The following is a 114,032-nucleotide window of genomic DNA, read 5'->3' as shown; positions in this document are numbered from 1 at the left end:
AGCCGCGCCGGTCACTGCCTTGGTGAAGCGCAGCAGGTGGTCGAAGTGGCTGCCCTCCCCCTTGTACATGCTGGCCAGCATGGCGTTGAAGTGCTGCGGTGTGCGGCAGCAGGAGATGAAGTAGAGTCCCTGCTCACGCATGGTGCCCCAGGGCATACTCTGGCGCAGGATCTCCATGGACTCCCCTTTCGGCGTCTTGAGGTTGACCCGCTTGATGTGGGCGGTCAGCGGCTTGGCGGCAGACTCATACTCGATGTTGTCGGGCTTGGTGCGACCGATAATGTCTTCCTGCTCTTTTTGCGCCAGCTTCTCCCAGTCGCTCATGGCGTGGACCCAGCGCTGAACGTGGATGTAGGAGCCACCGGCAAACTCGCCCTCGGCCAGCAGCGCCACTTCGGCGCGGTGCTCATCCTGCGGGTTCTCGGTGCCATCGACGAAACCGGTCAGGTCGCGGCAATCCAGATTGCGGAAACCGCGAACCTCTTCGGCCAACTCGACCACTCCGGCCAGCAGCGCCATCACGCGGTGACCGGCATGGTGCAGCACATCCACCCGATCGGCACGCAGCTGCACGAAGAGATCAAACGGGGTGTTGGGGGCTTCCTGACCATTGGCGGATTGCGCCATAAAGCCGCGGAACTGGGGCGGACGGGCGGCAGGGTAGAGACCATCCCAGGCGTCGGCGCCGACGGCAACCAGCCCGCTGAAACCGGCCTCGGGGAAATCGGCGGCCACCGCCTGCCACAGAGCGGGCAGTTTGGCCAGACGGCCGACCAGTTCGGCGGCATCGCCGGTGCGATTGAACATCAGATAGAGGGCGTGCAGATTCGGCTCTGCGCAGATCCCGGCTTGGGCTTTCATATATCTCTCCCCTGAGTAGGCGTTAGCGTTACGGGCTATTAGCGTTGCGCGATTATAAACCAGAGTTGTTCCAGTTCTTTGATTTCACGACGATATCACGCGTTCAGGGCAAAGGGTCAAACAACACCAGCCCATGGGGGGCGACCTTGATCCGTGCCCGCATCCCTTCAAGGGGCTCGCCAATGCTCGCCTCCAGCTTCAGATCGCCACACTCGAACAGCACCCGGCAGTGATGGCCGAGGAACTGCTGCTCCACCACCTTGAGCTCGCCCTCTGCGGCGCTCTCCAGCAGCAGCTGCTGGGGGCGGAGCATCAGTTGCAACTGCTCGCCCACCACCCGGCCATGGGGCTCGCTGCCACAGATGACCCCGAGCGCCGTCTGCACGCAGTGGCTGTCCACCACCTCGGCGGCCAGATAGTTGACCCCGCCGAGAAACTCCGCCACGAAGCGGTTTTGCGGGCGGCGATAGAGCTGCTCCGGTTGGCCCACCTGCTCGATATGGCCGGCGCGAAACAGCGCCAGCCGATCGGCGAAGGCGAACGCCTCCTCCTTGCTGTGGCTGACGAAGATGGCGCCGATCCCCTGCTGCTTGAGCAGGGCGCGGATCTCGAGGATCAGCTTCATCCGCACCTGGGTATCGATGTTGGAGAAGGGTTCATCCAGCAGCATCAGCCGCGGCTTGCACACCAGCGCCCGGGCGATAGCCACCCGCTGCTGCTGGCCGCCGGAGAGCTGGTGCGGATAACGATCCCCGAGCCCCTGCAGATTGACCAACGCCAGCGCCTCGTCCACTTGCTGCTGGCGGGCCCGGCGATCGAGCCGGGTCAGACCGAAGCCGACGTTGTCGGCCACCGTCAGGTGGGGGAAGAGGGCGTAATCCTGAAAGATCATCCCGATATTGCGCGCCTCGGGCGGTACGCTGGCACCCGGCCCGTCGAGCAGAGTATCGCCGAGGCGAATCGTGCCCTCTGCCAGCGGCAGTAGCCCGGCGATGGCCTTGAGCAGCGTGGTTTTGCCGCAGCCGCTCGCCCCCAACAAACAGACGATCTCGTTGTCTGCCACCGTCAGGGAGAGCTGCTCCAGCACATTGCGACCGTTGTAACGGCAACTGACATTTTCAACCTGCAAACAGGACAAGGCTGACTTCCTCTCGTTTCTGGCGGTGCGCACCCTTTCGGATCAGCACACCGCATGCAATTTCATTGGCCGACGTGGCGACTCAGTGGCCCGGACTGTCCAGAGTGCGGTTGACCCAAATCAGCGGCAACAGCCCTACCAGCACGATGACGATGGCGCCGAGTGCGCCGCGCTCCAGCATCTCGTCCGAGACGAACTGGTAGACGTGGGTCGCCAGGGTATCGAAGTTGAACGGCCGCAGCAGCAGGGCGGCGGGCAGCTCCTTCATGGATTCGATGAATACCAGCATGGCACCGGCAAACAGGCCGCGACGCACCAGCGGCAGGTGCACCCGACGCAGCATGGCGCCATCCCCCTGCCCCAGGGAGCGGGCCGCCATGTCGAGACTGGGGGAGATCTTGCCCATGCTGCTCTCCACCGAACCGATGGCGATGGCCACGAAGCGCACCAGATAGCCGAACACGATGGCGGTGATGGTGCCGGTCAGCAACAAGCCCGGGCCCTGACGCCCGAGCCACTCGGCCAGATCGTTGATGGCAAAATCGAGGGCGGTGAGCGGCACCAGCACGCCGATGGCGAGCACGGTGCCCGGCATGGCATAACCCATGGCGGCAATGCGCAAGGGCAGCAGGCTCTTGATTCCGCCATCGAGGCGGCGGAAGAAGCCGAGCAGCAGGGCAATCCCCATGGCCAGCAGGGCGGTCAGCGCCGAGATAAGCAGGCTGTTACCCGCAAAGCGAACAAACTCCGGCGTCCACGACAACTCGAAGTAGCGCACCCCGTAGTCCAGCAGGATGACAAACGGCAGGGCGAAACCGGCCAGCACCAGCCCCCAGCACCAGAGACCCGCCAGCCAACGGCTCATCCCCTTGAGTGGATAGCGCAGCGGCTGCTCATGGCCCATCGACTTCTGGAACACCTGCTGTCGACTGCGAGAGCGGCGCTCCAGCGCGATCAAGAGCACCACCGCCAGCAGCATCAGGCAGGAGAGTTTCGCCGCAGTGGCCAGACTGCCATAGCCGAGCCAGGTGTCGTAGACCGCTGTGGTCAGGGTGTTGATGGCAAAAAAGTGGACGGTGGCAAAGTCGGCCAGCGTCTCCATGGCCACCAGCGATACCGCCACCATGATGGCGGGGCGCGCCAGCGGCAGACTGAGACGACGAAAGCTCTGCCACGGCGTACAGCCGAGCAGGCGGCTGGAGTGAATGAGGCTGACTGACTGCTCGAGAAAGGAGGCGCGGGTCAGCAGATAGACATAGGGAAACAGCACCAGCGCCAGCACCCAGGCGGCGCCGCCGAGGGAGCGAATGGCAGGAAACCAGTAATCGGCCGGACCATTCCAGCCAAAGAGTGCTCGCAACCCGGCTTGTAGCGGGCCCGAGTAGTCGAGCAGATCGGTATAGACGTAGGCGACGATATATGAGGGCATCGCCATCGGCAGCATCAGCGCCCACTGCAGGGCGCGCCGCCCCGGCACCTGACACATGGCCACCAGCCAGGCGGTTGGCACGCCAAACAGCAGGCTGAGCAGCACCACTCCGGCCACCAAGCCCAGAGTATTGGCCAGATAGTCCAGCAGCACGGTATCGGCGAGGTGGCGAAAGAGATCTCCCTCAGCCGAGAAGGCTGAGAAAAGCAGGGCAATAACCGGTAAACCCAGCAGCAGGGCGATGGCCCAACTGCCGGTCATCCATCCAAAATTTTTCATGAGACCACAGAGGTTGATGGGGCCGTTGGCCCCATCTGATTACAAGTCGAACTTCACTTCATCCAGCAACTGCAAGGCGTCCTTGCGGTGCTTGGCGTAATCGCTGACCGGTAGCGCGTCAGACTTGAAACGGCCCCAGGACTTGACCATGGCGGAAGGCTCGACCCCGGCCTTGACCGGATACTCGGCATTCACGTCCGCATACATGTGCTGGGCGGTGTCACCTGCCAGAAACTCCATCAGCTTCTGAGCCTCGGCCTTGTTCTTGGCATACTTGGTCATGGCCACGCCACTCACGTTGACGTGGGCACCGCGGTCAGCCTGATTCGGGAAGTTGATATAGACCGCATCCGCCCAGGACTTCTGCGCCGGATCCTTCAACATGGCGCCCAGATAGTAGCTGTTGCCGAGTGACACGTCGCAGATACCATCCTTGATCGCCTTGACCTGATCCCGGTCGTTGCCCTGCGGCTTGCGCGCCAGGTTGGCCTTGACCCCTTCCAGCCAGGTTTTGGTCTCGGCCATGCCGTGATGGGCAATCATCGAGGAGACCAGCGCCACATTGTACTCATGCTTGCCGCTGCGGGTGCAGATTTTCCCTTTGAATTCCGGCTTGGCCAGATCTTCGTAGCTGATGGTGTCGAGCTTGCCGAGACGATCCTTGCTGGAGTAAATGGCGCGCACCCGGGTGGTCAGGGCGAACCAGCGATTCTCCGGATCACGATAGATGGCGGGGATGTTCTCCTGCAGGATCTTGCTATCCACCGGCTGCACCAGCCCCTTGTCCACCAGATCGGTCAGACGGCTGATATCGACGGTCAGCATCAGGTCGGCCGGAGAGAGCTTGCCTTCCCGCTCCAGACGCTCGTTCAACCCCTCTTTGGCGAACACCACGTTCACCTTGATGCCCGATTCCTTCTCGAACTGCTGGATGATGGGCTTGATCAGCTCATCCTGCCGGTTGGAGTAGACATTCACTTCCCCGGCCGCCAATGCCGACTGAGCTGCCAACGCAGAGAAAGCCAGTGCCAACATCTTCATTTTCATCATCCATTCCTTGATTAGCTATACAGAGTGATAACGATTGCCGTTTGCATTCTGCATACATCTTATGAGCGGATCAAGAACGCTCGCCATCGTACTTCACATATTTAATCGCCAATAAAATTAAAGAGGCCGGATGGAATCCCATCCGGCCTCTTCTGACCAAAATACTCTGTTAATCAGGCTTCAATAAGCGCTCACCCCATCGGATTCCCCCGAGGTCGGGAGGTCAGCAGATCTGCACGTCACGAATGCAATTCATCACAGCGCCTCGTCGTCACTCTCGCCGGTGCGGATGCGCACCGCCTGCAGCAAGTCGTAGACAAAAATCTTGCCGTCGCCGATCTTGCCGGTATAGGCCGCCTTGCAGATCGCCTCGATCACCCCTTCCACGTTATCATCAGCGGTGGCAATCTCCAGCTTCACCTTGGGCAGGAAGTCGACCTGATACTCGGCTCCCCGGTATAATTCGGTGTGTCCCTTCTGGCGGCCAAATCCCTTGACCTCGGACACGGTCAGCCCTTCCACCCCCAGGTTGGCAATAGCCTCGCGGACATCGTCCAACTTGAACGGTTTGATAATCGCACTAATCAGCTTCATCTGGTTGCTCCCAATCCATGGTGTGTCATGAATCGGGTTTCAATTCTTATGCCAAGTATTTTTATTGTTTTATTTCATATAGATAGAGTTTAATGCCTGCGCCATTCGCCAGGCACATCCCCATAACCGCCCAGCGCGCCCCATAATGAGGCACCATGCTGCAGCGGCCAGCGGGTATGCACCAAACAAGAGCAAAACAGCATGTTAGTTATCTCCAACAGCGTCACGATTCCCTGGCATGAGCTGCAATTCCAGACCATGCGGGCACAGGGCAACGGCGGACAACACGTCAACAAGACCGACTCCGCCGTCTGGTTGCGCTTCGATTACCGCAGCTCTCCCAGCCTGACGCCACTATACAAAGAAGGTCTCGACAAGCTGAGCGACAGCCGGGTACACGATGGCTTTATCATGATCCGGGTCGAGAGCCATCGCAGCCAGGACATGAACCGCAAGGAGGCGATGAGCCGTCTGGTGGAGTTGCTGAAGAAAGCAGCCTGGCGCCCCAAGGCCCGCCATGCCACCAAACCGACCCGCAGCTCCCAACGCAAACGGGTCGATGCCAAAAAGCGCAAGGGAGATATCAAATCCGCCCGCGGCAAGCCGGTTCTGGACTGAGCCTCCAGCCTACAAAGGATGTCAGCCGATGAGATACAGTTTTTGCGACAGCGCCCGAGGCCCCCTGCTGGTCGCCATCGATCAGGATGGCCTGCACCATGTCGAGTTCATGCTCGGGGAGCGGCCCGTCATGCCGCAAGCTGACTGGCAAAAGGATGACAAGGCGCTGGCGCCCTACCTTGCCCAGTTCAGCGCCTATTTCGCCGGAAAGTTGCAGCAGTTCGACCTGCCTATGGCCGCTCGGGGCACCCCGTTCCAGCAAACGGTGTGGCGCGCTTTGTGCGATATCCCCTATGGCGAGACCGTCAGCTACCTCGAGATAGCCCAATCCATCGGCAATCCCAAGGCGGTGCGAGCGGTGGGCGCCGCCAACGGCCGCAATCCGCTCAGCATCATAGTGCCCTGCCATCGGGTGATCGGACGCAGCGGCGATCTGACCGGCTATGCTGGCGGCATTCCCATCAAGCGCTGGTTGCTGGCTCTGGAACAGACCGGCGCGGCATTCGAGCTGGCACCGTAAACCTGTGTGTTGTTCATGCTCCAGTTGCACATCCTCTGGCCGCAGAAATGAAAAGGCTTTCAGCCAGTGGTCGGTGTTTACTGACAAGATGAACAGAAAATGAAGAATCGCCTCAGAACACCTTCAGATTGAGCTTGGCATGATGGCTTCATACTTGAATGGCACGGCTCATTCGCTGATTCAAGTAGCACCCATGTGACGCTTCCAATCTGTCTTTTTCCCCGCGCCTCCTCTGAGGCGCTTTTTTTGTGCCAACGCAACAGGCCATCCCTCTGACTGAGTGACCTGAGCATCGCACGCTCTGCACCTCCACAAAGACAAGAGGCGAAGGATCCCCTTCGCCTCTGGCGTTATAGCTGGCTACTCGTTCTGGGGCAGGAACTGCAGTTCCGGCGCCGAGGAGGTCAGCACATCGGCGCAATAATCCCAGGTCGAGATGCGATAGTGCTGCAGATCTTCGTCCAGATGCAGGCCGTCCGACTCCTGATGAAACCAGCTGGCAAAACGGGATGGGGTGATGAGCTGGATCTGCTCTTCAATGGCGTGGCTATCCTTCCCCTCGGCCAGATCGCAATCCTCGATCACCCGCAGGGCATAGATGTGGCGAAAATAGACCCGGCAGAGGATTTGCGGGGGCAGATCGATGCTGCGTGCCCGCCCCAGCATGATGGTCAGGGAGTCACTCCAGAGATCCTGATGCAACTCGGCCACAACCAGACCGGGCGGTAGCTGGCGGGACGGAGCCCAAGGTACGGCAAGCTGCCGAATGGCATTTTTCTGTTCCATATTCACCTCGCGACAACTCACTCCCTGTCTTGAGTCTATCTGAACCACATAGGCCCGGCGAAGGCAATCGATGGACAATAAAAACGGCAATAAAAAAGCCGACGTATCAAACGTCGGCGAATAAAAAGTGCTTACAACAGAGGATTCACATATTCAGACCCGCGGGTCGAAAGATTGGTTCCCTCTTTTTGTAATTAATTTTCGGCGCGTTTAAACATCAGGGTATTGGCATCCGACTCTTCCGGCACGAAGTAGTAACCCTCGGCGTTGAAACCGGTCAGCTGCTCCACCTCGGTCAGACGGTGCTTGATGATGTGGCGGGCCATCATGCCGCGCGCCTTCTTGGCGTAAAAGCTGATGATCTTGAACTGGCCGTTCTTCTCATCCTTGAACACCGGGGTGACAATCCGTCCTTTCAGACTCTTGGGCCGTACCGACTTGAAATACTCGTCGGAGGCCAGATTGATCAGCACCTCATCACCCTGCGCGGCCAGCGCCTCATTGAGATGCAGAGTGATCACCTCCCCCCAGAACTGGTAGAGATCCTTACCGCGGCTATTGTCGAGCCTGGTCCCCATCTCCAGCCGGTAGGGCATCATCAGATCGAGGGGGCGCAGCACGCCGTAGAGGCCGGAGAGCATCCGCAGGTGCGCCTGAGCGAAGTCAAAATCGGCCTCGCTGAAATCCTCCACTGCCAATCCGGTGTAGACATCTCCCTTGAAGGCCAGCAGCGCCTGACGGGCATTGGCAGGGGTAAAATCTGGCTGCCACTCGGCAAACCTGGCGGCGTTGAGGCCCGCCAGCTTGTCGCTGATCTTCATCAGGCTGGCAATCTGAGCCGGGCTCAGTTGGCGGGCCCGGCTAATCAGCTCGGCGGAGTGATCCAGCAGATCGGGTTGGGTGAAACGGGAGGTCACCAGCGGTGACTCGTAATCCAGCGTCTTGGCCGGGGAAACCACAATCAGCATAACGTTCCTTTATGGCGAGGGGCCGAACAGCAGATCGGCCCCATGATTCATTCATCCAGCGTCACATTCTCCAGCGTACCGGAGCCAAGCGTATCCTGACCAGAGAGCTTGATTTGCAGACGCAAATCATTAGCCGAGTCGGCGTGAGCGAGGGCCTCACTGTAGCCAATCTGGCCGGCACAGAACAGGCTGAATAGCGCCTGATCGAAGGTCTGCATGCCCAGCTCGGTGGATTTGGTCATCACCTCCTTGAGGCGGTGCATCTCACCCTTGCGGATGATGTCAGTGATGAGCGGGGTATTGAGCAGCACCTCGAACGCGGCAAAACGCCGCTTGCCATCCATGCTTGGCACCAGTTGCTGGGCAACGATGGCTTTCAGGTTGAAGGAGAGATCGAACAGGAACTGGCGATGTTTGTCTTGCGGCACCAGATGGAGGATGCGATCAAGCGCCTGGTTGGCGTTGTTGGCATGCAGAGTGGCGAGGCAAAGGTGGCCGGTCTCGGCGAACTGCAGAGCAAACTCCATGGTCTCCTGACTGCGGATCTCGCCGATCAGGATCACGTCCGGCGCCTGACGCAGCGAGCTCTTCAGCGCCACATCGAACGACTCGGTATCGATCCCCACTTCACGCTGGGTCACCAGACTGCGGCCATGCTGATGGACGAACTCCACCGGGTCTTCCACCGTCAGAATGTGGCCATCGGCATGCTGGTTGCGATAGCCAATCATCGCCGCCTGAGTAGTGGACTTACCCGCCCCGGTGGCCCCGACAAACAGCACCAACCCCCGCTTGGCCATGGCGACCTCCTGCAGGATGTTGGGCAGTTGCAGATCTTCAAAGGTGGGGATACGGGTCTCAATGCGACGTATCACCATGCCGGGCAGCTCCTGCTGCCAGAAGGCGCTGACCCGAAAACGGCCAAGCGCCTCGCGATAGATGGCGTAGTTGGCCTCCTTGGTGCGGATATAGCGCTCGAAGTGATCGCTGCTGAGGGTATCCCTGACCAGCGTCAGCGCCCCCTTCTTGTCGAGCGCCTCGCCCCCCAGCGACACCAGATGGCCATTGACCTTGAGAGTGGGCGGCGAGCCCACCGTCACAAACAGATCCGAGCCTTTTCGTTCGACCAGTTCGCTCAGCAATTCATCCAGATTCATCATTTATCCCTCCCTGGGTTCGACGCTCTTAAACGCTGTTGGGATCGACGGCCTTGGCCTTGGCATCGAGGGATGCCACCACGCCGCGGCTCACCAGCTGCTTGAGGCTCTGATCCATGGTCTGCATGCCGTGGGTCATCCCGGTCTGGATCACCGAGTAGAGCTGGGCGATCTTGTCCTCACGGATCAGGTTACGCACCGCCGGAATGCCCATCATGATCTCGTGAGCCGCCACCCGACCGCCACCAATGCGCTTGAGCAGGGTCTGGGAGATAACCGCCCGCAGCGATTCGGAGAGCATGGAGCGCACCATGTCTTTCTCCGCACCGGGGAAGACGTCGATGATACGGTCGATGGTCTTGGCCGCCGACGAGGTGTGCAGGGTACCAAACACCAGGTGGCCGGTTTCGGCAGCAGTCATGGCCAGACGAATGGTCTCGAGGTCACGCATCTCGCCCACCAGAATGATGTCAGGGTCCTCCCGCAGTGCCGAGCGCAGGGCATTGCTGAAGCTCTTGGTATCGCGGTGTACTTCCCGCTGGTTCACCAGACAGCGCTTGTTCTCGTGGACGAATTCGATGGGGTCTTCGATGGTGAGAATGTGGTGATGAAAGTTCTCGTTGATGTAGTTGACCATGGCCGCCAGGGTGGTCGATTTACCGGAACCGGTCGGGCCGGTCACCAGCACCAGACCGCGCGGGTATTCGGAGATCTTGCGAAAGATCTCCGGCGCATCGAGATCTTCGAGGCTCAGCACAGTGCTGGGGATGGTACGAAATACCGCGCCGGAGCCGCGCGCCTGCTGGAAGGCGTTAACCCGGAAACGAGCCAGATTGGGCACCTCGAACGAGAAGTCGACCTCGAAGTTCTCCTCCAGCTCCTTGCGCTGATGGTCGTTCATGATGTCATAAATGAGGGCATGCACTTCCCGGTGTTCCAGGGCGGGCAAATTGATCTTGCGAACCTCACCATCAACCCTGATCATCGGGGGAACCCCGGCCGAGAGGTGTAGATCCGAGGCTTTATGCTTTACACTGAAAGCCAATAACTCTGTGATATCCATAGACTTGTCATTCTCCCATCACAAGATCACTAACGAAATATGAACCAGATTGCCCAGCACCTGTTTCAGGTAAAGGAACGTATTGCCCAGGCCGCCGAACGGGCGAGCCGCAACCTGCAGCAGATCCGCCTGCTGGCCGTGAGCAAGACCAAGCCCGTCGAGGCCGTCATGGCCGCCCATGCCGCAGGTCAGCGCTGCTTTGGCGAATCCTACGCCCAGGAAGCGGCGACCAAGATCGATACCTTGCGCCAGCAGCCGGAATATTGCGACATAGAGTGGCACTTTATCGGCCCTTTGCAATCGAACAAATCCAAACTGGTCGCCGAACGGTTCGACTGGGTGCAGAGCGTGGATCGGGACAAGTTGATCGACCGCCTCAACAACCAGCGTCCCGCCAGCATGGCACCGCTAAATGTTTGTCTGCAAATCAATATTAGCGGAGAGAGCAGCAAATCCGGAACGTCGGAACAAGAGATTTTCCGCCTTGCCGAGCTGGTCTCCCAGAGTGACCGACTGGTGCTGCGGGGGCTGATGGCGATTCCCGAACACACCAGTGACGAGACCGTCCTGGCCGCCCAAATGACCCGCATGCAGACTCTGTTCACCGAGCTTGCGCGACAATACCCCACGGTGGATACCCTCTCGATGGGCATGACCGAAGATCTCGAGCTGGCCATTGCCCATGGCAGTACCATGGTGCGGGTCGGCACCGCCATCTTCGGCGCCCGTGACTACTCATAGGCAGGCTGGTGGATAACCGATAGATCCACCTCTTGCCGCGACTTCATCAACAGGAGCGTTTGATGGAACACCGAATTCTGGCGTCAGGTGGTGCAGGCAGCACCCACCTCGCCGCGACCCCATGTGCTACAGGAGCATCTGATGCAGCATAGAACGCTGGCCTTTATCGGCGCGGGCAACATGAGCCGCAGCATCATTGCCGGACTGGTCAAGGCGGGTTATCCCGCCGGGCAGATCACTGCCGCCAACCCCAGCCGCCCCAAGCTGGAGGCGCTGGCGAGCGAACATGGCATTCGCATCACCCAGAGTAATGCCGAGGCTGCCCGCGACGCCGAAGTGATCGTGCTGGCGGTCAAACCGCAGTTGATGGCCGACATGCTGGCAGCGCTGGTTGCCGAGCTGGGCTCCCTTGAGGGCAAGCTGCTCATCTCCATCGCGGCTGGTATCAAGGTGGCGCGCCTTGGCGAGATGGCCGGTGGCCATGACCGCATCATCCGCACCATGCCCAATACCCCGGCCCTGCTGGGCCTGGGCATGACCGGCCTCTATGCGCCCGAGCATATTGGAGCCCGCGATCGCGACTTTGCCGAGCAGATGATGCAGGCGGTCGGCAAGACCCTCTGGGTGGAGCAGGAGTCCAGCATCAACGGCGTCATCGCCGCGGCGGGCAGTGCCCCGGCCTACTTCTTCCTCTTTATGCAAGCGATTGCCGAAGAGGCAGAAGCAATGGGCTTCTCGCCCGAGCAGGCACGCCTGCTGGTGCAGCAGACCGCGCTGGGCGCAGCCGCCATGGTGGAGCAGAACCCCGAGCTTGCGCTGCAAACCCTGCGTGAGCAGGTGACCAGCAAGGGCGGCACCACCGCCGAAGCTATCAACACCTTCCAGCAGCAGGGGCTGATGCCGCTGACTGCACACGCCATGCAGGCGGCCGTCGCTCGTGCCACCGAAATGGAAACCCTCTTCTAACAGGAGCCCAGATGAACACTGCTTACTTTCTGATTAACACCGTTTTCGATCTCTACCTGATGGTGATCCTGCTGCGCGTCTGGTTGCAGTGGGCCCGCGCCGACTTCTACAACCCGATGAGCCAGATGGTGGTCAAGCTGACCAATCCGCTGGTGATCCCGCTGCGCCGCGTTATCCCGGGCTTTGGCGGCATCGATCTCGCCTCCGTGGTGCTGGCGCTGGTCATCGCCTTCGCCAAGCTGGCCCTGCTCAAGAGCATGAACGTGCTGCTGGCGGACTGGCTCAGCATCAGCCTGTTTGCCGCACTGACCGTGCTGAAGAAAGCAGGTTCGATGATCTTCTGGGTACTGCTGATCCGCGCCATCCTGAGCTGGGTCAGCCAGGGCCGCAACCCCATCGAATACGTGATGCATCAGCTGACCGAGCCGTTCCTCGCCCCTATCCGCCGTGTACTGCCGGCACTGGGCGGACTGGATCTCTCGGTGCTGGTCGCCTTTATCGGCCTGCAAGCCATCAACTACCTGCTGGGTGACCTGTTCGGCCAGCTGTGGTGGATGATTTGATGCCAGCCGTCCTGCAACAAGGGGATGAACTGGTACTGCATCTGGTGATCCAGCCCAAGGCGAGTCGGGATCAGATCATCGGACTGCATGGCGAAGAGCTGAAAGTGGCCATCACGGCGCCGCCGGTCGATGGCCAGGCCAACAGCCATCTGATCAAGTTTCTGGCCAAGCAGTTCAAAGTGGCCAAGGGACAGGTCACCATAGTGCGGGGCGAGCTGGGGCGACACAAAACCGTCGCCATCGACAGCCCCAAACAGTTGCCGCAAGAAGTGAGTGCACTGCTGAATGACGCGCAAGGCTGAATGAATCGGCCTGCGCCAACCGTAGATATGAGAGGGATGACAGATGAAAACAGCCTGGATGAGTGGCCTGCTGGCACTGCTGATGACCCTGCCGCTCAAGGCAGAACAGATGAAGGAGCTGGGGCCCTGGCTGGTGCACTACAACGCCTTCAACTCCAGCTTCCTCACCCCCGAGGTCGCCAAGGCGTATGGACTGGAGCGCAGCCGCTACAACGCCATCATCAATATCGCGGTACAGGACAAGCAGAAAGTGGCGCAAGCCGTGGGGATCACCGGTGAGGCCAAGAACCTGACCGGCACCATCCGCACCCTGAACTTTCAGGAGGTAAAAGAGGGCGATGCCATCTACTATCTGGCGACCCTCCCCTACCGCAACGAAGATACCTATCAGTTCACCCTGAAGATCATGGGCGGTGGGCAGCAACAGAACCTCAGCTTCCAGCAGACCTTCTACGTCGACTAAGTACCAAAAAGAAGCCCCGACCAAGGCCGGGGCTTCATTTTATCCATATGACAAGGGCGCCATCAGGGCGCCCTTGTTGCATCTATCCCGTACCGCAGCGGTTACAGGGCGAGGAACAGACCGGCCAGACAGGCGCTCATCAGGTTCGCCAGCACGCCGGAGAGGATGGCGCGCATGCCGTAACGGGCGATGAAGGATTTGCGCTCCGGTACCATGGAACCCAGACCGCCGATCAGGATCGCCATGGAGGAGATGTTGGCAAAGCCGCATAGGGCGAAGGTCACGATGGCCTTGCTCGACTCGCTCAGGGTCTGATCCTGCACCAGACCGATAAAGGCGACGAACTCGTTGACCACGATCTTGGTGCCGATCAGGGCGCCAGCGGCCTGCGCCTGCTCCCAGGGCACACCGATCAGCCAGGAGACGGGGGCAAACAGCCAGCCCAGAATGATCTGGAAGCTCAGATCCAGCCCCACCAGACCACCAGCCCAACCGAGCAGGCCATTGAGCATGGCGATCACGCCGACGAAGGCCAGCAGGGTCGCACCGACTGCCACCGCGATATTGAGGCCGGACATGGCGCCATCGGCCGCCGCTTCGATCACGTTGGTGGCGCGGGGGATCTCTACATCCTGACAGTGGTCAACTTCTTCAGCCTCAGGCGGCACCAGGATCTTGGCCATCGCCAGACCTGCAGGCGCCGACATGAAGGCGGCGGCGATCAGGTATTTCAGCTCGACACCGATACTCGCGTAACCCACCAGAGTACCGCCAGCGACCGAGGCAAGGCCGCAGCTCATCACCGCAAAGAACTGGGAATCAGACATCTTGGAGAGGTAAGGTTTGACCACCAGCGGCGCTTCCACCATGCCGACGAAGATGTTGGCTGTCGCGGAGAGGCTCTCGGCGCGGCCGGTACCCAGCAGCTTTTGCAGACCACCGCCCAGCAGGGCGATCACCCGCGGCATGATGCCTATGTGGTAGAGGATGGCGATCACTGCAGAGAAGAAGATGATGACCGGCAATACGTTGAAGGCAAAGATGAAGCCCAGTTTGAACTTGGCCAGATCACCGAACAGGAAGGCAATCCCCTCCTGGCCGTAACCGATCACGCTGCTGACGCTTTCGCTTACCCCGTTCAGCACGTGCTGACCGGCAGGCAGCCAAAGCACCAGGCCGGCAAACATGACTTGCAGGCAGAGGGCAAGGCCAACTGTTCGCAGCGGGATACGACGACGATTATCAGAGCAGATCACGGCAAGCGCCAGGATACTCAGGATGCCGAGCAGGGCAATCATAGGGACTCCATCAGGTGGGGCAAAAGATGGGCGCGGATTCTGCGCCTCTCACCCCGTCACTGCAAGTCCGCTTGGTTACAGCTCTGTTAGCAAAAACGTTTTCACGATATCGGTTGCGCCAACTGGCTGATTTGGTTCAATTTTAGTATCACGCGAAAGCCAGTGTTTTTATATGGAAACGATCATTCCTCACTGCCGGACAATTTACCGCCGAGCCAGGGGGCCAACCGCTGCTCCCAATAGGGTTCTGGACCGAAGCGGGCCTTAAGGAAATCGATGAAGAGACGGATCTTGGGATCCAGATGTTCGCGCCGGGCGTAAACGGCGTGTACCGCCATCTGCTGATTTGGCCGCCACTGGGGCAACAGCGGGATCAGCTGACCGCTCTGCAGCTCCTTGTCCAACAGGTAGTTGGCAATATAGGCGATGCCGAGACCGGCCAGCGCCGCATCCCGCACCGCTTCCGCCATATCCACCCGATAGTTGCCCGCCACCTGCACCGTCTGGCGCTCCTTGCCCTGACGAAACGCCCACTGGTGATAGCGGCGCTCCCGGCTCTGGTAGGTGATGCAGTTATGCTGGGCCAGATCCTTCGGATGGAGCGGCGTGCCGTGGCTCAGCAGGTAATCCGGCGAGGCCGCCAGTACGAAGCCGATGTCGGCCAGCCGCTGCCCCACCAGCCCTTCCGGCTTGTCTTCGTAAGTGGTGATCCAGAGATCCAGCCCCTCATCCACCAGGCTGGTTCTGTGGTCGAACAGCGAGACCTCCAGCTCCAGCTCGGGATAGCAATCCTGAAACGCCTTGAGATGGGGAATGACATGCAAACGACCGAAGGATTGGCCCACCCCGAGATGGAGCACACCGCTCACCTTGCCACGCCGCTCGGCGATCATGGAGTCAGCCTCGTGCGCCACCGCCACCAGCGCATGGCAGTGACGGGCATACTCCTGCCCCAGCTCAGTCAGGGCAAAGCGGCGGGTGGTACGCTGCACCAGCTGGGCGCCGAGGGTGGTCTCCAGCAGCGCCAGCTGCTTGCTGATATGGGATTTGGAGACCCCGAGACGACGGGCAGCGGCAGAGATCCCCTGCTCGCGCACCAGCGCATCGAAGATGACCATTTGGGGAAGACGTTGCAGCACAAGATAACCAGAGTGAGTGGCGGGCGCCCATTATTCCAGAGCCGCCCGCCAAGGGGTAGGGTCAGAGTCCCAGCGCCCGGGTGATCTGCAGTTTGAGGGGATCGTCAGACGGATTCTGGTTGGCGCCGTAGCTGGCGATCAGCTTGCCATCGCGCCCCACCAGATACTTGTGGAAGTTCCAGTTCGGCTCATCCCCGTCTGCGGCCGCCGCCAGCCCCTTGAACAGCGGCACCGCATCGGAGCCGCGCACCGCTACCCGATTGAACATCGGGAAGGTGACGCCATAGTCGCGGCGGCATACCTCGGCGGTCTTGGTCTCGTTACCCGCCTCCTGCCAGAAGTCGTTGGAGGGGAAACCCAGAATAATCAGCCCTTTATCCTTGTAGCTCTGGTAGAGCTTCTCCAGATCGCGGAACTGGCCGCTGTAACCGCAATAGGAGGCGGTATTGACCACCAGCACCACCTTGCCCTCGGTCAGCTGACAGAGGTTGTGGCGCTGTGAATTGTTGAGCTCCCGCATCTCCACATTGAAATAATCGGGGCACGCCGCAGAGGCCGCGCTGGCCCCCAATAACAGCAACAGAGTGAACCATTTCATCGCCAAGACTCCTTTTGTTTTATCCATCATACGCGGTTACGACAGCCGCAGTTCACGCTCAATGCAGGGGAATGCCGGTCAACCAGCCGTGGCCCCAGAAGACCAGCAGCGCGGTGGCCGCCAAGCCCGCCCCGACGCTGATGCCGGTGCCCGTCCAGTTGGCCGTCGGGCGCGGCGCTTGTTGCCACTCCCGCACCGAAATCCAGACGATGCTCACCATCGCCCAGAGCCCGATGCCGCCAAACAGCACCAAGGATCGCGCTTCGCTGTTGACCAGCAGATGGGCCACCGCCCACAGCAGGGTGCCGAGCAGTTGGGGATGCACCAGCCAGCGGCGCAGATGATTAGCACCCTGACCGGAGAAGAAGAGGATCAGCGCAAAGGGCATCATCACCGTCATGGTCATCGGCCCCCAATCCGGCAGGAAGTAGAGCGGCAAGGCGCTGGCCGACCGCCAACCGGCGATGATGCAGGCGATGGCGACAAACACCAGCAGGGAGAAGAGCCCCTTGTAGCGATTCTCACCCAGCCGCTCGCGCAGCCGCGCCCGATGGGCCACGGCAAAACAGGGGTAGAGATGGATCAGGGTAAACAGCGCAACCCCCAGGGTCAGCAGGAACATGCGTCTCTCCTTGTACTTGGTACGACCACTATGCCGTAAAGGGAGAGATGCGCCTATAGAAACCAGTGACAGGGCAGGATACGGGGAACGTGAAGGAGACAAAAAAGCCGACCTCGAAGGGTCGGCGAAAAGTGCTAAGGGCAACCGGATTTCTCATCAAATGAGAAAGGCCCCCTCACGGGGCGAGGGATGGTCGATGCCCGGGTAGCAGGCATCGATCAAAATATCAGCGGGGCAACCGATAGAGCGCGGCCACGTTGCGCGCGGTCAGCTCGATATTGATGCTGGCGGTGGCCAACGCCTCCGGCAGGGACATGGCGCGGTTGACCACGGCGAATACCGCATCCAGCCCGTGCTCGTGTACCACACCGCAATCGTCAGTCAGGCAGCCGGAGATACCGATCACCGGCTTGCCGAACTGCTTGGCACAGCGTGCGACACCGATTGGCGTCTTGCCGTGAATGGTCTGGCTGTCGATGCGCCCTTCACCAGTAATGACCAGATCCGCATCGGCCACTTCCTCGGCCAGTTTCAGGGCTTCGATGACGATCTGGATACCGGGCTTGAGCTCGGCACCAAGCAGACCGACCAGCGCAGCCCCCATGCCACCGGCAGCGCCCGCCCCCGGAATATCCTTCACCCGGCAGCCAAGGGCCTGCTCGATGCAGTCAGCATAACGGGAAAGGTTGGCATCGAGCTGCGCCACCATCTCGGGGGTCGCCCCCTTTTGCGGGCCAAACACTGCCGAGGCGCCTTTCGGGCCGCACAGCGGGTTGTTCACATCGCACGCCACCTCGATAACCAGATCGCTCAGGCGCGGATCAAGACCGCTCAGATCGATGGTCGCCAGCTCACTGAGACCACCACCGCCCAGCTCGATGGCAGAGCCATCGGCTTTGAGCAGCTTGCCGCCGAGCGCCTGGATCATGCCGGCACCGCCATCATTGGTGGCGCTGCCGCCGATACCGAGGATCAGGTGCTTCACCCCCATCTCCAGCGCGGCCAGGATCAACTCGCCGGTGCCAAAGCTTGAGGTGAGCAGCGGATTGCGCTGCTCGGGCGCCACCAGATGGATGCCGGAGGCGGCGGCCATCTCGATGACGGCGCGCTCGCCATCACCCAGCAGGCCGACGAAGCCCTGTACATTGTTGCCGAGCGGGGCGGTCACTTCCACCGGCAGGATGCGGCCACCGGTGGCATCGACCAGCGATTGCACCGTGCCTTCGCCGCCATCGGCCATCGGCAATTTGACGTAGGTGGCGTTCGGCAGCACCTGCTTGAAACCGGCCTCGATGGCATCAGCCACCGCCATGGCGCTCAGACTCTCCTTGAATGAATCGGGGGCAATAACAATTTTCATATCAATTCCTTAGGCGAGGCCAAACACGCCAAACATCAGGGTGGAGACAGTGGCAATGGTCAGACCGACTGCAGTTTCGTAAGGGATAAGTTTCAGGCGCTCACCCACCCCCATGTGGACGCTGCCGCCGGTGGCGTGGAAGAAGGAGCCGTGGGGCATGTGGTCAAACACGGTGGCACCGGCATGGATCATCGCCGCACCGGCCAGACCGCTGATCCCCAGTTCAATCAGGGTGGAGCTGAATACGTTGGAGGCCACTACGGTACCGGCGGTAGTCGAGGCGGTCGCCAGCGACATCAGGGCACCGGAGATGGGCGCCAACAGGTAGGAGGGCAGACCGGAGGCAGTCAGGCCGCTAATCAACACATCTTTAAGGCCAGAGTTGGCGATGATGCCCGCTAGGGTACCGGTACCCAGCAGCATAATGGCGACCGGCGCCATGCGGGCGAGGCCGGAGACCGCAAACTGGTTCACCTTGCTGAACTTGCCCATCATCAGGGCACCGACCAGACCACCGAGCGGCAGTGCAATCAGCGGATCCACCACGATACCGGCGACCGGACGCAGAGCCAGCAGCAGGATGGCGACCAGCGGTGCGCTGATAGCGGCGGCAAAGCCCGGCAGTTTGGTACCCTCGAAGCTCACTACCTCGTCGGCGGCGACCTTGCTGCCCTTGTTGTTCAGACGCTTGGCCAGCCAGTAGGCCATCACCAGACCGAAGAGACCCGGGATGATGCCCGCAGCCATCACCGAGGTGAGGGGCAGATGGAAGGCATCCGCCGCCGCGATGGCGTTGGGATTGGGGGACATCACGTTACCCGCCTTGCCGCCGCCGATCATCGCCAGCAGGATGGCCGCCTTGGAGAGGTCGGCACGGCGGGCGATAGCCAGCGCGATAGGCGCAACCGTGATGACGGCCACGTCCACGAATACACCGACCGCAGTCAGGATCAGGGTCGCCAGCGCCAGCGCCAGCAGGGCGCGGGTTTCACCCAGTTTCTTGACGATGGTTTCGGCGATGGTGGTGGCCGCGCCCGACTCGATCAGCACGCCAGCCAGCACACCGGCCGCCAGGATCCGCATCACAGCGGTGGTGATCCCCTGGGCGCCGCCGATCATCAGGGCGACGGTCTGGGTCAGATCGGCACCGCCAATCAGGCCACCGGCCAAGGCACCCACGATCATGCCGTAAGCGGGCGGCACCTTCTTCAAAATGAGGATGATGGCGATAGAGAGCGCCGCGATGGCGCCAAGGGCTGTAACCGGGATCATGACGGACACCTTGAATAGATAGAGTGCTCGCCATTATGGGGATGCAAAGCGATAAATCTTTAGACGAAACGACAAATAACAGGCACAGAAAAGCACGTTAATTGTAAAAACAAACAATTACATACTCAGATTAAGCCCTAGGTAAAGCTGGAATTTGTCGTCTAACTTGTTGAAATTCAACCCGGTTATCTGCTCGATCCGACCCAGCCGATAGCGCAGGGTATTAGGGTGAATGAACAAGGCTTCGGCACAGCGATGCAGATCACAATCCTGCAAAAAATAGTGGCGCAGAGTCTTCTGCAGCGCCCCCTTGCTATCCTCCTCGGCCAGTTTCAGCAAGGGGGCTCGCAGCTGATCCGCTTGCCAGGAGTCCATCAGACTCCCCAGCAGCACCGGCAAGCGGTAGTCCTCAAAGAAGTAGACCTGCTTGCGCGGTGCCTGCCGCATGCCACGACGCAGGGTATCGCGCGCCGTCTGGTAAGAGCGCGCCAGCCCGTCGATCCCGGCGAAGTAATCGCCCACCGCGATATGCACCTTGAAGTGGGGAATGCGGGCCAGCAACTGCTTGATCCGGCTGCGCTCCTGCGCCGACTGCCAGACCCCCTCGCTCAGCTGCGCCGGTTTGAGCACCACTATCTCGTCGAGCCCGTTGATGGCGACCAGATTGTCCCGCTCCGGATTCTCCAGCTGATGAACCAGCTCCCGCAACCGAGCAGGGTCGGCCTCCTCCAGCGCCAACACCGCCACCACCCGGGGCTGGGCCAAGTCCAGCCCGAGAAAACGGGCCGCCTGTTGCAACTGATCGACTCGCCCCTCGCCACGAATGAGCTGCAACACCAGCTCCTCCTTGTGGCGCTTGTCCCACTGCAGCTGTTCGGTGAGCGCCGCCTGCTCCAGGATCAGTTCTGCCGTCATTCGCACCAGCTCGGCGTAAGCACGAACTTCCTCCGGATCGCCGGAGATACCGATCACCCCAATCAGCTCTCCCTGATAGGCGATAGGCAGGTTGATGCCGGGCCGCACCCCCTTGAGCTGCAGGGCGGTCGCTTCGCTGATCTCCACCACCCGGTTTTCGGTCAGCGCCAGCACGGCACCTTCGTGGCGCTCATGGATCCGCTCCGGATTGCCGGACGCAATAATGAGGCCGCGTTCGTCCATCACGTTGACCGAAAAGGAGAGGATCTTCATCGCCCGGCTCACAATCTGGCGTGCGAGCATGTCATTTAGCTGCATAGGTACTCCGCTGAACCAACCGGGAATAACCAGAGGTGATGACCAGTCTCTGTGGCTCATCCATCACGTTGACCGAAAACGACAGGATCTTCATCGCCCGCGCGACGATCTGGCGGGCAAGACTCTCATTTAGTTGCATAACATCTCCGGACAAGAGGCAGATCAGGCTGTGCTGCCCGCGTTAACCGGCAGCAGATGGGCGCAAAGATGCCACATCATCAAGACAAGCGAGAGGGGGATCGCTAGAATAGGCCACTTTACCCGATGTGGGCCCGCCATGGAGCAGGAATTGCGTGCTTGCACCCGCCTGCCCGTGATGGCCCATCCCTCCGATCTGGACTGTGCTATGGATTATGAATTTCGCCGCGACCCGTTTGGTGGCTATCGCGCCCGGTTCTCCATGGGCCATGAAGCCATCGGTCAGTGGTTGATCGACGAGGTTGGCAAGGATGAGGAGAAGCTCGATGAGCTCTTCGCCATCATTGACCAGCTTTCCAACCGCACCCGAGTCGAATACCGGCTCAATGGCGGTGACTACTCCCTGCTGCTGACCCACGAAGAGGCGGAGGTGAAAGCCAACGCCCTCAATATCGAGCTGGATGAGGATCTCGACGATCTCGCCTACTACGATGATGAACAGCTGGCCATGTGCGGGCTGGAAGATTTTGCCCAGGTGCTCGCCTCCTGGCGCGCCTTTATCCGTAACGAGGATATGGGCTGATTGACCCGATATCGGGTTAAAATACGAAATGAATATGTCGGGCAAACATGCCCTTTTGCCTAACTCAACAGGATTGACTATGTCTATTTACGATTTTGATGACGAACTGCCGGAAGACGAAGAACAGGAATCCACCAAGAAAGCCGCTGCGCCTGCCAAGAAGAAAGGCAAGCAGGTGATGAACACCCAGGTCAACCTGAGCCCGCGCGATGCCAGCCGCCTCAACGGCATGCACGTTGAAGCCATCACCACCCTGGACGACGTCAGCCTGCCGAAGAACGTCATCTTCAAGGCTGGCCTGATCGCTCTGGGTGAGCTGGAAGCCAGCAAGCGCGCCGATATCATCGCCCGCGTGATCGCCGAATCCGGCCGCTAATCCCCCCTCTGAATGCAAATAAGCCGGCGCGATTGCTCCGGCTTATTTTTTCTGCCATAGATGGCACCGCCCGCCGTTACGCCCCCCGACCAGCTCATCATAACTTCCGTTGGCATGTAATGTTGCCAGCGCGCTGTTGAAGCGCCGTACCACATCGGCCCCATCGGGTAATTTGCGCGAGACAATCAGATAAAGCGCCTCGGCCTCGCGAAAATAGGGCAGAGGTTGCAAATGACAGGGGTCGCCAAATGCCTGCAGGCTGGCGTCCGCCATCACGGCATCATTCATGGTGATCAGATCGACCCGTTGACGCGCCAGCAACTGCAGACACTGCGTCAGGGTCTTGGGGCTCTGTACGATCAACCCGAACTGCTTTACCACGCTATCAAAGTTGCTGGAGCTCCAGCCCAGAGGCATACAGACTTTCAACCCCTGCCATCGGCCAGTCAGCACAGCCTGACTGCCGCGGTAGGTGAACCATGAGAGGTGATCGAGATGGATGGGATCGCTGTAATAGAAATCAAGCTCGCGCTCACGGGTGCGAGCATACGGGTAGGTCGCCGTGGCCAGAACATTGAGGGCCTGTTGATAGCCCCGGGCCCAGGGCAGATAGTCCACAACCAGATCGTGATAGCCGGCAGTGTGAAGCACCCTGGTCACCAGTCGGGTGCTCTGCCCGCCCTCCGGTAAATCGACGCCGGAATAGGGGGAATAGTCCCCGGTCACCAGCGTCAACGGGGCACTGGATAGCCATCCACACCAACAACCGAGCAGCCACCAACCGTGCTTCATCCCGACCTCTGAAATTCAGTGCATGCGAACAGGGAGACGATCCTGATATTAGCCGCAACACCGACAATTGACGCCGTTATCAGTATCGGAGCAAGTCAGGCCCCCCATACCGGTCAACCGTTGCTTCACGGCATCCCGATATCTGCGTTGTGATGACCCTCCAAGATCCATCAAGCCGGAGTCACGGCTCCGGCTTGATGGTTTTTATGCGTCCCCACTCATCATCTATCGCAACGGGGCAACCGGGGTAAGGCTCCGGGAACCAGCTTGTCGTAATGACCACTGGCGCGAGCTTCAGCCAGCACCTCGTTGAAGCGTTCAATCAGCTCATGTCCCCCTTGCAACTTGCGCGAAACCAGCAGATAGAAGGTATCGCGCTGACGAAAATAGGGGAGCGGTTGCAGATAGTTGGGATCACCGAACACCTGCATGCTAGCTTCTGCCGTCACCGCATCGTTCATCGGCATCAGATCAACCCGCTTGAGTTCCAGCATTTTCAAGCACTGCGCCAGACTCTTTGGGCGGGTGAGTTGCAGGGAAAAACGGGCAATGACCTCATCCGCATGACTGGTACTCCAGCCTGCGGGAATGCAGACCCGCAATCCCTGCCATTTGCCATCGAGCACCCGATCGCTGGCGCGATAGCTGAACCAGGAGAGGTAATTGATGTGGATGGGGGCACTGTAATAGAAGAGCTTGGCCCGCTCGCGCGTCCAGGCATAGGGGAAGGTGGCGGACACCAGACCGTTGCGCGTCAGCTCGTAACCCCGGTTCCAGGGCAAAAACTCCACCTTCAGCTCGTCATAGCCCGCCTCACGCAGCAGGGTGGTAACCAGCCGGGTACTCAGGCCGCCATCAGGCAGCGCAGCCCCGGAATAGGGTGAGAACTCCCCGGTCACCAGCGACAAGGGGGCGCATGACAACCATCCACACCAACAACAGAACAACCAGCCATAGTGCTTCATCACCATCCCTCTTTTTACTCTCTTGTTGAGTATAGGAGGCAGGCCCGGATAACCCGCACTGGTTGCCTTTGCGCCGATGCAGCTGCTAAGGTGCGGCCCTTTTGTTACAAAGGAGTTCCGATGTTACCCCTACCCGACACACTGATCTGGGGAGCGCTGGCGCTGGCCACCCTGTTCTGTCTGGCACGGCAACGGCGGCCCGGTTTCCTGCTGCTGGGGGTAGCCCTGCTGCTGGCGCTCTGGCTCGCGCGCATCACCCCGACCACCCTGCTGGTGACGCTGGCCGCCCTGCTGCTGGCCTGGCGCCTGCCCTCACTGCCCGGCCATGGCCGTACCGTCGCATGGGGCGCCTTGCTGACATGGGCGGTAGCGCTGACCCTGCATCTGATCCCCGGATTCAGCAATCTCAAGGTACTGGATCAGGCGCTGGCAGGCCCCGCCAGCGTGCCGTTCAATATGTATCTGAACCTCGATAAGCCGCTGCTCTTGTTTGGCTTGCTGCTGGCCTGCCCGACGCTGCTCGGCAAGGGAGGAAGCATCCGCTGGCGCCCGCTGGCCCTGTTGTTGCTGCCGCTGGCCGCCCTGCTGGTCATCGCCTGGCAGTTGGGGGCACTGAAACCGGAGGTGGGACTGCCTCACTGGTGGTGGTTGTTCGCGCTGAACAACCTGCTGTTCACCTGTGTGGCGGAAGAGGCGCTGTTTCGGGGGGCGATCCAGCAAGGGCTGGCCGAACGCTACCGCCCCTGGATTGGCATAGTGGTGGCAGCCAGCCTGTTCGGGGCGGGTCATCTGGCGGGTGGCGCCCTATTGGCTCTCTTCGCCACGCTGGCGGGCGTCTGCTACGGTCTGGCACTCCAGCTGAGCGGGCGGCTCACGGTGGCGATCCTGTTGCACTTCGCCTTCAACTTCGCCCATCTGGCGCTGTTTACCTACCCGCTGGCACGGGCCTGATCTCAGCTGCGTGGCGTCTTGCCTTTGAACGCCTTGACGCTGCGCTTGGCCTGCGTGCGACGATTGGCCTGCTTGTCGCGAGCCGGGCGCTTGCCCTCGCCGCTGGCGGGCTGGTCGGTGACCGGGAATCCGGCCAGATCGCCCAGCGGCAGCTCGCGGCCGGTCAGGGTACGAATGGCTTGCAGCATGTCACTCTCGCCATGACAGACCAGCGAGATGGCCAGCCCTTCACGGCCAGCCCGGGCTGTCCGGCCAATGCGGTGTACATAGACAGGGGCACTGGCGGGCAAATCCAGATTGATCACCACCGGCAGCGCCTCCACATGAATGCCGCGCGCCATCAGGTCAGTGGCGACCAGCACCCTCACCCGATCCTCCTTGAAATCATTGAGCGCCTGCTCGCGCACCGCCTGCTCCTTCTCGCCATGGAGGGCGGCCACCGCAATGCCCGCCTTGGCCAGCTTTCTGGCAACCCCGTCGGCATCATCCCGCGCACTGATAAAGACCAGCACCTGCGGCCACGCCTGCTCCTTGAGCAAGCTGATGAGCGCCGGCACCTTGCTGCTCTTGTTGACCAGATAGAGTCGCTCTTCGATCTCGTTCACCACGCTGTTGAGGGGGTTAGCCTCGATACGGGTTGGCTCGCACAGCAGGCCGTTGGCCAGCGCCTCCAGCTCGGCAGGCAAGGTGGCGGAGAAGAGCAGGGTCTGGCGATCCGCCGGAATAAAGCTGAGCAGCGCCTTGATGTCAGGAGCAAAGCCCATCTCCAGCAGACGATCCGCCTCATCCAGCACCAGCAATTGCAGGCCATCCAGCCCCAGCAGTTGCTGGGTCAGCAGATCCCGCAGCCGCCCCGGCGTCGCCACCAGCAGCTGTGGCCCCAGCGCCAGTTCGGCCTGCTGCCGCTCCTGAGGCACACCGCCACAGAGGGTAACGATGCGCAGCCCCAACGCCTCGGCGCCCTCTTTTAGCGCAGCAGTGACCTGAATCGCCAGCTCGCGGGTCGGCACCAGCACCAGCCCCTGCACCAGACTGGAAGCGGGATCCAGCCGCTGCAACAGCGGCAAGCCAAACGCCAAGGTCTTACCGCTGCCGGTCTGGGCCAGTGCCAGCAGATCCTGCCCCGCCAGTACCGCCGGAATGGCCAGCTGCTGGATGCGGGTCGGCGTCTGCAAGGTGGCGGGTAAAGAGGCCAACAGGGCGGGATGGAGGGCTAGTTCGCTAAAGGTCATGGCGCTACGTCAACAAAGAAGTGGGAGGCGAAGTCTAGTGAGCGGGGGGAGAGAAGTAAAACCCTATCCACCATGGGCCGACCGCACGGTGCGGGCGGCAGGCTGACTACACTTCACCTGACACCTTGCCAAGAGAGACCCGCCATGACCAGACACCTCCCCCTCCTGCTGCTCGTGGCTGCCCTGCTCGGCAGCGCGACGCTCGGCCTGTCGCAAACGACGGCGAGCGACAAGGGTACAGAGCAACCCAAACCTGTGCGCGTTCTCAATGCCCACCTTGGCGAGCTGCCGGGGCTGATCAATGCCGACAAGACCGGCCCCTTCGTCGATCTGGTGTACGCCATCGATGATCTCTACCCCGATGTGACCATCAAGATCACCATCTACCCCATCGCCCGCGCCATGGCGGGGGTGATTGCCGGCAAAGCGGATTTCAGTCTGCCCGCCATCCGCAATCTGCAGGATGCCGAGATGCTGCCCTATCGCTTCAGCACCCGCAGCTTTGGCAAAGTCACCCATATCATCTACAGCAACACGGCTTACCCCGTCACCACCGACATGGCCTACGGCATCGTGCCCACCAAGCGGGATCTGCTGATTGAAGCAACCCCGGGGTTTCTGCCTATCCCGCTCCAGCGATCCATGAGCATCGAACAATCCCTGCGCAAGCTCTCCCGTGGTCGCATCGACGCCTTTATCTGGGCGCAGGAGGAGGCGGACCTGATGCTGCGCCAGCTGCAACTGACCAATATCCATCGGGAGCATTTCGGCGACTTCGAGGATGTCTTCATCATTGCCAAGGGAACCGCTGGCGACGAGATGGACAGCTTCCTTGGCGAGGCGATCGACAAGCTTGCCACCTCGGGCAAGCTGAGCGAGATCTACAGCAAGCTGCATATCCCCTATGTGCAGTGGCAACCGCATTCAGAGCCACTACCACAGGCCGTCAAATCCCCCTGAATCGCGAATGTCGCCCATAAAAAATCCCGCCGAAGCGGGATTTTTTATGGCTTGCAGCCTTACAGCACGGCCAGCGCGGCGGCGTAGTTCGGCTCGTCGGCCACTTCGGCCACCAGCTCGCTGTGCAGTACCTTGTTGTCTGCATCCAGCACCACGATGGCGCGGGCGGCCAGGCCCACCAGCGGACCGGAGGAGAAGGCCACGCCGTAGTCCTGCAGGAAGGCAGCACCACGCAGGGTGGAGAGGGTCACCACCTTGTCCAGACCTTCGGCGCCGCAGAAGCGGGACTGGGCGAACGGCAGATCGGCGGAGATGCACAGCACAACAGTGTTCTCCAGCGCGCTGGCCTGTTCGTTGAATTTGCGCACTGAGGTGGCACAAGTCGGGGTATCGACGCTCGGGAAGATGTTCAGGATCTTGCGCTGACCGGCGTAGGCCGCCAGGGTCAGGTCGGACAGATCCTTGGCAACCAGGGAGAAGGGCTTGGCTTGCTCACCGGCGACCGGGAAGTGACCCGCGACGGAAACCGGATTGCCTTGCAGAGTGACTGTGTTGCTCATGTGTTATGTCCTTTTTATTGGTGTAGTAAAAATCTGTGCCCCAGTATAAGCCTGTCACGTCCTCACAAACACCCGACAACATCAGGGGAATAAAAGGGGTTGACCTTGGACTTAACACCAAGGTTTAGACTCCCCCTCAGTAATCAGGGATCTCGCAGGGGCGGGATCCATCAAGAGGGACTCATCATGAGCAAATCCTGCTGCAATCATCAGCACGCCGCCCCCATCAAGGCCGTCAGCAAGGCTGTATCCGGCCAGAATGAACATCACCACGATAGCCACTGCTGCGACAACACCACGCCCGTCAGTGGCTGTTCAGCCACATCGCCTCATGAGCACGCATCCCGTGATGGCAATGAATCACCTGGGGATGAAGAGCCTCCCCGAGGAAGTTGCCACGATCAGCCGTGCTGCAGTGCCCCCTTATCGCCAGCTCACGATCACGATCATGAACATGAACATGAACATCAGCACGATATGCCACCTGCCGACCCGCTGGTTGCGCCAGAGCAAGGCAACAGCCGCCACAGCTGGCAGGTGCTGGGGATGGATTGCCCCAGCTGCGCTCGCAAGATAGAGACCGCCGTCAGCCGGGTGAGCGGCGTGCTGCAGGCGCGCGTGCTGTTTGCCACCGAGAAGCTGGTGGTGGATCTGGCCCCCGGCCTCTCTCCCGATCCCGTCACCGCCGCCGTGCTGGCCGCCGGTTTCCAGCTCAAGGGGGAAAGCGCTGGCAAGCAGGCCGCTGGCCGCGAGCAAGCTTCACAACCGACCCTGTTGGGCAATCTGTTTGGCAAAGATCTCGGCAACTTTTTGGCCAAATACTGGCAACCCTTATCACTGGCGGGTCTGATGCTGGTCGCAGCCCTGCTGCCGAGCGAAATCGGTCAGCCGCTGTTTACTCTGGCGACCCTGTGGGGTCTGTGGCCTATCTCCCGCAAGGCGTGGGCGCTGACCAAAAGCGGTTCACCCTTCGCCATCGAGACCCTGATGACGGTCGCCGCCCTGGGCGCCCTTTTCCTCGGTGAAACCGCCGAGGCAGCCATGGTGCTGCTGCTCTTTATGCTGGGGGAACATCTGGAGGCCTACGCCGCCGGCCGCGCCCGTGCCGGGGTGACCGCCCTGATGGCGCTGGTGCCTGACAAGGCGCTGCGCATCCGTACCACTGCCGAGGGCGAGGTGCGGGAAGAGGTCGGTGCCGATCAGCTGCGTCCCGGCGACATCATCGAAATCGCCCCCGGAGCCCGCTTGGCCGCCGACGCCCGCCTGCTCAATGAGCTCGGTGCGTTTGACGAGAGCGCCCTGACTGGCGAATCCATTCCGGTGGAACGCCGTCAGGGTGACAAGGTGCCTGCTGGCAGTCTGGCCGCCGATCGGGTGTTGCGCCTTGAGGTGGTCTCCGAGCCCGGCAACAACGCCATCGACCGCATCCTGCATCTCATCGAAGAGGCCGAGAGTCAGCGCGCCCCCATTGAGCGCTTTATCGACCGCTTCAGCCGCTGGTACACCCCGGCCATGATGCTGATCGCCCTGCTGGTCGTCATTGTCCCGCCGCTCGCCTTCGGCCAGAGCTGGGACGAGTGGATCTATCGCGGGCTGGCGCTGCTGCTGATCGGCTGCCCCTGCGCGCTGGTCATCTCCACCCCGGCAGCGGTCACCTCGGCGCTGGCCGCAGCTACCCGTCAGGGGGCGCTGATCAAGGGCGGTGCCGCGCTGGAGCGACTGGCCCATATCGATACCGTCGCCTTTGACAAGACCGGCACCCTGACGCTGGGCAAGCCACAACTGACCGAACTGGTCAGCCTCAATGGCCAGCCGGAGGCCGAGTTGCTGGCGCTGGCGGCTGCCATCGAGCAAGGTTCCCACCACCCGCTGGCCCGCGCCGTGGTCGCCAGCGCGACCGAGCAGGGACTGACGCTGGCTGATGCCCGCGACCTGCGTGCCCTGCCGGGCATGGGCGTTGAAGGGCGCATCGACGGCGCCCTTTGGCAACTGCTGGCGCCGAGCCGGGTGGCGACCCTGAATGCGGAACAGCAGACCCGGATTGGTACGCTGGAGCGGCAGGGCAAGACCGTCGTAGTGCTCTGCCAGAGCAGCGGCGACCAGGCGCTGCCGGTCGCCCTGCTGGCGCTGCGGGATCAGATCCGACCGGATGCGGCGGCGGCACTGCAAGAGCTCAACCGGCTCGGGCTCAACAGCATCATGCTGACCGGTGACAACCCCAACGCCGCCGAGGCGATCGCCACCGAGCTGGGCATGGGCTGGCGTGCCGGTCTGCTGCCGGAGAACAAGGTGGAAGAGATCGCCAAGCTGGCCAGCACCCGGAAGGTCGCCATGATCGGCGATGGCATCAACGATGCCCCCGCCATGAAGCGGGCCAGTATCGGCATCGCCATGGGCGGCGGCACCGATGTAGCGCTGGAGACCGCTGATGCGGCGCTGACCCACAACCAGCTCGGTGGCATCGCCGCGATGATCCGCCTCTCCCGCTCGGCGCTGGCCAATATTCACCAGAATATCGCGCTGGCACTGGGACTGAAGGCCATCTTCCTGGTCACCAGTCTGCTCGGCATCACCGGCCTGTGGATTGCGGTGCTGGCCGATACCGGCGCTACCGCGCTGGTGACCGCCAACGCCTTGCGGCTGCTGCGCAAGCGCTGATCCGGACAAGGTAGCCAATACCTATCCCCCAGAAGCCGTCCCCAACCGGGACGGCTTTTCTCTTTCTATGCAAGCGACGCACCCGACAAAGAAAAAGCGCGCCTGCCGGTCGGCAGTCGCGCTTTGCTTACTCTCTCGGAGTTATCCCACCCTTGGCAAGGTGGAATTCAACCCGGGGACGCCGAGCCATCCCCTAGGCTCAATGGGTTGCTTACTTGACGCTACACTCCTGAATGACGGCAGTACCTGCCTTGACGCCAGCCGGGTCAACCTTCACCAACACACTCCACAGCCCTTGCGGCAATGTGATGCTGTTGTTGGCACTGCCGGCCTGGGAGAAGGCGAACGGGTAGCCCGTCTCCGCCTTCAACGCGCCGCCGCCGTTGAGCAGGTACTCCTTGCTCCAGTCCTCGTTGGCGACCTTGAACTCACTGGTGCCAGCGTAATTGAACGCCGCCTGATAGATGGCGAGATCGCCTTCCATCCCCTTGTAGCTCAGCTGGTACTGGGGTTGGGCTGCCCAGCCGGAGAGCTCACCCTTTACAAACAGGTTGTAGCCGAGCGGATTGCCCGCCACCGTGTCCAGTACCTTGCAGCTCTGCACCGGCTCGGTGAAGCTGACGCTCAGGGTGGGCTTGTCCTTGTTCATGGCGGTAAACACGAACTTGTAGCTGCCCGCCTTGGCCAGATCGAGCCCGATGTTGCCGGTATCCCCACCCTTGCAAAGGGTCAGCGGAGTGCCGACCACCAGCTTGTCACCGGCGTTGCAGCTGCCGTAGTTGACCGGCCCCCAGCTGGCATCTGCAATCTTCACCTCGGTTGAGCCCAGCTTGTCAGCCTGTACTTCCGTGGTGAATTCATACATGAAGTTGCTACTGAAGGTCATCTGGTTGGTCTCACCCCATTCACCGAGGAACCCCTTCAGATAAACGGCGGTGTTGCCAAACGGTGGCAGCGTGCTCAGATCGGTCTTCTTGCTGACCGGCAAACCTATGCCCTGTGCGCCAGACTGCGGCTTGACGAACACGGCAGCAGACCAGGCCCCCAGCGTCAGCTGGCCGTTGTCATAGGCGGCGCCGCTAGCGATGCTGCCGACTGCGCGATGCTTGCTGCTGAGCACCATACCGCTCAGATCGATCGGCTGATCGTTGCCGTCACGGAAGTCGCCGATGCTCTGGCTCTGGTTGCTGGCGTTGATCATCACCACCAGACCGTCGATGGCCGGATCCAGATCTGCCCCGGCACTGACGCCATCATCCACCGTCATGACGATAAGGCCGGGCTCCTGATCCGGGCCAGTATTGCGAAAATCGACCCGCTTGATCACCTCGGCGCCACTGCCCAGACGCAGCAGACGGGAAGAGTTACGCAGCTCCGCCAGCTCCTGATAGAAGCTCACCATCTGCGCCATCTCGGCCGAGCCCGGCTTGGCGTGCTTGCCCTGCACCAGCTCGATCAGCGGATAGTTGTCGCCATCCTTGTCCTTGCGCGGCAATCCCTTGTCGAAGTTGTTGTCACCCAGGGTGTAGTCGACTTGGTTATACCAGTCGCCCGAATCATAGCTGTCCCGTTCCATGGACTTGGAACGCAGCAGCTCGACACCGGCGTGGGTGAAGGGAATGCCCTGACCCAGCATGGCGGTCGCCAGCGAAACCCCCTGCATCCGCACCAGATCGGCTCCGGCAGGCGCCTTGTAGATCAGGTTGTCGAACAGGGTCTGGTTGTCGTGCTTGTCGACATAGTTCTGCACTTCCACCGGATCCTGGGCATAACCGGCAGGCTGACCGTTGTAGTCGATCTCGGAACCTTTCTTCGGCATGCCATCCTTGTCGGTCAGCACGAACTCCTTGAGGTTGCCCGCCATGCCGAGGCGCACCAGATCGGACTGGTGCAAGGCTGTTGCCAGCTCCACCTTGCTCATTTCGTTAGGATCGATGAAGGCGCCGTTGCCAAAGCCCTGGGTTTCACGAATGGCATCTTTACTATCAAACGGACTGCCGCCACGCACCGCATCGCGCAAGCGGTCGGAGAAAGAGCCGATGCCGGTGCCGCCCAGATGCTTCTGGGTCGCCTGCACGAAGCGCTTGTCATCCTGAACCTCGCCGAAGTTCCACCCCTCGCCGTAGAAGTACATCTCGGGGTTGACCTTCTTCACCGCGGCCAGTGCCTGCACCATCTGATCTTTCGGGTGGTGGCCCATCAGGTCGAAGCGGAAGGCGTCGATCTTGTAGTCGCGCGCCCAGGTCACCAGCGAGTCATCCATCAGCTTGGCGAACATGGCGTGTTCCGGCGCCGTGTTGGAGCAGCAGGTGGAGTTCTCGACCGAGCCGGTCTCCGGATTGAGGCGCTGATAGTACCAGGGCACGATCTTGTCGAGCACCGACTTGGGCCCCAGTCCCGCCTCGTTGGTATGGTTGTAGACCACGTCCATCACCACGTTCATACCGATGTTCTGCTTGATGGCCTTGACCATCTCGCGGAACTCCAGAATACGTTTGGTACCCTCGGCGTTGGTGGCATAGGAGCCTTCCGGCGTGGTGTAGTGGTAGGGGTCATAACCCCAGTTGAAGGAGTCGACGCCGCGCAGGTAGCCGGAGAGCTCCTGCACCTGCGGATTATCCTTGCCATCGCCTGACTTGAGAGCATCCAGCACCTGGCCGACAGTCTGGCCGCCACCGCAGTAGGTGCCAAATTTGGATGTTTTCACATCCGGATTGACCTGACAGAGCTTGCTGAAGTCATCGCCGATATTGGCCACCTTGGCCGGATCCTCGTTGACGGTGGCGATATCGAACACCGGCAGCAGGTGCAGGTGGCTGACGCCGCTTTTTGCCAGGGCTTTCAGATGGTTGACCGGCACAGAGTCGGGCTGGGTGAGGCCGACAAACTTGCCGCGCTTCTCTTCATCGGTGGAGGCGTCGTTACCGGTCAGGTCACGAACATGAGCCTCATAGATGGTGATGTCGGCAGGGTTCTGCTGGCTGTGGGGCGCCTTGAGGCTATCCCACCCTTCCGGTTTCAGCGCAGGATCGTCGAGATCCACCACCTGACTGAACTCGGAGTTCATCGCCAGACTCAAGGAGTAGGGGTCGGTCACCTCGTAGTGCTCAACCTTGCGGCTCAGCGGGTGGTAGACCTCCATGTCGTAGCGGTAGAACTGGCCGACCAGCTCGCTGCCCCCGTCGTAACTCCAGCTGCCGCTGGCGCTGTCGAAGGTCATGGCCACTTCACCACTCTTCTGGTGGCTGGCGTTGTAGAGGGCCAGCTTGACCGACTTGGCGGTCGGCGCCCAGAGGCGGAAGGTCACCCGGTTGCCCTCCACCACGGCGCCATAGCTCAGCTTGGTCGCCTCGGGGGCATAGAGCGCATCGAGGGCTCCGGCGCTCTGTACCAGGGTTGCCCCTTGCAAGATACCGTCGGCATCGGTGCCGATAGCCACCAGTTCGCCCTTGAGCAGGGGCTTGAGATCTTTCCCGGCAGGCAGGGCAAAGGCGGCTGCATCCTTGAGGTGCGGATATTTGGCCTGCTGCTCGGCAGTCAGACTGGTCGCGGTCAGAGTGACATAGGGGAAATCGAACACCCCATCGGCATTGGCCTTGATAGTGCCCGAGTCGGTGTAATAGAGGCGCACGTGGGGCTTGTCCTTGCCCCCTTGCCAGATCAGGGTATTGCCATCGATCAGATGGGCGCTGGCACCCGCCACCCCGAAGGCGGCGGTAAAGGCCTCGGCGCGGCTGCCAAACAGATCTTTCTTGCCCGCGACAATGGCCACGGTGCGATCCGGGTGCTCACTGAAGATCACCTTCATGTCGCTGCCGGTCAGGTTCGCCAGATCGCCGTTGCGGGCAATAAAGTTGATGCACCCTTCCACCTTGTTGAGCGGCACGACCCAGGCTGGACCAAAGCTGTCGGCGGTGGCGGGCGTCTTGCTCTTGTCATCCCACCCGGTATTCAGGCCGCTGTCAGCCGTTGCCTTGCAGGCGTCGTTGTTCCACAGATGCAGGCTATGGCTGTCAAAGGGAGTTTTGGCCCCCTTGGCTGCCGACTGGGTATCCACCAGTGCAATGACCACCTGATTGTCGCCGGCAACCAGCAACTCTTTCGGGGGATCCATCTTGGGCAGACGGGCGACAGGCCCATCGGTGACTTCAGGCGTAGGCGGTGTAGGGGGGACGGGTTTCACACCGGAGGGATCAGAGCTGTTGTCATTACAGCCAGACAAAAGCGCGAGCAGTGAGGCTGTTACCAGCGCCACTTTGGTCTTTTTCATATCCATATTTTTATAATTCCCGCTGTAGTTAGTCTCGATAGTCGAGCACCCGGTCATTGCCAGGCGGTGCCATATTAATCAGCGGCAATCGATTCAAATGTGAGCGGAAGGGCAAAAAAACCATCCAGTTTCAACAAGATAACGTTTTCAGATTGAAACTTCGATCCGGCTCACAGACCTCGCGGCCATTTGGCCTCATATCTGGAAAACGGCAGTCACGGGGTCAGAAAAGCAATGTCTGATCAAGTGGATAGACAAGGAGTAAACAATGAAACGGATTGAAGAGCAGGCACAACGACTCGATCAGGAGTATCAGGCGATCGGGCAGCTGTTCGACCAGTTCTGCCAGCAGGCGGGCGCCCTGGCCGAGCAGTATCACTTCTTCAACTGGCCCGATTATGAAGACTCGCCCCCGCTGAGCCGCGCCTTCACCCTGCTGGGGGAACCCCGCGAATTGCGGCTGCGCTGTCAGCCCGGTGAGCGCTCCGCCCTTCATGGCCTGATCCAGGTGGTCTCGGAGGATGGCACTATCGATGCCAGCCTCGGGTTTCGCGCCGATGGCCAGCTGCTGCTGGAGTCGGGCAAGCTGCTGGACAACCCGCCCGGACTGCTGCTCAAGCTGCTGCTCGGCGCAGTGTGGCAACACAAGCCCCAGGAGGAGATCACCGGGCAACCGCACTGATATCAGGGAGCCAACGGCACTGAAACCAGGGGGGCCAACGGCCCCCGCTATTTATCCTACGCGCTGGCGATCTCGATGGTCACATGCACCAGCTCTTCATGGATCGCCAGCCGCTCGCGGATCTGCTGCGCCGGCAGCGGATTGACCATCAGCAAAGAGAGCACACAGGCATACTGCTGCTGCCCCACCCGCCAGACGTGCAGATCGCGGATCTCGGCATCCTGCAGCTCGGCGATGACCTCGCGGATCTCCGCCACCAGCGGGGTATCCATCTCGGCATCCAGCAGCACCCGACCTGAGTCGCGCAGCAGCCCCCAGGCCCATACCGCCACCAGTCCGGCACCCACTATACCCATCAGCGGATCGAGCCAGTCGGCCCCCCACAGCATGCCCCCCACCAGCGCCAGGATCGCCAGCACGGAAGTGGCTGCATCCGCCAGCACGTGGATATAAGCAGCGCGCAGGTTGAGATCCTGATGGCCGTGGTGATCATCATGGTCATGATGATGAGCGTGGTCGTGATGATCATGATGGTGGTCATGCCCATGGCCGTGGTGGTGATGGCCGTGATCATCCTTGAGCAACCAGGCACAGGCGAGGTTCACCAGCAGCCCCACCAGCGCGATGGCGATCGCCTGTTGATAGTGGATCGGACTGGGATCGAGCAGCCGGAACACCGACTCGAACAGCATCAACCCGGCCACCCCCACCAGTAACAGGGCGCTGGTGAAGCCCCCCAGTACCTCGATCTTCCAGGTGCCGAAGCTGAATCTGTGGTCGCGAGCAAAGTGGCGGGCAGCGCGATAGGCCAGCACCGAGAGACCGAGCGCCAGCGCGTGGGAGCTCATGTGCCAGCCATCCGCCAGCAGCGCCATGGAGTTGTAGAACCAGCCGCCGCCGATCTCCGCCACCATCATGATGACGGTGAGCAGCACGGCCCAGCGGGTCTTCTGTTCGGCCAGCGGATTGCCCTCGTGGATGACGGGTTGATGGCAGTGGGATTGAACGAGGGATGACATGGATTTCTCCTGAGAGCGATGATGCAATATACTATACCCCAGTATAGTTTTATTGATCGAGAGGATCCGTCATGTCCCACACCATTCACGACAAAAAGAAGCTGCTGGCACGGGTGCGCCGCATCAAGGGACAGACCGGTGCGCTGGAGAGCGCGCTGGAGCAGGAGAGCGACTGCGCAGCCATTTTGCAGCAGATCGCCGCCATCCGCGGCGCCGTCAACGGCCTGATGCTGGAGGTGCTGGAGGGGCATATGCGTGAACATCTCGGCGCCGCCGATGCCACCCCGGCCGAGCGGCTGGAGGATCTGGATCAGGTGGTCAGCGTCCTGCGATCCTATTTGAAGTAGCGCAATGCAAAGACGCCCGGCAACATGCCGGGCGTCTCGTCAATCAAACTCCCCGTAAGGTGTCAGGGGCTGTGGCGGCATATCGAGATCCCCCCGCCACGGTTTGAAGGTGTAGCGCAAAAACAGGGTGGCATGGCTGGGGGCATAGTCATCCGCCTGCTGGATATCAACTCGACCGCCGATGCGCCAGTGATCGGTCAACCGGTGCTCGACCAGCGCGTTGAGGGTATAACCCATGCCACTGCTGCTGCCACCGGCCACGGTAGCATCCTGATCCGGCAAACCATCGGGCAACAAACCGGGCAAGGGATAACGGCGATTTTCATCGGTTCTGGCCTGCGACCAGGAGACCGACCCACCGAGTTCCCAGGACCAATCCTGCTCCCGTTGCCGATAACTGACCGGGATCGCCAGCGAGAAGTAACGCTGGGGGCTGTAATACCCTCCCTGTCCCAGGGTATAACCGCCCAGATCCTGCTGATAATGCCACCACATGGAGCTCAGTCCGACACTGACTCGGCGATGATCCTCGTTGACCAGCTTGTAATAACTCCCACCCATGAGCCGGGTTCGCCAGTTGTCAGGCACATTCTTTCCCGTCAGGAGATGCTGCTGAACGCTTCCCCAAAACCCGGTATTACCGCCCTGATCGTGGCTTAAGTCCAGACGAACCCCATTGGCACGCACCCCGCCCCAAATCAACCCGCTGCCAGGGTCGCTTACACCGGCATAGGAGAGCAGAGAGCTATTGATTGGACGCCGTGATAACGCTGCATTCCACCCTATACGCTGCCAATCCCCTTTCACGCTAGCCCCTCCGACCCAGTCAACCACCTCAAAACCGAGAGGTGTTGTCCCCAGATCAAAAGACCAGCGCTCATCATGCCAACCAGCAGCCACCGTCGTTCCCCGCTGGCGCTGCTGCTCCATACCGCTGCAATTGACCTCGGTACAGGAGCCAAACCGTTCCTGATAGGGAGCGTCAGGCAAGGAGCCCGCATCCATCTCGACCAGCTCAAGCCGGCTAAAAAAGGTACCATCAGCCAGAGGTGTATCAAGTTGCAACATCTGGGTAAGGGCGCGCAGATTTGACACGCCCGGCGTACCACTGGAGCCCCAATAATCACTATCGAACGAGAAGGTGGTCTGATTCTGGCGATAGTGTCGAGCCAGATCGCTACGCAGGCTGGAGACCAGCCAACCGTCATCACTTTTGCTGCTTGCCTGCTCGCTTAGCACCTCATCAGACACATCCTCTCGGGAAGTCACGCCGCCAGCCAGCAAGGCCTTTCTATCCAGTGCCAGAGCTTCCTCACGGTCCCCGCTGGCAAAACGCTGGCGAGCCGCATCGCGCCAGAAAAGCGCGGTTTCCTGGGACGGAGGTAATCCGGCGACAAGCGGTGTGTAGGTAGCAAAAATCTCTTGCGCACGTTCGCTCTCTCCCAGCTGCTGTTCGAGATTCGCAACCTGACGATAGAGATTGACATTACCTAACGATGGCGCGCCATCAGGCCAGGCCGGAAGCCAGCGATGAGCGGCTGGCCGATCGCCTCTGGCCAGTGCCAGCTCAGCCATACCAAGACGCGCATCGGGATGCTGAGGATATCTGGCCAGAATGACCTGATAGAGGTGCTCTGCCTGCGTCAGCGCACCACGAAGAGTCGCCCACTGCGCCAACAACAGAGCAATATCCTCATCAGGCAACAGAGGTTGCAACAGACGTTCGGCTGCGCTTTCATCACCCTGCTCGCGAAGTTGCGTGGCACGTGCGACCAACTCCCTGCGAGCAAGGCGACTGTCCAGCTCTCGCATATCATCCGTCCAGCGATCTGCAGGCTCTACCGCCAACAGTGAGCGAGCCTGGGATACCCGGTCTTGCCCGGAAAGATAGAGTGCAGTGGCATAACGCAATGAACGGTCCCGAGGGGCAACCGCAAGACGTTGCTGCAGTAACTGCTCACCCGCCTGGCCATTATCGATATGAGTCAAATCCCCTGCCAGCCGGTAAGCCAACCAGACATCATCAGGCCGCAAGCGCAATGCCTCCTGTCGGCTTGCCACTGCCTGCGGCCACTTGCCGGCCAGAGCCAGCATGTCGGCCTCCTCCTCCAACTGCTTTGCCTTGAGCTGCGCAGCTTGTGCCTGCAGGCGGGGAGAGCGACTCTCTTTGACCAGTGCCAGTGCTTTGGCTGGATCCTGCTCCAGATACAGCTCAAACAAGCGCCCCAACGCCCGCTCATTGCCTGGGGCCAATGAGAGCACTTTGCGATAAGCCCGCTCAGCCTCTTTATCTTGTTGTCGAGCGTGCTCTGCATCGCCCATCCCGAGCCAGCCCTCGGCCTCCTGCGGATTCAGCCGAGTTGCTTGATGGTACAGACTGATAGCATCGTCCCACCGCCCTGTGCTGACTGCCTTGTCAGCGCGCTCCAGCAATAACCAGTAGCGGTTGGTCGCCAGCAAACTTTCCCACTTTGATCGTCCGGCTACATCAGGCTGCCGCAACAGCTGCTCCAGCAGGGCTACGGCCTCTGCTCGTCGGTTATCCCGTGAGTAGGCTTCGGCGAGCGCCCCTTTCAACTCCTGAGCATCTGGATTAGCCGCCAGTGCGGCCCTGATTTCCCGTATCGAAGCCTTTCCTGCCTGGCTGCGCGCCAACACCTGCTGACGCTGGCGAAAGGCCGGTGATGCCCACTGCTGCTCCTGCGTATCAAGCAGCGCGAGGGCATCATCCACACCACTGTCAGCACCAAACGTTACGATAAATTGCCGCAGGGCATCCATACTCGCATTGCCGACCGGCATCTCGCGGATCGCATCGAGCCAGAGGGAAGCGGCAGCATCACGGCTGTCAGGATGAAGAGCCATACGTTTCAAGAGTGCCACGGCCTCTTGCTGGCGGCCATCCTGCAACAGGTTTCTCACTAAACCGACTCGCAAGGGTGCGTGTCCGGGATAGCGTCTCTCAAGGTCCCACAACGTAGCCATTGCGGTCTGACGCGTAGCAGGCATGCGGGCCTCAAGCAGCGCATACTCCACTGCCAGATCCAGTGTCGGTGGCCCATCTGCGCCAAACAGCTTCCGGTATTCACCTTGCGCCTCCTGCAAGCGTCCCGCGCTGGCCAGTACGCGAGCCTGCTGCAACTGTTGACGCAGCGCGGGAGCATCGAGTGCCAACGCAGCCATGACCTGTCGGTACTGGCTCGAATCCGGTGCCACATCGGCCAGTTGTGCCAGCGCCTGTCGGGCATCCGCCTGCTTACCGAGGCGCAGCGCCTGACGCGCTCTGGCTGCCAGCAGATCAGGGTGATTCGGCTCAACAAGGGAAAGTGAATAGAGCGAATTGCTGATCAGCGCCTCATTATGGGTCGCCTCTCCGAGTCGCACCTGCTCCAGCAGCCAGCTGACAGGCTCCACCGCAGAGCAGGCGTTGCCAGCCATCAGCAAGCCTAGAACCAGACAACCCGCAGTTACTCTGGCTGAAGACATGATTTACTCCAGCGGGGGATCAGATTGCCATTTGCCGCAAAGCGATAACGACCCTGATCCCAACCAGCCCCAAACAGCGTCAACACGCTGCCATAGTAGGCATGGGCATCCCAGCCCCGCTGGCCTACTTGCGCACGCAGTGCATCCAGTGCCGGCTCTCCTTGCATCAGTGGGAGCAAGGCAGCGGCAAAACCGCCTGCATCCTGCCCCTCGACCTTGCCGGTAGCGGTATCTATTTGCTCCGGAACCAGGCCGGTACGGTTGACATAGGCTTGTATGGGAGCAAAGTGAGCCACCAGTTGTTGCTTCACCGGATCGTCAGTGCTGAGCATGCCGAGCCAGAGATAGACCCGGATAGCATCATAGCTGCCACGCCCGCCATGTTTATCGTTGCTCACCCAACCTTTCGGCGGCTGCCAATCGACCCAGTCGGGGGCGAATCCATTGGGCGAACTGGCCATCAATATGGCAGGCCACTGTTTGTGCATCTCTTGCCACGGCCCCTGCATGCCAGCGACGCGAGCCAGTAACTGGGGGGGCACATAAGCGGGGTTGAGCGTCCAACGCTGCTCTGTAGCAAACCCCCTGGGTCCCGGCAACAGTACCAGCCCCAATCCGGGCACGCGAGCCACCTCTTCACGAGCGATACGACGTAGCAACATGGTACCGATGGATTCATAGCTGTGGTTCTGCCACAGACGCCCAGCTTCCAGCAGGCTGTAGGCGATCCAGAGATCCGAATCAGCCGCACTATTGGCATCCAGAATGCCCCACTTGTCTCCCTGTTTTCCCCATAGCCATGCAGGCAAAAAACCGGTCAGATCGCCTTTTGCCAGTTCACGCTCGGTCCAGTTCAGCACCTGCTCGAACGTCTCCCGATCATCATTGACCAACGAGAAAAAGAGCGCATAGCTCTGCCCTTCCGAGGTGGTGATGCGGCGCGCATCTGACGGATCAATTACCCGCCCCTCGGCAGTTATGTAATCCCGCTTGAACTGCTCCCACTCTGGCCAGTCACAAGCGGCTCGTACCGGGATTGCACTCGCGCAGCAGAGCAGCAGTACCGCGATCTGTCGGATCATTTTTCTCATCTCTTACTCTTCCTTCAAACGATGACGACTGATCCCGGCCAACAGCAACCTGAGACCCCATCCCAGCAACAGCATGCTGAGCAGGGTGATCCCGGCCAATCGCACCGGATGATCGGCCAGCATATGCCACAAGCGCTCCCACCAAGGGAGATAACCCACTTCGTAGCGCTCGCCCACATCCAGCGCCGTTACCCCGGACTCCCGAATAATCGCAACGGATCCCTCGACCTGAGACCGCAGCGAAGGGGCTTTCATCGTATCGTTCAGCAATTTGGTGCCTGCAGCACCATCAGCCAACAACGCCACCAGGCTGCGTTGCGGATGAGTCGGCGATTGCAAACCAAGCACCACTGCAATTGCGCGATTACCGCTCATGCCAACCCGAGCCTCTGGCTGGCGGTCGCTACCGGATGAGGTATCAACCGAACGAAACTCACGCCGTGGCTGGTTAACCCAACTCTGGAGGGATGCGAGCATCGCATCCGGCTCGACATCGTGACGAAACTCGGCAGGCAACTCGCCGATCAGCAAAGTATCAAGATCTGCATCCCGCACCTGCTGCCAGTCATTGGCGAGGCTAACCGCCAGGGCCGGATAACCGGTTTCAGCACCGAGAGCACCGAGAGTATCGAGCAGAGTAGTTATCTGCTCGGTAGATGGTTTAACTGGCATGACTATCTGAGTCTCTGATAGATCAGCCAGCCTGCTGAACGGGAACCCCGCGCCAGAGAAGGCTTTGAGGTTGGGCATCTCGATCAGATGGCGATAGCCGGTAAAGTCGAGCGTCGAGTTCTCATCAATCCGTACCTGATGAGCCGGTGATAGCAGCAGATCGCAGCGCCCATCCTCGTGCCCGCCCATAAACTGCTGACCATATTGGAAGGCGAAACTGAGACGATTCGGTTGCCCGCTCTTGAGCCCGGGCATTCGCAATGCTCTGGACTCATCATCGCCGGTCAACCAGAGGGGGAGCGTGAGCAACTGCTTGCCCTTGATCCCGTCGGGCTCCAGGGCATACGACTTCATCAACTGATCATTCACCTTCACATCCAGCCGGGAGCCATCACGCAAAACCGGCGATGTGTAGTGATAATCCAGCTGCAACTTGATCCCGCTCGCACCCGGCTGATAGAGATCTGGGGGCAATTTTACGGTGAGATCCAGCGGCCAGATTGCTCGCCCGCTAGCCTGCAGCTGACCCGGATAGTCGAGCAACTCGGCAAACCGTACCGGACGATCCAGTCTGACCCAGTTGGGGGCGTCATAGGGCACTCTCGGCGCCAAAGGCTTGAACTCTTCAACCTGGACGCTCTGACCGCGCAGCAGTACATTGCCCTGAGCGATCGCTTTGCTGGCAATCAGCAAATCATCCTGATTGCGCCCCAGTATCAGCAATAACTTCACGTAAGGATTGTCAGGGGAACTCACCATGTCGATGGTCGGCCCTGTCACCTTGGGGTAGTCACTCAGAAAATCAGGCCGCGTCTCGTTGGTCGCAAAAATGATGGCATTACGCTTGGGTATCTCGTTTATCAGCACAGGGAAATGCTGTCCTCGCCATTTGGCTTTTGCCCCGAACCAGGAGGCGAGTACAGCCGCGGCTTGTTGCTGCTCCAGCGACACGGCACCGGCAAACACCATGGGCAACACCAGCTGCGCATCATCGCGCGTGTCGAGAAACGGCATAGGGAAGAAGGAGAGTTCATTGCGCACCGGCAGGGTCTGCAACTGCAGATTAAGTCGGGTATCACGATTGATATTGAGCCACAGGGTATCGCTGGCAGGGTTTTCGCAGACTTTTTGATAATGTCCGATGAAATTGAGCTTGAGCCGGTTGAAATCTTTTGCGTAACGGGGGTCAAGTACCATGACGGAATGGCTGCGCTGTCCCATCTGTTTGTCGGCAAGCGGCTGAACCCCCATCAGCTCATCGTTGAGATAGACCTTGAGCTGGGAGATCAGCGGCAGCAGAGAAGGCGAAGGGGTAAAGTCCAGATCCAGCGTGGCCTGAGTCACTACCTCGTCACGCCGCACGGTGAAATCCGCGACGCCATCCGGCGAGTTGCCGCGCAGAGCGAGCGTGCCCGGCTGTGCAGCCATCTGTTCCAGCGTCATTGACCGGGTGCGTACCGGTGCCTCCACCGCAGGCTGCGGCCCCGTCATCTCAGCCGCCGATACCACGGGGGCCGCCAGGATCAATGCAAGCAGGTAAGGTTTTGGTTTCATCATGCTTTTACTGTCTGTGCTGTCGAGATCCCGGACCGAAAATCCGGCGAAACGCGACGTGGAACAAAAGAGAGCAGCCAGAAGACCAGCTTCTCACTGAGAATGCAGAATGGCGCCAGTGGCGTGGAGCGCAGCAGACGCCAATAAGCCCCCCATCCAAGCTGAACTATCTGGAAAAAACTGTGTAGCGGGCGATCGCTGCCCAACCGTTTTTGCCACAGCGACCAGGTATCTGCACGGGCAAAAGTGCACTGGATAAACGCGATATGTTGCGCTTTGTTCATTGGCTCCAGCTCCAGACCGAGGCGGCTGCCAAATACCCGTTGCACCCGCGCAGGAAATGCGGCCTCCCGGCGGCCATAGCGCAACAACAGCCAGACCCGCTCCTTGCCAACCAGGGACAAGGTGGCATCAAGACGCACTCCAACACCTCCATTTGAGTAATCACTGAGAGTGCAGGGATAAAGATGGCCATTGGCAAGCTTGATGGCTGCTGGCATCGCCATCTCCACCCTGGGATTGCTACGCACTTGGCGTGATTCGAATGCGACAGCCAATGCGCCCCCCAAGATAGTCATGTTATAGAGCGCCCATAGCATGCTCAGAATCAGGGTAGGGATCTCATCTGCAGGCCCCGCCATAATTCGCCAAATCCCGAATACCAAACCACAGATATTGAGCAATACCAGAATCAGATAGGGGCGCGAAACCTCCAGATCGAGATAGACCTCCTCCGTCAATCCCCCTTTTTCCGTCACGTTGAACTTGCCACGGTGAGGAGCAAACAGAGCGACTGTGGTTGGCCGCGCAATATACCAGGCCAGCACGGTCTCATAGACCTCCCCCCAGAAGGAGTGGCGCACCTTACCCTGGATCCGGGAGTTCGTCAGGGCGCTATGGAGCAGGTGTGGCAACATGTACAGGGCGATCGCCGCCGCAGGGGCATAGATGACGTAAGCATGGAGGATTAAAAATGCCAGTGGTGCAGTCAGAAAGATCAGCCGCGGAACGCCGGACAAAAAGTGCAGCATGGCGTTGAAGTAGCAGAGCCGCTGGCCAAGGCTTATCCCCTTGCCAAACAAGGGGTTGTCAAGCCGCAAGATCTGCACCATGCCGCGCGCCCAGCGAATACGTTGACCGATATGGGCGGAAAGGCTCTCGGTAGCAAGTCCAGCAGCCTGGGGAATTCGCATATAGGCAGAGGTATATCCCTTACGATGAAGTCGCAGCGAGGTATGAGCATCCTCAGTCACCGTCTCCACGGCCAGCCCACCAATCTCATCCAGTGCCGAACGTTTTATCACCGCACATGATCCACAGAAAAAAGTGGCGTCCCACATATCGTTGCCATCTTGCACCAACCCATAGAAGAGGGCGCCTTCATTGGGCATTTTGCGGAAACGATGTAGGTTGCGTTCAAAGGGATCGGCCGAGAAGAAGTGGTGGGGAGTCTGCACCAGACCCAAAGAGGGATCTTTGAAAAACCACCCCACCGTCATCTGCAAGAAGGAGCGGGTCGGCAGGTGGTCACAGTCGAAAATGGCCACCAGTTCACCGCTGGCCAGCTTGAGTGCATGGTTGAGATTGCCCGCCTTGGCATGCTCGTGAGTGGCTCGCGCCACATAGCGGATCCCGACCTCTTCGGCGAACTGCCTGAACTCCTCGCGACCGCCATCATCAAGCAACCAGATGGTCAGTTTGTCCTTTGGCCAGTCCAGCGCCAGCGAGGCATAAACAGTCCCTTTGACGATGGCCAGATCCTCGTTGTAAGTGGGGATCATCAGATCAACTGAAGGCCAACTGGCAATATCAGCCGGCATAGGGACGGGTGGGCGATTCAGTGGCCATGCGGTCTGCCAGTAACCCAGGATCAGGACAACCCAGGCATAGGTCTCCGCCGCAAGCAGTAGCAGGCCACAAAAGAGACTTATTGGATCAAGCCAGTCCAGGGTGGAGGTATAACGCCACCAGATATATCGGCACGAGACAGTCAGGGAGAGCACCATCATCATCAGCATGGGGTAACGCCCCGGTACGGCCCGCAATACGAACGCCATGATGGCCAACATGATGACGAAGACCAGCTGAGCGTAGAGATCAAAAGGTTGGGTAATACAGAGCAGACTCAACAGCCCAGCCACGGTACAGAGCAACACGCTCTTCCATCTGGCAACGGCCACGGCATTGCGTGACTGACGCAACTGGCTGTGCTCGAATTGCGCCAGCTTCCCCTCCAGCCACAGAGTTCCTTTTTGCCAGAGCCGCAGGCACCAGGCCGGCCAGCGGAAAGGCCGTGGTTCAGGCCTGCGGACCAGCAACCAAACCGTCTGTAGCAGCAAGCGCAGGGGATCGCCTGGGCGAGCGTGCGTCACATGCGGATAGAGGATATCTCGGTGGGCACGCACGCGCTGCCAGGCAGCCCCCTCTAGTGGAAAGACTATCCACGCCAAAAGCCGCAGCAACGTTACCGATGAGGCCGCCCACCGGGAGGAGCCCGCATCTCGCAAGCCCCGATAATTGCGTTGTAACCAACCGATCGCGGAAGGCGTCATCAACGCAGCTAGCATGACGACTCACAACTGTGACTGAGGCACCAGCGAGCCAACGCATCCAGCTCATGGGCAATCAGGCTGTCAGGGGCGTACTCACCAACCGGTAACTTGGCCGCCATGGCCTCTGCCATTGCCTCATCTCGATGCAGACGGATGGAGAGCAACGGAATTCCCCCCTCCCCCCAGAGGTCGAGCAGATCCTGCTGCAATGCCCGGCGACTCGTAAACTGCGTAACCACCACATCCTCATGCGGAACAAAAACATGACGATACAAACGCGTGTGGGCATTGGCGTCGGCATTGACCACGGTGAGCAATCGGGTAGAGGCCACCGGTGTCATGCCTGCAGGCAGATCCAGCAATACCAGATCATATCCCTCCACCGCTGACAACCAGTCGACCGATAGCGGCCCCGCTACACCGGCTTGTGCCAATAAATCCAGACCGGGTCGCCAGCAATAAATGGCAGAGCGCCACGAGTTGACCGGATCAGCCAGCAAGCCCCAACCGCATGCCTCATCATGGGGTCTCCCGAAATGCAGCGGCAATTGATTATCAGGACAAAGATCGACAGCCAGTACTCTGGTGCCCTGCCGCCAAGCAGCCAGCGCCAATCCGGCAACGATAGAGGTCGTGCCAACCCCTCCTCTTATCCCTTGCAATGCGACGGTGATCACTCCGCTTTCCTCTTTAAATCAAGCTCAGAAAGAAGAGGAAAGCGTGACCGGACTTCGGCCAGGTGCTCTTCCAGAGCGATGTCATGATACTGAAAGCTGACACCAAACGCCTTCTGGACCAGTTCAATATCTGTGATCCCATCCCCTTCCACAGGCACATCAAAAGGTACCGGCTTGATTACCAACTCATCTATCGTCATGCCCGTACTCCGGATTATTGAGGATAAGGAACCCAATCGCCCTGTCCCAGTTTGATGTGATAGCCATCTTGATAATGCACCACCACGGTGCCCTGATTTTCCGACACCATAGGGGTTCTAGGCAGGTTGTTCAGCAAACCATCCCAATCGATGGTCGGCGCATCAAACAGGTCACTCCCCAGCGTTTTGGCAACCAGTTCGGAAATAGCGAGATAGCTGCTTTCCCCTGCGATATGACGGGTTGGCTCATGGGCTGCGCGAGTCCCGATAAAAGCAATGCCGACAGGAATCCGGGTAATAGCAGGGCTGGGAATATCGCGTAAACCTGACATCTGCATGCGATCACCGGCGAGGGCAGCGCCATGTTCGGGCACCACCACCACCATCACCTTGCGCCCGGAGCGCTCCAGCTCGGAGAGGAAGTGATCCAGTTGATCCAGCAAGGTTCTCAGCCTCGCCTTGTAAGGTGCAATCTGCCGATTTTTGACATAACGATTACCATCATGCAGGGCAATCAGGTTAAAGAAGGTGGCATTGCGAGCAGCCTGGCTCTGGCCTCGCTCATTCAGCCAGCGAGCAAACAGGGCATCATCCCGATAGATCGGCTCACCGTCAAAAGAGGCCAAATCATGGGGCAGACCGTCTCTGCTCATGGGCTCCGTATCCAGAGCGGCCAGCTCTTGCAACTCCCTGAGATAATTGCCAAACGTCCCCGAGTGATCCATTGCCACCTGCTTCTCGAAGCCCAGTCGAGCCAGATTATCGAGCAACAGACACTGTTTGGGGGCAGCCAGATAGAGATCCTGGTGACTCGGCTGACCACAACTGGCCCTCAGCAGACGAATCGAGGCCGGGCCGCTATAAGAGGTGGCAGAATTAAAGCTGTCGAACATCATATCGAAATGCCGCCAAACCGGATGCTCCTGTAGACCGCTCGCCTCGACATCACTCCAGGCCAACGAGCAGATGTTGATGACAAGCACATCGAAAGGCGTTGCCTTGGCAGGCAACTGTTGCGGAAACCGCGTCTCGCGCCCACGCTCTTCAAGATAGAAATCATTGAGATAGGCATTGAGGTTGGCACTAGTGGGCGGAGCACTCTGATCAAGCTGCTGCTCCAGCTCTGCCGCCCCTGATTCATTCTCAACGACCCTTTTCACTGGCTGGGTAGCCACGCTTGATGCTGGCGCATTCGTTTCCGGTAGCACACTCGACAACTGGGGGGAGAGCCATAGCCAGAGCAGCGCAGCCAGCACCCAGGGTGTAAACCGTAACCACTGAGCCAAAAACAGATACATGGTCAGCATGACAAAACCAACACCAACCATTTCCCAATTAATGAAACGTCCCAGCAACTCTAGCCAGTAACCGGCAGTAAAGGCGAAAACTTGCCCACCTTGACTGAGAATGCTCTCTATCCCCGGTAGCCAGGTATCGTGATAGAGAAGCCCGAGCCCCACCGGCAGGGCAATGAATGTCCGTGCCCTTCGCACCAACCGATACGGAAACGGAAAGAGCAGAAATGCAGCAAAGACCAGATTGGCCAGCGGGTGGAAATTGAGATATCCCCCCCACAACAGCGCCAGCTTGCCCAGAAAATAGAGGTTCCAGCCACCCAACCCAAGCCAGTTCCAGGTAGGGGGAGAAAGAGAGTCTGAAGATGTATGTCGCGTCATTGAAACCGGTCTACCTGTCGCCACCAAACCGGACTATTGCGGCTAGGGCACAACTTCCAAATTGATAACAAAGTTATTTAGCCCCGCAGCATAGCATGTGGTCAGTTAAATATCTTTATGAGTGTTTTGCATACAGCATTACATACCTATGTAATGCTAGTTATTGGATATATGATTCAAAAATGATTTTTTGTTCATTTTATTACTAAAAACAACAGTGAGCCTCACTTTACTCCCATTCTTGGGTTCCAAATTCCATTACACCGCAGGTGCCAACGAACTGAACACTGTCTGCATATACGCTCCGGCATGCGAACTGCTTGAGGCGTAATGGGGATTACGCCATGATGTCCAGCCCGGCTGACCGCCGGTTTTACTGGACAGTCAATTTCAAGGACCCCCCATGTTTGAACACGTCGATGCCTATGCTGGCGACCCCATCCTGACCCTGGTCGAGACCTTCCACAAAGACACCCGCGAGCAGAAGGTGAACCTGGGGATCGGCCTCTATTACGATGAGCAGGGCCGCATTCCGCTGCTACCGTCGGTGCAGCAGGCCGAAGCGCAGCGCGCTGCCGCCCCGGCGCCGCGTCCCTACCAGCCGATGGAGGGTGCAGCCAACTACCGCACTGCGGTGCAGCACCTGCTGTTCGGTGCCGACCATGAAGCGGTCAAGGCGGGACGTATCGCCACCATCCAGACCATCGGCGGCTCCGGCGCCCTGAAGATCGGTGCCGATCTGCTCAAGCGCTACTTCCCGACCTCCGAGGTGTGGGTCAGCAATCCCACTTGGGACAACCACAAGGCGATGTTCGAGGGGGCCGGCATCAAGGTGCACGACTACCCCTACTACGATGCGGCCACCGGCGGCGTACAGTTCGATGCAATGATCGACTGCCTGAGCGCCCTGCCAGCAAAAAGCATCGTGCTGCTGCACCCCTGCTGCCACAACCCGACCGGGGTGGATCTCTCCCGCGCCCAGTGGGATCGGGTGATCGCGCTGGTGGTCGAGAAGAATCTCATTCCTTTCATGGACATCGCCTATCAGGGCTTCGGTGACGGGCTGGAAGAGGATGCCTACGCCATTCGCGCCATGGTGGCCGCCGGCGTCAGCTTCTTCGTCAGCAACTCGTTTTCCAAGAACCTCTCCTTCTATGGCGAGCGCTGCGGCGGCCTGTCGGTCATCTGCAAAGATGCCGAAGAGGCAAGCCGGGTACTGGGCCAGATGAAGGCCACCGTGCGTCGCAACTACTCCAGCCCGCCCACTCACGGTGGCCAGATCACCGCGGCGGTGATGAGCCAGCCGGAGCTGCACGCCCTGTGGGTTGATGAGGTGACCGGGATGCGTACCCGCATCAAGGCCATGCGCCAGAAGCTGTTCGAGGTGCTGAGCGCCAAGGTGCCGGGCCGTGATTTCAGCTACTTCATCAACCAGCGCGGCATGTTCAGCTACACCGGCTTCACGCCGGAGCAAGTTGATCGCCTGCGCGAGGAGTTCGCCGTCTATCTGGTGCGCTCCGGTCGCATGTGCGTGGCGGGCCTCAACAGCCGCAACGTCGACTACGTGGCCGACGCCATGGCCGCGGTGCTCAAGGGCTAATCCGCTTCAGCCCCGCTCACGCGGGGCTTTTTTTGTCTGTTGCGTTCGCAGTCACCTCTTGAGAGGTCTGCTCACCCTCCCCCGGCTGTGAGAGAATGCCAGCGGGTCACGCTGCATCGCCCTGATCCCGAGCCTGTTTATCTTCATCCGCTTATCTTTATCCACTTCAGGAGCCACTATGGATCTGATCGCTCTCTCTCGGCTGGGAGGTCGCCATCTGGTCACCCTGCATCTGCTGCTCGACAACCAGAGCGTCACCCGCACCGCCGAGCGGCTCTGCACTACCCCTTCCACCGTCAGCAAGACCCTCAACCAGCTGCGGGATCTGCTGGGGGATCAACTGCTCTATCGCCAGGGTAACCAGCTGCTGCTCACTCCTATGGCCGAGCGACTGGCTCCCACCCTGCACCGGCTGCTGGGGGAGCTTAACGGTCTCACTCGCCAGAACGCCTTCAACCCCCAGCAGTGGCAGGGCAGCTTGCGACTGGGGTTGCGCGAGAGCGTGATGACCTGGCCGGTGGGCCCCATTCTGGGCCAGCTGATGCAGGAGGTGCCGGGCATGGTGCCGGAGATCTGGAACAAGGATGAGCAGGGGCTGGAGGCACTGGCGGCGGGCAAACTCGACTTCGTGATCCTGCCCCATGACCAGAGCCAACCCTTGCCGCGCCAGCCCGGGCTGGTGTGGGAGACCCTGCGGGAAGAAAAACTGGTCTGCCTGCTGCGCAAAGATCACCCGGCGCTAACGCGCCCCTGGGATCTCGATGCCTACCTGAGCTGGCGCCATATCGCCATCCGGGATCCGGAGCTGGCCAACCCCTTCTTCGAGCAGAGCCTGGCCCAGCAGCAGGTACGTCGCCAGATTGGCGCCACCCTGCCCGATTTTGCCAGCGCAGCAGCCCTGCTACCCCAGACCGATCTGATCCTCACCGCCATCGGTGGCTGGGCGGCCTGCATGGCCAGTCAGCCGGATCTGGTGATGCGTCCGGCACCGTTCGATTACGGCAAGGTGAGTCACAGTCTGGTCTGGTATGGCCCGGCCGGTGATGGCTCAGCCCGCCACTGGTTCCGCCAGCGGATCCTGCAACTGGGTCGCGAATTGATTGAGCCCTGAGCCGGGCGACAGAGAGGAGAGGTTGATGTTTCGCCGCGGCGAAACATCAACGGCAATGAGGGATCAGGGGCGTTTGGTATAGATGGGGCTGGGGAAGGAGGCGACGTTGCTGCCCAGCTCCGTGATGCGAGCCGCCCCCTGCTTTCTGACCTGATCGATGCGCAGCACCTGATGCATGGGGATCAGGGTGTGGCGCACATCGGCAAATTCGCTCTTTAGCTTCTCGTGGCCGGGATCGACGATAAGCGCCGTGTGGTTGTCCCAGACAAAGTCGGCAATCTCGATAAAACCGAACAGCGAGCCCTGATTGACTTCGCGCACATACACTTCGTAGCGCTCGCTGTGGCAAATAAACTGAACCCGATATAACGCCTTGCTTTCACTCATGATTATCTGTCATTGAGGGGGAAGAAGATGGCCATTATTCTAGCCGCCGTTCTCGCCCCCTCCAATAGACAGAAATCACAGTTGCGGCCTTTCCATGCCACACCTCACGCCATAACGGTCACCGGATGACGCAGCCACTCAGCGCATCAGGGCAGGCAGTGAGACCGGCCCCAATCCTGCTGCGCGCAAGCGGCTGGCCAGCAGTTCCAGCTCGGTTTGACTGGCCTCTGGCCATTGCGCCGCCTCCCCACGGACTCCGTGGTGGCGAAAGCCGTTGAGGCGAATGGGCACAGGCCCAAGCTGTTGCAGAAACGCGGCGAGATCCGCGTCCAGCTCACCACTCGCATCCAGAAAATCGCTCTTGCCCGGCACATGGAGCAGCCGCAGTTCGGTCAGCTTGCCGTGGCGTGCCAGCAGCACCAGCGACCCCAGCACCCGCTCGCGACCATAACCGGTCAGCGAGTGATGCACCGAGTCGCGCCACCCCTTGAGATCGAGCATGACGCCGTCAAGCACCGGCAACAGACGCTGCCAGCCGGTTTCGGCCAGCGAACCGTTGCTGTCGAGCAGACAGCCGAGATGGGCCAGATCCGGGGCGGCCTTGATGGCGGCAAACAGCGCAACCACGAAGGGAAGCTGGGTGGTCGCCTCGCCGCCGGAGACGGTAATCCCGCTGAGCAGCGGGCCGTAGCGACGCAGCAGGGCCAGCACCTCGGCCACCGTCATGGTGGCGGTCTTGGGATTGGCGCTGCGGGGGCAGGCATCCAGACAAGCATCGCAATCGGTGCAGAGCGCCGCCTGCCAGCGCACGTTGCGTTTGCCAGGGCGGCCCTCAGCAAGGGTGAGGGCGCCGCTCGGGCAGACTGCAAGGCAGTCGCCGCAATCGTCGCACAGCCCTATGGTGTGGGGGTTGTGGCAGCCGGGACAGCGGAAGTTGCAGCCCTGCAGAAACAGCACCAGCCGGTTGCCCGGCCCGTCAACACAGGAGAACGGCAGCACCCTGCTCACCAGGGCGCTGCGTGTTGGCAAAACATCAGCCATCGGTGCGAACTCAATACTCGCAGATGGTCGATTCGTGGGCGACCACTCGCGGTGCCCGCTGACGGATGGCGGTCACTTCACTCGCCTCGGCACCGAGACAGGTGGTCTGCAACCGCGACCCTTCTTCTGCGAAGCGGGCCACGTCGCTCTTGCGGATCATGTAGCCGGTTACCCGTACCAGATCGCTGTCGGCCACGTTGGCGGTGAACTCGCGCATGCCGATGGCGAGCGCCCCTTTGCAGAGCTGCAGCAGTGCCTGCGGGTTCTGGCGGATGGTGGGATCCAGCGTCAGGATCTCGCTGATCCCCGAGTGGTAATAAGTGTGGTGCGGCGCCAGCGCCAGCACATGGCTGGCGGGATCCGGTTCCTGCCCGTAGGGGATGCGCACCCCGGGGGTGACAGCCACATCGATGCTGAGGCCACCCTGTGAGTGAAGCAGCGCATGACCACCCCAGGCATGGGTTTGCGGGGTGCTGGTCACAAAGGCGGAAAGCTGGGCCGAGATGCGATAGCCAAGCTGGTTCGCCTCCTCGCCGTGGCCGTAACGATCCGGCAGATTCTCTTTATCCATCAGGATATTGACCGCTTCCGCCATACCGTAGATGCCGAACATGGGGACGAAACGATCCTCATCCAGCAGCCCCTCTTTCACCAGGAAGCTGTCGAAGAAACCTGACTCATCATGGAGGAAAGCGGCGCGCGCGTCGATCAACTGGGAGACCAGGCGGCAGTAGTGGGGCAGCAGGCAGCCGAGGAAATCATCGATCCCCTGACACTGCTCGGCGACCCGCTTGAGGGAGATGCGCACCAGGGTATTGGCGCCACCCGCCTGTGGCAGGGCGTTGTAGCAGCTGACGATGCCAAAGCCGCGGGCGTCGAAGGTATCGCGGTGGATCGGGTAGTTGGCGATGTGCGGCTTGCTGCACTCGGCGATGTTCTTCACCGCCTGCAGCAGCAGGCTGTCCGGGGTCTGCTCGGGATCGTGGAAGAAGGTGAGGTTCGGCGCCACCTGCTTGAGCTCGTTGTCGATGCGCAGGATCAGGCGGCAGATGCGGTTGTCATCCGGCCCGATGTTGACGTGCATGAAGGCGTCCGGCAGCACCCTGTCCAGATAGACCCAAAACCCCTTCAGCTTGCGATAGAGGGTCTCGTCATCCAGTTCGCCGACAAACGGCAGCAGCAGATGGTCGAGCCGCCCCAGCCAGACCGGCATGCCGGTGACGGAGGGGACATGGTGATAGAGGATGCGCAGGGCGTTGAGCGCCTCGTCGAAATCCTGCGGCGGCGCCAGCTCCAGCCAGGCAGAGCCCTGACTCAGAAATTTTTCATAGTCCGGCAGCACATAGCGCGGCTTATAGGGGGCATGCCCTTCGAACATGTCGCAGATAAATCCCTGCTCCATCGCCTCGGCGACTGCAGCAGGCAGGTCGGGGTAGGGCAACGCATTCTCGGCGGCCAGCGCCAGTGCATGGCTCTTCTGGGCTGCAGAGAGATGGGGATCGCGCACAATGCGCTGACAGGTTTCGGTCAAAGACATGGGACACTCCTTCACGGACAGAGCCCATATCCTCACCGTTTGCAGGCTTTTTTTGAAGTGACATTCACAACAATACGAATGTCCCAAAAAGACATCCACAAGAAACGATCACGCCCCAAACAGAACGGGGGCCTTGTCTGCCGACAAGGCCCCCGTTGTGCGGATCAGGGCTCGATGATGATGGGCGTGCCCGGTTCGATGGCGCTCCACACCTCGTCCAGCTCGTGGTTGAGCATGGCGATGCAGCCGTTGGTCCAGTTGGAGGGCTGAACCCTGCGGTTGCCAATGCTGTTGCGCTGGCCGTGGATCATGATCATGCCACCCGGACGTACACCCAACTCATTGGCTCGCTTGATGTCATCAAGGTTCGGGTAGTTGATATGGATGGCTTTGTAGTAGCCGGAATTGGTCTTCTTGTAGTCGAGGGTGTAGCGCCCTTCCGGCGTACGCTGATCCCCTTCCTGCTGCTTGTGCCCCTTGGGCGCCGGGCCCAGTGCAATCCAGTAGCGTTTCACCTCTTTGCCATCCTTCATCAGGGTCAGGCTATAGGTCGACTTCTTGACTATCACCATGTCGGCAGACAGGTTGGCAAAACTCAGTGCGGGCCAAAGCCCCAACAAACACAGTAATACGGCTCTCATTCCATCCCTCGACAAGCCTCTGGTGCGGGCTTTTCTTGTTACCAGATCATCTGAACTATGCCCGCCGAGCGGCGAGCGAGCGCCATGATATTGGATCGCCATCAATACTCAATATGCCCGGTAAAACATATCTTGCAACTGCGGCGACACCGGCCCTGAGCGCCGTCATCTGGCATTGGTAATTAACAGTTAAAACAACAAGATACAAAACATTATCGCGCTGGCACCCGGGGCAATGATCGGCGAAGATAACACTCCACTCCCCGACAGGTTTATGCCATGCGCTCTTCGTGCCGCCTCGCCACCCTGCTGTTCTCTTCACTACTGTGCTCGCCGCTGCTGCTCTGGCTGCCCGCCAGTGTCGCCGCCGATGCTCTCTGGCTGCGCGAGCCCGCCCTCTCCCCCGATGGCAAGCAGCTTGCCTTCACCTGGCAGGGGCGCATTTTTATCGCCAGTGCCGAGGGCGGCCCCGCCATCGCGCTCACCGGCAGCGACTACCTGAGCCAGCGGCCGGTCTGGTCGCCGGATGGCAAACGGCTCGCCTTTGCCGCCAATCTCTACGGCAACGAGGATGTGTTCGTGGTACCCGCCAGCGGCGGCGAGATGGTGCGCCTCACCCGTGATTCGCGCACCGATCTGCCGCAAGCCTTCAGTGCCGATGGCAAACGGCTGCTACTGAGCAGCCAGCGGCCGGGGTCCGCCGAGGCCGACCATTTTGTCGCGGAAGGCTACCAATGGGGCGAGCTCTACTGGACCCCGATCAGCGGCGGCACCTTGCAGGCCGATCTGCCGCTGCCTGCGACCCTGGCTCGCCCGCACGGGGAGCGACTCGCCTACCAGATGCCCGCGGCGGATCAACCCTTTCGCAAGCATCAACACTCTTTTGCGGTACCCCGCCTCTGGCTGTTTGATGGCAAGCAGCACAAGCAGCTGACCGAAGATCGGGTCGCCGCCACCGATCCGGTCTGGAGCGACAAGGGGGATACCCTCTTTTACCTGAGCGAGCGCAGCGGTGATTTCAACGTCTGGCGCCGGGATCTCGCCAGTGGCAAGGAGCAGCAGCTGACCCACTATCAGGGCCATCCGGTGCGGGGGCTCAGCGCCTCCCGCAATGGCGATCTGGTCTGGTCATGGCTGGGGGAGCTCTATCGCCTCGATGCCGGTAGCAGCGAGCCACGCAAATTGACCCTCACCCCGCAAGTGGCGAGCGCGCCGGATGAGGCGAGCGAGGCCCTGACTCTGGCGGACGAGGCGCTGGTCAGCGAGGAGGCGGACGAGCTGATCCTGGTGAGCGAGGGCAACCTGTTTGCCGTTGACCCCGAGCGGGAGCGGGTGCGCCAGCTAACCCGCGACCCGAGCGAGCAGTCCAGTCCCCTCTTTGCCGAGCAGGGGCGCGCCCTCATCTATCTGTCGGAGCAGCAGGGGCACGCCGCCCTCTATCGCCTGCGCAAGGGGGATCCGGATCTGCTGTTCAGCGATCCGGGTACCCTGACCGAGAGCCTGCTGCTGGCGATTCCCGGCAAGGGGATCAGCCGTCCGGTGCTCTCCCCCGACGGCAAGCAGCTCGCCTTCGTGGTCGATGGTCAGGCCATCCACCTGCTGGATCTGGCGAGCAACAAGCAGCGGGAGCTGGTGCCTGCCAGCTTCAACCCGTCGCGCCACGAGGTGCATCTCGCCTTTGCTCCCGACTCCCGCCATCTGGCGCTCACCTTCCGCCCCGATGCGGCGGAGCAGGAGATCGCGGTGATCGACACGGCCAATCCCAAGGCCAAACCGGTCAATGTCAGCCTCAACGGCTATCAGGATGGCCAACCGGGCTGGAGCCAGGATGGCGCCATCCTCTACTGGCAATCGACCCGGTTTGGCGCACTGGGGCCCGATGGCGAGCCTCTCGTCACCAACCTGCTCGGCATTTACAGCAGCCGCGCCGCCAGAGCCGATGCGATGGCCGAACTGGAGCCGCCGAAAGGGGGATACGGCTTTGAGAGCGATCGCCTCAACCATCGGGAAGCGCTGCTGCTGCAACCCACCGGCACCCTGCTCGCCAGCCGCATCATCGGCGACCAGCTGATCTATCTGGTGGAGGAGATGGGGGTCAACAGCGAGAGCGAGATAAAGGGCTACAGCCTGGATCTGCGCAAGGGCAAAACCAGCGAACTGTTTGGTGAACAACCTGGCCCCGCGCTGGCAAGCCTCAACCAGCAGGGCACCCTCGCCACCCTGGTGCGGGATGGCGAGATCACACGCATCCACCTCGACTCCGGCGACGCCACCAGCGCCCCCTTCGCCTTGCAGCCCACCAGCCGCTGGCAGGAACGCATGACCGCCGCCTTCGATCAGATCGCCCGGCTCACCCGGGATGAGTTCTATCTGGACGACATGAACGGGGTGAACTGGGACAGTTATGTCGCCGCTTACCGCCGCCTGCTGCCGGGCATCGGCAACCCGCGGGACTTTGGCAACCTGCTGGCGGAGCTGGCCGGCGAGCTCAATGTCTCCCACACCTGGGGCAACGGCCCCGCCCCCTTCCCGCGGATGGCGGACGAGACCGCCAGCCTCGGCGGCTACTGGCAGGATGGCGAGCAAGGGGTGATGCTCACCGCCCTGCTCTCTGGCGGCCCGCTGGATCAGGAGAGCGATATCGCCCCGGGCGCCCGCCTGCTCGCCATCAACGGCAGCCCGATTGCCAATCAGGCCGAGCTGGATCGGGCCCTCAACCATCAGGTCGGTGCCCGGCTCGCCCTCACCTTCCAGCAGGAGGGCAACAAGCAAACTGACGAGGTGGTGCTCACCGCCATCGACAAACAGCAGGAGTACCAGTTGCAACAGGCTAGCTGGATTGAGAAACGGCGGGAGCAGGTGGCCAGGCTGAGCGGAGGACGGGTCGGCTACGTCTATCTGCCTGCAATGAATAGCGAGGTCTACGATGCTGTGGTGGCGGATGCCCTCGGCAGACAGCGCAATCGCGATGCGCTGATCGTCGATGTCCGCTTCAACAGCGGCGGCTATCTCGCCAATACCCTGGTGGAGTTTCTGACCGGCAGCGGCAGCACCAAGGGGATGGGCAGCAGCTGGCCCCGTCAGGGCAAGGGTGAGACCGACGCTGCCACCCGCCAGTGGACCAAGCCCTCGGTGGTACTGGTGAACGCCGCCAGCTACTCGGAGGGCTCCGCCTTCCCCGAGTACTACCGCGCCCTCAAGGTCGGCCCCATCGTCGGCGATCCGGTGCCCGGCACCGGCACCATGGTCTACAACCACGACTCCCGGCTGATCCCGGGGCTCGCCTACGGCATTCCGACCCTGGGGCTACGCAAACCGGACGGCACCTTCTACGAAAATCAGGAGCTGATCCCGGATGTGCAGGTGCCGCTCACCCCCGCCGACATGGTGGCCGGGCGCGACCCGCAGCTGGAGGCGGCGGTACAAGCCGCCCTCAAGCAGTTGCCAGCCAGCGCCAAATAACTGCGCTCAACGAAAGCGAAACAGCTCGCGATGCAGATGCCCGCCCGGCAACAGCCGGCTCAGGGCATCTGCCATCCCCTCTGGCCCGCAAAACCACACCTGCTCAGGCGCATCCTGCGCGATACGGGTCAGATCCAGCCGCCCGGCAGCCTTGTCCAGATGCAGCTGATAGCGCACGCCGGTGCGATGACAGAGCTCGGCCAACCGCCGGTGGTAGACGGCGCCTGCCAGATCCGGCGCACTCTGGATCAGAGTGATCCCCTCGCTGCGCTCCCCACGGGCAGCCAACCCCTCCAGCCAGGCCACAAACGGCGTGATGCCGATCCCGGCCCCCAGCCAGAGGGCTCGCCCTCCTCCCTGTGGCGCGACAAAGGCGCCATAGGGCCCGGTCACCACCACCCCATCCCCGGCGCGAGCCTGTGCCACCAGCTGACGGGTATGATCCCCGAGCGCCCGCACCGCGATCACCAGCTGGCGCCGATCCGCTGATACCCGCACCAGGGTAAATGGGTGCGGCCCCTCCTTGGCGTCAAACTCGAAGAAGGCAAACTGGCCCGGGCGGTAATGGGCGAGCGGCCGCTCCAGCTGCATGGTCAGCTCGCAGGTCTGATCCGCCAGCGCCCGCACCGCAATGACCCGGCCCGGATGGCGATCCCTCGCTCCTACCTGCCCCAACAGGGAGTAGAGGGCGCCGATGGCACCTATCCCGCCAATCAGCCAGACTGATACACCCACCGGGGTCATGGCCCCCACCTGAAGCAACAGGCAAAGCCCGTGACTCCAGCCCGCCAGATAGATGAGCGGGGCCAACCGGTGGATCAGTCGAAAACGGCCATAACTCACCAGCGCCAGCAAACTCAGCACCACCAGCGCGATCAGCAGATAGAAACTCCACTCCCCCAGGGTATTGCCAAAGGCATGGAGCGAGATGCCATTGCCTGCTCCGACACCCACTTCGGCAGCGCTGGCCCCACGCCGTGCGGGACGACTCAGCCAACCTGCCGAGACCGCCCACTTGGGGGCCTCCACCAGCAACCAGTGAGCGGTCAGCGCCAATGCACCGCCGATGGCCGTCTGACGGTGCAATCGCAACATCCGATCCAGACCACCACACCAGAGCTCCAGCTGCGGCAGGCGCAACGCCAGCAACAGCGAAATCGCCATATAGGTCATCCCCAGCAGGCCGGTCAGCAACAACATCTCATGGCGCCAGGGCCACACCCCGTTAGCATCCCCCGCATAACCCAGCCACCAGACCCCGACCGCCAGCAGTGGCAACAGCCACCAAACCCGTTTCCCCGTCATAACATGCTCCCTGGTTCCATCGCTGCAGGGCCTCATCTCCCTGCTCATGGCGCCATTACACACCCGTCCGGTCACAAGACTTTGCCAGAGGGGGAAGGTTGTGTGGCAATGTGTGACAAACGGAAACAAAAGAGGGGCCGACTGGCCCCTCGTGATCACGCTTGCAGGCTCGCCTCTTTTCATAGGGGATGGCGCACAATCCACCTCCGCTGTGATTGACGACCTGCCAGAAAAAGGAATCAAATGGGGACATTACATATCTGCGGCGGAAAACCTGCAGCCCACTCTTCCGGACAAGGAGCCCCCCTTGCTTGCATCCACCGAAAAACGCTTCTGCCCCAGCTGTCAGCGCGAGACCAACCATGTCGTGGTGCTGGTCGACAAATCCTTTGGCAAACAGCCGACACCGGAGCAAAAGCGCAAAGCGTTTATCAAGGACTTCATTACCGGCTGGGCGGCAGGCCCCTTCCTGGCCAACATGGATCGCTTTGAACGCCATGTCATCTGTGAACATTGCGGCAATAAAGTCATTGATGAATGACCAATCATGACCCAAAAAGACACTTTACCGGGTACTGCCCGCCTCGCTGTAGGTGACAGGTTATAAAACAGAAAGGGGCCAACCGGCCCCTTATGATGACTTTGTCGCGGTGGATCGCTTTCGCATCAAGCGATACAGCAGCTTGTTGTATTTCGCCCAGGAGTGGATCAGCAGGAAGATGCCGAACAGCAGGGCCAGAAACAGTTGCCTCTTGCTTCCACTGAACAGCACACCCGCAATCCACAGATGACAACATTACACGCCCTGCGAGTAGCAAATCTTTACCGGCAATCGCTCCCTGAGTGCTCGCTGAGCGCCACAAGGTAACGACATAAGAGGTAACGAGGGGAGACAATTGTCAGGCTTAATGTACCTGTCGCCTTCATGACCACAACCAAAAAGAAGGCGTTGCGATTCAGGATCACAACGCCATTAGTTCAATCAAACAACACAGTCACCGGCAACCCTTCCACCTGCAGGTTCGGGGGTAATTTTTCATCCAGCGAGAGTGCGACCTTGAGAGTTGCCTTCTCGCCCTCGAACGGAGCGGCCAGCTGAGCAGGCAGCTTGTCTGCCAGCTCCACCGGTCTGGCTACCCTGGCCGCCAGACGCTCGCCACTGGGCAACTTGACTATGGCCTTATGACCCGGCTCCATCGAGGAGAGGTATTTGGGTAATACATAGGCAATGACCAGCGGGTCTTCCCGCTTGGCGATCAGTGCCAGAGGCGCGCCCGAGAAGACCCAGTCTCCCTCCTGCACCAGCACATCGGAGACCTTGCCGGTGGCCGGTGAGATAGGTTGTTGCTGTCTGGTGATGGCTTGCATCTCGGTCAGCTCCTGCTCCAGCTGGTGGCGAGCACTGGCCAGTGGTCCCGTCAGCTGATCCTCTTTGATCTGCAACTCTTGCTGCGTTTTTTCAGACCGTGCCTTCTGCAAATCGATACGGGACTGAGTCCAGCTCAACAAGGCGCTGGCATATTCGGCGCTGGAAACCAGCTTCTCCTTCCGGTACCCCGCGTACTCCTGATAGATCCCCTCCTGCTCACGAGTACCCCGCTCTGCAATGCTGATCTGCTCATCTAGGTTGCTCAATATCGCCTGCTCGGCAGCGCTCTTGTCCAGCTCGATCGCTTTCAGACGCGCTTTACGCCCCTCGATATTGGCCCGGAGCGTCGGCGACTCGAATCGCATCAGGGCATCTCCTTGCGAGACGGCTTGACCAGGAGACATATAGATGTTGCGAATGAAGCCATCGCCATTGGCCACCACCAGTTGAGGCTCAGTGGTGATGATGGCAGGCGCCTGGGTCAGCCACCACTCTCGTCCCAGATACCAGAGCAGTATGATGACGGGGCTGAATGCCAGCAGCAGGATCAGATACCAGCGGGCCCGAAATGCGATGCGCTTGGCGGGGGCATAGAGCACCCGGATCCCTTGATCAGAGGTAGCGTCCTGTTTCTTGGGGGGATTGAATGTGACTTTCATCAGAATTTGTTTCCTCGTTTTAATACCCACCAGGGAGCCATGCTGCTCTCCTCATGACCGCGACGGAAGATTTCGTTGAGCAGTGCCACGGCACACCATAGACGCATCAGCAGGGTATAGAGCGGATACAGCAACAACCATGGCAACATGAGCAGATCCGCTTTAGGCCGCTCGGAAATGGCTAGCAGAAACACCATAAAGTTGACCAGAGTAAGAAATAGATAGACCTGGTAGAGGCACAGCATCAGGGCCGTCACGAACGGACCTGGATAACTGAGCACCAGCCACCAGCTGTACCCCATGACCAAAAGCGACAGCACCACGTTTTGTGCCACCCCGTAGATCAGAGTGAACAAAAAGGTCTTCCAGCCCAGAATGCGCGGAGTCAGCGATAGCTTGTGCTTGCGCAGGTAGAGAAACAGCAAATCCCCATCCCAGCGCAGACGCTGGTTTGCCAGGGTCACCAAATCAGCAGGGGCATCCGTGTGGCCTATGGCTCTGGGGGCAAAGCCGATCTTCAGCTTGGGATGGCGTTTGAGGTAGTGCTTGATCCGCACCGTCAAATCCAGATCTTCTGCTGTGTGGGTATCCCACCCTCCAATCTGGCGCAGGAAATCGCGGCGAAAAGCCCCGAATGCCCCCGAAATATTGTTGATCAGGTTCCATTCGCTCAGACCCGTCTTGCCCCCCTGCATGGAGATCATGTACTCGATCCCCTGCATACGGGTCAGCACACCATCGCGCAAGTTGCGCACCCGCAACGCCCCACCAACGGCGGGCACGTTCGGGTCATCGAAGCAGGCAACAATCTCGTCGATCATGTTGTTGTCGAAGGAAGTGTCCCCGTCGGCATTCATGACTATCTCGCCGGTGGCCGCCGACAAGCCGGCATTGAGGGTCGATACCCGCCCGCCACGCTGCCACTTGGGCAACAGTACCAAGGTGCGCCTCTCGCAACCCTGAAACTCGGCAACGCAGTTGAGGGCCGCCTGATAGGTATGGGCGTTGGCTTTGGCGCCATCTATCACCGCAATGATCTCCAGATGGCCGCGATAGAGCTGCTCTTTGAGGGTCAGAATTGTCGAACGAATCGCCTCTCCCTCGCCATAACAAGTGATGATGCAAGAAACTCTGGGACAACGGCGCGACAGGGGCAAATCAGATTTTTTTGGCAGCTGACGAGCAAACCACTTGAGGATCCCGGTCAGGGTCAGCGCCATCAGAGGCACCTCCATCAGCAGCAACATGGGCAACAGCAGCAGGATCATCCTGGGCGAGAACTGCAGGCTGCCCAGGATCTCGGTCAGGATGTACCGAACCGTACTCATCCACTCAGGCATCCTGAAGGCTCCCGTCCAGCCAGCGGCTCAACCAGAGGCCGGTATCTTCACCCAGCGTGGTGGGAAGCGGCTCTACCTTTACATTCAGCGTCAAGGCATCCAACCCTTCAACATTGTTGAGCGCCAGGATCCGCCCCTGCAAGATCTGCCAATCCTCCACATTGGTGTGCGGCAGCAACAACAGCAGTTGATCATCGGCATACTGGCAAACCACATCTGTATCCCGAAAAATCGCCTGCAGACGAGCCAGCAAGGCACCCAATCTCTGCTGAGTCTTCAACAGGCCCAATTCGGCGCGCAGCTCGGCGAGCTGCTCGATCTGGATAGCCAAAAGGGTATGGTTGCCGCCGTGGCGCTGCAGCAGCCGGTTGCTCCATTGCAGCAGCCAGGGGAAGTGATCCATCGCCATCGGCGCCCCCCAGGTCAGGGGCAGATGCAATTGCTGGGTACCCTCGCGAGCAATATGGCGCGCCAATTTGCCGATGCGGTACTCATAGATGGGAGATACCAGCAGATCATCGGGTTTGTGAGCCTGACCACACTCATGACATCTCGCCTGTACTGCCGCCTCCATGAAACGGGCATGACAGGAGAGACAGCGATACTTCTCCAGTGGCCGATCATAGTCGACTCCGATATGGCGCAGAGTCGTCACGCATTTGGGACAGCGCAGCACGCCCTGCTGCATGAAAGCATCCTGATCATCCACATGACCGCAAGTGAAACAGTGCACGGCAGGTTTGGCCTGAATGGCAATATGGGTACATTCAGGGCACACATCGACGAAATTGAGATGAGCCGAGTTGCAACTGTTGCACAGGCGCACTCGATCGACCAGTTGCTCACTCTGCAACAGCCGTTCCGAGACCAGTTGTGGCAAGGATGCAACTGCATCGGCCCCCAGCAGACAATCCAGCAACGGGTAACTGTAGCCCTGGCGACAGCCCGCCTGCCAGCGTGGCAACAAACGAAAATGAGCCCTTGGCCAGCTGTACCAAGCCAGCTTCTCCATTTCGTCGGGGTGTTCACGCGGCGTCAGCAGTGACAGCCTCTCCAGCATGTCAGGCACTCGCTCATCCAACTGGGACAGAAGGCCATCGGACAACATTGGAGAGAGCGGACTCTGCGTCACGCAAAATACGGGATACAGGAAGCGAGAAGGATCGCGGCGGATCGCCAGCAAGATTCGATCCTGCTCTTCACTGGGCAAGTTAAGCAGCAATACCGGCAGCTCGGCTGGCTGCCACTGGGACAAGTCACTGAGAGACCGGATGTTTCGCTCTACCGGCGCCCCCAGCAGGGAGACTAGGCCGAGTTGTTCACTTGTGCTCGTCATGGGGAGATCACCTCAATTCCACAGGCAAAAAATAGGGGATGGCCCGATGGGGCCGTTACCTCAGTATCAACCTGGATAGAAAAAGCGGAGAACAAGCTCCCCCAGTCAGGCAGATACCAGCGACACGGTCGATGCAAGTGACCGATGTTTGGGATATGGGAGGAGCAGGAGGAGAACCAACGATGACCAGCGCCATATTCCTATGTGCGGCCCAGCCATCTCCGGGCGGAGATCTGAGGCTTTCCGAACCCGATTCACATCGGGAGTGGCAAGACGGGCGATTCTGCCGTTGTGGACAATTTAGTCAATCCGGCAAAATAGGAATGGTTATCAAATGGATTGGTCTGCTTGAAATTTATGCACAAAGATAGCGACAAAAAACACTATTGATAAATTAGGCAAAACCGTGTGGATTGTGGGCTCCATGACAGTGCCACCCACTATTCGTAGTCATGTTCATACGAATACATATCTGATGAAAAGATTGCGGGCCCAATCTACAAAGCGACAGGGCACGTCGCAACCTACCCGCAAAATGGCAACACCAGACGCTGTTGCGACAACAAATAGCCACGAAAAGCGATGCTCCCGACCAGATCGCCGGGAGCACCGTGAATTACGCAGCTGACGCTCGTCGGTAATGGTTAACGATCCACGCTTCGAAATCGGCCAGCATGCGGGTTTCCGACTCGCTGTTGTCGGCGATAAGCTCTGCGCCGTGCACCACCCGGATATGGGCGTCGAGCGGGGAACCCTCACCGGCGGCAGGGCGTTGCAGGGCTGCGGCCATGCAGGCTTGAGCCTGTTGCCACGCCTCGGCGGCGCTCAGGTTGCACGCATCCGCCAGCGGCACGGCGCTGAATCCCTCGCCGGTCAGGCTGCGCAGGGTCGCATCGTGGCTCATGCCGTTGCCAGGCCCCCAGTAGTGGGCGGCCAGATCCGGCCCGATGCGCGGGTTGTCGGTGAGGTAGCCATCACGTTTGAGGAAAAAGGCGCGGGTCTGCTCCACCGCCATCAGCGCCAGCAGGTAGCCGTGATAGGCGCAGGCCGACTCCTGATTAAGCAGGTGCGGAATGGCCAGCAACGGGCGCGGGCTCTCTACCCCGACTATCTTGCGCTCCCACTGGCGGGCCAGCGCCAACACCGCCTCGGGCGTGCGTTCGGCCTCATCCATGGCGTAGAGATCCCGCTCGAAGTAGGCCACCAGCGCGATCTGGCGCTCGTTGAAGGCCCGAAATGGCTGGCGCGCGGCGATCATCTCCTTGATGAGGGCATCGGGAACTGCCTCTCCTGCAGCGTCTCGGGCGTAACGTTTGAGCCAGTCGGCATCGTCCAGCAGGCTGTCGCAGAACATCGACTGTGTCTCGGCATAGGCCATGGAGGTGGGCGGAAACTCCTGTGAGAAGCAGGGGGCGTTGCCGGTGACATTGGCAAAATGCGCGGCGTGTCCCCCCTCGTGGAACAGGGTGTTGAGGCCGTTCCAGCCGCTGCCCACCTGCGCCGGGTCGGCCAGGCTGGTGAAGTTGACCACTGCCGGCACCCACTCGCCCTGCTGGAAGAAGCTCGGCACCGGGCCATGGCAGAAGCCGTTCTCGTATTTCCCCTCTCGGGTCAGCAGGTCCAGCGTCAGGGTCGCCCCGCGATACTGGATGCCGAGACGGCGGAAGCTCTCGACCCAATCCTGCAGCGCCCGCGAGAAGGGCACGTAAGGATCGAGCTGGCGGGTCACATCGCCGCTCACGCTGTAACGCAGGTTGTGGGGTAGCAGGGCCGCCTCCCCCTTGGCCGCTTTCAGCTCGGCGAGGCTCTGCTGCAGCCGGTCGTCGGTGCGGGCAATGAAGTCGTCGAGGATGGTGAACAGCTGCGCCGGGCTCATCTGCTCGTTCTTGCGCACCTTGTAGTCGAAGTAGTCGCGATAGCCCATGGCGCGGGCAAAGCGGTTGCGGATCGCCACCACCTCGAGAAAACCGTTGCCGACCACCCACTGCTCCAGGGTGTGGAACATGGCGAGCGCGCTCTGGCGCACCGCCTCGTTCGGGCTGGCGGCCAGCGAGGTGCTGGCGGCGGGCAGGCTACCGGCCACCTGCTGGCCCAGCTCATCCAGCAGGGTCAGTTTCAGCCCCTTGCGGCGGGCAAACAGCTCCGCCTCGGCGGCCACCAGCTCGTCCATCAGGGCGGCGGCGGCCGGATCCTCGATGACATTGCATTCGAAGAAGGCGATCCAGCCTTGCAGACCGCGCTTGAGATCATCCTCATCGGCCTGCGCCAGCATCTCCCGCAACGCGGGCAGACGGGCCGGATTGGCACAGAACGCCTTGTAGGCCTGCTCGGCCGCAGTGAAACCGGCCTGATCGTCGCTGGTGCCCATATAGGTGGACCAGAACAGATCCTCCTTGTGCCTGTGTACCTGCAGGTAGTCGGCGTTGAGCTGGTTGAAGTAATTCCTGGCAATGGAACTCATAAATTCCCTCTTGTGATGGGATCACCCAGAGCGGGCCCCACTCCTTTTTTGATGAAATGCCAAATCATTCACACTCTTCGGCAAAAATTGCGCAGGGATGCGCCTGAACACGCTACCAAAAAGTGGGGCGCGCTGTCTGCTGGCTATACTGTTGTTCAAACGCTCATTAGAAAAGGTCGGCAAACGGCTGAAAGTAAATGAGTTGTTAACTTTGACAACCTGGCTGCAGCGGTACAGAGCCACCATAAAACGGGATAACGAGGGTTTAATCATGTTCAAGCTCGGTGATATCACCGTGAGCCGCAAATTGATCTTGCTGCTCACGTTGGCGTTTGTCGGTTTTGTCTCGCTGCTGTTCATCTCGGCCAACGCGCTCAAACTCAATCTGATGAGTGAGCGGGAGGCGCGGCTCAATGCGGTGCTGGGCCAGGCCATGAGCCAGATCCAGTTTCTGGCCAGCACCCTGCCAGCGGAGCAGGCCCAGCAGGAGGCGCGCAAGCTGCTGACCCACATGCGCTTTGATGGCAACAACTACCTGTTTGTCATCGACGAGAGCCGCAAGATGCTGGTGCATCCTATCCGCCCGGAACTGGTCGGCCAGACCATGGGAGAAGGGACGGGAGCCACCGCAGGACAGTTCTGGCACCAGATGGTCGACATCGCCCGCGGTGGCAAGCTGGGTACTCTGCAATATGTCTGGACCGGCCCGTCGGGCGAAACCGCTGACAAGCTCTCCATGGTCTCTGGTTATCAGCCCTGGGGCTGGATCCTCGGCTCCGGTATGTTGCTGCAAGATATTCAGCAGACCATCTGGGCTCAATACATGAAGATGGGCACCGCCACCGCCATCGCCATCCTGCTGATGGGGCTGCTGGGCTGGCGCATCACCCACTCTATCGTCGCCCCTCTCGGCCAGATCAACGACGCCATGCAGCGGGTCGCCAAAGGCGACCTGATGGTGAGCATTCCGGTACAGGGCAAGGATGAGCTGGGGGTGGTCGCCCGCTGCACCAACCAGAGTCTCGATGCCATCCGCCATGCCCTGCTGGAAGCCAGTCTGGGGGCCCGCAACGTTGCTGATGCAGCCCTGCGCATCGCCGCCTCTGCCGAGCAGACCAATCAGGCGGTCACCAGCCAGCGGGATCAGCTGGCCCAGCTCGCCACCGCCATGAACGAGATGAGCGCTACCATCTCCGATGTGGCCGGTCACGCCGAAAATACTGCGCGGGATACTCAAGAGGCCACCGGTGAAGCCGGGCTCGGTAACCGTGACGTGCACGCCAGCGTGCACGGCATCAAGGCGCTGGCCACCGAGGTGGAACAGGCCACCGTGCAGGTCAATCAGCTCAAGGAGGGGGTGATGCAGATCAGCGAGGTCACCGCCGTCATCAGCGCCATCTCCGAGCAGACCAACCTGCTGGCCCTCAACGCCGCCATCGAGGCAGCCCGGGCTGGCGAACAAGGCCGCGGTTTTGCCGTGGTGGCCGACGAGGTGCGCCAGCTGGCCAGCCGCACTCGCCAGTCTACCGAAGAGATCCAGAGCACCATCGCCCAACTGCAGCAACGGGCCGTCACCGCTGCCAACGCCATGGATACCAGCCGCAAACTGGCGGAGAGCAGCGTCAACCAGTCGCAGCAGGCGGGGCAGGATCTCACCCTGATCGTCAACCGCATCCAGCATGTGAGCGACATGGCGACCCAGATTGCCACCGCCGCCGAACAGCAGAGCATGGTCGCCGAGGATATGAACCGCAACGTCAGCGGCATCAACGACTCGGCGCTGGAGATGTCACAGTCCGCCTCGCAACTGGCGCAGGAGAGCGAGCTGCTGGCCGGTCTCTCCCGCAGCCTGGATGAGCGGCTTGCGGTATTCAAACTGGGCAAGGCGTCAACCGCAGCCCCGATGATGGCGCCCGTACCTCACGCCTCAGGCGAGCAGCGCGCCCGTCACTGACGGCGTCAACCCGTGTCGCCTTGTCACCCGACCTGCCAGCCCGACTGGCAGGTTTTTTTTCGCCCGCAACACGCAATCAGCATGCATCTTATCGGCATATTCAACGGGGTTCGGCACAGTTCACCAACTATAGAACGTTTTAAAAACAACTGGTTAGGATTGGCAGCACTCCGTTTGATGGCGTATTTAAACATTTAACTTCAAATAATTAATCAATGAGGTGCACAATGCTGATGGCCGAACATGTGGCCCATCAATACCCATCCAGTCATTTGGCAAACTGACCGAAAGGTCGGGACGCAAAGCCTCCGGTCTACAGACATGTTGTCCAGGATAGCGGGGTTGCCACACGCCAGTGTGCATCGGGGAATCCCCCGGCCAACTGACTGCCCACATCTGTCGAACAGAGGAATGTATGGCAGCAAAAATCCAACTCAATCACATCGCCGCGGTGCTGGCGCTGCTGGCCAGCGGCAGCGCCCTTGCGCATGGCTACATCAAGCAGCCCGAGAGCCGCAACTACCTGTGCAACACCGGCGGCAATAGCCAGTGTGGCGGCGTGCAATGGGAACCGCAAAGCGTGGAGGGCCCCTCCGGCTTCCCGCAAACCGGCCCGCAAGATGGTCAAATCGCCTCGGCGGGCAGCCCGCGCTGGAGCGAGCTGAACATCCAGACCAGCGATCGCTGGACCAAACGCGAAGTACAACCCGGCCCGTTTGCCATCAGCTGGACCTTCACCGCCAACCACGTCACCCGCAACTGGCGCTACTACCTCACCAAGCAGGATTGGAACCCCAACCAGCCGCTCACCCGCGCCTCGTTCGACCTGACCCCCTTCTGCGTCATCGACGGCAACATGGTGCAACCGCCCAAGCAGGTGACCCACAACTGCACCCTGCCGGAGCGCAGCGGTTATCAACTGATCCTCGGCGTGTGGGAAGTGGGCGACACCAGCAACAGCTTCTACAACATCATCGATGCCAAGTTCAAAGATGGCAGCCAGCCGCCGCTGGAGTGGAGCCAGGCAGGCACCATCTACCCCTCCATCGACCTCGCGGTGGGTGACAAGGCGATGACCCGGGTATTCGATACCAACGGCGAACGTCCCGAACTGCAGACCGTGCTGATCATCGCCACTGCCGAGCAGGGCCAGAAGAACAACTGGGCCCACGCCCTCGCCAGCAAGATCAACGCCGAGCAGAGCCAGATCCGCGCCGGTCAGCAAGGGGCCGATGGCCAGTTCAATCCGATCTACGGCATGAACCCCGTCTATCTGAAACGCGACAGCAAACTGGAGCGGGTCGAGATTGACCTGCAACAGCAGCAACCGCCTGTGGTGGACAGCATCAGCGTCAGCGGTCTGGCCAGCGACTATGTGCTGGACAACGGCAAGGCAACCCTGGACTTTACCGTCACCGCACAGGGCGATCTGGCCGTTTCCAACACCCTCTATGATCACGGCGGCGTCGCCAGGGGTGAAAGCCGTGCAGATATCAAAGACAGCAGCCACACCTTCACCATGGCTCTGGAAGGGCTCACGGCAGGTCACCACCAGCTGGTGATCAAGGCCACCCCGAAAGCGGGTGGCGAGACCCTCCAGCAGACCCTGGATCTGATGTTCAAGGAGCAGAGCAGTGGCGGCGACTACCAGTTCCGCTTCCCGAACGACATCAAGTCCTACACCGCTGGCACCAGGGTGTTGCAGCCGAAAAACGGCAAGATCTATCAGTGCAAGCCCTTCCCCTACAGCGGCTACTGCGTGCAGTGGGCCACCACCGCCACCCACTATGAGCCGGGTGTCGGCTCCCACTGGCAAGATGCCTGGATTGAGCTGAACTGATCCGCGCAAGCGCAACCATAAAAAAAGGCGTCCCCCCGAACGGGGGACGCCTTGAAAGGCCAAACCTTGCGGTTTGCAGACCAACGGAACCAAGACATCACTCTTCACTTACTTCACACACTCAACACACTCTTCAGAACAGGGCTTGTCCATTAACCCTGCCATTTTCCTCCTTCGACGATCACATCGTTGGGATCTGTATCGGCGCTCAACTTGTCACGCACATACTGGTCATAGAGCTTGAGCAGGTATTTCTCTTCCCCCAGCTTGGCGAGACGGTCGTTGACCCAGTCACGCAGCTCGATATTGCCCTTCTTCACCGCCGGGGCGATGGGATCTTCCGAGCCCAGCTTCTCGGGCAATACCCGGTAGCCCGGATTCTCCTTGGCCCAGCTGAACAGCACCAGATTGTCCTGGGCGTAGGCGTCACCGCGCCCCTGCGCCAGCGCTTGCAGGGATTCGGTATTCTTCTCGAACTTGAGCACCTTCCACTCCGGATGGTTGCGGGTCAGCCAGATGTCGGCCGTGGTGCCGGTGGTGACGATCAGGGTCTTGCTGGCCAGATCATCGAGCTTCTTGGCCGGACTCCCTTCCGGCACCAGCACCTGTACCGCCACTCGCAGGTTCGGGTTGGTGAAATCCACCACCTCGCGCCGCTCCGGGGTCACCGTCATATTGGCGAGGATCAGATCCACCTTGTCGCTCTGCAGGAAGGGGATGCGACTGGCGGGCTCCACCGCCACGAACTCGATCTTGTTCTCGTCCCCCAGCAGGTCCTTGGCGAAGCGGCGACCCAGATCCGTGTCAAAACCGACATAGTTCCCCTTCTCGTCCACATAGCCAAACGGTGGTTTGTCGGTGAAGACGCCGACGATGAGCTTGTCCCGCGCCTTGATCTTGTCGAGGGAACCGTCCGCCGCATGGGCAGCGCCGCTGGCGAGACCCAGCCCCAACAAGGCACTAAACAGAACCGAGGTTATTTTTTTCATGCTGACTCCTTTCGTTTGATGACATTTGTATAAGAAAACTTGGCGAGGAACTGGCGCGCACGCAGGCTCCCGGGATTGTCGAAAAATTGGTGGGGTGCGGCCTGCTCCAGAATGTGGCCGCCATCCATGAAGACGATGCGATCCGCCACCGCCCGGGCGAAGGCCAGCTCGTGGGTGACGATGAGCAGGGTCATGCCGCTGCCGGCGAGATCGCGGATCACCTCCAGCACCTCCTGCACCATCTCGGGGTCGAGGGCGGCGGTCACCTCGTCAAACAGCATCACCTGCGGGTTCATGCACAGCGCCCGCACGATGGCGATGCGCTGCTGCTGGCCGCCGGAGAGCTGGCGCGGATAGTCGTGGCGCCGCTCCCACAGGCCGATGCGGGTCAGCAACTGCTCGGCTTGCAGCCGCGCCTCTGCCCGCTCCCGCTTTTGCACCTGCAGGGGGCCAAGTAGTACGTTCTCCAGCACCGTCAGGTTGGGGAACAGGTGATAGCTCTGGAACACCATGCCGATCCGCTGGCGCACCCGCTGCCAGTCGGTGGCGCCATCCAGCAACACACCATCGAAGCGAATGTCGCCTCCCTGAATGGGTTCGAGCCCGTTCAGGGTGCGCAGCAAGGTGCTCTTGCCGCAGCCGCTCGGCCCCAGAATGACGATCACCTCCCCGGCGCGCACGCTGAGGCTGATCCGATCCAGCACCCGATTCGGGCCAAACTGTTTACTGACAGAGCCGAGTTCAAGCAGAGGTGTCATACCGCATTACCCCATTGTTGCTCCAGCCGGCGCGAGGCGAGCGAGAGCGGATAGCAGACCAGAAAAAAGAACAGGAACAGCAGACCGTAGATAAGCAGCGAGCCATAGGTGCGCTCGATGATCTGCTGGCCCACCTTGATCACCTCCACCACCCCGATCAGCACCGCCAGCGAACTGGTCTTGATGATGCGGGTGTAGATGTTGATGGTCGGCGGCGTCAGCCGCTGCAACGCCTGCGGCAGCAACACATGGCGATAGAGCTGCCAGGTCGAGAGCCCGAGCGCCAGCCCGGCCTCCTGCTGACCACGGGCGAGGGACTTGAGGCCACCGCGCACCACCTCCCCCACCTCGCTGGCCCCCCAGAGGGCGAGCACCAGCACGGCGCACCAGAAGGCCGGCATATCGAGGCCGAAAAAGATCGGCAACCCGAAGAAAAAGAGATAGAGCCACACCAGCACCGGCACTACCCGAAACAGCTCGAGATAAAGCCGCAGCAGCCCCCGCACCAACCGACCGCCCTGTTGCGCCAGCACGCCGTAAACAACACCGCCGAGGGTGGCAAACAGGATGGCCAGCAGCGAGATGGCGAGAGTCTGGCCTGCGCCCACCGCCAGCAGTGGCAGCGCCTGCGTCAGCTGCTCAGAGATCGAACTGGCCATATTGAGCCCTCCTTTCCTGCATCTCGGTGACGAGAGACGGTGACAGCTGGAAGATAAGTGCCCACATCGGGATCCTCGCCTGCATTAGCGATTCAGTGACCGAACTGACCATATTGATCCCTCCTTTCCTGCGTCTTGGTGACGAGAGACGGTGACAGCTGGAAGATAAGTGCCCACATCGGGATCCTCGCCTGCATTAGCGATTCAGTGACCGAACTGACCATATTGATCCCTCCTTTCCTGCGTCTTGGTGACGAGAGACGGTGACAGCTGGAAGATAAGTGCCCACATCGGGATCCTCGCCTGCATTAGCGATTCAGTGACCGAACTGACCATATTGATCCCTCCTTTCCTGCGTCTTGGTGACGAGAGACGGTGACAGCTGGAAGATAAGTGCCCACATCGGGATCCTCGCCTGCATTAGCGATTCAGTGACCGAACTGACCATGTAGCAGCCTCCTTTCAACGACTCGCAGAGCGAGGGAGAGCGGCAGAAAAATCAGCACGCACATCAAGGTCAGTACCGCCAGCATCTCGTAGGTCTTGTAGTAGAGGGCGATGTAATTCTTGGTGGTATAGAGCAGCTCTGGCACCGCCACTGCCGAAGCCACCGTCGTCTCCTTGAGCAGGAAGATGAAGTTGGCAAACAGCGCGGGCAGAGTGGCAAGCCAGGCCTGGGGCAGCTGCACGTGGCGCAGCAGTTGCCAGCGGGAAAGCCCAATAGCCCGGCCAGCCTCCAGCTGACTGGCGGGCACCGCCTCAATGCCTGCACGCAGCGCCTCGGTCAGATAGCCACCGCCGAGGAAGGTCATGGCGATCACCGCGGTGGTAAACCCGGAGAGCGACAAGCCCAGCGCAGGCAGCCCGAAATAGAGAAAGAACAGCTGGATCAGCAGCGGCGTGTTGCGGGCCAGCTCCACATACCCACGGATCAGCGCGCTGAGAGGCCGCTTGTGCAGGCTCAACAGCACCACATTGAGCAGGGCGACCGCCAGCGAGGTGAGGATCACCAGGGTTCCCAGTTGCAAGGTGACCCAGACTGCCTTGCCGAAGGCGGGCAGCGTCGTGACGATAAAGGGCAGATCCAGATTCATGCCGGGATCCTCCCGTCACGCTGCAGACGCTGGGGCAGCACAGTGATCGCGTCCGGGTACTTGATTCCGGCACCGGTATTGAGCACCACTACCCGCTCTCCCCCACGGATCCAGCCAGCCTCGCGCAGTTGACGCGCGGCAGCAAACGCAGCAGCCCCCTCCGGGCAGACAAAGCTCCCTTCGCGAGAGGCAAGCTGGCGGATCTCGCTCTGGATGGCCTTGTCATCCACCGCGATGGCGCAACCCTCGGTGCGATAGAGGGCATCCAGCACCAGAAAATCCCCCAGCGCCTTGGGTACATTGATGCCGAACGCCAGGGTTTGGGAGTCGGGCCAGAAGCTCGATTCGGTGGCTCTCTGTTGCCACGCCTGCACAATAGGCGCGCAGCCACTCGCTTGTACCGCGACCAGTCTGGGCAACGCCCCCTTGACCCAGCCCAGCTCCTGCAGCTCGCGCAGCGCCTTGTAGATACCGATAAGGCCGACCCCGCCGCCGGTGGGATAGAGGATCACATCCGGTAACGTCCAGCCCAGCTGTTCGGCAATCTCCAGCCCCATGGTCTTCTTGCCCTCAATCCGGTAAGGCTCCTTCAGGGTTGAGGCGTCAAACAAGGATTGCTCCGCTACCGCCTGCGCCACCTGGCGACCGGCATCGCTGATCAGGCCATCCACCAGATAGAGACGGGAACCGGCGAGGGAGGTCTCCAGCCGGGTGATGGCGGGGGCCGCCTGCGGCATCACTATGGTGCTGCGCAGTCCGGCGCGGGCACCATAGAGCGCCCATGCGGCACCTGCGTTGCCGTTGGTCGGCATGGCGAAGTGAGTGACACCGAGTTCACGCGCGCGGGAGATGCCCACCGCAGCACCACGGGCCTTGAAGGAACCGGTGGGAATGACGCTCTCGTCTTTCATCCAGAGATCCGGAATACCGATCTGCTTGCCCAGCGTGGGGAGTGGCAGCAGCGGGGTGAACCCCTCCCCCAGTGTCACGACGTGGGCGGGGTCGCGCACCGGCAACAACTCGTGATAACGCCACAAGCTGGCAGGGCGACCCAGTAATGCCGCCGGGTGCCATGCTCGCTTCAGCGCATCGAGATCGTAGCTGGCCAGCAGTGGCGCACCTGCCCGGCTCAGTTGCCAGGGCTGGTCGGCATCATGGATCTCGCCACTCTTGCTGCAGCGCAGATGTGATAGGTAGCTATACGGCATGCTTTATCCTGAATGGGTCGACTTTGGTCAGTTACTTATTCCATCCTGCAACCCAAGTACCGGATAACAAACAAAATTAACTGGCAAACCTAAGTGAAAAAATTCATATGAAGCCGTCTGTTTTCGCTAGCAATATCATCTGCCAGCAATAAAGTAAGGGGAGCCATTGGCTCCCCTTTTTGTCTTGTCTTCTCTTCCCATTCAAATCTGGAAGTCGAGGGCGGGCTCGCTGCCCATGGCGCGGGCCTGAATGTCCGCCAGCGCCAGCTCGGGGTTGCAGAGCTGGATAAACTGCCAGGCAAAATTGTGATGAAACTGCCCCTGTTTGAGGCCGATCCAGGCGGTATGCGGCGCAAACAGATGGCTGCCATCGAGCTGCACCAGCCCCTGATCGCGCTGGGCATCGAACGCCATGTCGGCCAGAATGCCGACCCCCATCTGTAGCTCGACATAGGTCTTGATGACGTCGGAGTCCTGCGCCGTCAGCAGGATCTGCGGCTCGATGCCCGCCTCGGCAAAGGCCTCGTCCACCCGCACCCGCCCGGTCAGCCCCGCCTGATAGGTGATGATGGGCCAGTTCGCCAGCGCCGCCAGGGTCAGCACCTGCTCGCCTGCGAGAGGGTGCTGCTCCGGCACCACGATATTGTGGTGCCAGCGGTAGTAGGGAAATGCCACCACCCCTTCGCTCTTGTCGAGCTGCTCGCTGCTGATGCCGATGTCCACCTCGCCGGTCTGCACCAGCCGCACTATCTCCTCCGGGCTGCCCTGACGCAGCTCCAGTTGTACCAGCGGGAACTGCTCGCGAAACGCCTTCACCACCCGCGGCAGGGCATAGCGGGCCTGGGTATGGGTGGTAGCCACCAGCAAGCGGCCCGAGTCGCGGTTGGCAAAGGTGCTGGCCAGTTTGCGGATATTGTTGGCGTCATTGAGAATGCGCTCGGCGATCACCAGCAGCTCCTTGCCAGGCTCGGTCATACCGAGCAGCCGCTTGCCGTAGCGGATAAATAGCTCGATGCCGAGCTCCTCTTCCAGCTCGCGGATATGGCGGCTCACCCCGGATTGGGAAGTAAAGAGCGCGTTGGCCACCTCGGTCAGGTTGTAATCCCGCCGCGCCGCCTCCCGGATAATACGTAACTGCTGAAAATTCACCTTGTCGCCTCCTGCGAAGGGTGGCGACACTGCTTGGTCAACACCCTCATTTTTTGTTATATGGCCGGGATCATGCCCGGCTAACAGCCTGAACCGGGCGGCCGTACCGCCCGCAACACCGCATCAAATCTGGTAATCGGGATAGAACTGCGCCTGTCTGGCCACCAGCCTCACCCCCTGACCCGGCGCAAACAGTTTGGCCGCCTCCTTGGTCAGCTCCGCCTCGTAGTGCGCCCCTTTGGTCTCACCATCACCGCGCAGCTCCACCCGAATGCGTGGCCCCATGGGCAGCAGGCGGGTGATGGTGGCGCGGATCCCGCCCGGCGCATCGGCTGGCAGGATCTCCAGCTCATGGGGACGGACATAGGCGATGGCGGCACTGCCGTGGGCCAGATGGGAAGCCGACGGCCCGCCGAGCAACTGCTCGCCGATGCCGAACCCCTGCTCGGCCACCCGACCGCGGAACTGGTTCACGCTGCCAAGGAAGCTGTGGACGAAAGAGCTGGCGGGCTGGTCGTAGACCTCGGCCGGGGTGCCGATCTGCTCGACCCGGCCGGCATTCATCAGCACCACCCGATCCGCCACCTCCAGCGCCTCTTCCTGATCGTGGGTCACGAACAGACTGGTGACGTGCAGTTCGTCGTGCAGCTCGCGCAGCCAGCGGCGCAGCTCCTTGCGCACCTGCGCATCGAGGGCGCCGAAGGGCTCGTCCAAGAGCAACACCTTGGGCTGTACCGCCAGCGCGCGAGCCAGCGCGACCCGCTGGCGCTGACCACCGGAGAGCTGGGTCGGATAGCGCTCGGCCACGTGGCTGAGCTGCACCAGATCCAGCAGATCCTTGACCCGAGCGCGAATGGCCGCCTCGGCCGGGCGCTCGCTGCGCGGTTTGACCCGCAGGCCAAAGGCTACGTTCTCGAACACCGTCATATGGCGAAACAGGGCGTAGTGCTGGAACACGAAGCCGACGTTACGCTCGCGCACATGGAGATCCGAGGCGTCCTCGCCGCGGATGATGACGCTGCCACTGTCGGCCTGCTCCAGCCCGGCGATAATCCGCAGCAGCGTGGTCTTGCCGCAACCGGAGGGGCCGAGCAGCGCCACCAGCTCACCGTCGTGAAAGTCGAGGTTGATGTCTGCCAGCGCCGCGTACTGATTGAAGTGCTTGTTGAGTTGTTGAACCTGAATGCTCATGGCTGCCTCTTTAATACGGTGATTCAGTGAGATTTGGTGGGCTGACCACGCAGCCGGGCCAACAGGGTTTCACCCAGCAGGGTGAAGATCCCGAACAGAGCCAGCAGGCTCGCCACCGCGAAGGCGGCGCCAGTCTGGTACTCGTTGTAGAGGATCTCGATATGCAGCGGCAGGGTATTGGTCTGGCCGCGAATATGGCCGGAGACCACCGACACAGCGCCAAACTCCCCCACCGCGCGGGCGGTACAGAGCAGCAGGCCATACATCAGGCTCCAGCGGATGCCGGGCAGGGTGACGCGCCAGAACATCTGCAAGCCACTCGCCCCCAGCATGATGGCCGCCTCCTCCTCTTCCGGGCCGCGCGCCTCCATCTGGGGCAGCAGCTCTCGCACCACGAAGGGCACGGTTATGAAGGTGGTGGCCAGAATGATCCCCGGCGTCGCGAAGATGATCTTGATGTCGTGCTCGCTCAGCCAGTCGCCAAACCAGCCGCGGCTGCCAAACAGCAGCACCAGCATCAGACCGGCGATCACCGGCGACACCGAGAACGGCAGATCGATGATGGTGATGAGCAGCTGGCGACCGGGGAAGCGGAAGCGGGCAATGGCCCAGGCCGCCGCGATCCCGAACAACAGGTTGAGAGGAACCGCGCAAAGTGTGACCAGGGCGGTCAGCCCGAGGGCACTCAGAGCATCCGGTTCGCTGATGGCGTGCCAGAAGAAGGCGAGACCCGGCGTCAGCGCCTGAATAAAGACGGTGGCCAGCGGCAGCAACAGCAGGGCGGCAAACCAGCCCAAACCGACCGTGATCAGCAGCCACTTGACCCACTGGGGTTCACGGATCACGACCGGTGCCTTGCGAACGGGGGTCGCCTCCACCGGGGCCACCTCAATGGCGATAGCAGATGAACTCATATCCGGCTCCCTCCGATGCGAGACCAGCTCCAGGCCTGCAACTTGTTGATTAGCAGTAACAAAATGAACGAAATCAGCAGCATCACCACGGCGATGGCGGAGGCACCGGCGTAGTCATACTCCTCCAGATGGCTCATGATCATCAGCGGCGCGATTTCGGAGACCATCGGCAAGTTGCCGGCGATAAAGATGACGGAGCCGTACTCCCCCACCGCGCGGGCAAACGCCAGCGCAAAACCGGTGAGCAGGGCAGGCACCAGGGTCGGCCACAGCACCCGCAGGAAGGTCTGCCAGCGATCGGCGCCGAGGCTGGCTGCGGCTTCTTCCTGCTCGCTCTCCGCTTCCCGCAGTACCGGTTGCAGGGTCCGCACCACGAACGGCAAGCCGATAAAGGTGAGCGCAATCACTACGCCGATGGGGTTGTAGGCGAGCTGGATGCCGAACGGCGCCAGCAGCTGGCCGATCCAGCCGTTGGGAGCGAAGATGGCGCACAGGGCGATGCCGGAGACGGCGGTCGGCATGGCAAATGGCAGGTCGATCAGCGCATCCACCAACCGACGACCGGGGAAGGTGTAGCGCACCAGGATCCAGGCCAGGATCAGGCCAAACAGGCTGTTGAGCAGTGCCGCGATAAAGGCCGCGCCGAAGCTCAGACGAAAGGAGGCGAGCACCCGGGGTGAACCGATCACCTGCCAGAACTCGGCGGCGGTGAGGTTGTTGACCGCAAACAGCACCAAGGCCGAGAGCGGCAACAGCACCAGCAGGCCCAGATAGAGCAGGCTGAACCCCAGGGTGGGGCCAAAACCGGGCAGGACAGAATAAGAACCAAATCGCATAACACATCCATCTGTTATGAAGAATTTTCGATATGGTGATTCTGCGCACTCTTCCAATCAGCAACAAACATCGTTTGCGACTTTGCTAATCACTTTTTTGTCTAACAACGGTAGGACAAGGCTTTTAGAGCGATCCAAATAAAAAAAGGTCTTTTATATAAATAAAAGACCTAAGAAATGGAGCAATACGGAGCGGAGCATTCAAAGAGCGGGGGCGTGGAGCCGCCAACGAACAACGTGTTCGCCACCCCTCCAACCACGTCACAGATAACTAGCGAAAACCGAGCTCGACCGGCCGGGGCGAAGCCACCTTGACCGGCGTCACCACCAGCTCGCCACGGCGATAGAGAGCACCCAGCAAATGCAGCCCCTGCAGCCAGTCCCCATGACCGGACTGGGCATTGATATGGCCCGCTTCACCGGCATCAAACAGCGGCACCTGCCACTGACGACTCCAGTATTCGGCCCGTTCAAAGCTCATCCAGGGATCGTTGCGGCTGGCCACCAGCTGGGCCGACACCTGCAGTGGCCCGGCCAATACCTCATCCGCAATGCCAAAACGGGCGGGATCGGCGGGCGCCACCAGAAAGATCGAGGCGACTTTCTCCGGCTGCAAGCGGGCCGCCGCGATGGCGGTCAGCGCGCCGAAGGAGTGGGCCACCAGATGGACCCGGCTGCGGCGACTCTTCAGCTTGCTCGCCAGCTTGGCACTCCAGACCCTGAGGTCCGGCTTGTCCCACGGCAGCCCGGTCATCCGCTGCCAGTGGGGAAAGTGATCGTGCCAGCGGCTCTGCCAGTGATCCGGCCCGCTGTTGTGCAGACCGGGAACCAGGAGGATCTTGTTCATCTTGGTGCTCCTATCGGCTGGCACAGGGGCCAGTGCTAAAGATGGGGTAAGAGCTTGTCAGCCTCAGCCACCCGGTTGATAAATCTGGTCAAACAGACCGCCCTGGGCGAAGTGTTTCTTCTGGGCCTTCTCCCAATCCCCTTCCAGATCCTTGACGGTAAAGAGAGCAAGCTGCGGGAACTGCGCCGCCGTCTCCTTCAGGATCGCCGGGTTGCTAGGGCGATAGTGATGTTTGGCGACAATATGCTGCCCCTCGTCAGAGTAGAGATAATCGAGATAGGCCTTGGAGACCGCCTCGGTACCGTGCTTCCTGGCCACCTTGTCCACCACCGCAACCGGCGGCTCCGCCAGAATGGAGACCGAAGGCACCACCAGTTCAAACTTGTCGCTGGCACCCGTCTGACCGAGCACCAGCAGGGCTTCGTTCTCCCACGCCAGCAGCACGTCACCAAGACCGCGCTCGGTAAAGCTGGTGGTGGCGCCACGAGCGCCGGAGTCCAGCACCTTCACGTTCTTGTAGAGATCGCCGACAAACTGCTTGGCCCCCTCTTCACTGCCGCTCTTCTTCAGGGCGTAACCCCAGGCGGCCAGATAGTTCCAGCGAGCCCCGCCGGAGGTCTTGGGGTTGGGGGTGACAATGGCGACATCCTTGCGCACCAGATCGTCCCAATCCTTGATCTGCTTGGGATTGCCCTTGCGCACCAGGAAGACGATGGTAGAGGTATAGGGCGCAGCGTTGTTGCCAAGGCGGCTCTGCCAGTCGGTGGCGGTCAATCCCGCCTTGGCGACGGCATTGACGTCGTAGGCGAGCGCCAGCGACACCACGTCAGCTTCCAGCCCATCCACCACGGCGCGGGCCTGTTTGCCGGAGCCACCGTGAGACTGGCTCACCACCACGTCGTCGCCGGTCTTCGCCTTCCACTCCTTGGCAAAGGCGGCGTTGTACTCCTGAAACAGCTCGCGGGTCGGATCGTAGGAGACGTTGAGCAAACGGATCTCGGCGGCATTGGCCTGGCCAAATGCCAGCAGGGAGAGCAGGGTCAGGGCGGTCATTCGCAGTTTCATGGTGATTCTCCATATCTTGTTGGGTTGAGAACAGCATGCCGTGGAGTTGTTATGCCCAGAAGGAAGAAATAACTCTTTGCTTATCTCTTTTGCTCATATCAGCCACTTGCACCGGGAGCCGGACGCAGACTCTGTGAGCCACGCCCCTCTGCCTCCTTACGCCCTGTGCCATCATGGGATCAGGCAGCAACAACGCGAAAAGGAAGCCGCCATGTGGATCAACGCCGAACCCGTCAATGGAGCCCTGGTCTCGCTGGCCATCGGTCTTATCATCGGGCTGGAGCGGGGCTGGCAGGTGCGCCAGCTGGGGGATAACCAGCGCATCGCCGGGATGCGGACCTACGGCCTTATCGGCCTGCTTGGCGGGGTGTGCGGTTTGCTGTTGCCCACCCTGGGCCCCTGGCTACCGCTGCTCGGCCTGCTGGCGGTGGTGGCCGGCTGCGGCCTCTCGGTCTGGCTGGCCCAGCGCTGGCAGGGGGAGTTCGGTCTCACCAGCTCGGTGGCCATGCTGCTCACCTACCTGCTCGGCCTGATGTCGGTGCTGCTCAGCCCGAGCGAAGCAGTCGCCTGCGCCGTGCTGGCCGCCCTGTTGATGGGTTTGAAGGGGCAGATCCAGCAGGGGATGCTGTTTCTGAGTGAAACCGAATTCCACGCCACCCTGCGTTTTCTGCTTATCTCGCTGGTGCTGCTGCCGGTGCTGCCCAACGAGGAGATGGGGCCCCTCGATGCCTTCAACCCCTTCAAGATCTGGCTGATGGTGGTGGTGATCGCCGGCATCTCGTTTTGTGGCCACTTCGCGGTGCGGCTGCTCGGCACCCGCTCCGGGCTGGTGCTCACCAGCATACTGGCCGGGCTGGCCTCCTCCACCGCCCTCACCCTGCAGTTTGCCCGCCTCAACAAGGAGCAGGGCGGGCTGGAACGACTGCTGGCCACCGGCATCCTGCTGGCGGGGGCCACCATGTGGTTGCGGCTGCTGGTACTGGTGCTGCTCATTCACAGCGAACTGGCGATGCGCCTCGTCGCCCCCCTGTTGCTGCTGGCCACCACAGTCTACGGCTTTGCCTTCTGGTTCTGGCGTCAGCGCGAGGAGCTGACCGACGGCCCGGTAAAACCGGAAACCAGCAACCCGCTCGATCTCGCCACCGCCATCAAGTTCGGCCTGCTGCTGGCGCTGATCGGCTTTATGGCCACCCTGCTGCAAGACAAGGTGGGCAACTCCGGGGTCTATCTGCTGGCGCTGGTATCGGGGATCACCGACGTGGACGCCATCACCTTGTCACTCTCCCAGCTCTCCCACAAGGAGCTGGCGCTGGAGGTGGCCGCTCGCGGCATCCTGCTCGCCGGACTGGTCAACTCGCTGGTGAAGGGGTTGCTGGCCCTCGGCATTGGCGGTCGCAGCCTGGGGCTACGAGTGCTGCTGCCCTACTTCGTCTCGGCCCTGCTGATCCTGCCCCTCGTCTGGCCAGCAGGATGACGGGGATCATCTGCCAGAAGTGACAGACTGACGCCTCTCGCGCTTGTCACGTATACTGCCCCCTCTTGCAGCATGAGGAGGTAGCAATGACGAGCGACTGGGACAAGGTACTGGCAGGCGGGGCACTGGATAGCCAGAGCGAGGAGATAGCCAACGATCGGATCCGCGGTCAGGCGCTGCTGGCCAAACTCAACGGTTCACCTGCAGGTGATGGCCCTCTGCGCCAGCAGATCTGCCGCGAGCTTTTCGGCCACTGCCCCGACTCCTGCTGGATCAGCACGCCGTTTACCTGCGAGTTTGGCCGCAACATCCATATCGGCGAGAAGACCTTCTTCAACTTCAACGTCACCATTCTCGATGTAGGCGAAGTGCACATCGGCAGCCATGTGCTGCTGGCCCCCAACGTGCAGATCTACACCGCCACCCACACCATGAACTATCTGGAGCGGCGCAACTGGACTGCCTACAACAAGCCGGTGCGGATCGGTGACGACTGCTGGATTGGCGGCGGCGCCATTATCTGCCCCGGCGTCACCATAGGGCCGCGCTCCATCATTGGCGCCGGTGCCGTGGTGACCCGTGACATCCCGGCCGACTCGGTAGCGGTGGGCAATCCGGCCAGGGTGATCCGCACCCTCAAGCAGGATGAGGAGCGCTGCTGGGAGCTGGCCCAATGATGGTACTGGCGCTGCTGCCACTGGGCGCCGTCCTCTGGCTCGGGCTCGGCGAGCAGCAGTGGTGGCCGCTGGCCATGCTGCTCACCATGAGCCTGCTGACGGTGGCCGCCTACGCCTGGGACAAACGGCAGGCGGTGCGCGGTGAGTGGCGCATTCCCGAATCCCGCCTGCATCTGCTGGAGCTGTGCGGCGGCTGGCCGGGGGCACTGGTGGCCCGCCAGTGGCTGCGCCACAAGACCCAGAAGCGCAGCTATCGGCTGGTCTTCTGGTTTATCGTGCTGCTGCACCTGACCCTGTGGGCGCTCTGGGTCGGACGACCACTCTGGCAACAATAGCCAACTGCATCACAAAGGCGAAACGGGCCCCATTGCGGCCAGTTGGCGGCTATGAGAAAACAGAGCTGATCCATCAGCGTTTTCGCCGTTTATGACGACCATATTGATAACGACAAGGAGTCGTGACATGACCATGTGGACAGGCATAGTCCTGATCGTATTTATCAGCGTATTGTTCGGATATCTCGGCAAGCGGGCCCGCTACCAGATGGGGGATGCCCGCATCACCGACCGCCTCGGCAAGCAGGATCTGGTCATCAAGGAGCTGCAGGAGCGGGTCGCCAATCTGGAGGCAATCGTCATCGAAGAGGAGAAGCGGCGCCCGTTCCGGGAGCTGTAATTTTTCGCCATCACTCTTCAGATAACCAGATTTCAGATAACCGAAGTTCAGATAAAGAGAGAGGGCTGCATGATGCAGCCCTCTGTCGTTTCTGCTTACTCAGATGGGCAGCGGCAGCAGTTCGGCGTAATCGCGGAACATACCGGGGAAAGCGGTGAGCTCCCCCATGCACCAGCCAACACCCGGCGCCCCGTCAGACGGTCAGCGGCAGCAACTCCGCATAATCGCGGATCGCCGGAAAAGCGGTAATGCTCTGCTCTGGCTTGCAGCTGTCCGGGTTCTGGATCGCCAGCTGATAGCCGATGCCATAGTCGGCGGCGGCCCGCAGGATCCGCTCGCTGTCATCCACAAACAGGGTGCGGGCCGGATCGAACGCCAGCCGCTGTGCCAGCGCCTGCCAGCAGTGCTGGCTCTCCTTCGACCAGCCCAGCTCGTGGGTGCTCACCATCAGATCCAGGTGGTCGGCAAGACCGAGCTGCGCGTCCTTCACCGACAGGCTGGCGGGGTGGGCGTTGGTGAAAAGTACCAGCTGCTTGCCCGCGGCGCGCAGCTCGGCCAGAAAAGGGATGGCGTGGGGGCGCCACTGGATCTTCGCCAGCAGCTCCTGCTTGAGGGCGCGAATATCGAGCCCCAGGGTCTCGCTCCAGTAATCCACGCAGTACCAGTTCAGGGTGCCGTTGACCGCCTGATAGTGCACCTCGATCTGCGCCTTTGCCTCAGCCAGCGGCAGACCGAGCCGCTCGGCGTAACGCTCCGGCACCAGCTGCTGCCAGAGGTGGTTGTCAAAGTGGAGATCGATCAGGGTGCCATCCATATCGAGCAAGACGGTATCTATCTGGTGCCAGGGCAAGGTGGTGGAGCGGGAGTGTGGCATCGGGCCTCTTGATCTCGGTGTCGCGGAAGAAATGGAGCGGCAGTATAGCGGATTTTTCCTCCCCTTTTGCCCTCCCTGGCCCGTGGTGTTCGGTGTGAGAGTCGTTTACTCTTGAAGCACGATTTTTTAACGAGCAGCCAGCGTCCGATGAGTGACCCCCACAAGAGCAAACCCGAGCACATCTCAGCCGACCAACTGGATCACCCCAAGAGCAAGCCGGAGATCCTCAAGGCCGATATCGTGGCCGAGAGCCGACTGTTCAAGGTGGAATCGCTACACCTCAAATTCTCCAACGGCGAAGAGCGGGTCTACGAGCGGATGCGCGGCGGCAACCGGGGCGCCGTCATGGTGGTGCCGCTGTTCGATGCCCACACCCTGCTGCTGGTGCGCGAATACGCCGCGGGCACCCACTCCTATGAGCTGGGCTTTCCCAAGGGGCTGATCGACCCGGGCGAGAATGCCTTCGAGGCGGGCAACCGGGAGCTGATGGAAGAAGCGGGCTTTGGCGCCAATAACCTGACCCTGCTCAAGCAGGTGTCGCTGGCGCCCGGTTACTTCTCCAGCCGGATGGATATCCTGCTGGCTCAGGATCTCTTCCCCGAGCAACGGAGCGGCGACGAGCCTGAGCCCCTCGAGGTGATCCCCTGGCCGCTGAACCAGATCGACGAATTGCTGGCACGACCCGACTTCACCGAGTCGCGCAGCATCAGTGCCCTGCTCTTGGCCCAGAAGTGGCTGGCGGAGCAGGCAGAGTAGCCCGCAGACGGGCAGTTAACAGACAGAGGATAACGAGATGCAGGAGTTGTTGGCCTGGGTGCCGGGGGTCAAGGAGATTGCCCGCGAAGCCGGAAGGATCCTTCACGACATCTATCACGGCGGTCAGTTCGAGCGTCAGCTGAAGGAGGATGCGACCCCGGTCACCAGTGCCGATCTTGCTGCCGATGCCTACCTCAAACAGGCACTGTCGGCGCTCACCCCCCATGTGCCAGTGCTGACCGAAGAGGCGGCCGACATCCCCTTCAGCCAGCGATCCAACTGGCGGCAGTATTGGCTGGTGGATCCCCTCGACGGCACTGGCGAATTTATCGCGGGCAGCGGCGACTTCGCCACCCTGATCGCCCTGGTGCGGGACAATGTGCCAGTGCTCGGAGTCATCTATGCCCCCGTGTCTGACGTGCTCTACTGGGCGGTGCGCGGCTACGGCGCCTTCAAGGAGGTGAACGGCGAGGTGCTGCCCATCAGTGCCATGCACCACGAGCATGATCAGCCCGACTCGCTGGTGGTGGCCATCAGCCGCCGCCAGAAGCTGGAGAACCTCACCCGCCGTCTCAACCCGGCCATCAACTACGAGCTGATCCCGCTTGGTTCCAGCTCCCTCAAATCCTGTCTGGTGGCGGAAGGGGCAGCCGATTGCTACGTGCGGCTCGGCCCCACCGGCGAGTGGGATACCGCCGCCGCCCAGTGCATCGTCGAGGCAGCCGGTGGCCGCATCCTCAGCCTGGCGTTGCAGCCGCTCAGTTACAACGAAACCGAGTCGCTGGAGAACCCGGACTTTATCGTGATGGGGGATCCGGATCTCGCCTGGGGCAGCATTCTGGCCCACTAGGCGGATAGAGCTGTCATCACACCAGACAAGCAGGCGGCCCGATGGCCGCCTGCTTTTTCAGGGTCGTTGTCCGGGGTGATGGCCGGTGTGATCCGCTGCCCAAGGCGCTTTTAAACAGTGTGATACGCTGGCAAAGCAGCAAAATGATAGTGAAACATCACAATCGGTCGGTGAGAAATGGTGCTATTTTTCATGTAATCCTGAAAACACCTAATTAGCCAAAATAAAAAAACGAGACCAGATAAAATTTTGGTTTTATATTTTGCAAAATAGATCAATTTCAGTTTTGTTGAATTCCGTGATCCAGATTCCATTCCCAATCTCACTGGCTAAAGCCTGCAATGGCAGTGATATGTTTCAGCCTCGCTTTTTGAGAATTAAATCCCGATAAACCACAATGAACTCAGATTAAAACACTGACAAAAAGTGAATTAGTAATGAGTTTATCTGTAGAGGCTACCAAGGAGCTATCCGGTTCCTGCTCCACCACGGCCAGCACCACCCGCTGGCGCCGTCACGACACCCACTGGGTCATCAGTCTGTTTGGTACCGCCGTTGGCGCCGGCATCCTGTTCCTGCCCATCAACCTGGGTCTGGGCGGGATCTGGCCCCTCGTCATCGTCGCGGTACTGGCAGGCCCCATGACCTTCCTCGCCCACCGCGGGCTGGCGCGCTTCGTGCTCTCCTCTTCACGTCCCCACGCCGACTTCACTGAAGTGGCGGAGGAGCATTTCGGCAAGATGGCCGGTCGCCTCATCTCAGCGCTCTACTTCCTCTCCATCTTCCCGATCCTGCTCATCTACGGGGTCGGACTGACCAACACGGTGGAGAGCTTCATGGTCAACCAGCTCGGCATGGCGGCTCCGGATCGGGTGATGCTCTCCGGCGTGCTGGTGTTCGCCATGATCGCCGTGATGCTGGCGGGTGAGAAAGCGATGCTGCGCGCCTTCGCCTTTATGGTCTATCCGCTGGCGGCCATTCTGGCGGCGCTCTCCTGCTACCTCATTCCCCAGTGGCAGTGGCCGGAAGTGACCGCGTTTGAAGGGGTCAGCTTCCTCAATACCGTCTGGCTGGCGCTGCCGGTCACCGTGTTCGCCTTCAGCCACGCCGCCGCCATCTCCGGCTTTGCCAACGTGCAGCGTCGTGAATATGGCGAGCAGGCAGAAGCCAAGAGCGGCCTGATCCTACGCAACACCACAGTGATGCTGGTGGGTTTCGTGCTGTTCTTCGTCTTCTCCTGCGTGCTGAGCCTCTCGCCCACGCAGCTGGCCGAAGCCAAGGCCCAGAACGTCTCAGTGCTCTCCTATCTCGCCAACATCACCGACAACCCGGTGATCGTGACTCTGGGACCGCTGATCGCCTTTATCGCCATCAGCTCCTCCTTCCTCGGCCACTTCCTCGGTGCCCGCGAAAGCCTCAAAAGCCTGATCGCCAAGCCCACCGGCCTGCCGCTGGCCAAGGCGGACAAGCTGGGCATCGCCCTGATGTTCTTCGCCATCTGGGGCGCCGCCGTCATCAACCCGGGCATTCTGGGACTGATGGAGACCCTCTCCGGCCCGGTCATCGCCATGATCCTGTTCATCATGCCGGTGATTGCCATCTACAAGGTGGAGGCGCTGGCCCGCTTCCGTCACGGCTGGACCAACGGCTTTATCCTGCTGACCGGTTCGCTGGCGGTATCGGCGCTGATCTTCAGCCTGCTGAAATAAGCACCACCCCGCGAACGGGGCTGCTGAAACGACAAGAGGCGACCCTGGGGTCGCCTCTTGTGCATGGCAAATCGCTTACTCTTTGTCGAAATCTTCGATCTCTTTGCCCAGCGCTTCCATGATGGCGCGCGCTTCGGCGGGGACGCTATCCGGATGATCCTTGCGCAAGTCTTCGTCGCAAGGGAGCGGCTGGCCGGTGAAAGCGTGCAGGAAGGCTTCACAGAGCAGCTCGCTGTTGGTCGCATGACGCAGGTTGTTCACCTGACGGCGGGTGCGCTCATCGGTCAACACTTTCAACACCTTGAGCGGGATCGAGACGGTAATCTTCTTGACCTGTTCGCTCTTCTTACCGTGTTCCGCGTAGGGGCTGACGTAGTCGCCGTTCCACTCTGTTCCCATGACTCACCTGTTCTCATTTAGCCGTGAGCGCGGATTTTAACCCTTAAGGAAATTAATGGCAATCCAACAGCAAAGCCATTTAGACGTCTGGAAGTGTTGACGGCTTTTTTGTGCTGGCGTAAGGTGGTTCACCATAGGCCAGTAATGGCAGGATCGCCGTGGCGCAGGCAACGCAGCCATCGCCCAGAGACAGTTCAAGGAGAGAGTAACATGACCCACAAGGCCACCCTGGCGGTTCGCACCGGGATTGAGACAGACACACAGCACGGTGCCGTGGTGCCCCCCATCTACCTCTCCAGCAACTACACCTTTGCCGACTTTGGCGAGCCCCGTCAATACGATTATGCACGCTCCGGCAATCCGACCCGCACCAATCTGGCGGACGCGCTGGCGGCGCTGGAAGGGGGCGCAGGCGCCGTGGTCACCGGCACCGGCATGGGCGCCGTCCATCTGGTCACCACGGCCCTGCTCAAGGCGGGGGATCTGCTGATCGCCCCCCACGACTGCTACGGCGGCACCTGGCGTCTGTTCGAGTATCTGGCGGCCAAGGGCCACTACCGGGTGCAGTTTGTCGATCAGGGTGACGGGGCCGCACTGGCCGCCGCATTGGCGCAAAAGCCTGCGCTGGTATGGGTCGAGACCCCCTCCAACCCGTTGCTACGGGTGGTGGATATCAGCGCCATCGCCGCCGCCGCCCACGAGGAGGGTGCTCAGGTGGTAGTGGACAACACCTTCCTCTCCCCCCTGCTGCAACAACCGCTGGCCCTCGGTGCCGACGTGGTGGTCCACTCCACCACCAAATACATCAACGGTCACTCCGACGTGGTGGGCGGGGTGGCGATTGCCAAGGAGGCAGCACTGGCCGAGTCGCTGGTGTGGTGGGCCAACTGTCTGGGGCTCACCTCCGGGGCGTTCGACTCCTACCTCACCCTGCGCGGTCTGCGCACTCTGGCCCCCAGATTGCGCACCCATCAGGAGAACACCGATCGCATTCTCGCCTTCCTGCAACAGCAGCCGCTGGTGAAACGGATCTATCACCCCAGCCTGCCGAGCCATCCGGGCCACGATATTGCGCGCCGTCAACAGTCCGGCTTCGGCGCCATGCTAAGTTTTGAACTCGATTGCAGCGAGGCAGGCATTCGCGCCTTCCTCGCGGCCCTCACCCTCTTCTCGGTGGCCGAGTCCCTCGGCGGGGTGGAGAGTCTGGTGGCCCATCCGGCCAGCATGACCCACAGGGCCATGACCCCGGCGGCACAGCAGGCAGCAGGTATCAGCGCCCAGCTGCTGCGGTTGTCGGTCGGTATTGAACACGGTGAAGACCTGGTGGCCGATCTGGCTCAGGCTTTTGAACAGGCGCAGCAGGCAGAACAGGTAGCGAAGTAATGGAACAGCAGCAACAAGGAGAGATCGCGGTGGCCACAGAAGCAGGGTTGAAGCGACGTCACGTCCACAAGTTTGGTGGCAGCAGTCTGGCGGATCCGGTCTGTTATCGCCGGGTAGCCAGCATCGTTGAACAACAGGTGGGCGGGGATGAACTGATCGTGGTCTCCGCCGCGGGCAAGACCACCAACCGGCTGATCCAGCTGGTGGAGCTGGCCGAAGCGGGGGACGAAGCCGCCGGTGAAGCCATCTCGGCCCTGCAGGCCTATCAGCAGAGCCTGATCGACGGCCTGCTGGAAGGGGAACTGCAGCTCGATCTGAGCAAGCAGCTGGCCGACGACATGCAGTTGATTGCCAAGACGCTGGAGGGGCAGTTTGACCGCTTCGCCCGCAACGGCCTGCTCGCCTTTGGCGAGGTGTGGTCAGCGCGCCTGCTGGCAGCCCTGCTCACCAGCCGAGGCGACAAGGCTATCTGGCTCGATGCCCGCAGCTTCCTGCGCGCCGAGGATGGCGCTCTGGTCAAGGTAGATACTGCCCTCTCCAGCGAACTGCTCAAGGCGCGACTGGCGGAGCATGCCGGTCGCATCGTGGTAACCGGCTTTATCGCCGCCGACATGGAGGGACGCTCCCTGCTGCTCGGTCGCAATGGCTCCGACTACAGCGCCAGCCTGTTGGCCCTGCTGGCGGACGGTGAATCGACCACCATCTGGAGCGACGTGGCCGGTGTCTACAGCGCAGACCCGCGCCGGGTGAAGGAGGCGCGCCTGCTGGAGCGCCTCAGTCTGGCCGAAGCGAACGAGCTGGCCCGCCTTGGCTCCTCGGTACTCCACTCGCGAACTCTGCAACCGGTGGCCGACAGCCGCCAGCGCCTCACTCTGCGCTGCAGCTACAACCCGGATGAGGGCTGTACCCATATTCTGCGCCGCGCCCCCCGCTCCGGCGGAGCCCGCATCGTCTCTTCGGTGGATCAGATTGCCCTGATCGAGCTGAAGGTGCTGCCGCAGACCAACTATGAACAAACCGTGGCCACCATCGAGGCTTATCTCGCTCGTTACCGCCTGAACCCGCTCACCCTGCAACGCCAGCCGGATCGCCGGATCCTGCGCCTCGCCTACACCCTCGAGGTGGCACAGGGCGCGTTCGAGCTGCTGCGCGACTTCCAGCTGCAAGGGAGCTTCACTGGCCTGATCCAGAAAGAGGGGTACAGTCTGGTGGCGCTGGTGGGGGCCGGAGTCACCGACAACGCCGAGCAGTGTCACCGCTTCTATCAGCTGCTGGCGGATCAGCCGCTGGAGTTTGTCCAGGTGGCTCGAGATGGCCTGAGTCTGGTTGCCGTGCTGCGTCAGGTGGTGCTGGAGCCGCTGCTGATCGCTCTGCACAGCGCCCTGTTCAGCCGCCCGACCCGGGTCGGTCTGGTGCTGTTCGGCAAGGGCAATATCGGCGGCCACTGGCTGAGCCTCTACGCCCGTGAAAAGTCACGGCTGGAACATGAACTCAATCTGGCGCTCACCCTCTACGGGGTGTTCAGCTCGGAAGGGGGCCTGCTGGATGAAGAGGGGCTCAATCCCCTCAAGGTACAGGACAACTTCAACCCCAAACCGCTGATCTGGCCGGAGTTGCTCTCCCAGCTTGAGCAACACGGCTTCGATGCGCTGATTGCACTGGACATGACCGCCAGCGAGACGGTGAGCCGCTACTACCCGGACTTTGCCCAGCTCGGCATTCACATCATCGCCGCCAACAAGTTTGCCGGTGCCGCCGACAGCGAGTTCTACCAGCGCATCAAGCAGACCTGCCGCGACCATCAGGTGCAGTGGCGCTACAACGCCACCGTGGGCGCCGGGCTGCCGATCCAGTCCAGCATCCAGATGCTGCGCCAGAGCGGCGACCGCATTCAGGGGGTCTCGGGTATTTTCTCCGGCACCCTCTCCTGGCTGTTCCAGCAGTATGACGGCAGCCGCCCCTTCTCCGAGCTGGTGGATGAGGCGTGGCAACATGGCCTGACCGAGCCGGATCCCCGCGAAGATCTCTCCGGTCAGGATGTGCGCCGCAAGCTGCTCATTCTGGCGCGAGAGGCGGGCTTCGAGCTCGACTCGGCCGATATCGAGCTGGAGAATCTGGTGCCCGTCCCGCTGCGCAAGGTGAGCGCCGATCAGTTCATGGACCGGCTGAAAGAGCTGGATGGCCCGATCCAGACCGCCTTCGAAGGGGCCAAGCGGCTCGGCAAGGTGCTGCGCTACGTGGCGCGTTTTGAACATGACGGCAAGGCGCGGGTCGGACTGGAGGCGCTGGAGCCCCACCACCCGTTTGCGAACCTGTTGCCGTGCGACAACATCTTCGCCATCGAGAGCGACAGCTACCGCACCAACCCGCTGGTGATCCAGGGGCCGGGGGCGGGTCGCGAAGTGACCGCAGCCGCCATCCAGTACGATCTGTGGCAGATCTGCGCCAGCCTCTAAGGCAGATAATGCAAAGGGAGCTGCACCTCAGCTCCCGCGCACAATAAAAAAGCCCGAGTCGATGACTCGGGCTTTTTGCTGAATGCCGCTTCGATTAGGAGAAGCAGGCCTGCAGCACGTAGAAGATGACGATGGCCAGAATGGCACCGGCCGGCAGAGTGATGACCCAGGAGACCACGATGTTGCGCAGAACCCCCAGATTCAGCGCCGCAATACCGCGCGCCAGACCGACCCCCATGACCGCACCGACCAGGGTCTGGGTGGTAGAGATGGGCAGACCAGTGCCGGAGGCAATCACCACGGTCGCGGCAGTCGCCAGCTGGGCGGCGAAACCACGGCTCGGGGTCAGGTGAGTGATGCCGGTACCGACCGTTGCCATCACCTTCTCACCCATGGTCGCCAGACCGATCACGATACCGATACCGCCGAGCGGCAGGATCCACCAGGCGATGTGGGAGCTGCCGCCGATCTCGCCACCGGAAGCCACGATAGAGGCCACCGCAGAGAGCGGGCCAATGGCGTTCGCCACGTCGTTGGAGCCGTGGGCAAAAGCCATGGCACAGGCAGTGATCACCATCAGGATGCCGAACACCTTCTCCACGTTGGCGAAGTGCATCTTGCTGTCATCCTGCGGGTTGTACTTCTGACCGCGAATGTAGATCCAGCCGGCAAAGGCCACTGCGATGGAGATGGCAACGGAGAGCAGAATGCCTTCGCCATCGGTCAGGTGCAGACCAACGTGGGTCAGCCCCTTCTTGATGGTCACCAGACAGATCACCAGCGCAGTCAGGAACATGTAAAACGGCACATAGCGCTTGGCATTGTTCAGCGGATCATCGGTGTTGAAGATAAGTTTCTGCACGCTGATGAACATGAAGTAGGCGATGACACCGGAGATGGCCGGGGTGATGACCCAGGAGCCAACGATGCCGCCAAACTTGCTCCACTGCACCGCTTCCGGGCCAATGCTCACCACCGCAAAACCGACGATGGCGCCGATGATGGAGTGAGTGGTCGAGACCGGCCAGCCGAAGTAGGAGGCCAGGATCAACCAGGCGCCCGCCGCCAGCAGGGAGGCGATCATACCGAGCACCAGCAGATCCGGGCTGTCGACAAACGCATTGCTGTCGATGATGCCGTTACGGATGGTGGCCGTCACTTCGCCGCCGGCCAGATAGGCACCGGCAAACTCGAAGATCATGGCAATGATGATCGCCTGACGGATGGTCAGGGATTTGGTGCCGACCGATGTGCCCATGGCGTTGGCGACGTCATTCGCGCCAATGCCCCAGGCCATCAAAAAGCCGAACAAGGCCGCCACGAGCACCAGAGTGGTGCCGTAATTCGCGATAATGTCCATTAATAGTGTTTACCCAGTCAGTCGATTACGAACGAGCCAGCATCAGTTCCAGACGGGCGCCTACACGCTCGGCCTGATCTGCCAGGTCACCTACCCATTCGAGGATCTTGTAAAGGAACATCACATCAATCGGATTGTACTTCTGCTCAACCGCTTGCAGCTGTTGGCGCAGACCGATCTGCATGGTGTCTGTATCGTCCTCGATCAGATCCAGCTGGTGGATCATCTCGGCAACCATTTCCACTTCCCGTCCTTTGAAGCCGGTCTCGAGCAGCTCGTCGAGCTCCCCGATCGCTTTCTCGGCCTGAGCGGTCGCATCAATACAACGTTTGAGGTAAGCCATGAAATCCGCCCGCATTTCTGAGGGGAACTCCATGCGACGGCCAAGCATGCGACCGGAGATATCCTTGGCACGGTTGGCAATCTTGTCTTGCTGGGTCAACAGCTCCAGCAGGTCGGTACGCGCAACCGGCAGAAACAGGCCGCGAGGCAGTTTCAGACGAATTTCACGCTTGAGGATGTCCGCCTCTTTCTCCAGCTGGGCAATCTGCTGCCGGATCTGTTCGGCATCTTCCCAACGGTCTTCGGCAACGGCATCAAAGAAAGGAACCAACTGCTGGGAGCACTGGTGAACCTTGACGATATGCTTCTGCAGCGGCTTGATGGGGGACTTGGCAAAAAGCCCCAAAATAGTATTTACTGGCATGGCCAAACCTGTGTCGGTGAAAAAACACTCGATACGATTTTATGAGGCGCGCAGGATAACCGAACTGCGCACTCAATTAAACCGCGAATTAATCTGGTTGTATCGCGGGCATTATATCCCCGCGACCCGAATCCTGCCCCCCAAAGTTGCCTGCCAGCCCGGAATGACTATGCAAACTGAGATCGAGATAAAGTTTTTTGTCGCCAGCGACATTCAAACCGCGTTATCCAACCTGCTGAATTCTCTTGAAATTAAGGAATCGTCCCGACAGCAGCTCGGCAACGTCTATTTCGATACGCCGACCCTTGCCCTGCGCCAGCTGGAGATGGGGCTGCGGATCCGTCGCTGCGACGCCTTCGCCGAACAGACCATCAAATGCCGCGGTCAGGTGGTGGGCGGTCTGCACGCCAGACCCGAGTACAACGCCCCCGTCAGCGGCGATCTGCCGACCCTCTCGTCCTTTCCCGATGCGATCTGGCCGACCCTGACCGAGCGCGACCACATTCAGCAGCAGCTGGTCGCCCAGTTTCGCACCGACTTCCTGCGTCGCCACTGGCTGATCGCCTTCGAGAACGCCGAGATTGAGCTGGCCTGGGATCAGGGAGAGATAGTTGGCAGTCAGGGCAGCACCACCATCAACGAACTGGAACTGGAGCTCAAATCCGGCGATACCACGGCGCTGTTTGCACTGGCCCAACGCCTCGCCAAGCTCGGCGGGTTGCGCCTCGGCGCCCAATCCAAGGCCCAGCGCGGCTATCGACTGGCAGGCCTTGGCAAACCGCTGGCCCTGCAGGCACTGGTCGCGAGTGAAGATATTGAAAGCATGACGGGGGTAAGCGAGGGGCTGCGCCACTGGCAGCATCACGAACAGCTCTGGCTGGAGCATCCGCAGGATGAAGACGTTCAACAGCAGGCACTCGCGGCCCTGTGCCAAGGGATCGAGCTGGTCGCCCGCAGTGCGGCCACACTGCCACAAGCCGCGCCCTGGCTGCCCGCCCTGACCAGCCTGCACGCCCATCTGCAAGCCCAATCGGGCGAGCATGACAAGTGGCCTGCCGAGCTGGCCGATCTCTTCCTCTATCCGGCGTATGTCGAGTTGCAGCTGGCCATCGCCGCCTGGCTGCATCACACCGCCTGAGCGGGGTCATACCGGTACTATATGCCAGCACTAAAGGCCGGAAACAAAACGGGTGAGCCTTGGCTCACCCGTTTTGCATTACAGCAGGTTGAGCTGCTGCATGGCGCTGCGAATGCGCGCGCGGGTCGCTTCCGACAGCGGCATCACCGGCAAACGGCACTCCTCGCTACAGAAACCGAGCAGGGAGGCGGCATATTTGGCACCGGCCGGGCTCGGCTCGGCAAACATCGCCTGATGGAGCGGGATCAGCTGGTCTTGCAGTTCACGCGCGGCTTGCCACTTGCCCGCCAGCGTGAGGTTCTGCACCTCGGCCACCAGCTTGGGTGCTACGTTGGCCGTCACCGAGATACAGCCCTGACCGCCACCGATGTTGTAGGCCACGGCGGTGGCATCTTCACCGGAGAGCCAGGCGAAAGGCTTTTTGATCAGTTGGCGCTCGGTCCAGGGACGAGCCAGATCGCCGGTGGCATCTTTCACCCCGGCAATGCGCGGCAGTTCGGCCAGACGGGCCAGGGTCGCGGGTTGCACGTCAACGATGGCGCGCGGCGGAATGTTGTAGACAATGATCGGCTTGGCGGTGGCGTCGTGGACGGCCTTGAAGTGGTGGTAGAGCCCCTCCTGATTGGGACGGTTGTAGTAACCGGCCACATGCAGGGTGGCGTCGGCGCCGACCCGCTCGGCATGGAGGGTGTACTCGATGGCTTCGACCGGATTGTTGGAACCGGCCCCGGCAATGACAGGCACGCGCCCCGCCACCTGCTTGACCACCAGCTCCACCACCCGGCAGTGCTCGTCATGGGTCAGGGTCGGACTTTCCCCCGTAGTGCCCACCGGCACAATGCCGTGGGTGCCCTGCTCGATATGCCACTCCACCAGACGCAGCAGCGCCTCTTCATCCAGCTTTCCCTGTCGAAACGGGGTGATCAACGCAACGATTGAACCTTGAAACATGGGATCTCCTTCTCCTAAATGACGCGCATATGGCAATAAAAAACCCCGGTACGATGTGCGCAACCGGGGTTTGAAGCTTCTCAGGGATGAGAGGTTACGCGCGAACGTCGGCAGGCCCGAATTTCAGGCTTTTTTTATGCTTTCGTTTCAACCCGTTGAACCGCATTTCGTCATCTCTGGTCAAAAAATGGTGTCTGGGCATATTTCGGGAACACGGCATAAATGTCAAGGCGAAAGGGGCTATGTATAATGGCCGCCCAAAATTGCGTGGAGAGACCCGATGAGCAGCCCTATCAGTGCCGTCAGCCAGATGCTGGAACGAAACCAAGCCCTCTTTGTCGGCAAGCGGCTACTTGTCTGTGGCGCGCTGGAGGATGACTACCCCCGCCAGCTGGCGACCCTGGCCCAGACCCTGACCGTCTTTACCACCGATTACTGCTACTACCGCAGCCAGCAGGCCGCCCTCGGCGAGGCTATCCTGTTCGACCACCAGCTCGCTGGCGCCCCCCGCTTCGATGCCCTGCTGCTGCTGATGCCCAAGGCCAAGGCCGAGGCGCAATATCTGCTGGCCATGATGACTCCCTTGCTGGAGGCAGGTGCCGACCTGTTTTTGGCCGGTGACAACCGCGGCGGCATCAATGGCGCCGACAAGCTGCTGGCCCCCTATGGCGAAAAGCCGATCAAGCGCGATTCGGCCCGCCGCTGCTCTCTCTATCACGGTGAGCTCTGCAAACCGGTTGCACCGTTCGAGCTGGATAGCTGGTTTGGCCGCTACCAGTGCAAGGCCGGTGATACCGAGCTGACCGTGCTGGCACTGCCCGGCGTCTTCAGCGCCGCCGAGCTGGATCTCGGCACCCAGATGCTGCTGGCCGCTGTGCCGCCGATGAAGGGCGAGCTGCTCGATTTCGGCTGCGGTGCCGGAGTGATTGGATCTGTGCTGGCCAAGCGCAATCCGGATCTCAAGGTCAACATGGCGGATATCAGTGCGCTGGCGCTGGAGTCGAGCCGCCGCACCCTCGCGATCAATGGGTTAGAGGGCAAGGTTTACCCTTCCGATGTCTATTCGGATGTCTCCACCCGCTTCCAGCACATCGTCTCCAACCCGCCATTCCATGCGGGTCTCAAAACCTTCTATGCGGCGACCGAGCAGTTCCTGGCCAGGGCGCCGGAATTTTTGCTGCCAACTGGCTCGCTGACCATTGTTGCCAACGCCTTCTTGCGCTACCAGCCTATACTGGAGACACACTTCAAACGGACTGAAGTGATCAGCAGTGATGCCAAATTCAAGGTCTATCTGAGCAAAGTGTAAATAAGTGTAAGCCGCACAATAAAACCGCTAGAGCGCGCCATACGGGATCTGATAAGGTACTAAGAGCACTATAAAAACCACCCCTTAAGGGGTGTTTTTATACCGGATGTTGAAAACCTTTTCATGCGGTTCATTCAGGGAGAGAAATACGATGGCAGGCATTTTGACCATGATCCTGGCTGGTGGCGAAGGTACTCGCTTGCAGCCTCTGACCACCACCCGCAGCAAGCCTTCCGTCCCCTTCGGTGGCAGCTACCGGCTGATCGACTTTGTCCTCAACAACTTCGTCAACGCAGACTTTCTGCGCATCTATGTACTGACCCAATTCAAATCCCAATCCCTCTATCTGCACATGAAGAAGGGTTGGAATATCGTCGGCATCACCGACCGCTTCATCGACCCCATCCCGGCCCAGATGCGGATGGGCAAACGCTGGTATGACGGCACCGCCGACGCCATCTACCAAAACCTCGGCTTTATCGAGCGGGCCGAACCGGATCACGTCTGCATCTTCGGCTCAGACCACATCTACAAGATGGATGTGAGTCAGATGGTGACCTTCCATAAGCAGAAGAACGCCGCCATGACGGTCGCCGCCCTGCGCATGCCCATCGAAGAGGCGAGCGCCTTCGGGGTGATCGAGGTGGATACCGAAGGACGGATGATCGGTTTTCAGGAAAAACCGAAGCAGCCCAAGCACATCCCCGGCGATCCGACCCAGGCGCTGGTCTCCATGGGCAACTACATCTTCGAGACCGACGCCCTCTGCCGCGAGTTAAAGCGGGATGCCGCCGAGGAGAACTCCAGCCACGACTTTGGCAAGGATGTGATCCCGAGCCTCTACCCGCGCGCGCCCGTCTATGTCTACGACTACAGCACCAACGTCATTCCCGGTGAAAGACCGAGCGTCTATTGGCGGGATGTGGGGACTCTGGACTCCTACTGGCAGGCGCACATGGATTTGGTAGCCGACAATCCCCCCTTCTCCCTCTATAACCGCAAGTGGCCGCTGCACACCCACTATCCGGCGCTGCCGCCCGCCACCTTCATCGACAGCGACGAGTGCAAGGTGAAGATCGCCAACTCCCTGATCTCCGCCGGTTGCTTCATTCAGGGCAGCCAGATCCAGCGCTCCATTCTCGGTTTCCGCTGCAATATCGGCCCCTGCAGCCACATCAGCGAATCCGTGCTGCTGGGGGATGTGAAGATTGGTGAAGGGTGCTCCATCCGGCGCGCGATCATAGATAAAAACGTTGAAATTGCGCCCGGCACCGTTATCGGTGAAAATCTCGACCACGATAGAGAGCGATTTACCGTATCCGAAGGCGGTATCGTGGTGGTACCTAAGGGAGCAAGAGTTGGCTATTAACCCACTGAAAATCCTGTTTGTTGCCTCGGAAGTTGAGGGGCTGGTCAAGACCGGGGGCCTGGCAGACGTTGCCAGAGCCCTGCCGATGTACCTGGCCCAGAAGGGACATGATGTCAGGATCATGCTGCCCTTCTACAAGACGATAAAGCGACGGGATGAGGCCAAACTGGTCGCGTCCCGCTGGCTGCCCACCCATCCGGGACTGCCGGATATCGGTTATCGCATTTACCAGATGGAGCTGGATGGCGTCTGCGTCTATCTGCTCGACTGCCCGCAATATTTCGATCGTCCCCAGCTCTACGCCGAGAACAATCAGGCCTATCCGGATAACGGCGAGCGCTTTGCCTTCTTCTCGGCGGCAGCCCTCCATGCCTGCGAGCAGCTCGGCTTCGCCCCGGACATCGTCCACTGCAACGACTGGCACACCGGCCTGCTGCCGCTGCTACTGAAAACCCGCCATGCTCAGAACCCCTTCTTCCAGCAGATCCGCAGCGTGATCAGTATTCACAACGCGGCGTTTCAGGGAGTGTTTGGCCGCGAGCAGTTCTGGGCCATGCCCGAGATCGCCGATTACGAACGCCGCATCAACTACGACTACGGCCACGTCAATCTGCTCAAATGCGGGGTGCTCTACGCCGACAAGATCAATGCGGTCAGCCCCAACTATGCCCAGGAGCTGCTGACTCACCTCGGCGCCCACGGCATGGCCAGCATCTTCCAGCAGCGGGCGGCCGATCTCTGCGGCATCCTCAACGGCTGCGACTACAAGGACTGGGATCCGGAGTTCGACGAGTTCCTGCCTGCGACCTACAGCATCGACAACATGGCTGGCAAACAGATCTGCAAGCAGAGTCTGCAGCAGGAAGCGGGACTGGCCGTGGCAGATCTCCCGATCTACGGCATGGTTTGCCGCCTGACCGAGCAGAAGGGTGTCCCTCTGCTGCTCCCTGCGCTGGAGAAATTCCTCCACCATCAGGTGCAAGTGGTGATCGTCGGCTCTGGCGATCCTGCGCTCGCCACGCAACTGCAAACCATGGCCCGGGATTATCCGGACAAGCTCGCCTTCATCAACACCTATGACGATCGGCTGGCTCATCTGGTCGAAGCCGGTGCCGACTTCTTCCTGATGCCCTCACTGTTCGAGCCTTGCGGCCTCAACCAGATGTACAGCCTCGCCTACGGCACCCTGCCGCTGGTGCGCGCCGTGGGGGGTCTGAAAGATACCGTGGTGGATTGGGATGCCGATCCCGAGCGGGCCACCGGTTTCTGCTTCAACGATCCAACGGCCGCCATCCTGCTCGATACCATGCGCCGCAGCTTGCTCTATTTCCTGCAGGACAAGGAGCGTTTTGCCAAGGTGCAGCACAATGCCATGAAGACCCGCTTCAACTGGCCTGACTCTGTCACCCAGTATGAGCTGATGTATCAGAGCGCATTGGGCCGTTACTGAGCACCAAACGTCGGCTAATTGCTGAAGTTTTGTACCCTTGGCGCCACTTTGGGCGTCAACAGCGAAAAAAGTCCCCTTTGGCTGTTGACGCTCCCCCAAAACTCTATAGAATCCCCCTCCGCAGTGATGCGAAGGTGGCGGAATTGGTAGACGCGCTAGCTTCAGGTGTTAGTGTCCCACGGATGTGAGGGTTCGAGTCCCTCTCTTCGCACCAATACTGCCATGCTGATTCAGCAGCATGTAAATCCAACTAGAAAACCCGAATGTGCGAAGGTGGCGGAATTGGTAGACGCGCTAGCTTCAGGTGTTAGTGCCCCCCGGGTGTGAGGGTTCGAGTCCCTCTCTTCGCACCATGCTTCTCCAGACAGCATGTAAATCAAAACTGGTAACACAATGTGCGAAGGTGGCGGAATTGGTAGACGCGCTAGCTTCAGGTGTTAGTGCCCCCCGGGTGTGAGGGTTCGAGTCCCTCTCTTCGCACCATGCTTCTCCAGACAGCATGTAAATCAAAACTGGTAACACAATGTGCGAAGGTGGCGGAATTGGTAGACGCGCTAGCTTCAGGTGTTAGTGTCCCACGGATGTGAGGGTTCGAGTCCCTCTCTTCGCACCATGCTTTATCCAGACAGCATGTAAATCCAGACTGGAAACCCGAATGTGCGAAGGTGGCGGAATTGGTAGACGCGCTAGCTTCAGGTGTTAGTGCCCCCCGGGTGTGAGGGTTCGAGTCCCTCTCTTCGCACCATGATTCTGACATGTAAAAACAGAGCAATGCGCTCCAACCGCATTTAAAAACCAGCTGGAGAAAATCAGTGTGCGAAGGTGGCGGAATTGGTAGACGCGCTAGCTTCAGGTGTTAGTGTCCCACGGATGTGAGGGTTCGAGTCCCTCTCTTCGCACCATGCTTTATCCAGACAGCATGTAAATCCAGACTGGAAACCCGAATGTGCGAAGGTGGCGGAATTGGTAGACGCGCTAGCTTCAGGTGTTAGTGCCCCCCGGGTGTGAGGGTTCGAGTCCCTCTCTTCGCACCATGATTCTGACATGTAAAAACAGAGCAATGCGCTCCAACCGCATTTAAAAACCAGCTGGAGAAAATCAGTGTGCGAAGGTGGCGGAATTGGTAGACGCGCTAGCTTCAGGTGTTAGTGTCCCACGGATGTGAGGGTTCGAGTCCCTCTCTTCGCACCATGATTCTGACATGTAAAAACAGAGCAATGCGCTCCAACCGCATTTAAAAACCAGCTGGAGAAAATCAGTGTGCGAAGGTGGCGGAATTGGTAGACGCGCTAGCTTCAGGTGTTAGTGTCCCACGGATGTGAGGGTTCGAGTCCCTCTCTTCGCACCATTCATTACGCAAAAGGCCCATCACGAAAGTGACGGGCCTTTTGTTTTTACTCCTTGTTATGGCTATGCTTTTGACGACTCCCCGCTCATCGTCATGCCAAGGAACGCATATGATACTGGATACCGACATTCACAACTTTTACGAACATCTGGTGCTCAAGGAGATTGAGAAGCAGGATCTGCAACAGAAGCTCACCGGCGACCAGATGGCCGATCTCTGCTGCCTGACCCTCAACCAGCTCCCTTCCCACTATATTCGCCACGATGTCGACATGATCTACTTCCTGACCGATGCCAAGCGCACCGAGATGGAGAAGCTGGTCGTCGAATCGCTCAAGCTGGCACAGCAGAAGATCAAGCAGGCTCCCGTCAAAACCTCATAGCCAGGGCTGCTGCCAGAGCAGGGTGACGATACCGGTCAAGCCAGCGACTGGCAGCAAGATCAAGGCAGGCCGCAATCCGGGCTCCAGCATCACCCAGGCAGCCAGCAGAAAACCGGCACTCCAGGTGCCGTACTCTTTATCTTGACCCCATGCGAGTACGGCCACCGCCACCAGCAACATCATCCCCCGCAATATCCAGCGCATTGTTTTCTCCCCAACCAACAATTGATAATAGTTATCATATTCATCTATCGAGGATGCAAGTCGCGTCTCAATGCAGGCTTCGTATGTGACCCTTTATGTCAACAGGGCGCTCAAAAACGGGTTATGAGATCAACTAATTTGTGATTTTTTCAATCAAATGTGCATTTTTACCAATTTGATGGGGCTTTAACCCATCAGGTTTGTGGTAGATTGCGGCCTCTTTTTGGGTTGGCCCCTCGGGATACGTGTATCCACAGGACGAGAGGGACTGACTTTGGCGAGCAAGAGTTTAGGAAGTATCTATGCAAAACCAACAAAACCACATCCGACTACCGGGCATGGCGCAGGTGTTCATCTGTCTGGCCATTTTCCTGGCCCTGGCATTCTCGTTCACCAGCGTGCTCGACCTGCCGATCCAGCTGGCGTTGTTCATCGCCTGGTTCGTCATCATGGGGCTCGGCATCAAGCTCGGCCACGATTACAAATCCCTGGAGCAGGCGGCCGTTGACGGCGTCGCCAAGGGGATGGGGGCCATCCTGATCCTGGTCTCCGTCGGTGCCCTGGTCGGCACCTGGATTGCCGGCGGCATTGTCCCCAGCATCATCTACTTTGGCCTCAAGGTGATCCATCCGTCCATCTTCCTGCTGGCAACCCTGATCATCTGCTCCCTGACCTCGCTGGCCACCGGCACCTCCTGGGGCTCTGCCGCAACAGCCGGTATCGCCATGATGGGGATCGGCCACAGCCTCGGCGTACCTGCGCCGCTGGTAGCCGGTGCCGTGCTCTCCGGCGTCTACTTCGGTGACAAGCTCTCTCCGCTCTCCGACTCTGTGGTGCTGGCTTCGACCATGTCCAACGTCGACGTGGTGGAACACATCAAGGGGATGCTTCCCATCAGCCTGCTCTCCTATGTCATCACCGCTGTGCTGTTCACCGTGGTGGGCATGCAGTATTCGGGCAACGTCAGCCTGGAGCAGGTCAATCTGGTGATGGAGGCCCTCGACAGCCAGTTCAACATCACCCCGCTGGCCATCGTGCCGGTGGTACTGGTGCTGGGTCTGTTGGCCAATCGCAAGCCCGCCTTCCCGGTGATCAGCTTCGGCGCCCTGTTGGGCCTGATCTGGGCCATCGCCTTCCAGGGCATGGATCCGGTCAAGGCGATGCACTCGGCTTATAGTCCGTTTGCCATCACCTCCGGCATCGATTTTATCGACAACATTCTCGGTCGCGGCGGCATGGAGTCCATGCTGGGCTCGGTAGCTGTCATCATCTTCGGTCTCGGGTTTGGCGGCCTGCTGGAGAAGGTCGGTATTCTGGAAGTGATCGCCAGCGCCTTCGAGAAGCGCATCAACAGCGTCGGCAGCCTGACCAGCCACACCATAGCCACCGCGTTTCTGGCCAACGTGTTTGGCTCGGCCATGTATGTGTCGCTGATCCTGACCCCCAAGATCATGGCCAAAAACTACGATCGACTGGGACTGGCACGCAAGAACCTCTCTCGCAACGCCGAGTTCGGTGGCACCCTCACCTGCGGCATGGTGCCCTGGAGCGACAACGGCATCTTCATGGCCGGGGTTCTGGGGGTGGCGACCCTCGACTACCTGCCCTACATGTGGCTGAGCTTCACCTGCATCATTGTGACCATCACCCTCGCCTACATGGGCAAGGCAGTGAACCGGATCCCGCTGGTCGCGGCGGCAAGCTCCCGCTAAGTCATTCTGCAAACAACAAAGGCGCCATCACGGCGCCTTTGTTGTTTTAGAGAAATGCTGTTTGATGGCGTTCACTGATCACCACAAACAAAAACAGCCCTCGTCGCCGAGAGCCGTTTCATCAGACCGATAACGCCGATCAGATGGAGAAGCTGGAGCCACAACCACAGGTCGTGGTGGCGTTGGGGTTGGTCACGGTGAAGCGTGAACCTTCCAGACCCTCGGTGTAATCCACACTGCCGCCTACCAGATATTGCAGGCTCATGGGATCGATCACCATGGTGACGCCGTTCTTCTCGACCACGGTGTCCCCGTCGTTGATCTTCTCATCAAAGGTAAAGCCATACTGGAAACCGGAGCAGCCCCCACCCGTGATGTACACCCGCAGCTTCAGCTCGGGATTCTCTTCCTCGGTGATCAGGTTCTTCACCTTGTTGGCCGCCGCATCCGTCATCTGGATGGGCAGCGGGGCTTCTGCTACTGCACTCATTACTGACCTCACAACCATTAGATCCACAAACATGGAAACCGCGAAATTATCCAATACCCGACCATTCAGTTCAAGTATTCACCACGTTTAACCGGCAGCGGGAACCGGAGCAGGCGGCGCGGCGACCAGCGGCTTGATAACCTCGCCCCACTCAACCAGCAGCTCTTGTGCCGGTTGCCTGCCGTCCTTGTTGATGGTGACACGGATCCGATCCGGCACAAAGCCTTCCGGCAACTGCCAGTTCCCTTCCAGCAGCTGGAAATAACGCAGGGCATAGCGCCACTCGCTCACCTTCATCCCGAGATCGCGACCGGTCAGTGTCTTCGGCTTGTCGGCCAGACTCCCCTCGACCCGGATCTGCACCTGACCACGAAACAGCTCCCGCTTCTTGGTGGGCTGGGTCAGAGCGAGACGGTAGTGGTAACGACCGGGAATGCTGGTCTCCTGCAGGGTCAGGTTGTCGATCACTACCCCCACCTGTTCACCGGTGGGGCGCATGATCCGCTCGAAAAAGGCCAGCTGGCGCTTGAGCTCCTGCACCTGCGCCTCCTGACTCTTCAGGGTGGTCTGCAACTGTTCGAAGGCTGCCCGCTGGGTCGCCAGCCGGGTATCTTTCACCCCCAGCTCGGTCTTGAGCTGGCCGATGGCCTTGCCCTGACGATCCAGCGTCTCCTGCTGCACCACCAACAGACTGCTCTGGGCCAGCTCCTGACGGTTACCGACAAAGTAACCGATGAGCCCGCCAACGGCTAACACGACCAATAACTTCAATAGATTGGACATAGCCCCTCATCCCGTTATCACGCCATTTACGGCAGCGCCTCTCCCTTCACTATACCGCCCGGACCGGGGTCAAACGCGATAAAGGGAAAAATTAACTGGCCGTGGCGCTGCCATCACCCCGCTTTTGACGCGCGGCGAGCCGTAAAGTTCGCTCCAGGATCTGGGAATAGATGGGTCGGCCACCCAGCCACTGGGCAACCAGGGTTGCCCCGACCGTGGTGATCATCATCGGCAGGATCAGCTGATAGTTGTCGGTCATCTCGGTGACCAGCACGATGCCGGTGATAGGGGCTCGCACGGTGGCAGCAAACAGCGCTCCCATCCCTGCAATGGCAAAGGCGCCGGGCTCGATACCCAGCTCGGGAAACGCCGCATGAAACAGATGGCCGAACACCACGCCAAACAGGGTGCCCAGCGCCAGGGTCGGCGCAAACACCCCGCCCGGGGCGCCGGAGCAGAAGCAGATGAGGGTCGCAACCAGCCGCACCGAGAAGATGAGAAACAGGGTCGCCATCGCATACTCATCCCCCATCAGATGTGGAATAAGCTCGGTGCCACCGCCCGTCACCGAGGGGGCAAACAGCGACAGCACACCAAACGTTCCGGCGACCAGCATGCCGATGGCCACGAAACGGTGGCGCTTGTTCTGATGCAGTGCCAGATAACCATCCTGACAGGCCAGCACCAACTTGTTGAAGACAAAACCCAGCACCCCGAAAGTGGCTCCCATAAAGAGGAACAGCCAGAGTGCCTTGAGGGCGGGCGCATCGTAGTGGGGCAGAGTGATCACCGCCCCCTGCCCTTTCATGTTCTGCAACATCAGGGTCGCCATGATGGCGGAGATCCCCACCGCCTTGATGGCCAGAAAGGAGTAGCGGAATTGCGGTCGCATCTCCTCCATCACAAACAGAATGCCCGCCAGCGGCGCATTGAAGGCGGCAGCCAGACCGCCCGCCGCACCGGCGGCCAGCAGGGCGTGGCCATGCTCTTTGGGCAGCCGGAAGATATCCGCCACCATCTTGCCGAGATTGCCGCCGATCTGTACCGAGGGCCCCTCCCGCCCCAGTACCATGCCGGAGCTCAGGGTACAGATGCCGCCGAAGAACTTGACCGGCAACACCCACCACCAACGCACCGGGCGCAGATCGTCCATCGCCCCCTCGATCTCGGGAATACCGGAGCCGCCTGCTTCCGGGGCAAAGGTATGAGTGAGGAAGTAGCCGACAAATCCCAGCAAGGCGCTGAAGCCAAAGCCGAGCAGACCGAGCTGCCACCAGGGACGGTCGGCCAGCAACATGATGCGTTGTTCTGCCAGCCAGTGGACACCCGATTCGAACAGGCCGCACACCAGCCCGGCCAGGGTGCCGACCAGCGCTGCCAGCAGCAGCACCAACAAGGGCATCTTGTCTTGCCGGATAATACGGGAAAGCGGCCCCCGCGAAGTGGTATCGGGTTCAGAGGAGAGAGCTTGTTGCGCCATCTTGTTACACCAACCTGGAAAAACCATATCGTCAGCTAGCTGAGATCAGGATCACCCGGCGCGTTGCTCGGCTGCCCAGGGCTGGGGCTTTCTGCTATAGTCGGCCCGTTAAATTTTTGTCACGGGAGCAGACCGAGAGTCCGGGTGGCGAGAGCGCAAAGCATACTCCTGATGCTCCGGCCTGCCGAGTCTCAATCGGCTGCAATCCCTTGTGTGACGACCAAAATCCCATTAAGGATGATCCATGTCAAAATCAGATCAGCTGTTTGAACAGGCCCGCCAGACCATTCCGGGTGGCGTCAACTCACCGGTCCGCGCCTTCAATGGGGTCGGCGGCACGCCCCGCTTCATCGATCACGCCGATGGCGCCTATCTCTATGATGTGGATGGTCAGGCCTACGTGGATTACATCGGCTCCTGGGGCCCCATGCTGCTGGGTCACAACCACCCGGCCATCAAGGCCGCCGTCATCAAGGCCGTTGAGAAGGGACTGAGCTACGGCGCGCCGACCGAGATCGAAGTGCTGATGGCCGAGAAAGTGCGCCAAATCGTTCCCTCCATGGAGCAGGTGCGAATGGTCAACTCCGGCACCGAAGCCACCATGAGCGCCATCCGTCTGGCCCGCGGCTATACCGGTCGCGACAAAATCGTCAAATTCGAGGGCTGCTACCACGGCCACGCCGACTCTCTGCTGGTCAAAGCCGGTTCCGGCGCCCTGACCCTGGGTCAGCCCAACAGCCCGGGCGTGCCGGCCGATTTCGCCAAGCACACCCTGACCTGCGTGTTCAACGACTTGGAGTCGGTACGTGAAGCCTTCACCCAGTACGGCAGCGAGATCGCCTGCATCATCGTCGAGCCGGTCGCAGGCAACATGAACTGCATCCCGCCGGTGCCTGGCTTCCTGGAAGGACTGCGTGCCATCTGTGACGAGTTCGGCGCCCTGCTGATCCTGGACGAGGTGATGACCGGTTTCCGCGTCTCCCTGCGCGGTGCTCAGGGCTACTACAACATCGACCCGGATCTCACCACCCTTGGCAAGATCATCGGTGCTGGCATGCCGGTCGGCGCCTTCGGCGGCAAGAAGAAGGTGATGCAATACATTGCCCCGACCGGCCCCGTCTATCAGGCAGGTACCCTCTCCGGCAACCCGGTGGCCATGGCGGCCGGTCTGACCATGCTGGACTTGCTGCTGGAGCCGGGCCTCTATGAGCAACTGAGCGCCAAGACTGCACGGGTTGCAGAAGGGCTGAAAGCGGCCGCGGCCAAGCACGGCATCCCGCTCGCCATCAACTATGTGGGTGGTATGTTCGGCTTCTTCTTCACCGACGAACCAGAAATTACCCGCTACGAGCAGGTCACTCGCTGCGACATGGAACGCTTCAAGCGCTTCTACCACCTGATGCTGGAAGAGGGTGTCTATCTGGCACCGAGCGCCTACGAGGCGGGCTTCCTGTCGCTGGCTCACGGTGACAAGGAGATTGAACACACCCTGGCTGCTGCCGAGCGCAGCTTCGCCAAGCTGGCAGGCTAAATCGCCGCCGGTTGTCGCAAAGGGCCCGTCATGGCCTGTCTCTTATACAAAAATCCCCAAGCATCGCTTGGGTTTTTTTTTTGAACTTCTCTCCCATTCTGTGATCTGAACCTTTCATCGCCATCTCTCCAGGTTCTAACATGCCCTTCACTCAACCGGCGCACTGGGCGCAGGCACAGTTTGGTCACGCCAACCTTAACGACCCAAGACGCACCAGAAGGCTGGTTGCCCTTGCCACTGCCCTTGCTCACCAACCAGGAGATTGCGTGTCACACCTTCCCCTCTCACCTGCTGATATGGAAGGCGCATACCGCTTCATTCGCAGCTCACATGTCAGTGCCGAAGCCATTGCCAACGCCGGCTTTGCCGTCACCGCCGCCCATGCCAGAGACCATTCTCTCTTGTTGGCGCTGGAAGACACGACTGCCCTCACGTTTAACCATGCCAGCGTCAGAGATGAGTTGGGCCATACCAACCAGGGCATCAGTCGTGCCCTGCTGGCTCACTCCGTGCTGCTGTTCGCGCCGCACGAGCGCAAGGTGGTGGGCTTGGCCGCCCAGCAAATATGGACTCGCGATGTCAGCAAGCGAGGACAGCGTGCCCAATACGCGACCCGTCCCTATCAGGAAAAAGAGAGCTACAAATGGGAGCAAACCGCCAAAACGCTCGCCACCCGGCTTGGCAGCACCATGGCCAATGTTATCTCGGTCTGTGACCGGGAAGCGGATATCTACGAATACCTGCACTACAAGCAGAAACATACCCAGCGCTTCGTGGTGCGCTCGATGCAGAGCCGCTGTATCAACGAGCACGATAACAAGCTCTACGACTATGCCAGGCAGTGCCAATCCGCGGGTACCCGGGTGGTCAAGATACCCCAGCGGGGTGGCAGAAAAGCCAGAGAGGCCGTGCTCGATATCAAGTTTGCCAGGGTCACCCTGAAGGCCCCGGCCAACAAGCGTAGCGAGCCGGATATCCCGCTCTACTACGTGGGATGCATCGAGCAGAGCGATGCAGCCGACCGGCTGGAGTGGCACCTGCTGACCAGTGAAGCGGTGACCAGCGCCGAGCAGGCCAGCGAGATTATCGGCTACTACGAGCAGCGCTGGCTCATCGAGGATTATCACAAGGTGTGGAAGAGTGCGGGCACGCGGGTCGAAGCGCTGAGGATGCAGAGCCGGGAAAACCTGATGCGTATGAGCGTCATCTTGGCCTTTCTCGCGGTGCGGTTGCTGCAGCTGCGATTTATCAAAGAGGAGCCTGCCGCGCAGGGGGAAAGCTGCAAAGGGCTGCTGGGTACGAAGAGCTGGAAGCTGCTGTGGTTGAAGATGGAGAAGAGGGCCCCGCCGAATGAAGCCCCCGATATGGCGTGGGCGTACAAGAGCCTGGCGATACTGGGGGGCTGGAAGGACACCAAGCGCACGGGGCGAGCCTCGATAGCGGTGTTATGGGAGGGCTGGTTTAGGTTACAGACTCTGCTTGAAGGCTACGAACTGGCGCAGTCTCTTGAGCATCAACAGTTGTGACCAAGAGACTGCGTCATGGGCCCTTTTCTATTGCAGTGCCTCCATCACCACGCAGAGCGTCGATACGCCCAGTTCTGGTGCATTCCCCCTCGTCATCCGTCGTTTTGTCATCCTCTGGTGCAACTTGCCCCGCCATCCCTATCATAAAGCAGGCCCACTATTTGCACATCCGCAACAGAGCCCACGTCACCGAGGTCCATATGGCAGAGATGAGCCCCATCGATGTGCTGCGGCGCTATCAGGAGTATCAGGAGGAGTTGACCCCGCTACTGCAGGGGCTGCTCAGCGCCCCCCTTGCCTCGCTCAAGGGGTATCCCTTTGTTGTCAGCATTGACCACTATCAGGGGCCTGTGTGCATCCAGCCTGCGGCACCGGCGGCCCATAACCGGCTGCACCTCATCGTGCAGGGGCAAGGACGGGAGATCACCGTCTGTCTGAACCAGCTGATTGGCTGGTTGATGGGGGATAGAGAGCGCCGCCGCGCCATGCCCTGGTTCAAGGCGGTCTATGTGGTGCTCAGCATGGCGCTGTTTCTCATCGTCGCGACGCTCATCTGGCACGGGCTGGAGCAGCTCTACCAGCTGTTGTGCGGCGAGCAGCAGAACCGACTCGGCGCCTTTAGCGCCATCATCTTCCTGACGCTGGCACTGGCGGTATTCGATCTGGGCAAAACCATTCTGGAGGAGGAGGTGCTGCTGCATAAGGATATCTTCCGCCACAGCGCCATTCGTCGCACCATCACCCGCTTTATCGCCGCCATCCTGATCGCGGTCTCCATCGAGGGACTGTTGCTGCTATTCAAAGGGTCGCTCGGCCAGAGCGAGCTGCTCTGGCCTGCGATTGGGGTGATGGGGTGCGCGGTGGGATTGCTGCTGGCGCTCGGACTCTATGTCTTTCTCGGGGCCAAGGCCGAAGCGGCACTGGTGCAGGCTAGCCTGCGCTCTCCACCGCCAGTTGCACAGGGGCGCGACGCGCCGCCCGCCAGGAGGCGTACATGGTCCAAGAGGTATAGATGACAATAAAGGCAACCAGCCACTTCAGCATCTCCATATCCATGGACTTGACCAGCATGGCGGCCAGCACCACACCGATGGGGCCGAAGATGGCCACCGCCAGCACCGCTTTGGCATCGAAGGCCCCTTTGCGGATAAAGGTGCCTGCAGAGAAGACGCTGAGCACGGCAGTGGAGCCCATCATGATCGGAAACGCCGCCAGCGGATTCATCCCCAGCAGATAGACCAGCGTCATGCAGGGGGCAAACAGGCCGATACCGACATTCATCAGCACCCCGAAGATGAAGTTGCCAAGCAGGGCGATCGCCAGCTTGTAGCCACTGAGGCCCATCGCATCCCCGCCAACCGGGAAAAGACCCAGCAGACCGGCAAAGATCAACCCGGCGACGACCAGCAGGGAGATGGCCATCACCAGCCGAATGGTCTGCCGATCAAACGAGGCCACATGGCGAGCCCCCCAAGCCGCGCCCGCGGCGGCGGCAATCATCATGCTGACCAGCGTCAGCGGCTCCACCGCTACTGCGCCGATGAAGATCAGCGACTGGGTCACGGTCGGCAGCACGCACTGCCCATTGAGGGTCCCCGGCAGTACCCGATCATCGATCAGCTTGAACTGCTTGTAGCAGGCGGTCTTTACCGCAAAGCTGCCCACCCCCAGGGTATCGAGGAAGTTGGCAACCCCACCGATCAACGCCACCGGCCAGAAGGGAGTAGATTCGAGCGTGCCGTTGCACCTCTTCTGCCAGCAGGCCTGCACCAGCATAAAGACAAATGCCAGGCCACCGGCTATAAAAATAATCCGCAAAATATCAACTAACATATTGGTTTCTCCTGCACCGGGTGGCGATTCTAAGGCAGGGCGCAGAAAAAGTCTTGGCTGTAATTAAGCAAGCTTCGTAGCCAGTAAGGAGGAGTTGAAATTTTCCCAGATGGAAGTCGAACGACTCTGCTAATACTTGTTACTGAGGCCAAAAGGCCGGGTCCTGAGCACGTTGTTATGGTCCTTTCGCGACGACCACCTGTGCCAAGGGACATAATGAAAAGAGGGGCGGTAGTGATACCGACCCTCTTTCTGTATCTGGACGTAGGGACTGAGCCCCTGACCATGACAACCGCTTATTGAATGCTCTTGCCGGCGCGCACGTCCTTGATAAACCCCTTCAGGCTGGCCAGATCACGGGGCGCACCGCGCAGGATCTGATCACCGATGATGAAGGCCGGGGTACCGGAAATACCGAGCGCTTCAGCCAGCGCACGGTTGGTGCCGAGGTTCTGGTCAATGCTGCCATCCTTGATCTTGGCTTCGACCTTGCTCCAGTCAACACCGGCCGCCAGCGCCAGCTGCTTGACCTGTGCTTCATCAGAGAGCGGGCCCTGATGGGTATAGAGCTTCTCGTGGAACGCCTGATACTTGTCAGGTTGGCCCAGCTGAACCGCCAGCGCAGCACGGGCAGCGAAGTAGGAGGATTCGCTCAGAATGGGGAACTGCTTGTAGATGTAACGGATGTCTTTATCTTCCGCCATCAACTGCTTGACCAGCGGATGGGCCCGCTTGCAGTAACCGCAGTTGTAATCGAAAAACTCCACAATGGTCAGCGATGCCTTCGGATTTCCCATCTCAGGATCCTGATTGGCATAAAGCTGCTTGGAGTGAGCCTTGATCAGCGACTTGTCACTCTCGGCCTGCTGGCTCTCCTGCTTGGCACGCAGGGCATTGGACATCTCGACCAGGATCTCGGGATTCTTGACCAGATAGTCGCGAACGATTTGCTCGACATCGCTTTTGGTCAGCTCGCTTGCATGTATCGGTGTCGCCAACAGGGTCACGCCAGCCAGCGCGCAAAACAGGGCATTTTTAATAGTCATAACGTTATCTTGCAGAGGATATGATAGAGGGCACTATAGTGGTTGAGTCTGTTTTCAAGTCAAGTTATCTGGCCAAAAAAGCGCTTGATGTGCCCTGATTGCCACTTTTTCATGTCATTTCGCGCAATTAACCAGCAATCGAACCGGGCAGGGATTTACAAGCCGGATCAGCATGGTAATATTCGCCGCACTGCTGCGGAGGGGTGGCAGAGCGGCTGAATGCACCGGTCTTGAAAACCGGCGATGGGCGACCATCCGTGGGTTCAAATCCCACCTCCTCCGCCATTCATACCTAGCCCATGCAACCATGTTGCGTGGGCTTTTTGTTTGCCTGCGATTTGCCATTTCTCATAGATCTCAACAAATTAGCCTTCTTCAACACCCCCTTAATCTCCCCGCCCGCGGGCTCAATAGCTGCTGCAAGATCACCTATCAACTTCGAACCTCTGCGCTCCTGCGCACATCCCTGCCCATTTTCTTATTACCCCAAACCACAACGACATAACACAGCAACCAATGTTAGAGCAGCCAACACACTCTCTGGCATAACGTCAGCGGGTGACTAACAAAGTCATGGACAAGCAGATGCCATGACTGAGGCTCAAAAAGAAAGCTTTCAGCTAACACAGGATGCCGATGCCCAGGAAAGATCGCAAGCAAGAGATTATGGCGTACAGGCGAACAGAGAATTCGCGGGTCATGACTACACCAGAGCCGCTATATAGAGCGACAGCGGTTCAGTGAAGGAAGAGTAACAAGCGGAATGTCAGGCTATTTGTGGAACCAGAAAACAGCGGCGAGCGACAAGAAGTTCAGAAGACAGGAGATAAAACAGTTTAAATATCAGCCAATTTGCAGAATTACATGCAATAAAAAACCCCGCTCATCGAGCGGGGTTTCTTGTATTGGGTGCCTGGCAGTGTCCTACTCTCGCATGGCGAATGCCA

At 60.3% G+C, this 114,032-nt stretch carries 98 protein-coding genes, 10 tRNA genes, 1 pseudogene and 2 riboswitches (1 of these 111 running past the window's edge); of the genes and pseudogenes, 48 read left to right on the top strand and 61 right to left on the bottom strand.

Annotated elements, in window-relative coordinates; all coding sequences use genetic code 11:
- The 5 genes from BSP75_RS16400 to glnK all read right to left on the bottom strand — a co-directional run.
- Window positions 1–861: the 5' portion of a Dyp-type peroxidase gene (locus tag BSP75_RS16400; protein WP_075113908.1), read on the bottom strand. It extends 45 nt beyond the left edge of the window; the window shows 861 of its 906 coding nt (coding positions 1–861); it begins with the start codon at window positions 859–861; its stop codon lies off the left edge, out of view.
- 103 nt (window positions 862–964) lie between these two features.
- Window positions 965–1,999, bottom strand: a complete 1,035-nt coding sequence (locus BSP75_RS16395) for an ABC transporter ATP-binding protein (protein ID WP_075113907.1) — start codon at window positions 1,997–1,999, stop codon at window positions 965–967.
- Window positions 2,000–2,081: 82 nt separating this feature from the next.
- Window positions 2,082–3,707, bottom strand: a complete 1,626-nt coding sequence (locus BSP75_RS16390) for an iron ABC transporter permease (protein WP_075113906.1) — start codon at window positions 3,705–3,707, stop codon at window positions 2,082–2,084.
- Between the two features lie 39 nt (window positions 3,708–3,746).
- A complete protein-coding gene (locus tag BSP75_RS16385) occupies window positions 3,747–4,754 on the bottom strand; it encodes a Fe(3+) ABC transporter substrate-binding protein (RefSeq protein ID WP_148140744.1) in 1,008 nt (335 codons plus the stop codon).
- A 258-nt stretch (window positions 4,755–5,012) separates the two neighbouring features.
- Window positions 5,013–5,351: a P-II family nitrogen regulator gene (glnK, locus tag BSP75_RS16380; protein ID WP_005341406.1), complete on the bottom strand. Its 339-nt coding sequence runs from the start codon at window positions 5,349–5,351 to the stop codon at window positions 5,013–5,015.
- A gap of 201 nt (window positions 5,352–5,552) precedes the next feature.
- On the opposite strand from glnK, the gene arfB reads away from it, so the two are divergent.
- The gene (gene arfB / locus BSP75_RS16375) at window positions 5,553–5,969 is read left to right on the top strand and encodes an alternative ribosome rescue aminoacyl-tRNA hydrolase ArfB (protein WP_075113904.1); all 417 of its coding nucleotides are present in this window, start codon (window positions 5,553–5,555) and stop codon (window positions 5,967–5,969) included.
- 28 nt (window positions 5,970–5,997) lie between these two features.
- On the top strand, window positions 5,998–6,489 hold the full coding sequence (locus BSP75_RS16370) for a methylated-DNA--[protein]-cysteine S-methyltransferase (protein ID WP_075113903.1): 492 nt from the start codon (window positions 5,998–6,000) through the stop codon (window positions 6,487–6,489).
- A gap of 360 nt (window positions 6,490–6,849) precedes the next feature.
- On the opposite strand, the gene BSP75_RS16365 is transcribed toward BSP75_RS16370, so the two are convergent.
- The 4 genes from BSP75_RS16365 to tapT form a co-directional block, all read right to left on the bottom strand.
- The gene (locus BSP75_RS16365; RefSeq protein ID WP_075113902.1) at window positions 6,850–7,275 is read right to left on the bottom strand and encodes a hypothetical protein; all 426 of its coding nucleotides are present in this window, start codon (window positions 7,273–7,275) and stop codon (window positions 6,850–6,852) included.
- A gap of 194 nt (window positions 7,276–7,469) precedes the next feature.
- Window positions 7,470–8,243: a peroxide stress protein YaaA gene (yaaA, locus tag BSP75_RS16360; RefSeq protein WP_075113901.1), complete on the bottom strand. Its 774-nt coding sequence runs from the start codon at window positions 8,241–8,243 to the stop codon at window positions 7,470–7,472.
- Between the two features lie 47 nt (window positions 8,244–8,290).
- The gene (gene tapU, locus BSP75_RS16355; protein WP_075113979.1) at window positions 8,291–9,400 is read right to left on the bottom strand and encodes a type IVa pilus ATPase TapU; all 1,110 of its coding nucleotides are present in this window, start codon (window positions 9,398–9,400) and stop codon (window positions 8,291–8,293) included.
- Between the two features lie 28 nt (window positions 9,401–9,428).
- Window positions 9,429–10,463: a type IVa pilus ATPase TapT gene (gene tapT / locus BSP75_RS16350; RefSeq protein ID WP_042063177.1), complete on the bottom strand. Its 1,035-nt coding sequence runs from the start codon at window positions 10,461–10,463 to the stop codon at window positions 9,429–9,431.
- 39 nt (window positions 10,464–10,502) lie between these two features.
- Here tapT and BSP75_RS16345 point away from each other — a divergent pair, with 39 nt between their 5' ends.
- The 5 genes from BSP75_RS16345 (at window position 10,503) to BSP75_RS16325 (ending at window position 13,498) form a co-directional block, all read left to right on the top strand.
- Complete coding sequence (locus tag BSP75_RS16345; protein WP_075113900.1) at window positions 10,503–11,204, top strand: YggS family pyridoxal phosphate-dependent enzyme; 702 nt, start codon at window positions 10,503–10,505, stop codon at window positions 11,202–11,204.
- Between the two features lie 141 nt (window positions 11,205–11,345).
- Window positions 11,346–12,170, top strand: coding sequence for a pyrroline-5-carboxylate reductase (gene proC, locus BSP75_RS16340; protein WP_075113899.1), 825 nt, complete (start codon window positions 11,346–11,348; stop codon window positions 12,168–12,170).
- Between the two features lie 11 nt (window positions 12,171–12,181).
- A complete protein-coding gene (locus BSP75_RS16335; RefSeq protein WP_042011910.1) occupies window positions 12,182–12,733 on the top strand; it encodes a YggT family protein in 552 nt (183 codons plus the stop codon).
- Window positions 12,733–13,035, top strand: a complete 303-nt coding sequence (gene yggU / locus BSP75_RS16330) for a DUF167 family protein YggU (RefSeq protein ID WP_005341417.1) — start codon at window positions 12,733–12,735, stop codon at window positions 13,033–13,035. The genes BSP75_RS16335 and yggU overlap by 1 nt, the downstream gene beginning before the upstream one ends.
- A 43-nt stretch (window positions 13,036–13,078) precedes the next feature.
- Window positions 13,079–13,498, top strand: coding sequence for a DUF4426 domain-containing protein (locus BSP75_RS16325; protein WP_005340339.1), 420 nt, complete (start codon window positions 13,079–13,081; stop codon window positions 13,496–13,498).
- 101 nt (window positions 13,499–13,599) lie between these two features.
- Here BSP75_RS16325 and BSP75_RS16320 read toward each other — a convergent pair whose 3' ends face one another.
- The 8 genes and pseudogenes from BSP75_RS16320 to BSP75_RS21610 all read right to left on the bottom strand — a co-directional run.
- The gene (locus BSP75_RS16320) at window positions 13,600–14,796 is read right to left on the bottom strand and encodes a NupC/NupG family nucleoside CNT transporter (RefSeq protein ID WP_075113898.1); all 1,197 of its coding nucleotides are present in this window, start codon (window positions 14,794–14,796) and stop codon (window positions 13,600–13,602) included.
- 182 nt (window positions 14,797–14,978) lie between these two features.
- Window positions 14,979–15,914 (bottom strand): LysR family transcriptional regulator, encoded by a 936-nt coding sequence (locus tag BSP75_RS16315; protein WP_075113897.1) that lies wholly within the window; start codon window positions 15,912–15,914, stop codon window positions 14,979–14,981.
- 82 nt (window positions 15,915–15,996) lie between these two features.
- A complete protein-coding gene (locus tag BSP75_RS16310) occupies window positions 15,997–16,533 on the bottom strand; it encodes a glutathione peroxidase (protein WP_075113896.1) in 537 nt (178 codons plus the stop codon).
- A 58-nt stretch (window positions 16,534–16,591) separates the two neighbouring features.
- The gene (locus BSP75_RS16305; RefSeq protein WP_075113895.1) at window positions 16,592–17,155 is read right to left on the bottom strand and encodes an NnrU family protein; all 564 of its coding nucleotides are present in this window, start codon (window positions 17,153–17,155) and stop codon (window positions 16,592–16,594) included.
- A 226-nt stretch (window positions 17,156–17,381) separates the two neighbouring features.
- Window positions 17,382–18,515, bottom strand: coding sequence for a glycerate kinase (locus BSP75_RS16300; protein WP_075113894.1), 1,134 nt, complete (start codon window positions 18,513–18,515; stop codon window positions 17,382–17,384).
- A gap of 9 nt (window positions 18,516–18,524) precedes the next feature.
- Window positions 18,525–19,787, bottom strand: a complete 1,263-nt coding sequence (locus tag BSP75_RS16295) for an SLC13 family permease (RefSeq protein ID WP_042063189.1) — start codon at window positions 19,785–19,787, stop codon at window positions 18,525–18,527.
- A gap of 117 nt (window positions 19,788–19,904) precedes the next feature.
- Window positions 19,905–21,020: a sugar diacid recognition domain-containing protein gene (locus BSP75_RS16290; RefSeq protein WP_075113893.1), complete on the bottom strand. Its 1,116-nt coding sequence runs from the start codon at window positions 21,018–21,020 to the stop codon at window positions 19,905–19,907.
- A 55-nt stretch (window positions 21,021–21,075) separates the two neighbouring features.
- Window positions 21,076–21,159 (bottom strand): annotated as a pseudogene (locus tag BSP75_RS21610) (hypothetical protein); the annotation flags it as partial.
- Window positions 21,160–21,366: 207 nt separating this feature from the next.
- Between BSP75_RS21610 and BSP75_RS16280 the strand changes: the two are divergent.
- Both BSP75_RS16280 and BSP75_RS16275 read left to right on the top strand, forming a co-directional pair.
- Window positions 21,367–21,741: a YacL family protein gene (locus BSP75_RS16280; protein ID WP_042656337.1), complete on the top strand. Its 375-nt coding sequence runs from the start codon at window positions 21,367–21,369 to the stop codon at window positions 21,739–21,741.
- Window positions 21,742–21,820: 79 nt separating this feature from the next.
- Complete coding sequence (locus BSP75_RS16275) at window positions 21,821–22,117, top strand: hypothetical protein (RefSeq protein ID WP_033135544.1); 297 nt, start codon at window positions 21,821–21,823, stop codon at window positions 22,115–22,117.
- Between the two features lie 42 nt (window positions 22,118–22,159).
- On the opposite strand, the gene BSP75_RS16270 is transcribed toward BSP75_RS16275, so the two are convergent.
- Together BSP75_RS16270 and BSP75_RS16265 are read right to left on the bottom strand one after the other, a co-directional pair.
- Window positions 22,160–22,909 (bottom strand): transporter substrate-binding domain-containing protein, encoded by a 750-nt coding sequence (locus tag BSP75_RS16270; RefSeq protein ID WP_075113892.1) that lies wholly within the window; start codon window positions 22,907–22,909, stop codon window positions 22,160–22,162.
- Between the two features lie 221 nt (window positions 22,910–23,130).
- Window positions 23,131–23,832 (bottom strand): transporter substrate-binding domain-containing protein, encoded by a 702-nt coding sequence (locus BSP75_RS16265; RefSeq protein ID WP_244152218.1) that lies wholly within the window; start codon window positions 23,830–23,832, stop codon window positions 23,131–23,133.
- Window positions 23,833–23,994: 162 nt separating this feature from the next.
- On the opposite strand from BSP75_RS16265, the gene BSP75_RS16260 reads away from it, so the two are divergent.
- Window positions 23,995–24,825: a CPBP family intramembrane glutamic endopeptidase gene (locus tag BSP75_RS16260; protein WP_075113891.1), complete on the top strand. Its 831-nt coding sequence runs from the start codon at window positions 23,995–23,997 to the stop codon at window positions 24,823–24,825.
- Window positions 24,826–24,827: 2 nt separating this feature from the next.
- Here the strand turns inward: BSP75_RS16260 and BSP75_RS16255 are convergent, their stop codons facing one another.
- The gene (locus tag BSP75_RS16255; protein WP_075113890.1) at window positions 24,828–26,057 is read right to left on the bottom strand and encodes a DEAD/DEAH box helicase; all 1,230 of its coding nucleotides are present in this window, start codon (window positions 26,055–26,057) and stop codon (window positions 24,828–24,830) included.
- 144 nt (window positions 26,058–26,201) lie between these two features.
- Here BSP75_RS16255 and BSP75_RS16250 point away from each other — a divergent pair, with 144 nt between their 5' ends.
- Window positions 26,202–27,017: a transporter substrate-binding domain-containing protein gene (locus BSP75_RS16250; protein WP_075113889.1), complete on the top strand. Its 816-nt coding sequence runs from the start codon at window positions 26,202–26,204 to the stop codon at window positions 27,015–27,017.
- 59 nt (window positions 27,018–27,076) lie between these two features.
- Here BSP75_RS16250 and tpx read toward each other — a convergent pair whose 3' ends face one another.
- On the bottom strand, window positions 27,077–27,577 hold the full coding sequence (gene tpx / locus BSP75_RS16245; protein WP_075113888.1) for a thiol peroxidase: 501 nt from the start codon (window positions 27,575–27,577) through the stop codon (window positions 27,077–27,079).
- 186 nt (window positions 27,578–27,763) lie between these two features.
- Here tpx and BSP75_RS16240 point away from each other — a divergent pair, with 186 nt between their 5' ends.
- The gene (locus BSP75_RS16240) at window positions 27,764–30,235 is read left to right on the top strand and encodes a zinc/cadmium/mercury/lead-transporting ATPase (protein WP_075113887.1); all 2,472 of its coding nucleotides are present in this window, start codon (window positions 27,764–27,766) and stop codon (window positions 30,233–30,235) included.
- Window positions 30,236–30,446: 211 nt separating this feature from the next.
- Here BSP75_RS16240 and pulA read toward each other — a convergent pair whose 3' ends face one another.
- Window positions 30,447–34,511, bottom strand: coding sequence for a pullulanase-type alpha-1,6-glucosidase (gene pulA, locus BSP75_RS16235; RefSeq protein ID WP_148140743.1), 4,065 nt, complete (start codon window positions 34,509–34,511; stop codon window positions 30,447–30,449).
- Between the two features lie 262 nt (window positions 34,512–34,773).
- Between pulA and BSP75_RS16230 the strand changes: the two genes are divergently transcribed.
- Entirely contained in the window at window positions 34,774–35,187 is a 414-nt protein-coding gene (locus BSP75_RS16230; RefSeq protein WP_075113885.1) for a hypothetical protein, read from the top strand.
- Window positions 35,188–35,243: 56 nt separating this feature from the next.
- Here BSP75_RS16230 and dmeF read toward each other — a convergent pair whose 3' ends face one another.
- Window positions 35,244–36,206, bottom strand: coding sequence for a CDF family Co(II)/Ni(II) efflux transporter DmeF (gene dmeF / locus BSP75_RS16225; protein ID WP_075113884.1), 963 nt, complete (start codon window positions 36,204–36,206; stop codon window positions 35,244–35,246).
- A 71-nt stretch (window positions 36,207–36,277) separates the two neighbouring features.
- On the opposite strand from dmeF, the gene BSP75_RS16220 reads away from it, so the two are divergent.
- Window positions 36,278–36,553, top strand: a complete 276-nt coding sequence (locus BSP75_RS16220) for a metal/formaldehyde-sensitive transcriptional repressor (RefSeq protein WP_075113883.1) — start codon at window positions 36,278–36,280, stop codon at window positions 36,551–36,553.
- A gap of 39 nt (window positions 36,554–36,592) precedes the next feature.
- Here the strand turns inward: BSP75_RS16220 and bcsC are convergent, their stop codons facing one another.
- From bcsC to bcsG, 7 genes are read right to left on the bottom strand one after another with little or no spacing between them, the layout of a single operon-like run.
- Window positions 36,593–40,039, bottom strand: coding sequence for a cellulose synthase complex outer membrane protein BcsC (gene bcsC, locus BSP75_RS16215; RefSeq protein WP_075113882.1), 3,447 nt, complete (start codon window positions 40,037–40,039; stop codon window positions 36,593–36,595).
- Window positions 40,021–41,130 carry a cellulose synthase complex periplasmic endoglucanase BcsZ gene (bcsZ, locus tag BSP75_RS16210; RefSeq protein WP_075113881.1) on the bottom strand — a complete coding sequence of 370 codons (1,110 nt, stop codon included), beginning with the start codon at window positions 41,128–41,130 and terminating at the stop codon, window positions 40,021–40,023. Before bcsZ ends, bcsC begins: the two co-directional genes overlap by 19 nt.
- 3 nt (window positions 41,131–41,133) lie before the next feature.
- On the bottom strand, window positions 41,134–43,356 hold the full coding sequence (gene bcsB, locus BSP75_RS16205) for a cellulose biosynthesis cyclic di-GMP-binding regulatory protein BcsB (protein ID WP_083617221.1): 2,223 nt from the start codon (window positions 43,354–43,356) through the stop codon (window positions 41,134–41,136).
- On the bottom strand, window positions 43,356–45,923 hold the full coding sequence (gene bcsA, locus BSP75_RS16200) for a UDP-forming cellulose synthase catalytic subunit (RefSeq protein WP_075113879.1): 2,568 nt from the start codon (window positions 45,921–45,923) through the stop codon (window positions 43,356–43,358). Before bcsA ends, bcsB begins: the two co-directional genes overlap by 1 nt.
- On the bottom strand, window positions 45,917–46,585 hold the full coding sequence (locus tag BSP75_RS16195) for a cellulose synthase operon protein YhjQ/BcsQ (RefSeq protein WP_042062992.1): 669 nt from the start codon (window positions 46,583–46,585) through the stop codon (window positions 45,917–45,919). Before BSP75_RS16195 ends, bcsA begins: the two co-directional genes overlap by 7 nt.
- The gene (gene bcsR, locus BSP75_RS16190; RefSeq protein WP_075113878.1) at window positions 46,582–46,785 is read right to left on the bottom strand and encodes a cellulose biosynthesis protein BcsR; all 204 of its coding nucleotides are present in this window, start codon (window positions 46,783–46,785) and stop codon (window positions 46,582–46,584) included. The genes BSP75_RS16195 and bcsR overlap by 4 nt, the downstream gene beginning before the upstream one ends.
- A gap of 14 nt (window positions 46,786–46,799) precedes the next feature.
- Window positions 46,800–48,404, bottom strand: coding sequence for a cellulose biosynthesis protein BcsG (gene bcsG, locus BSP75_RS16185; protein ID WP_253186647.1), 1,605 nt, complete (start codon window positions 48,402–48,404; stop codon window positions 46,800–46,802).
- A gap of 460 nt (window positions 48,405–48,864) precedes the next feature.
- Here bcsG and BSP75_RS16180 point away from each other — a divergent pair, with 460 nt between their 5' ends.
- Both BSP75_RS16180 and BSP75_RS16175 read left to right on the top strand, forming a co-directional pair.
- Complete coding sequence (locus BSP75_RS16180) at window positions 48,865–50,061, top strand: amino acid aminotransferase (protein WP_075113876.1); 1,197 nt, start codon at window positions 48,865–48,867, stop codon at window positions 50,059–50,061.
- 178 nt (window positions 50,062–50,239) lie between these two features.
- Window positions 50,240–51,172, top strand: a complete 933-nt coding sequence (locus BSP75_RS16175) for a LysR family transcriptional regulator (RefSeq protein WP_075113875.1) — start codon at window positions 50,240–50,242, stop codon at window positions 51,170–51,172.
- Window positions 51,173–51,235: 63 nt separating this feature from the next.
- Here BSP75_RS16175 and BSP75_RS16170 read toward each other — a convergent pair whose 3' ends face one another.
- The 4 genes from BSP75_RS16170 to BSP75_RS16155 form a co-directional block, all read right to left on the bottom strand.
- On the bottom strand, window positions 51,236–51,559 hold the full coding sequence (locus BSP75_RS16170; protein ID WP_042059647.1) for a DUF1820 family protein: 324 nt from the start codon (window positions 51,557–51,559) through the stop codon (window positions 51,236–51,238).
- 138 nt (window positions 51,560–51,697) lie between these two features.
- Window positions 51,698–52,600: a YjjW family glycine radical enzyme activase gene (locus BSP75_RS16165; protein ID WP_075113874.1), complete on the bottom strand. Its 903-nt coding sequence runs from the start codon at window positions 52,598–52,600 to the stop codon at window positions 51,698–51,700.
- Between the two features lie 10 nt (window positions 52,601–52,610).
- Entirely contained in the window at window positions 52,611–54,137 is a 1,527-nt protein-coding gene (locus BSP75_RS16160) for a YjjI family glycine radical enzyme (protein WP_075113873.1), read from the bottom strand.
- Between the two features lie 164 nt (window positions 54,138–54,301).
- Window positions 54,302–54,778 carry a L,D-transpeptidase family protein gene (locus BSP75_RS16155; RefSeq protein ID WP_042059638.1) on the bottom strand — a complete coding sequence of 159 codons (477 nt, stop codon included), beginning with the start codon at window positions 54,776–54,778 and terminating at the stop codon, window positions 54,302–54,304.
- Between the two features lie 279 nt (window positions 54,779–55,057).
- Here BSP75_RS16155 and BSP75_RS16150 point away from each other — a divergent pair, with 279 nt between their 5' ends.
- Window positions 55,058–58,240, top strand: coding sequence for a S41 family peptidase (locus tag BSP75_RS16150; RefSeq protein WP_075113872.1), 3,183 nt, complete (start codon window positions 55,058–55,060; stop codon window positions 58,238–58,240).
- Between the two features lie 6 nt (window positions 58,241–58,246).
- Here the strand turns inward: BSP75_RS16150 and BSP75_RS16145 are convergent, their stop codons facing one another.
- A complete protein-coding gene (locus BSP75_RS16145; RefSeq protein WP_075113871.1) occupies window positions 58,247–59,545 on the bottom strand; it encodes a ferric reductase-like transmembrane domain-containing protein in 1,299 nt (432 codons plus the stop codon).
- 112 nt (window positions 59,546–59,657) lie between these two features.
- On the opposite strand from BSP75_RS16145, the gene BSP75_RS22005 reads away from it, so the two are divergent.
- On the top strand, window positions 59,658–60,086 hold the full coding sequence (locus BSP75_RS22005) for a hypothetical protein (RefSeq protein WP_253186646.1): 429 nt from the start codon (window positions 59,658–59,660) through the stop codon (window positions 60,084–60,086).
- 437 nt (window positions 60,087–60,523) lie between these two features.
- On the opposite strand, the gene BSP75_RS16135 is transcribed toward BSP75_RS22005, so the two are convergent.
- From BSP75_RS16135 to BSP75_RS16120, 4 genes are all read right to left on the bottom strand, one after another.
- Window positions 60,524–61,573 (bottom strand): HlyD family efflux transporter periplasmic adaptor subunit, encoded by a 1,050-nt coding sequence (locus BSP75_RS16135; RefSeq protein ID WP_042658073.1) that lies wholly within the window; start codon window positions 61,571–61,573, stop codon window positions 60,524–60,526.
- Window positions 61,573–62,913 (bottom strand): glycosyltransferase family 2 protein, encoded by a 1,341-nt coding sequence (locus tag BSP75_RS16130; protein WP_075113869.1) that lies wholly within the window; start codon window positions 62,911–62,913, stop codon window positions 61,573–61,575. Before BSP75_RS16130 ends, BSP75_RS16135 begins: the two co-directional genes overlap by 1 nt.
- Window positions 62,906–64,249 carry a diguanylate cyclase gene (locus BSP75_RS16125; protein WP_075113868.1) on the bottom strand — a complete coding sequence of 448 codons (1,344 nt, stop codon included), beginning with the start codon at window positions 64,247–64,249 and terminating at the stop codon, window positions 62,906–62,908. Before BSP75_RS16125 ends, BSP75_RS16130 begins: the two co-directional genes overlap by 8 nt.
- A 202-nt stretch (window positions 64,250–64,451) precedes the next feature.
- Window positions 64,452–64,529, bottom strand: a riboswitch (cyclic di-GMP riboswitch).
- 336 nt (window positions 64,530–64,865) lie between these two features.
- Window positions 64,866–66,710, bottom strand: a complete 1,845-nt coding sequence (locus tag BSP75_RS16120) for a M3 family metallopeptidase (RefSeq protein ID WP_075113867.1) — start codon at window positions 66,708–66,710, stop codon at window positions 64,866–64,868.
- Window positions 66,711–66,981: 271 nt separating this feature from the next.
- Here BSP75_RS16120 and BSP75_RS16115 point away from each other — a divergent pair, with 271 nt between their 5' ends.
- Both BSP75_RS16115 and gbpA read left to right on the top strand, forming a co-directional pair.
- A complete protein-coding gene (locus BSP75_RS16115; protein WP_058053908.1) occupies window positions 66,982–68,664 on the top strand; it encodes a methyl-accepting chemotaxis protein in 1,683 nt (560 codons plus the stop codon).
- Between the two features lie 264 nt (window positions 68,665–68,928).
- Window positions 68,929–69,014: riboswitch (cyclic di-GMP riboswitch) on the top strand.
- Window positions 69,015–69,079: 65 nt separating this feature from the next.
- Window positions 69,080–70,504: an N-acetylglucosamine-binding protein GbpA gene (gene gbpA / locus BSP75_RS16110; protein ID WP_075113866.1), complete on the top strand. Its 1,425-nt coding sequence runs from the start codon at window positions 69,080–69,082 to the stop codon at window positions 70,502–70,504.
- A 152-nt stretch (window positions 70,505–70,656) separates the two neighbouring features.
- On the opposite strand, the gene BSP75_RS16105 is transcribed toward gbpA, so the two are convergent.
- The 11 genes from BSP75_RS16105 to BSP75_RS16055 all read right to left on the bottom strand — a co-directional run bounded on the left by BSP75_RS16105 (window position 70,657) and on the right by BSP75_RS16055 (window position 81,214).
- Window positions 70,657–71,493: a transporter substrate-binding domain-containing protein gene (locus BSP75_RS16105; protein WP_075113865.1), complete on the bottom strand. Its 837-nt coding sequence runs from the start codon at window positions 71,491–71,493 to the stop codon at window positions 70,657–70,659.
- Window positions 71,490–72,251 (bottom strand): amino acid ABC transporter ATP-binding protein, encoded by a 762-nt coding sequence (locus tag BSP75_RS16100; protein ID WP_075113864.1) that lies wholly within the window; start codon window positions 72,249–72,251, stop codon window positions 71,490–71,492. The genes BSP75_RS16105 and BSP75_RS16100 overlap by 4 nt, the downstream gene beginning before the upstream one ends.
- Entirely contained in the window at window positions 72,248–72,910 is a 663-nt protein-coding gene (locus tag BSP75_RS16095) for an amino acid ABC transporter permease (RefSeq protein ID WP_075113863.1), read from the bottom strand. The genes BSP75_RS16100 and BSP75_RS16095 overlap by 4 nt, the downstream gene beginning before the upstream one ends.
- A gap of 428 nt (window positions 72,911–73,338) precedes the next feature.
- Window positions 73,339–74,004, bottom strand: coding sequence for an amino acid ABC transporter permease (locus BSP75_RS16090; protein WP_075113862.1), 666 nt, complete (start codon window positions 74,002–74,004; stop codon window positions 73,339–73,341).
- Window positions 74,001–75,212 carry a threonine synthase gene (locus BSP75_RS16085; RefSeq protein WP_075113861.1) on the bottom strand — a complete coding sequence of 404 codons (1,212 nt, stop codon included), beginning with the start codon at window positions 75,210–75,212 and terminating at the stop codon, window positions 74,001–74,003. Before BSP75_RS16085 ends, BSP75_RS16090 begins: the two co-directional genes overlap by 4 nt.
- A 201-nt stretch (window positions 75,213–75,413) precedes the next feature.
- Window positions 75,414–76,361: an HTH-type transcriptional regulator Cbl gene (cbl, locus tag BSP75_RS16080; protein ID WP_075113860.1), complete on the bottom strand. Its 948-nt coding sequence runs from the start codon at window positions 76,359–76,361 to the stop codon at window positions 75,414–75,416.
- A gap of 123 nt (window positions 76,362–76,484) precedes the next feature.
- Window positions 76,485–77,552: a sulfate ABC transporter ATP-binding protein gene (locus tag BSP75_RS16075; protein ID WP_075113859.1), complete on the bottom strand. Its 1,068-nt coding sequence runs from the start codon at window positions 77,550–77,552 to the stop codon at window positions 76,485–76,487.
- A 23-nt stretch (window positions 77,553–77,575) separates the two neighbouring features.
- Window positions 77,576–78,466 carry a sulfate ABC transporter permease subunit CysW gene (gene cysW / locus BSP75_RS16070; RefSeq protein ID WP_075113858.1) on the bottom strand — a complete coding sequence of 297 codons (891 nt, stop codon included), beginning with the start codon at window positions 78,464–78,466 and terminating at the stop codon, window positions 77,576–77,578.
- Entirely contained in the window at window positions 78,463–79,302 is an 840-nt protein-coding gene (cysT, locus tag BSP75_RS16065) for a sulfate ABC transporter permease subunit CysT (RefSeq protein WP_075113857.1), read from the bottom strand. Before cysT ends, cysW begins: the two co-directional genes overlap by 4 nt.
- A gap of 271 nt (window positions 79,303–79,573) precedes the next feature.
- Entirely contained in the window at window positions 79,574–80,149 is a 576-nt protein-coding gene (locus tag BSP75_RS16060; RefSeq protein ID WP_075113856.1) for an alpha/beta hydrolase, read from the bottom strand.
- Between the two features lie 63 nt (window positions 80,150–80,212).
- Window positions 80,213–81,214, bottom strand: a complete 1,002-nt coding sequence (locus BSP75_RS16055) for a sulfate ABC transporter substrate-binding protein (RefSeq protein ID WP_075113855.1) — start codon at window positions 81,212–81,214, stop codon at window positions 80,213–80,215.
- Between the two features lie 211 nt (window positions 81,215–81,425).
- Between BSP75_RS16055 and BSP75_RS16050 the strand changes: the two genes are divergently transcribed.
- From BSP75_RS16050 to BSP75_RS16035, 4 genes are all read left to right on the top strand, one after another.
- On the top strand, window positions 81,426–82,688 hold the full coding sequence (locus BSP75_RS16050; RefSeq protein WP_075113854.1) for a DUF4010 domain-containing protein: 1,263 nt from the start codon (window positions 81,426–81,428) through the stop codon (window positions 82,686–82,688).
- 86 nt (window positions 82,689–82,774) lie between these two features.
- Complete coding sequence (locus BSP75_RS16045; protein WP_075113853.1) at window positions 82,775–83,365, top strand: sugar O-acetyltransferase; 591 nt, start codon at window positions 82,775–82,777, stop codon at window positions 83,363–83,365.
- A complete protein-coding gene (locus BSP75_RS16040) occupies window positions 83,362–83,700 on the top strand; it encodes a DUF1294 domain-containing protein (RefSeq protein ID WP_075113852.1) in 339 nt (112 codons plus the stop codon). Before BSP75_RS16045 ends, BSP75_RS16040 begins: the two co-directional genes overlap by 4 nt.
- 127 nt (window positions 83,701–83,827) lie before the next feature.
- Window positions 83,828–84,040 carry a hypothetical protein gene (locus BSP75_RS16035; RefSeq protein WP_075113851.1) on the top strand — a complete coding sequence of 71 codons (213 nt, stop codon included), beginning with the start codon at window positions 83,828–83,830 and terminating at the stop codon, window positions 84,038–84,040.
- Window positions 84,041–84,233: 193 nt separating this feature from the next.
- Here the strand turns inward: BSP75_RS16035 and yrfG are convergent, their stop codons facing one another.
- The gene (gene yrfG / locus BSP75_RS16030; protein ID WP_075113850.1) at window positions 84,234–84,914 is read right to left on the bottom strand and encodes a GMP/IMP nucleotidase; all 681 of its coding nucleotides are present in this window, start codon (window positions 84,912–84,914) and stop codon (window positions 84,234–84,236) included.
- Between the two features lie 147 nt (window positions 84,915–85,061).
- Here yrfG and nudE point away from each other — a divergent pair, with 147 nt between their 5' ends.
- The 3 genes from nudE (at window position 85,062) to BSP75_RS16015 (ending at window position 88,229) form a co-directional block, all read left to right on the top strand.
- Complete coding sequence (gene nudE, locus BSP75_RS16025) at window positions 85,062–85,670, top strand: ADP compounds hydrolase NudE (protein WP_075113849.1); 609 nt, start codon at window positions 85,062–85,064, stop codon at window positions 85,668–85,670.
- Window positions 85,671–85,707: 37 nt separating this feature from the next.
- The gene (gene cysQ / locus BSP75_RS16020; RefSeq protein WP_075113848.1) at window positions 85,708–86,520 is read left to right on the top strand and encodes a 3'(2'),5'-bisphosphate nucleotidase CysQ; all 813 of its coding nucleotides are present in this window, start codon (window positions 85,708–85,710) and stop codon (window positions 86,518–86,520) included.
- Between the two features lie 437 nt (window positions 86,521–86,957).
- The gene (locus tag BSP75_RS16015; RefSeq protein WP_075113847.1) at window positions 86,958–88,229 is read left to right on the top strand and encodes an aromatic amino acid transport family protein; all 1,272 of its coding nucleotides are present in this window, start codon (window positions 86,958–86,960) and stop codon (window positions 88,227–88,229) included.
- 75 nt (window positions 88,230–88,304) lie between these two features.
- Here BSP75_RS16015 and metJ read toward each other — a convergent pair whose 3' ends face one another.
- Window positions 88,305–88,628: a met regulon transcriptional regulator MetJ gene (gene metJ / locus BSP75_RS16010; RefSeq protein ID WP_005343046.1), complete on the bottom strand. Its 324-nt coding sequence runs from the start codon at window positions 88,626–88,628 to the stop codon at window positions 88,305–88,307.
- A 210-nt stretch (window positions 88,629–88,838) separates the two neighbouring features.
- Between metJ and metB the strand changes: the two genes are divergently transcribed.
- Window positions 88,839–90,011 carry a cystathionine gamma-synthase gene (gene metB / locus BSP75_RS16005; protein ID WP_075113846.1) on the top strand — a complete coding sequence of 391 codons (1,173 nt, stop codon included), beginning with the start codon at window positions 88,839–88,841 and terminating at the stop codon, window positions 90,009–90,011.
- A complete protein-coding gene (locus BSP75_RS16000) occupies window positions 90,011–92,467 on the top strand; it encodes a bifunctional aspartate kinase/homoserine dehydrogenase II (RefSeq protein WP_075113845.1) in 2,457 nt (818 codons plus the stop codon). Before metB ends, BSP75_RS16000 begins: the two co-directional genes overlap by 1 nt.
- 94 nt (window positions 92,468–92,561) lie before the next feature.
- Here the strand turns inward: BSP75_RS16000 and BSP75_RS15995 are convergent, their stop codons facing one another.
- Both BSP75_RS15995 and BSP75_RS15990 read right to left on the bottom strand, forming a co-directional pair.
- Window positions 92,562–93,827 carry an inorganic phosphate transporter gene (locus BSP75_RS15995; protein ID WP_042658053.1) on the bottom strand — a complete coding sequence of 422 codons (1,266 nt, stop codon included), beginning with the start codon at window positions 93,825–93,827 and terminating at the stop codon, window positions 92,562–92,564.
- Between the two features lie 25 nt (window positions 93,828–93,852).
- A complete protein-coding gene (locus tag BSP75_RS15990) occupies window positions 93,853–94,533 on the bottom strand; it encodes a TIGR00153 family protein (protein WP_042059563.1) in 681 nt (226 codons plus the stop codon).
- Between the two features lie 169 nt (window positions 94,534–94,702).
- Between BSP75_RS15990 and BSP75_RS15985 the strand changes: the two genes are divergently transcribed.
- Complete coding sequence (locus tag BSP75_RS15985) at window positions 94,703–95,671, top strand: CYTH domain-containing protein (RefSeq protein ID WP_075113844.1); 969 nt, start codon at window positions 94,703–94,705, stop codon at window positions 95,669–95,671.
- A 78-nt stretch (window positions 95,672–95,749) separates the two neighbouring features.
- On the opposite strand, the gene dapA is transcribed toward BSP75_RS15985, so the two are convergent.
- A complete protein-coding gene (gene dapA / locus BSP75_RS15980) occupies window positions 95,750–96,622 on the bottom strand; it encodes a 4-hydroxy-tetrahydrodipicolinate synthase (RefSeq protein WP_058053887.1) in 873 nt (290 codons plus the stop codon).
- A gap of 280 nt (window positions 96,623–96,902) precedes the next feature.
- Here dapA and rsmC point away from each other — a divergent pair, with 280 nt between their 5' ends.
- From rsmC to BSP75_RS15915, 13 genes are all read left to right on the top strand, one after another.
- Window positions 96,903–97,931 carry a 16S rRNA (guanine(1207)-N(2))-methyltransferase RsmC gene (gene rsmC, locus BSP75_RS15975; RefSeq protein WP_075113843.1) on the top strand — a complete coding sequence of 343 codons (1,029 nt, stop codon included), beginning with the start codon at window positions 96,903–96,905 and terminating at the stop codon, window positions 97,929–97,931.
- Between the two features lie 151 nt (window positions 97,932–98,082).
- Window positions 98,083–99,300 (top strand): glucose-1-phosphate adenylyltransferase, encoded by a 1,218-nt coding sequence (gene glgC / locus BSP75_RS15970; RefSeq protein ID WP_042059554.1) that lies wholly within the window; start codon window positions 98,083–98,085, stop codon window positions 99,298–99,300.
- Window positions 99,290–100,750, top strand: coding sequence for a glycogen synthase GlgA (glgA, locus tag BSP75_RS15965; RefSeq protein ID WP_075113842.1), 1,461 nt, complete (start codon window positions 99,290–99,292; stop codon window positions 100,748–100,750). The genes glgC and glgA overlap by 11 nt, the downstream gene beginning before the upstream one ends.
- A gap of 128 nt (window positions 100,751–100,878) precedes the next feature.
- Window positions 100,879–100,964: transfer RNA gene (locus BSP75_RS15960), tRNA-Leu, on the top strand.
- Between the two features lie 53 nt (window positions 100,965–101,017).
- Window positions 101,018–101,103 (top strand) — tRNA-Leu (locus tag BSP75_RS15955).
- A 44-nt stretch (window positions 101,104–101,147) separates the two neighbouring features.
- Window positions 101,148–101,233, top strand: a tRNA-Leu gene (locus BSP75_RS15950).
- 44 nt (window positions 101,234–101,277) lie between these two features.
- Window positions 101,278–101,363, top strand: a tRNA-Leu gene (locus BSP75_RS15945).
- Between the two features lie 46 nt (window positions 101,364–101,409).
- Window positions 101,410–101,495: transfer RNA gene (locus BSP75_RS15940), tRNA-Leu, on the top strand.
- Window positions 101,496–101,566: 71 nt separating this feature from the next.
- A tRNA-Leu gene (locus BSP75_RS15935) sits at window positions 101,567–101,652 on the top strand.
- A gap of 46 nt (window positions 101,653–101,698) precedes the next feature.
- A tRNA-Leu gene (locus tag BSP75_RS15930) sits at window positions 101,699–101,784 on the top strand.
- A gap of 71 nt (window positions 101,785–101,855) precedes the next feature.
- Window positions 101,856–101,941: transfer RNA gene (locus BSP75_RS15925), tRNA-Leu, on the top strand.
- A 71-nt stretch (window positions 101,942–102,012) separates the two neighbouring features.
- Window positions 102,013–102,098: transfer RNA gene (locus tag BSP75_RS15920), tRNA-Leu, on the top strand.
- 109 nt (window positions 102,099–102,207) lie between these two features.
- Window positions 102,208–102,480, top strand: coding sequence for a late competence development ComFB family protein (locus BSP75_RS15915; protein ID WP_075113841.1), 273 nt, complete (start codon window positions 102,208–102,210; stop codon window positions 102,478–102,480).
- Here BSP75_RS15915 and BSP75_RS15910 read toward each other — a convergent pair.
- Window positions 102,475–102,684 (bottom strand): hypothetical protein, encoded by a 210-nt coding sequence (locus BSP75_RS15910; RefSeq protein ID WP_005357820.1) that lies wholly within the window; start codon window positions 102,682–102,684, stop codon window positions 102,475–102,477. The genes BSP75_RS15915 and BSP75_RS15910 overlap by 6 nt on opposite strands.
- 302 nt (window positions 102,685–102,986) lie before the next feature.
- Between BSP75_RS15910 and nhaC the strand changes: the two genes are divergently transcribed.
- Entirely contained in the window at window positions 102,987–104,396 is a 1,410-nt protein-coding gene (gene nhaC, locus BSP75_RS15905; protein WP_075113840.1) for a Na+/H+ antiporter NhaC, read from the top strand.
- Between the two features lie 139 nt (window positions 104,397–104,535).
- On the opposite strand, the gene erpA is transcribed toward nhaC, so the two are convergent.
- The 3 genes from erpA to clcA form a co-directional block, all read right to left on the bottom strand.
- Window positions 104,536–104,886 (bottom strand): iron-sulfur cluster insertion protein ErpA, encoded by a 351-nt coding sequence (erpA, locus tag BSP75_RS15900; protein ID WP_005340225.1) that lies wholly within the window; start codon window positions 104,884–104,886, stop codon window positions 104,536–104,538.
- Between the two features lie 87 nt (window positions 104,887–104,973).
- Window positions 104,974–105,669 carry a DUF6776 family protein gene (locus BSP75_RS15895; protein ID WP_075113839.1) on the bottom strand — a complete coding sequence of 232 codons (696 nt, stop codon included), beginning with the start codon at window positions 105,667–105,669 and terminating at the stop codon, window positions 104,974–104,976.
- A 91-nt stretch (window positions 105,670–105,760) separates the two neighbouring features.
- A complete protein-coding gene (clcA, locus tag BSP75_RS15890; protein ID WP_075113838.1) occupies window positions 105,761–107,149 on the bottom strand; it encodes a H(+)/Cl(-) exchange transporter ClcA in 1,389 nt (462 codons plus the stop codon).
- A 244-nt stretch (window positions 107,150–107,393) separates the two neighbouring features.
- Here clcA and hemL point away from each other — a divergent pair, with 244 nt between their 5' ends.
- From hemL to BSP75_RS15875, 3 genes are all read left to right on the top strand, one after another.
- Entirely contained in the window at window positions 107,394–108,680 is a 1,287-nt protein-coding gene (gene hemL, locus BSP75_RS15885; RefSeq protein WP_042060688.1) for a glutamate-1-semialdehyde 2,1-aminomutase, read from the top strand.
- Window positions 108,681–108,820: 140 nt separating this feature from the next.
- On the top strand, window positions 108,821–110,206 hold the full coding sequence (locus BSP75_RS15880; RefSeq protein ID WP_075113837.1) for an IS4 family transposase: 1,386 nt from the start codon (window positions 108,821–108,823) through the stop codon (window positions 110,204–110,206).
- A 200-nt stretch (window positions 110,207–110,406) separates the two neighbouring features.
- On the top strand, window positions 110,407–111,222 hold the full coding sequence (locus BSP75_RS15875) for a hypothetical protein (RefSeq protein ID WP_075113978.1): 816 nt from the start codon (window positions 110,407–110,409) through the stop codon (window positions 111,220–111,222).
- Here the strand turns inward: BSP75_RS15875 and BSP75_RS15870 are convergent.
- Both BSP75_RS15870 and BSP75_RS15865 read right to left on the bottom strand, forming a co-directional pair.
- Window positions 111,137–112,039: a sulfite exporter TauE/SafE family protein gene (locus BSP75_RS15870; RefSeq protein WP_075113836.1), complete on the bottom strand. Its 903-nt coding sequence runs from the start codon at window positions 112,037–112,039 to the stop codon at window positions 111,137–111,139. The genes BSP75_RS15875 and BSP75_RS15870 overlap by 86 nt on opposite strands.
- Before the next feature lie 296 nt (window positions 112,040–112,335).
- Window positions 112,336–113,085 (bottom strand): DsbA family protein, encoded by a 750-nt coding sequence (locus BSP75_RS15865; RefSeq protein ID WP_075113835.1) that lies wholly within the window; start codon window positions 113,083–113,085, stop codon window positions 112,336–112,338.
- Window positions 113,086–113,282: 197 nt separating this feature from the next.
- On the opposite strand from BSP75_RS15865, the gene BSP75_RS15860 reads away from it, so the two are divergent.
- Window positions 113,283–113,370: transfer RNA gene (locus BSP75_RS15860), tRNA-Ser, on the top strand.
- The last annotated feature ends 662 nt before the right edge of the window (window positions 113,371–114,032 follow it).

Origin of the sequence: Aeromonas sp. YN13HZO-058 (genome assembly GCF_001921245.1) — a bacterium.
Lineage (GTDB): Bacteria > Pseudomonadota > Gammaproteobacteria > Enterobacterales > Aeromonadaceae > Aeromonas > Aeromonas allosaccharophila.
This window is presented reverse-complemented; position numbering and strand designations above follow the sequence as displayed.

Coding starts and splice junctions, on each gene's coding strand:
- BSP75_RS15875 (WP_075113978.1), top strand. CDS start 110,407: ATGGCAGAGATGAGCCCCATCGATGTGCTGCGGCGCTATCAGGAGTAT.
- BSP75_RS16060 (WP_075113856.1), bottom strand. CDS start 80,149: ATGAACAAGATCCTCCTGGTTCCCGGTCTGCACAACAGCGGGCCGGAT.
- BSP75_RS16085 (WP_075113861.1), bottom strand. CDS start 75,212: ATGCCGTATAGCTACCTATCACATCTGCGCTGCAGCAAGAGTGGCGAG.
- cysQ (WP_075113848.1), top strand. CDS start 85,708: ATGCAGGAGTTGTTGGCCTGGGTGCCGGGGGTCAAGGAGATTGCCCGC.
- BSP75_RS16130 (WP_075113869.1), bottom strand. CDS start 62,913: ATGCCTGAGTGGATGAGTACGGTTCGGTACATCCTGACCGAGATCCTG.
- rsmC (WP_075113843.1), top strand. CDS start 96,903: ATGAGCAGCCCTATCAGTGCCGTCAGCCAGATGCTGGAACGAAACCAA.
- BSP75_RS16370 (WP_075113903.1), top strand. CDS start 5,998: ATGAGATACAGTTTTTGCGACAGCGCCCGAGGCCCCCTGCTGGTCGCC.
- BSP75_RS15880 (WP_075113837.1), top strand. CDS start 108,821: ATGCCCTTCACTCAACCGGCGCACTGGGCGCAGGCACAGTTTGGTCAC.
- BSP75_RS15870 (WP_075113836.1), bottom strand. CDS start 112,039: ATGTTAGTTGATATTTTGCGGATTATTTTTATAGCCGGTGGCCTGGCA.
- clcA (WP_075113838.1), bottom strand. CDS start 107,149: ATGGCGCAACAAGCTCTCTCCTCTGAACCCGATACCACTTCGCGGGGG.
- proC (WP_075113899.1), top strand. CDS start 11,346: ATGCAGCATAGAACGCTGGCCTTTATCGGCGCGGGCAACATGAGCCGC.
- BSP75_RS16335 (WP_042011910.1), top strand. CDS start 12,182: ATGAACACTGCTTACTTTCTGATTAACACCGTTTTCGATCTCTACCTG.
- BSP75_RS16165 (WP_075113874.1), bottom strand. CDS start 52,600: ATGGCTGATGTTTTGCCAACACGCAGCGCCCTGGTGAGCAGGGTGCTG.
- dapA (WP_058053887.1), bottom strand. CDS start 96,622: ATGTTTCAAGGTTCAATCGTTGCGTTGATCACCCCGTTTCGACAGGGA.
- BSP75_RS16295 (WP_042063189.1), bottom strand. CDS start 19,787: ATGATCCCGGTTACAGCCCTTGGCGCCATCGCGGCGCTCTCTATCGCC.
- bcsA (WP_075113879.1), bottom strand. CDS start 45,923: ATGCTAGCTGCGTTGATGACGCCTTCCGCGATCGGTTGGTTACAACGC.
- bcsZ (WP_075113881.1), bottom strand. CDS start 41,130: ATGAGAAAAATGATCCGACAGATCGCGGTACTGCTGCTCTGCTGCGCG.
- BSP75_RS16390 (WP_075113906.1), bottom strand. CDS start 3,707: ATGAAAAATTTTGGATGGATGACCGGCAGTTGGGCCATCGCCCTGCTG.
- BSP75_RS16075 (WP_075113859.1), bottom strand. CDS start 77,552: ATGAGCATTCAGGTTCAACAACTCAACAAGCACTTCAATCAGTACGCG.
- BSP75_RS16115 (WP_058053908.1), top strand. CDS start 66,982: ATGTTCAAGCTCGGTGATATCACCGTGAGCCGCAAATTGATCTTGCTG.
- BSP75_RS16055 (WP_075113855.1), bottom strand. CDS start 81,214: ATGAAACTGCGAATGACCGCCCTGACCCTGCTCTCCCTGCTGGCATTT.
- tpx (WP_075113888.1), bottom strand. CDS start 27,577: ATGAGCAACACAGTCACTCTGCAAGGCAATCCGGTTTCCGTCGCGGGT.
- yaaA (WP_075113901.1), bottom strand. CDS start 8,243: ATGCTGATTGTGGTTTCCCCGGCCAAGACGCTGGATTACGAGTCACCG.
- hemL (WP_042060688.1), top strand. CDS start 107,394: ATGTCAAAATCAGATCAGCTGTTTGAACAGGCCCGCCAGACCATTCCG.
- metJ (WP_005343046.1), bottom strand. CDS start 88,628: ATGGGAACAGAGTGGAACGGCGACTACGTCAGCCCCTACGCGGAACAC.
- BSP75_RS16310 (WP_075113896.1), bottom strand. CDS start 16,533: ATGAAATGGTTCACTCTGTTGCTGTTATTGGGGGCCAGCGCGGCCTCT.
- BSP75_RS15990 (WP_042059563.1), bottom strand. CDS start 94,533: ATGCCAGTAAATACTATTTTGGGGCTTTTTGCCAAGTCCCCCATCAAG.
- BSP75_RS15910 (WP_005357820.1), bottom strand. CDS start 102,684: ATGCGCTGGATATTGCGGGGGATGATGTTGCTGGTGGCGGTGGCCGTA.
- nudE (WP_075113849.1), top strand. CDS start 85,062: ATGAGTGACCCCCACAAGAGCAAACCCGAGCACATCTCAGCCGACCAA.
- BSP75_RS16100 (WP_075113864.1), bottom strand. CDS start 72,251: ATGACACCTCTGCTTGAACTCGGCTCTGTCAGTAAACAGTTTGGCCCG.
- gbpA (WP_075113866.1), top strand. CDS start 69,080: ATGGCAGCAAAAATCCAACTCAATCACATCGCCGCGGTGCTGGCGCTG.
- BSP75_RS16275 (WP_033135544.1), top strand. CDS start 21,821: ATGTCTATTTACGATTTTGATGACGAACTGCCGGAAGACGAAGAACAG.
- bcsC (WP_075113882.1), bottom strand. CDS start 40,039: ATGTCTTCAGCCAGAGTAACTGCGGGTTGTCTGGTTCTAGGCTTGCTG.
- BSP75_RS16280 (WP_042656337.1), top strand. CDS start 21,367: ATGGATTATGAATTTCGCCGCGACCCGTTTGGTGGCTATCGCGCCCGG.
- BSP75_RS15995 (WP_042658053.1), bottom strand. CDS start 93,827: ATGGACATTATCGCGAATTACGGCACCACTCTGGTGCTCGTGGCGGCC.
- pulA (WP_148140743.1), bottom strand. CDS start 34,511: ATGGATATGAAAAAGACCAAAGTGGCGCTGGTAACAGCCTCACTGCTC.
- BSP75_RS16240 (WP_075113887.1), top strand. CDS start 27,764: ATGAGCAAATCCTGCTGCAATCATCAGCACGCCGCCCCCATCAAGGCC.
- tapT (WP_042063177.1), bottom strand. CDS start 10,463: ATGGATATCACAGAGTTATTGGCTTTCAGTGTAAAGCATAAAGCCTCG.
- BSP75_RS16160 (WP_075113873.1), bottom strand. CDS start 54,137: ATGTCTTTGACCGAAACCTGTCAGCGCATTGTGCGCGATCCCCATCTC.
- BSP75_RS16015 (WP_075113847.1), top strand. CDS start 86,958: ATGAGTTTATCTGTAGAGGCTACCAAGGAGCTATCCGGTTCCTGCTCC.
- BSP75_RS16300 (WP_075113894.1), bottom strand. CDS start 18,515: ATGAAAATTGTTATTGCCCCCGATTCATTCAAGGAGAGTCTGAGCGCC.
- BSP75_RS16135 (WP_042658073.1), bottom strand. CDS start 61,573: ATGAAAGTCACATTCAATCCCCCCAAGAAACAGGACGCTACCTCTGAT.
- cysW (WP_075113858.1), bottom strand. CDS start 78,466: ATGAGTTCATCTGCTATCGCCATTGAGGTGGCCCCGGTGGAGGCGACC.
- BSP75_RS15895 (WP_075113839.1), bottom strand. CDS start 105,669: ATGTCCAATCTATTGAAGTTATTGGTCGTGTTAGCCGTTGGCGGGCTC.
- tapU (WP_075113979.1), bottom strand. CDS start 9,400: ATGAATCTGGATGAATTGCTGAGCGAACTGGTCGAACGAAAAGGCTCG.
- BSP75_RS16120 (WP_075113867.1), bottom strand. CDS start 66,710: ATGAGTTCCATTGCCAGGAATTACTTCAACCAGCTCAACGCCGACTAC.
- BSP75_RS15865 (WP_075113835.1), bottom strand. CDS start 113,085: ATGACTATTAAAAATGCCCTGTTTTGCGCGCTGGCTGGCGTGACCCTG.
- BSP75_RS16320 (WP_075113898.1), bottom strand. CDS start 14,796: ATGATTGCCCTGCTCGGCATCCTGAGTATCCTGGCGCTTGCCGTGATC.
- BSP75_RS16260 (WP_075113891.1), top strand. CDS start 23,995: ATGTTACCCCTACCCGACACACTGATCTGGGGAGCGCTGGCGCTGGCC.
- BSP75_RS16270 (WP_075113892.1), bottom strand. CDS start 22,909: ATGAAGCACGGTTGGTGGCTGCTCGGTTGTTGGTGTGGATGGCTATCC.
- BSP75_RS16365 (WP_075113902.1), bottom strand. CDS start 7,275: ATGGAACAGAAAAATGCCATTCGGCAGCTTGCCGTACCTTGGGCTCCG.
- BSP75_RS16325 (WP_005340339.1), top strand. CDS start 13,079: ATGAAAACAGCCTGGATGAGTGGCCTGCTGGCACTGCTGATGACCCTG.
- BSP75_RS16045 (WP_075113853.1), top strand. CDS start 82,775: ATGACGAGCGACTGGGACAAGGTACTGGCAGGCGGGGCACTGGATAGC.
- bcsR (WP_075113878.1), bottom strand. CDS start 46,785: ATGACGATAGATGAGTTGGTAATCAAGCCGGTACCTTTTGATGTGCCT.
- BSP75_RS16315 (WP_075113897.1), bottom strand. CDS start 15,914: ATGGTCATCTTCGATGCGCTGGTGCGCGAGCAGGGGATCTCTGCCGCT.
- BSP75_RS16385 (WP_148140744.1), bottom strand. CDS start 4,754: ATGAAAATGAAGATGTTGGCACTGGCTTTCTCTGCGTTGGCAGCTCAG.
- BSP75_RS16155 (WP_042059638.1), bottom strand. CDS start 54,778: ATGAGAGCCGTATTACTGTGTTTGTTGGGGCTTTGGCCCGCACTGAGT.
- yrfG (WP_075113850.1), bottom strand. CDS start 84,914: ATGCCACACTCCCGCTCCACCACCTTGCCCTGGCACCAGATAGATACC.
- cysT (WP_075113857.1), bottom strand. CDS start 79,302: ATGCGATTTGGTTCTTATTCTGTCCTGCCCGGTTTTGGCCCCACCCTG.
- BSP75_RS16145 (WP_075113871.1), bottom strand. CDS start 59,545: ATGACGGGGAAACGGGTTTGGTGGCTGTTGCCACTGCTGGCGGTCGGG.
- arfB (WP_075113904.1), top strand. CDS start 5,553: ATGTTAGTTATCTCCAACAGCGTCACGATTCCCTGGCATGAGCTGCAA.
- erpA (WP_005340225.1), bottom strand. CDS start 104,886: ATGAGTGCAGTAGCAGAAGCCCCGCTGCCCATCCAGATGACGGATGCG.
- BSP75_RS16125 (WP_075113868.1), bottom strand. CDS start 64,249: ATGACGAGCACAAGTGAACAACTCGGCCTAGTCTCCCTGCTGGGGGCG.
- bcsB (WP_083617221.1), bottom strand. CDS start 43,356: ATGAAACCAAAACCTTACCTGCTTGCATTGATCCTGGCGGCCCCCGTG.
- BSP75_RS15985 (WP_075113844.1), top strand. CDS start 94,703: ATGCAAACTGAGATCGAGATAAAGTTTTTTGTCGCCAGCGACATTCAA.
- nhaC (WP_075113840.1), top strand. CDS start 102,987: ATGCAAAACCAACAAAACCACATCCGACTACCGGGCATGGCGCAGGTG.
- dmeF (WP_075113884.1), bottom strand. CDS start 36,206: ATGTCATCCCTCGTTCAATCCCACTGCCATCAACCCGTCATCCACGAG.
- BSP75_RS16250 (WP_075113889.1), top strand. CDS start 26,202: ATGACCAGACACCTCCCCCTCCTGCTGCTCGTGGCTGCCCTGCTCGGC.
- BSP75_RS16290 (WP_075113893.1), bottom strand. CDS start 21,020: ATGCAGCTAAATGACATGCTCGCACGCCAGATTGTGAGCCGGGCGATG.
- BSP75_RS16095 (WP_075113863.1), bottom strand. CDS start 72,910: ATGGCCAGTTCGATCTCTGAGCAGCTGACGCAGGCGCTGCCACTGCTG.
- BSP75_RS16105 (WP_075113865.1), bottom strand. CDS start 71,493: ATGAAAAAAATAACCTCGGTTCTGTTTAGTGCCTTGTTGGGGCTGGGT.
- BSP75_RS16180 (WP_075113876.1), top strand. CDS start 48,865: ATGTTTGAACACGTCGATGCCTATGCTGGCGACCCCATCCTGACCCTG.
- BSP75_RS16000 (WP_075113845.1), top strand. CDS start 90,011: ATGGAACAGCAGCAACAAGGAGAGATCGCGGTGGCCACAGAAGCAGGG.
- BSP75_RS16305 (WP_075113895.1), bottom strand. CDS start 17,155: ATGTTCCTGCTGACCCTGGGGGTTGCGCTGTTTACCCTGATCCATCTC.
- glnK (WP_005341406.1), bottom strand. CDS start 5,351: ATGAAGCTGATTAGTGCGATTATCAAACCGTTCAAGTTGGACGATGTC.
- metB (WP_075113846.1), top strand. CDS start 88,839: ATGACCCACAAGGCCACCCTGGCGGTTCGCACCGGGATTGAGACAGAC.
- BSP75_RS15915 (WP_075113841.1), top strand. CDS start 102,208: ATGATACTGGATACCGACATTCACAACTTTTACGAACATCTGGTGCTC.
- BSP75_RS16230 (WP_075113885.1), top strand. CDS start 34,774: ATGAAACGGATTGAAGAGCAGGCACAACGACTCGATCAGGAGTATCAG.
- BSP75_RS16035 (WP_075113851.1), top strand. CDS start 83,828: ATGACCATGTGGACAGGCATAGTCCTGATCGTATTTATCAGCGTATTG.
- BSP75_RS16345 (WP_075113900.1), top strand. CDS start 10,503: ATGAACCAGATTGCCCAGCACCTGTTTCAGGTAAAGGAACGTATTGCC.
- yggU (WP_005341417.1), top strand. CDS start 12,733: ATGCCAGCCGTCCTGCAACAAGGGGATGAACTGGTACTGCATCTGGTG.
- BSP75_RS16255 (WP_075113890.1), bottom strand. CDS start 26,057: ATGACCTTTAGCGAACTAGCCCTCCATCCCGCCCTGTTGGCCTCTTTA.
- BSP75_RS16150 (WP_075113872.1), top strand. CDS start 55,058: ATGCGCTCTTCGTGCCGCCTCGCCACCCTGCTGTTCTCTTCACTACTG.
- glgC (WP_042059554.1), top strand. CDS start 98,083: ATGGCAGGCATTTTGACCATGATCCTGGCTGGTGGCGAAGGTACTCGC.
- BSP75_RS16090 (WP_075113862.1), bottom strand. CDS start 74,004: ATGAATCTGGATCTGCCCTTTATCGTCACGACGCTGCCCGCCTTCGGC.
- BSP75_RS16220 (WP_075113883.1), top strand. CDS start 36,278: ATGTCCCACACCATTCACGACAAAAAGAAGCTGCTGGCACGGGTGCGC.
- BSP75_RS16050 (WP_075113854.1), top strand. CDS start 81,426: ATGTGGATCAACGCCGAACCCGTCAATGGAGCCCTGGTCTCGCTGGCC.
- BSP75_RS16175 (WP_075113875.1), top strand. CDS start 50,240: ATGGATCTGATCGCTCTCTCTCGGCTGGGAGGTCGCCATCTGGTCACC.
- BSP75_RS16170 (WP_042059647.1), bottom strand. CDS start 51,559: ATGAGTGAAAGCAAGGCGTTATATCGGGTTCAGTTTATTTGCCACAGC.
- BSP75_RS16040 (WP_075113852.1), top strand. CDS start 83,362: ATGATGGTACTGGCGCTGCTGCCACTGGGCGCCGTCCTCTGGCTCGGG.